The organism is Nocardia sp. NPDC059195 (assembly GCF_042754695.1).
In the GTDB taxonomy this organism is placed as follows: domain Bacteria; phylum Actinomycetota; class Actinomycetes; order Mycobacteriales; family Mycobacteriaceae; genus Nocardia.
The window spans coordinates 342506-453849 of the sequence record NZ_JBHZBG010000003.1 but is presented as its reverse complement, the minus strand read 5'-3'; the positions used below and the strand labels follow the sequence as shown (position 1 = coordinate 453849).

Genomic DNA, 111344 nt, shown 5'->3' with positions numbered 1-111344 from the left:
TCGCGCCTCCTGCGCCCGCCAGTCGTAGCCGGTGCGCCAGTACCGCACCAACTCCTGGGTGTAGTCGAGCGGGATACCTTGCGCCCAGCCGACTCCGGCGACGCCGTCGGTCCAGCGGGTGGCGTCCAGGCGCCGATGCAGGTCGTCGAGCTGGGACTGCGGGACGTCGATGCGGAAGGGAGTGATTGCTTCGCTCATGAGAACCACACTATGAGGCGGCTAGGACAGTTCCTGCCCTAGCTGTAGTGGAGAATGCGAAGTGTGTTGGAAACTTCGGCTCGCCTCCTCGAACTCCTGTCACTGCTGCAGACACCCCGGGTGTGGACCGGCCCCGACCTGGCCGAGCGCCTCGCGGTCGACGCTCGCACGGTCCGCCGCGACATCGACAAGCTGCGCACTCTCGGCTACCCGGTGCACGCGATCGCCGGCACGGCCGGATACCGGCTGGGCGCGGGCGCCAAGCTGCCACCGCTGTTGTTGAGCGATGACGAGGCGGTCGCCGTCGTGCTCGGGCTGCGCACGGCCGCGGGCGGATCGGTCACCGGGATCGAGGAGAGTTCGCTGCGGGCGCTGGCGAAACTGGAGCAGATCCTGCCGTCCCGACTGCGACATCGCGTCTCGGCCTTGCAGGCCGCGACCGTCACCATGCCCGCCGGAGCCGCGACGGTGGCCCCGGACGTGCTGACCGCGATCGCCGCCGCGATCCGTGACCACGAACAGCTCCGTTTCGACTACCGCACCCACGACGGCACCGAGATCCGGCGAGCAGCGCAACCTCATCGACTCGTGCACACAGGACGGCGCTGGTATCTGGTCGGCTGGGACATAGAGAAGCAGGATTGGCGCACCTACCGCGTGGACCGCCTCCAGCCGCGCATCCCCAACGGGCCACGCTTCACCCCGCGCGAGGCGCCCGAGGTCGACCTGGCCGGCTGGGTGTCCCGCGGTGTCAGCACCGCCGCCTACCGCTATCAGGCCCGCATCACGCTCGAGGTATCGGCGGCCGTGGCGGCCGATCGCATCCCGCCGACTGTCGGGGTCATCGAAGCGATCGACGAAGGACATTGTCTGCTGCACACCGGATCGAACTCGCTCGACGAAATAGCCGTCTACACGGGGCTTTTCGGCTTCGGCTTCCGGGTAAACGAGCCACCCGAACTCATCGACCACCTCCGCGCGCTGGCGGACCGAGTCGGCGCGGCCATCGCGCCCAGTGATGACGCGCCTGATGCGGCTCACCGCGCACCGGGCTGACCTGACCGACCGGCGCCGCCGGGGCCAGTTTCCTGAGCTGCGACTGTCGCGATGTCGAACTCTGACTGCTCCGGGACGACGGGGGAGACGGTGTCGTCTGTTTTCCGCCGGATCCGTGGTCGCGGGATTCTTAACGTCGGTGCCATGGAAAACAAACGGGTTCCGGAGATTTCGAGCGCGGTGTTGCGGGCGCCGATCGTGTGGTTCATGGCGCTGGCGGCCGCGCTCGCGACCGCCAGTGTCTACCTGCTGCATCCGGCCGTCGCCGAGGTCGCCGGATCGCTGGACACCTCGGCGGCGGTGGTCGGCACCGCGTTGGCATTCGGGCCGATCGGCTATCTGGTGGGGCTGGTGTTGCTGGTGCCGCTGGTGGACCGGTTCGCGCCGCGGACCGTGGTGGCGGCGCACTTCGCGGCACTGGCGGTCGCTTCGGCGGCCGGGGCGATGGCGGGTTCGGTGTGGGTGCTGGGAGCCGCCGTCGGCGTGGTCGGGGCGGGATCGGCCGTCGGCGCTCAATTGAGTTCGGTGGCAGGGCGTTTCGCGGGGCCGCGCCGCCAGGCCACCGTGTTGGGGATCGTCACCGCGGGTATCTCGGCCGGAATCCTCGCGGGTCGCATCGTCGGCGGTTGGCTCACCGAGGTGATCGGCTGGCGCGCGACGCTTGTGGTGTTCGCGGTGCCCTGTGTGGCGGTGGCGGCGATCGCGTTTTCCATCCTGCCTGCGATCCGCGGTCGCACGCGTGCCGGATATCTGGATACGGTGCGGGGGATACCCGGGCTCTTCGCGCGCTTCGCGGCACTGCGTTGGGCGGCGGCGCGGGGTGCGCTGTGGTTCTTCGCGTTCTGTGCGGTCTGGGCGGGTCTCGCGGTGGCGTTGTCGCAGCCTCCATACTCGTATTCGCCCGAACGGATCGGTCTCTACGCCGGAGCCGGGCTGGCCGGTGTCGTCGCGACGCGGATCGCCGGCAGCTGGACCGATCGAGTCGGTCCGAGGAAGGTGATCCTGGTCGGGCTCGCGGTCGCCTTCGCCTCGGCAGTTGTTCTGGCGGTCGCGCTCTCGAACACCGTGGTGACGCTGATGTGTCTCGGTCTCTTCGATGCCGGCCTGTTCGCGGCGCAAGTCGCCAATCAGAGCACGGTACTGGCCATCGATTCCTCGGCACCGGCCCGCTTCAACAGCGCGTATATGTCGGTCTATTTCGTCGGGGGCAGTCTCGGCACGGCGTTCGGGGCCGCCGCGGTCGGCTGGTTCGGCTGGTCGGGTCTGGCCGCTGCCGCCGCGGCGGCCACGGCTGCGGCGGGCGTGGTCGCCCTGGCCGACCGGACACGCATCGACTCCGGTTCGGTCGGCGAACATGATGGTTGCGCGACCGTTGCCGCTGCCCGCGTCGAGCGGTAGTCGGCGAAGGGCGGCGCGATTGTTCCGCGCCGCCCTTCGGGTCAAGCGATCTCGTGCACGGGTTCGCCCACCCGAGGCGGCCGCGTTGCCGCCGCTTCCAGCGCCGCGCGGATGACCGTGGCTCCGTGTTCGACGGACTCGGCGATCGACGCGGCGAGCGGTTCGGGAAGAACGTCGGTGTGCCAGATGAACCGTGTCTTGTCCTCGGCCTCCGGGAGGGCCTGCATCCACGCATGGTGATGGGAGGGGTGCAGACTTCCCCCGACCACCGTGTAGGCGACACGCCTGCTCACGGGGTCGAGGTCGACGAGCCGCTCGGCGACGATGGTGCCGTCGGAGAAGGTGACTGTGCGCGTGTCGGCGTCGAGTCGGGTATCGGTGACGAAGCCGGGAGCGAGGCGCTCGTGTACAGCGCCGAAGTCGCGCAAGACATCCCAGACCTGGTCCGGTGTCGCGTCGACGAGAAATTCTTTGTGAACAGATGCCATGGTGTACTCCTGGTCAGGCTGCGGTGATACAGAACAGGTGGGTCCTCGGCGAAGACCGTGAGTTCTGCGGGGCGGTCGATGTCCGGTGTGCGTTGCTGCCCACTCAGCATTCAGTCCGGACCAGCCCCCGGTCTTGAAGATCCTTGCGGGGTCGAGGTGTCATAGCCCCGGCGTACGGTCAGCCCATGCTGTGCGCCGTTCCCCTTGCCGCCCGGCCGGACTTCACCGTGACCACCGTGACCTGCCACGCCGACCACACCCGATGGTCGGCGCCGGAGGCGTGCGGTGATCACCGCCTTGTTCTCGTGCGGCGCGGCAGGTTCCGGCGTCGAGCCGACGGGATCGACGCCGACTTGGACCCCACCCTCGGCTACCTGGGCGCACCCGGAGAGGAAGAACGGTTCGCGCATCCCGCCGGTGGCGACGTGTGCACCTCGGTGAGCATCGGGCCCGAGTTCTGGGAAGGGCCGGCGGCCGCGCGATCGGTATACATCGACGCGCGCGTCGAGCTGGCCCACCACCGGCTGCTCGGGGCCGCCGCCGTCGGCGATATCGACTACGCGCTGACCGAGGAACTGCTCCGGCTCGTCGCTGTGGCCACCGGCCGCTCGACCCCGCGTCCCCGTCCGGCCGACCAGGCGATGGTCACCGCGGCGCGCCAAGCGATCCTCGCCGGTGCGACGGAAGCCGCCGGGTTGCGGTCGCTGGCCGGACTGCTGAGGGTCTCGCCGTACCGGCTGAGCCGGGTGTTCTCGCAACACATGGGCGTCTCGCTGACCCACTACCGCAACCGGGTACGCGTCGGCTACGCCATCGATCGGCTCACCGACGGCGAAACCGGCCTCGCCGATCTCGCCGCCGACCTCGGTTTCGCCGACCAGCCCCACCTGACCCGGACCGTGCGCGAGCACCTCGGCCACACGCCGGTCGCGCTGCGCCGACTACTCACCCAGCGAACGGACGACGCCCCCGTCCTGCGTGCGAGCTGACCCGTCGTGCTCGGCGGCCAGGAGCGGCACCCACCGACTATTTGCAGGTTCTGAAATATTGCAGTTTGTGCTAATTTATCGGGTGTGACTCAGGAACCGGTCAAGCAGGCCACGCTCGGTCTGCGCGAACAGAAAAAGCAACGGACCCTGCTCGATCTCTGCCTCGCCGCACGGCGGCTGGCGGTCGAGCGGGGGCTCGACGCGACGAATGTCGACGACATCGCCAAAGCGGTCGGCGTCTCGTCGCGCACCTTCTTCAACTACTACGACACCAAACTCGACGCGATAGTCGGTCCGATCGGTGAGATCGGCACGCCCGAGGCCAGACAGCAGTTCGTCGCAGGCGGTCCGACCGGTGTACTCATCGAGGACCTCACCTGGCTGCACGCCGCCGGCTACCAGCCGGAAAGCGAAGTGCGCGAGGGTATCGCGCTGGTCACCAAGATCATCATGGCCGAGCCGAGGGTGCTTGCCGCGTTCATCGCCTCCGGTGTTCGGATGGAGGCCGCCACCGCCGAGCTCCTCTCGGCCCGGCTCGGTGCCGATGTCACCCCCGAATTCGCCTCGCTCACCGCGGGAATCATGACGACCATCACGACGCGGGCAGCAATGTCGCTGGCCGCCGACCCGAACGGGTCGCTGGCAGCAGCGCTGCACGAGCACTGCGCCATGGCCGCCCGGCTGTTCGATCAGCTGGACGACGATACAAGGGAGACGCTCCGATGACCACGACGGCTGACTCGCCGCCCACCCCGATCGTCCTGACGCAGAAGCGGATCTGGCTGATCTTCTCCGCGCTGATCGCGGGCATGTTCCTGGCCAGCCTCGATCAGATGATCGTCGGCACCGCGATGCCGACCATCGTCGGCGAACTCGGCGGGGTCTCGCACATGGCCTGGACCGCCACCTCGTATCTGCTCGCCACCACCATCGTGATGCCGATCTACGGAAAACTCGGCGACATGTTCGGCAGGCGCTGGCTGTTCCTGTTCGCGATCACCGTGTTCACCGCCGCATCCATCGGCGCCGCCGCGTCGACCGGGTTCTGGGAGTTCATCGCCTTCCGCGGCCTGCAGGGTGTGGGTGGCGGTGGTCTGATGATCCTGGCGCAGGCCATCATCGCCGACGTGGTGCCCGCCAAGGACCGCGGCAAGTACATGGCGCCGATGGGTGCCGTCTTCGGTATCACCTCGGTCGCCGGACCGCTGCTCGGCGGTCTGTTCGCCGACCATCTCGACTGGCGCTGGTGCTTCTGGATCAATGTGCCGATCGGTATCGCCGCGCTGTTCATCGCCTTCCGCTACCTGGACATCCCCAGCCACCGGCCCAAGTTCCGGCCCGACTACCTCGGCATCGTGCTGATGTCGAGCGCGACCACGTTGCTGATCCTGATCACCGACTGGGGCGGCAAGCAGTACGAGTGGGGCTCGACGGTGATGGTGTCGATGATCGCCGCGTTCGTCGTGGTCGTCGCGGCCTTCGTGTTCGTCGAGTCGCGGGCCGCGGAACCGATGCTGCCGCTGTGGCTGTTCCGCAATCGCACCTTCGTGCTCACCTCGCTGATCGGATTCCTCGTCGGCCTGGTGATGTTCGCGGCGATCGGCTTCATCCCGACCTATCTGCAGATGGCCAGCGGAACCTCGGCCTCGGTGTCGGGCCTGCTGCTGATCCCGATGATGGTCGGCATGATGCTCACGCTGATCACCTCGATGAACATGGTCACCAAAACCGGTCGCTACCGGGTGTATCCGCCGATCGGCGCCGCACTCATCGGCATCGACATGCTGTGGCTGACCCGCCTGGACGCCAACACCTCGATGTGGCTGGTCTCGGCCATGCTGTTCGTCATGGGCGCGGGCCTCGGCCTGATCATGCAGATCATCGTGCTCGTGGTGCAGAACGCGGTGGCGCCCGACCAGATCGGCACGGCGACCAGCGCGAACAACTACTTCCGTGAAATGGGTGGCGCGCTGGGCATCGCGATCTTCGGTTCCATCTTCACCAGCAGGCTGACCGAGAATCTCACCGGCGCGTTCCAGGCCAACTGGCAGGAAGCGATGGCGGCGAAAATCGACCCGAGCGCGCTGATCCCCTCGGTGGTCAAGAACCTGCCGGACAAGCTGCACGACGCGATCGTCGGCGCCTACGTCGACGCGCTGGTCCCCGGATTCTGGTACCTGATTCCCGGTGCGGTGCTGGCGTTCGGGCTCGCGTTGTTCATCCCGCACCTGAAGCTCTCCGACGAAGCGGGCATGGTCGCGCGCGGTGAAGCAGTGATGGCCGAGGAGACGCCGGAACTGGTCAAGGAGGCCTGAGCGGGCGGTCTCGGCGGCGAGCCACCTTCCGGTGGAACGCCGCCGAGACCCCTACCAGGGCTACTGGCCCTAGCGATCGTGTGGTCAGGAATCCTGATGTGCGGCATCGAGCAGCGGCTGCCCGATCACACCCATCGCGTGCGATGCGCCACCGAGCACCCACCCGCCATCCGCCGGCAGTACAACTCCGGAGACGAAGTCCGCGAGCGGAGACGCGAGGAATCGGCAGACATTGGCGACGTCACGGGGAGTGCCGTAGCGGCGCAGCGGCACGCTGCCGGTGACCAGGGCGCGATCCTGCTCGGTCGGCGCCAGCCGGGCCATTCCCTCGGTGCCATCGATCGGGCCCGGAATCACGCCGTTGACGCGAACCCCGTGCGGACCCCATTCCATCGCCAGGACCTTGGTGAGCATGTCGACGCCTGCCTTGGCGGCACAGACGTGCGCCTGGGTGATGGTCGGCAACTCCGACTGCGGCGCCGAGATATTGATGACCGAGGCGCCCGGCTTGCGGAGGAACTGGTAACTCGCGCGCAGGACGTTGAACGTGCCGAGCAGATCGATGTCGACCACCGATTTGAACCCGTTGGCGGACATGCCGAGCGCGGCGGCGGGGAAGTTGCCCGCCGCACCGGAGATCATCACATCGAAGTCGCCGAACTCCTGATGCACCGATTCCAGGACCGCCTCGGTCGCGCTGTAGTCGCGCACGTCGGCGCTACCGCCGAGCGCTTGGGCACCGAGCGCGCGTAGCCGTTCGACGGCCGCGTCGACCTTGTCGGCGGAGCGACTGAGAACCGCGACCCGAGCACCTGCCCGCGCGAAGTCCTCGGCCACACCGAGATTGATGCCGCTGGTACCGCCCGCGACGACGACGACCTTGTCGGTCAGGTCGATCTTCTGGATGAATTCTGACTCCATGTCGGGCAGACTATCAGTAGTACGAACTATTTCTTGTCGTGATGATCGGTGACTGCGGTTGTCGATGGAGGGTGTGGTGCCGACTACTATCGGTCTGCTGTCCAGTCCAGAAATCGAGGTTTCCACCAGTGACCGAACCGTTGACCCCGGATATGGTCGCCGACCACATCACCTGCCTGCTGATAAAGCTCGGGCAGGTGACGTTCCGCGTGAGCGAGGATCGCCTCGCCACCCTGGGTCTGCGGACGAGGCACTTCATGATCTTGAAGGTGCTGGCAGGCGACAAGGCCAGTTCTCAGCTCGAACTCGGAACGCGGTTGCGGATCGACTCGACCACGATGGTTGCCGCGATCGACCACCTGGAGGCAGCGGGTCTTGCCGCCAGGATTCGCGATCACCGCGACCGTCGGCGGTTTCTCGTCGAGATCACCGAGCAGGGGATGCGCACAGTCGAGCAGGCCGACGAGCTGGTCCGCACGCTGAACGACGACCTACTCGACGGCCTCGACCCGGATGAGCGCACAAACCTGCATCAAGCGCTGCTGGCGCTCAATTCCGGCGAAGCGTTGCCACTGGCCTACGATGCTGTCCGGCAACGCTGATGGTGAGCTGGCCACTAGCCATTCCCGCCGAGCGACTCGTCGACGGCGAGGTGTCTTTGCGCAGCTACGAATCCGCCGACGCAACAGGACTATTCGCCGCGATCGGCGACGCGCGGGTGTGGGAGCACATCCCGCGGCTGATCCCGCGCGATGCCAGTGAACTCGATGCCACCATGGCGCCAGGACTCGGTGCCGCGCAACGTCTGGCCTTCACAGTGTTTCGAGAATCCACGATCGTTGGAACGACCTCGATCTTCTTCGAGTCGGCCACGCCCGACGGGGTCGAGATCGGTGCGACCCTGTTCGCTCCGTCGGTCTGGGGCACCGGCATCAACGCGCGGGTGAAGTCCATACTGGTCCGGGAGGTGTTCGAGATAGGGGCACAGTGGATTTCGCTGCGTACCGATGAACGCAACTTCCGGTCGGCCGCCGCGATCCGCAAGCTGGGCGCCGTCGATCTCGGCGTGCGCCAGGACACTGTCGTCCGCCGTGACGGCAGCCTTCGCCGGAGTCGGTTCTTCCGCCTCGAGCCGTCCTCGGCGTAGCCGCCGAACGGAGCGGGCCCATGAGCGCCGTCGGCGGCCGGTGGCCCACGCGGCCTGCCCGACCGCATAGTGCCGTTGCTGGGCGTCGCGCAGATCGCCGGTGCTCTGACCGCCACGAAGGCTCGGTTCAACCGTGCCAGCGACGGTAGACCTCGACGGCGCCCGGGTGCAGCGGGACGGTTCCGGTGCCGATCAGGAATCGGCCGTCGAGGAACTGGGTGCCTGCGGCCTCGGCGGGGACGAGGCTGTCGGCGTGCCGGACCAGCAGGTCGACGATGGCGGCCGCGGTCTCGTCGGGCAGGGTCGCCGCGGCCAGTAGCAGGTTGGCGACGCCGATGGTGTGGATCGCCGGGCCCGCAGGATAGGCGTCGGCGGGAATGGCGACTCGGTCGTAGACGGGCCCGTACTGTTCTCGCATCGGTGTGGCGAGGGCGCCGAGGTCGATCAGCCGCATCGGGTCGGGCACGGTGAGGGCGGCGGTCGGCACGCCACCAGCCCACAGCAACGCGTCGATGGTGCCGTCCGTCAGTGCCTGTGCGGCGTCCCTGAGGGGGCGATGCTCGACCACTACATCGGCGGCGGGATCGAGACCGGCCGTCGCCAGCAGCCGCCGACCGGTGACCGCGGCGCCCGAGCCCGCGGCACCGAGATTGACTCGGCGGCCACGCAAGTCGGCGACCTCGTCGATCGGGCTCTCGGCGCGGACCGCCAGCTGCAGGTAGTTCTCGTACACGCGGCCGAGCGCAACCACTCGACCCCCGAAGTCGCTCGCCGAATCCGCCAGCGCGAGTGCCATGCCGACATCGCCGTCGGCGACCATCCGCAGATTCTGTTGCGATCCAGCGGTTTCCACCGGTTCGATGCGCAGGGTGCCGGTTTCGTTCGCGGCCGCGGTGGCCAGGAGTCGAGCGAAGGCGTAGTAGAAGCCGCCGTCCTCGCCCGAGGCCAGGCGCACCGTCACCGAATCGCTTGTGCTGCAACCGAACATGCCCGCCGATGCGAGCGCGGCCAGGGCCAGCATCCGGCGACGTGACATCGGCGAACCGCCCTTCATCGCGCCACCACCGGCACACGGACCGCCACGGCGAGGCCGTGCGGCCGCACCGCCTCGACCGTCAGAGTCCCGCCCCGCGCCTTGGCCAGCGCCTGCGCGATCGACAGTCCCAGGCCCGTTCCGCCGGAGGACGCGGTTGTCCCGCGGAAGAACCGGCGGTGAGTTTGTCGAGTTCGTCCGATGGAACACCGGTCCCGTTATCGGCGACCCCGGACCGTCACCCATTCCGGCTCGATCGTCACACCGACGACCGTGTGCGCGCTGGGTCCCCCGGTTCCTGACCTTCCCTTACAGCGTGTCTGGAAATCTAGATGGTTTTCAGACACCGCCCTTCTCGGGCGTCGTCGGTTCACGCCACGCAAGTGGCGTGAACCTCGGTTCCCGCGTCAACCGGGACGGTTTCACCGACACCCATAAGGTGTCGGTCAGCGCCTTCCCGTCGGCGGACATTGGTAACCCGGCCTCCTGCTCGGGGGTCCGGGGATCGTGAAAAGTCCTTTCGCACCGTCGGCCACAGCGCGAGATTGATCGCCGCGTTATGGTCACGGTCAGCACGAAACCCACACCCGCAGACGAACACTCGATCCCCCAATGACAGCGTCAGGTTGAGTGTGCCGCAGGCCGAGCACCGTTTACTCGACGGATACCAACGATCCGCGACGGTGACCGTGCCACCACGCCACGTCTGTTTGTAGACCAACAGCCGGGCGAAGTCGGCCCATCCGACATCGCTGATCGCGCGCGCCAAGCAACGGTTGCCGAGCATCCCCGCCACGTTCAAGTCTTCGACAATGAGCCGGTCGTGGGTCTTGACCAGCCGGTTGGCGACCTGATGAGCGAAATGACGACGAATATTGGCGACCCTGTGATGGTGGCGGCCCAACCGGGCGACCGCCTTCCGATGGTTGTGGGATCCCTTCTGTTTCCGAGCTATCGACTTCGCCAGGTGTCGTTGCCGATCCAGTCCGGCGGCCAGTGGTTTGGGAGCGGTGTCGATACGGGCAACCTCGCTACCGTCGGCATTCGCGGCGACAACAAACGCGTTCAGCCCGCGGTCGATCCCGACCCAGCCACCGTCATCGCTGTGTTCGCGGGGCCGGTGATGGTGGGCTGTGTGTAGCTCGGATGCTTCGGTGGTCAGGTTGATCCACCAGCGTTGCGCCCGATAGGAGACGGTGGCGTGGAGGATCTTCGCCCGGCCTTTGGTGAGCATCCGCCGCAACCGGCGGGTGTCCTCGCGCACCCGGACTGCACCGATCCCGGGCAACGCCACCGACCGGGCTCTTGCCTGGTCACCGATCCGGATCGCTGCCCGCCCTACTTTGGTGTGTTTGTTGCGGATCCGAAACGCCGGGACGGTTTTATCCCTCTTCTTGAAACGAGGGAACCCAACCCTCTTGCCTGCGCGTTTGCCGGTTCTGGAGTCCGAGAACGCGGCCAGCGCGCGACCGCAGTCGACGGCGGCTTCCTCGAAGACTTGCTGACATACCTCGGCGCGCCACGCCAGCCCGGTCACCTGGATCTCGGCGACCCCGTCCGCGCCGACAGCGATGACCCTTCCTGCGGCTTCGGTCTTCTTCCAGGTGTTGAACGTGTTGATCAGATCGAACCGGGTCCACGGGACCGGACATTCTGGGCGGGTTCTACGTTGGGCGAGAGCGGTTCTCACGAAGTCGAGGCTTTGGTTGAACGCGAACCGGGCCGCTCCGGCATGCCGGGCGAGCGTGACGGACTGCTCGACCGTGGGGTCGAGGCAGTACCGAAAAGTCGTGTGGCGGCTCATCATCGACGAGTGTGACACAAGCCACCGACACAGATAGACGAGCTGCCTGGCGCAGTCGCCTCAGAGCGCATCTGAGAACTCGGTCAGGTACGGGCGAGGCGGCGTGACATGACGGCGATCATGGCGATATAGACGATCGCTTCATGATGATCGGGTCGGGTCTCGTAGTCACGGATGCAGCGGCGGTGGTTGGTGATCCAGCCGAATGTGCGCTCGACCACCCAACGACAGGGCAATACCTTGAATCCGGCAAGATCGTCGGTGCGTTTGGCGATGTGGATCGTCAGTGCCAGGATGGTTTTCGACCAATCCGCCAGTCGCCCGGTGTAACCACCGTCGGCCGACGAGGGTGATCGTGGAGAACTTCGCCCGCATCGCGACCAGCATCCGGATCACGCCGTCGCGGTCCTGGATCGAGGCGACGGTGACGACTACGGCAGCAGCAGGCCGTTGGTGTCCACGGCGATGTGACGTTTGCGTCCGTTGGTCTTCTTGCCGCCGTCATAGCCCGGCTACCGCGCGGCACAGTGTCGGAGCCCTGGACTGATTGGGAGTCGATGATCGCCGCTGTCGGAGTCGGCTTGCGTCCGCCTCGCGCCCGCGACCGGTCGCGCAGTGCGTCATGGATGCGCTGCGATGCGCCTGTGGCGACCCATCGCTGGTAAATGTCGTAGACGGTCTTGGCTGGGGGGAACTCTGACGGCATCGGTTTCCATGTGATGCCGCCGCGCACAACATAGAAGATCGCATCCAGAACAGCACGGCGGCAATGTAATTCAGGTCGACCGCCTCGACCGCCTCGACCGCCTCGACCGCCTCGACCGCCTCGATCGCCTCGTCCGCCCTTGCCAGGATGTCGGCCATGTCGGCCATGTCGGCCATGTCGGCTCGATTCGGTGACGGACTCCTGACGGTGCGCTGTTGCGATCGCCTCTACCGAGGATAACTTCGTCGATTGCCCGAGTCCGGCGGGATCACCCCGTCCGGTATGCCCGGAGAAACGCACGCACGCCTTCGACGATGAGTGGCCGGATTCGAGGGTCCTGCACGGCATTGGCGGACCCGAATCGGCTGATCGCGACTCCGAAGGTCAGCGCGATGAAGTGGTCGGCCGCGCGTCGCGGTCCAGGACCGTGCTGCCGACGCGGGTCAGCTGAGGAGCCGATTTTCCGCTTGCTTACCGCTGTCGCCCCCGAAGTGGTTTCGACATGCGGCAGCCCCGTTGACGTTCGGCCAACCTGGTACTCGGGTATCGAACCGCACTGCGAATCCTCGATGATCCGGACAATTTCCCGCGGATCCGCGCCGTGCGCGCCCCTGTTCGTCCCCTAGGCGGCCCTACCGCGGGGTAAGTTGCCTACTAATGTGGCGAAACTGGCTGCAGCACCGTCGATTACGGCGCTGTGGCCCTTGGTATGGAGGAGATTGTCATGGAACCGATCGTGCTGGATTCGACCGGGGCCGACATCCAAGGTGAGTCGGCCCGCATTCAGCAGCGGGGCCCGGTGGCGCTGGTCGAGCTGCCGGGCGCCGTGCCCGCCTGGTCGGTCACCGATCAGGCTGTGCTCCGGAGCCTGCTCGCCGATCCTCGGGTGTCGAAGGACCCCAGGCAGCACTGGGCGTCGTTCATGAACGGCGAGATCACCGAGGCGTGGCCATTGCTGCCTTGGGTGGCCGTCGACAGCATGTTCACCGCCTACGGTTCCGATCACCGCAGGCTGCGCAGGCTGGTCTCCCCGGCCTTCACTCATCGCCGCACTACCGCGCTGCGTCCGCGGATTGCTGAGATCACCGAGGGCCTGCTCGATGAGCTGGCTGCCGTACCTGTCGGCGAGCCGGTCGATCTGCGCGAGCGCTTCGCCTACCCGGTCCCGATCCGGGTCATCACCGAGCTGGTTGGTGTGCCCGATGAGCTGGGGCCGGCTATGCACAAATGCGTCGACGGCTTTTTCGACGGCTCGTTCACTGCCGAGCAGGCACAGGCCAATTACCTCGAAATGTACCGATTGGTCAGCGAACTCGTCGCCTACCGTCGGAAGCACCCGGGTGATGACGTCACCAGCGTGCTGATCGCCACGCGCGACGAGGCCGACGATACCCAGCTGAGCGAGAAGGAGCTCGTCGACACGTTGATGCTGGTCATCAACGCCGGCCACGAGACGACGGTCAATCTGCTCGACCAGGCGATTGTCGCCATGCTCACCCATCCCCAGCAGCGGTCCGCAGTGGCTGCGGGCCGGGTGTCGTGGTCGGACGTGGTGGAAGAGTCACTGCGCTTCCAGGCGCCGGTGGCGCACCTGCCCCTGCGGTATGCCGTCGAGGACATCGACATAGCGGGCGGGTACCGGATCAGTAAGGGCGAGGCCATCTTGGCCTCCTACGCGGGCGCCAGTCGTGACCCGAAGGTGCACGGCGCCACAACCGCCGAGTTCGACCCCACCCGTGCCACCCGCGAGCAGCACCTCGCCTTCGGCCACGGGGCACACCATTGCCTCGGAGCACCGCTGGCCAGGCTGGAGGCCGCCGTCGCGTTGCCCGCTCTGTTCGACCGATTCCCGCAGATGCGCCTGGCCGCGAGCCCGGCCGCGCTGGCGCCGGTTCCCAGTTTCATCTCCAATGGGCACGCCACCGTTCCGGTGCTCCTGCACGCGGACCAGGCCCAATAGAGGTTCGTGATCTTTCCTCGCTGAAACGGGCTGGTCAGTTCGACCTGCCGAAGTCTTGTCCGCCACGTCCGGCCAGCGCGCCGATCTGGTCGGCCAGCATGCCCATCATGGCATCGGCGGTTTCCAGGAATACTGCGCGGTCAGCCCATTCCAGTCAGGCGGTCGTGTTCGAGAGCGCCTGGCCGATTAGCACGAGGAACCGGTCGAGGAGGCCGCGAACCACACCGTCTTCACGCCTACCTCGAACTTGACGACAAACGAGCGATACTCGAAGGGACGGGCGAGATCATGAGCAGCGATGCAGCACAGCAGAACCGGCGAGACGACTACTCCGCCATGTATGGGCAGTTGATCCTGCACGCCGAAAACTCCGTCAGCGCGGTGCGGAAGCGGACCGTGCGCTGGGCACTCCTCGTCGCACTATCACTCGTGATGGCGGGCGTCGTTGTGCTGTATGTCTTCCGTGTCGCCGAACCGGGCAGTGGCCCGCCTCCCTGGTGGATCTACGTCCCGCTCTTCTCCGCCGGAGGGCTGCTGTTCTGGGGCTTCTGGGAGTTCCTCGACCTGCTGTCGGCGTGCCGGCATGCGGGCTGGTCGGTCGACGTGTACGAGCAGGGCGTCATCGAGTCGCGCTTCGGCACGGCGCGACAGGCCATGCCGTTCTCCGGCGGCGTGCTCGACCTACACCGCACGCTCTTTACCTCTCCGCATCCCCAGCACGGATCCGGCAGACTCACCGCTCCCTGGCGCGGCGAGCTGGCACAGGCGGCGTCCAAAATCGACATCGCAGCGAAACCGGTCCTCGTGCGAGAGACACTGGCACAGCTCCGGACAGGACACCTGGTCTCCTTTCCCGGCAAGCGAAACGGCAAGCCCGGGATCACTCTGACCCCGAACATGCTGAGGCTTCCCGACGGGCGAGAGTACGTGTACACCTCGATGCGGATGCATTACTCGATCTCCGACGGCACCGGTGGCTACACCGCCACCGACGATCCCGCCCGGGCGAACGTGTTGGGCTTCAGCGACGATCGAGGAGATGGCGTTCGAGGCCTGCAGCGAACCAGCCCCAACCTCGCGGTGGTACGCGAGGTGCTCCACATTCTCATCGACCCCGACGGACACACGACGTACTACGAGAAATTTTCCCACCAGGAGCAGGAGAAGCAATGACCAATCAGCAGGCCGAGACACGGAACGCCGGCACACAGACGGTCTACGCCGCTCCGACGGCTCCGGGACGCGATTGTCGGCGAGTTCACCCCACCGCCGACCCCATGCCCTCGGCTATGACGTCAATTATCTCCACAACGTGCCGCTCTGGCTGCCGTACTCCCGGACATTCCCGCTCGAATCCGGCCCTTCAAATGCCCGGTGACATACCACCATTCCATCTGCTTGCTGTGGCTGGATTCGTTCTCGGCGACGAACTGGGCCGGTGTCTGCGCGGCGGCCTGGCCTGACATGCTGATCGACAACGCGGCTGCGAGTCCGGCAACAAGCACGCGAATCAGGCCGGGGCGCCGGGATCGCTGGGACTGGGGAATGAACAATGGAGCCTCCTCGGGGGCGAACAAGCACAAAGTAATCGCCGCCGAAGTTCGACTACAATTCGCATTCGCGATCGTCGATGACCCGCATCGCACCACCGAAATCGCCAGATCAACGCAAGGATTTGTCACCGTCGGCGACGGCACAGTGACGTTCCGTCGAACGATGCTCGTGTTTACGTCAGAGTTGCTTCGACGGACGATATGTTGGCTAGCTCGGTGAAGCCGAGGCGATGACTGATCGCGGCGCCGGGGAGGTTTGGTTGGACGAGCAGGCGTTCGGGCGCGCCGCCGCTTTGCAAGCAAATGGTGATTCGTTTGTATGGCATGATGGAACCGGTTTCCAGTAATGTCACCATCCTGACCGGTTCGATGAGTCGTTGATGAATTGATGACCGTTGGCGCCGCCACCGGTCGTGGGATCTATATCGGTGTGAGTGCACCCGGTGTGCGCCGTTCATTTGTTTGCGGATTCAGGTATTCGGCGTTCTCGGTGCTTGTACCCAGATGATGCCCGGAAAACGACACCACAGGAGCCCCCGACAAATGCTGCCTGCCATGACCCACGACGAGCGCGAACGATTCCTCGCTGCCCCCCGCGTCGGCGTTCTCGGAGTCGCCGACCCCAGAGGTGGCGCCCGTGCTCCCCTGGTAGTACCGATCTGGTACGGCTACGAGCCGAGAGGTGAGATCGTGGTCGAGATGGGCCGCGAGACGATCAAAGCCCAATTGCTGTGTGCCGCCGGTCGGTTCAGCCTTTGCGTGCAGGACGAGCAGCCGCCGTACCGGTACGTCAGTGTCGAGGGACCCGTGACGGCCGTCGAGGATCCGATCGACCCGGCCGTGCGCGAGACGCTGGCCCAGCGCTATCTGGACCCCGAGGAAGCCCGTGCCTATCTGGCGGCGACCGCGGACCAGCTCGAGCAAGACATCGCCTTCCGGATGCGCCCACAGCGCTGGCGCACCGCCGACTTCGCCTCCTTCGCCGCCGAATTCGCGGAAGTCGGCGCCGAACCGGGCCGCGACGGCCGCACCGGCTGAACAGCACACCGCACGCACCGAGCAACCGAAGCCGTACGAACGGAGAAGGACTTGGTGACCTACATCAATGGTTCGTCATGCCCGCGTACCGCATCCCCGACCTCAGCCGACATACCGTTGCCCGCCTATCCGCGCGACGCAGGCATACCGGAGCTGTTCCAGGCGCAGGCCGCCGCGCGACCGGACGAGCCCGCTGCCCGGCACGGCGAGCGCGCCCTGACCTATGGACAGCTGGCCGCCCGGGCCGAGGATGTGGCGGCACGGCTGCTCGCCCAGGGCGTCGAGCCGGGTGATCTGGTCGGCGTATGCGGGAGCCGCTCGCTGGAGGCACTGGTCGCGCTGCTCGGCATCCTCGTGGCCGGCTGCGTGTACGTACCGCTCGACGAGGACCTCCCACCGGCCCGATTGCGGGCCATGGCCGAGGACGCGGGATTGCGGGCCGCCGTCGTCCTCCCCGGCAGCGCGCATCGCATGCGCGGGCTGCGCGTGCGCATCGAGCTCGACGACCACACGACGGGCGGGGAGATCCACGCACCGCAGCGCAGGCAAGTCCGCGTTGCCTGCGCCACTGACCCCGCCTACGTCGTTTTCACCTCCGGCACAACCGGTCGCCCCAAGCCGGTGGCCGTTCCACATCGGGGCGTGGTCCGGCTCGTACTGTCCGACCATCGACTGCCGTCGCCCGGGCCGGGCGACCGGGTCCTGCACGCCTACGGCCTGTCCTCCGATGCCTCGACGATCGAGATCTGGACCGCGCTGCTCACCGGCGCGTGCCTGGTCATCGCGGACCGGGAGGAACTGCTCTCGCCCACCGCCCTGGCGGAGCTACTCCGCGCGCGGGAGGTGACGTTCGCGTACCTGACGACGAGCGTCTTCCATCTCGTCGCCCGCACCCGCCCCGAGGCGCTGGCCGGGCTGCGTTTCGTCTCGGCAGGCGGGGAGGCGATGGATCCGCCGCTGGCGAATGCCGTCCTCGCGGCCTGCCCCGGCACCACCGTGGTCAACTTCTACGGTCCAACCGAGAATTCGGTGGTCTCCACCGCCCACGTGTTGCACCCGCTGCCGGCGGACGCGACGCACGTTCCCCTCGGGCGTCCTTTCGGCGCCTCCACCTGTCACGTCGTGCTGGCCGATGGGTCGGTCGCCGGGCCCGGCGAAGAGGGTGAGCTCTACGTCGGCGGGGACGGGTTGGCCCTCGGCTACCTCGGCGACCCGCAGCTGACCGCCGAACGGTTCGTGCGACTGCCCGCGGTGGAACCGGCCGGGCTGCTGTACCGGACCGGCGATCGGGCGGTGTGGGCTGACGGTCTGCTGGAGTTTCGTGGGCGGCTGGATCGTCAGGTGAAGTTGCGCGGCGCGCGCGTCGAACTCGACGAGGTGGAGGCCCGATTGCGGGCTCACCCGGCGGTCGGTGAGGCCGTAGTCGAGGCGGCGGACGGGGCGCTGACCGCGTACGTCACCGCCGCTCGGCCGGGCTGCTCACTGCCGCTGCCGGAGCTGCGCGCGTACTGCGCGCAGTGGCTGCCGCCGCAGGCCGTGCCGGTGCTGGTACCCCTTGACCATTTCCCGGTGACCAGCGGTGGCAAGGTGGACCGTGCCCGGCTGCGGGCCGCCGCGTCCGGGGTGGAGACAGCGGAGCACGCCGTGGTCGATGGCATGCTCGGTGTGCTCACCCAGGTGTGGCACCAGGTGCTGCGCGTCCGCCCCACGCCGCGAGACGACTTCTTCCTCCTCGGCGGTGACTCCCTGCTCGCCTCCGAGGCCGTTACCCGCACCCTCGCAGTCCTGAACCTCGACGCCGCCCGGGGCTCCGGCCTGATCAGGGCGCTGCTGACCGCACGCACACTGGAGGGCTACGCGGCTGCCGTCGATCAAGCGCGCGACGGCACCATGGCGACAGCCGAGGGAGTCGTCGACTTCGTGAAGGAGACCGAGCTCGGCTTCGACCTACCGTCGGCCCATGGCCCGGATCCGAGCCCACATGCCCCGCGGGAGGTGTTGCTCACGGGCGCTTCAGGGTTCGTCGGCGCCTTCCTCCTCGACCGGCTGCTGCGCTCCACGTCGGCGCGGGTCCACTGCCCGGTGCGGGCGGTCGGCCGGGTGCGCGCCGAGCAGCGGGTGCGCACGGCGCTCGCCCGTTACGGGCTGCGTCCGGACGCGGCCGCGTGGCGCCGGGTGGAATGCTTCCCCGGTGACCTGACCGAGCCCCGGCTCGGCCTGTCGCAGGCGCACGCGGATGAGCTGGCCCGCACCCTGGACCTGGTGGTGCACAACGGCGCCCACGTCAACTTCCTCTATCCCTACGAGCAGTTGCGCGCAGCGAATGTGGACGGCACCCGGGAGGTCGTCCGGATCGCGGCGCCACGTCGAGTGCCGGTGCACTTCATCTCGACGGTCGCCGTCGTCGCCGGGTTCGGCGCGGCGGGGGTCCGCGAAGTGGCCGAGGATCTGCCGTTGGCCCACGCGGACGGACTCACCCTCGGTTACGCGGAGAGCAAGTGGGTCGCCGAGGGCGTGCTGCGGCAGGCGGCGTCGCAGGGCCTGCCGGTGGCGGTGTACCGGCCGTACGAGGTGACGGGCGACCGGACACACGGTGTGTGCAACACCGAGACGGCCATCTGCTCGCTGTTCAAGACGATCGCCGAGACCGGGCTCGCCCCGGACATCGAGCTGCCCATGGACTTCGTGCCAGTGGACCACCTCGCCGAGTCCATCGTCCACATCGCCACCCACCGGCCGGCCGAGGGCCGCGTCCATCACCTCACCAACCCGCGCCGGGCAATGCTCTCCGACGTCCTCGACCGGATGCGCGCGGCCGGCTTCGTGCTGCGGACGCTGCCCTACGCGCAGTGGGTCGGCGAGCTGGTTCGCTATGTCGGCGAGCATCCGACCAGCGCGACAGCCCCGTTCGTGTCCCTGTGCGTCGACCGGAGCCGCACGGCGGATATGTCGGTCAAGGAGATGTACCTCGAGGACACGTTCCCGAGGCTGGGGCGGGTCAACACCGAGGCGGCGCTGTCGGGCAGCGGACTGCACTGTCCGCCGGTCGACTCGGCCCTGCTCGACCGCTACCTGGAGTACCTCTTCACCTCCGGTTACCTCGCCCGCCCCGCCGCCGTGCCTTCGGTGACCAGCCTGTGAGCGACGTCGACGTCGACGCCGTCGTCGGAGTGCCTGCCGTCGAACCGGGAACAGCTGGTCCGCCGTGCGCCTATGCCCGGCTGCGCGACGAAAAGCCCGTCGTCCGAACGCGATTGCCCAACGGCGAGACGGGCTGGCTGATCAGCCGGTACGCGGATGTGCGGGCCGCGTTCGCCGATCCGCGATTGGAGCGGCCGCTGCTGTCCGCCTGGCCGCGCAGCGATGACGACGACGAGCCGCCACCGTGCCTGCCGACCTTTCTGGAGATGACCGGGGAGCACCACGAACGGGTGCGGCGAGCCGTTCTGCCACTGTTCGGCCGACGGCGGCTCGAGTTCATGGGACCGCGGATCCGGGCCATGGCGGAGGAGTTGATCGACACGATGGTGGCTGGGGCCGCGGACGGGACGGCGGATCTCGTCGCCTCCTACGTCGAGCCGCTCCCGCTGCGGGTGTTGTGCGAGACCACCGGACTGCCGCACGAGGACCGCGACATCTACCTGCCGCACACCCTCACCCTTCTCGGCGCGTCGGGGCTGTCGAAGGCGGAGGTGCTGGCGGCACTGAACGCGCTGCAGGACTACGCGTCCGCGCTCGTCTCCCGTAAGGAGCAGGCGGGCTTCGTCCAGCTGCTCCTCGCTCAGAGTCGTTGTCCGGGTAGCGAGTTGACCCGCGACGACGTCGTCAGCTTCGTCGTCACGATGCTCATGGCCGGCTACAAGACCACTATGCAGCACACCGGCAACGCCCTGCTCGCGTTGCTCACCCATCCCCTCGAACTGCGGCGATTGCGCGAGGAACCGGCCCGCATCGGCACGGCGGTGGAGGAGTTGCTGCGGTACGTGCCGCTGATGAACGCGATCAACATCCTCGTCGCGAAGGAGGACTTCACGCTGCACGACCAGCACATCCGCGCGGGCGACGCGGTCGTCCCCGTGCCGGCGTCGGCCAACCGCGATCCCGGGGCCTTCGCCGACCCCGACCGCCTCGACCTGACCCGATCGCCCAACGCGCACATCGCATTCGGGCACGGCCCGCACATGTGCACCGGCGGGCACCTGACGAGGCTTCAGCTCGCCACCACGATCCAGGTGCTGGTGGAGCGGCTGCCCGGCATCGAGCTCGCGGTGCCGGTCGATTCGATTCCCTGGGACGAGTCGACTCCGCTGCGCGCCCCGGCACGGCTGCCGGTGCGCTGGTGACCGGTCGAACCGAACCGTCGACGATTTCAGGAGAGAGAGGGCTGCCCACCGTGACCGAATCCGACCGAGGACGTCCTGCGGGAAGCGTCGAATCCCGCTATCCGTTCAGTACCAAGGGCGACCGCCTCGCCCCGGAACTCACCGACTTGCAGAGCCGATGTCCCGTAGCCCGGGTCGGCACCAACTCCGGCGGCGAGGCATGGCTGGTCACCAGCTACGAGCTGACCAAGCACGTGTTGCGCGACCGGGCGTTCGCCCGCTCCGTGCTGGCCGAGGCCGACAGTCCGGCGCAAGACACCCCGGTCTTGGCGCCCGAGTTGCTCGACGTCATGGACCACCTCCAGCGGGCCGGGCTGCGCGAGGAGGTGCTGCGGGCACTCGGCCGTAACCAGCCCGATCTACCCGCCGACTGGGTCGCCGAGGTCACCCGTGCGGGCCTGGACGCCATGGTCAGGGAGGGCGACCCGGGCGATCTGCAGCGCCACTTCGCGGAGTGGGTCGCCGCGCAGTGCATGTGCCGGCTGCTCGGCGTGCCCTTCGAGGACCACAAGTGGCTCGCCGAACGGGCCGACGTGGACTTGACGATGGTGACGTATTCCCAGGAGGAGCTCGCCCGCAACTGGGAGGAGATCCGCGCCTATATGCAGGCGCACATGGCCGCCCGCCGCCCCGGCGAGCCGCGCGGCCTGGCGGACCGCCTCGCCGATCTCAACGCCAGAGGGCACGGGCTGACGGATCGCCAGTTGTCGAACATCGTCGTGGTCCTGTTCGTCAGCGGCTATGAGGATTTCGCGGGCTTTCTGGGGGTAGGGGCGCTCAACCTCCTGCAGCGGCCCGAGGTGATCGGGGAGGTACGGGCCCGACCGGAGACGATGCCGCAATGCGTGGAGGAACTGCTGCGGTACAGCGTCGTGCTGGGCAATGCGATCCCGCGCTACGTCACCCGGGACGCGGAGTTGGGTTCGGTGTCCGTCGAGGAGGGCGACCTGGTGTTGTTGTCGCTGGACGCGGTCAACGTCGACCCGGCCGCGTTCGTGGATCCCGGCGTCTTCGACGCGGCCCGCTCGCCCAACCCGCATCTGCGGTTCGGTTACGGCCGCCATCACTGTCCCGGTGCGCATTTGGTCCGCGCTCAGTCCGGCACGGCGTTCCGGGTCCTGCTCGACCGCCTGCCCGGCATCCGGCTGACGGTGCCGGTGGCGGAGGTGGGATGGCATCCCAACCGGATGGCGATCATGCCTGCCGCGATCCCGGTTGGCTGGTGAGGATTTCGGCCGAATTTCGGCCACTGCGTCGGTTATGCCGCCAGGAATGGAGTCGTGGGTGTTTTCATTGTTCGCTACGTTATATCTATGTAGCCAGAAATTCACAAAGAATAGGATCTGACCACATTCGGTATCGTGCTAGGTTTATGCCGCAAGTATGCAGTCTCCGAAATGTAGTACACGACTACGAATTTGAGGAGCATTACATGCGGTTCGTCAAGACAAGTGCTTTCGCTCTCGCCTTTGCCGCCGTTTCGGTTTTCGGTGCGGGAATGGCGCAGGCCGCCACCATCGAGGTGACCGGTGAACTTTTGGGTTGCGCTTTCGAGACCGGCGTGTCCAATGAAACGATTGTGGAATTGACCCGCAATCTAGGCGGGAGCGTCGAACTCTCGGCGGCAGCGAAAGCCGAACTCGAGGGCTGCCTCTAGCAGTCCCGATATCGTGCAGGTCGGTCCGGCTACTGGGAAGCAGTAGCCGGACCGGCTTGTTCTCGCCGGTCGATGCCTATCGAGAGGAACGCCGAGATGTACGAGGGCGAGCTCACCGAAATCTACGACTGCATTCAGGCCGACCGCGGCAAGGACTACGCGGGTGAGGCCCGGCTTGTCGCGGATCTCGTCCGTGCCCGCAACCCCGAGGCCGGGTCCGTGCTCGACGTTGCCTCGGGGACCGGCAGCCACCTGCGTTACCTCCGTGCGGACTTCCCGGACGCGGCCGGCCTGGACCAGTCGCCGGAGATGATCGCGCTGGCCGAGCGGCACATACCCGAGATCACCATGCACCAGGGTGACATGCGGAACTTCGATCTCGGGCGCACGTTCGATGTCATCACGTTGATGTACAGCTCCATCGCCTACGTGGACGACTACCCCGACCTGGTGCGGGCACTGGCCGCGCTGGGGCGGCACCTCGGCCCCGGCGGAGTGTTGGTGATCGAGCCGTGGGAGTTCCCGGACTCCGTCGCTGTCGACGACCTGGCCACGGATCTGATTCAGAACGATGAAGGTGCGCTGACCCGCTTCTCCCATGCCGTGCGGGAAGAAGATGCGGTCGTGATGACCGTGCACTACCTCGTCGCAACTCCGGAGCGCGGGATCCGCCACCTCACCGACCGGCATCGGCTGGCGCTCTTCACCCGCGAGCAGTACCTCGCGGCGTTCGCGGCGGCGGGGTGTCCGGCGGAGTTCGTTCGGCCGGAGCCGTTCGGCCTCGGCTTGTTCATCGGTGTGAAACAGTGATCGAACCCCGTACAGCCCCAGTCGATCCCGGCTGGGGCTGTACGAGTTCCGGCTGAGGTGGCGGGTTACCCGACGTTGACGATCTCGGCGGGCGGGTTCTCGGCGTAGAGCTCGTCGATCTGCGCGGTGTACTTCTCGGCGATGACCTTGCGCTTGAGCTTCAAGGTGAGCGTCACCTCGTCGCCGCCCGCCTCCCAGAACGTGGGCAGGATGCGGAAGCGCTTGACCTGCTCCACCCGCGACAGCTTGCTGTTGCCCACGGCCACACCGGCTTCGATGGCGGCGAGCACCGTGGCGTCGACGGCCAGCGCGGCGGCGGAGGCATCGGGCAGCGCGTGCTCGCGCGCGTACGGCTCAACGGATTCGGCGTCGAGCACGATCAGCGCGGTGTTGTAGGACCTGCCGTCGCCGAGGACGGCCATGGCGCCGATCAGTGGTGTGGCGGCCTTGACCGCGTTCTCGATGTTGTTGGGGGACATGTTCTTCCCCGCCGCGTTGATGATCATCTCCTTCTTGCGGTCGACGACGCGGAGGTAGCCCGCGTCGTCGATGCTGACGATGTCACCGGTGTGCAGCCACCCCTCGGCGTCGATGGCCTCGGCGGTCTGCTCGGGCAGCCCGCGGTAGCCCTTCATCACCAGCGGCCCGCGCACATGCAGCTCACCGTCGTCGGAGAGCCGGGACTCCATGCCGGGCAACAACTTTCCGACCGCGCCGAGCTCGGCGGGCACCGGTTCGTCGGCCAGCTGGTGGGCGCTGCGTGCGGCGGCGACCGACATGGCCCACGCCATGCCCTGGCGGCGGGTCTCGTCGGGTTCGGCCGCGACCTTGAATTCGAAGGCGGCCTTGAGCTTTTCCCACACTCGCGGTACCGCGCCCCAGATGGTCGGGTGCAGGTCGGCAAGGGCGGCGGCGATCTGCTTGGGGTCGCCGACGCTGGTCACCTGGGTGCCGAGCACCTCCTGGACATAGAGCGCGGTCAGCCGGTCGGCGATATGGGCTGTCGGCATGAAAGAGGTGATGGTGTCACCGAATTCGATGCCGAGGATGTCGGCGATGCCGTGCACCTGGAACAGCAGTGCGGCATGGGTGGTTTCGACGCCCTTGGGCGCGCCGGTGGTGCCCGAGGTGTAGATCAGGGTCGCGACATCATCGCCGCGCACGGCACGCCAGGCGGCATCGAAATCGAAGTCGGCGCGGCCGCTTCGAGCAGGTCGGCCACCGGATCGATGGAGGCGGTGTGCTGGAACGCTGCGGGCAGGGTGCCGAAACGGGGAATGCTCACGAGGCAGGCACTTTCTGGGTCATGACCGCCGGGGCGGTGTCGAGATGGGCGGCAACGAAGCGAGCGGCCGCGCGATAGGCCGTTCTGGATTCGGGGACGACGATGGGCAGTGTCTGAAAGGCATGCATCTGATCCGGCCACACCTGCAGTTCGCAGTGCGTTCCGGTGTCGCGCCAGCGGCGCGCCAGCACGGTCGCGTCGGCGCCGAAGTACTCGGTGTCGCTGGTGTGGATCAGGGTGGGCGGCAACCGCATTCCGTAGACGGGCCGCAGTTCGAACGGTTCGGCGGTGAAGGCCGCGATCGCCTGCCTGGCGATCTGGGTGGACAGCAGCCCGTCGCGGTGCTCGTTCTCGTGGCCGATGGCGATGGTCAGACGCAGGTCGGCCATCGGGGAGAACAGCACGAGCGCACCCGGTTCGGGCAGCCCGGCGCGCGCGTTCTCGATGGCCAGATGAGCCGCCAGGAAACCACCGGCCGAATCCCCGGCGACGACGATCCGGTCGGCGCGATAGCGCCGGGTCAGCCACTCGAATGCTGCGGCGACATCCGTTGGCGCGGCGGGGAACGGGTGCTCGGGGGCGAGCCGGTAATCCAGGGTGAACACCGGAAGTTTGGTCGCGGTGGACAACCGGGAGGCGACGCCGCGGTACCCGAGGACCGAGCCCGCGACGAACCCGCCGCCGTGGATGTAGAGCACCACCGCGTCGCAACGGTCGGCGCGCGGCCCACGCACCCACTCGCCACGGATCCCGTCCTCGTCCACCGGCTCGGTGGTGGTCGCGCGCAACGGTGGCGCGCCCGCCCGCAGTGCCTGTTCGATCAGCAGCCGTGACGGCGGCAGCGTGTAGGCGTTCACCGGCGCGAGCGCGGCCAATTGGCCCACGGTGAACGCCGACACCTGCCGGACCGTGCGGGCCCGCAGCGATCCGCGTTCGGCGGTCACCGGCGTTGCTCGATCGCCCGGATCAGCCCGTGCACCGTGGCGTCGGCGGCGAGCCGGTGATCGAGGACGACGTTGATCGCCCCGCGAAACAGTGCGTAGGGCTCCCAGCCGCTCGGCGCGATGGTGCGCGGTGCGCGGCGGGCGATGCCGTCGGCGATCGTGCGGGCCGCGTACTCGGCGGTGATCCGCACATTGAGCGGCCACGGCAGCATCCCGTCGAGCTCTTTGCCCAGGTCGTCCACGTCGAGCATGTCGTGGGTCATCGCGGTGTCGACGATGCCGAAGTAGGCGACGCCCGCGCTGGCTCCGCTCGCGGCGAGTTCCACGCGCAATGCCCGGCCCAGCTGCTCGACCGCGGCCTTGCTCACCATGTACGGCGACCCGCCCATCCCCGGTGCGAACGCCGCGCACGACGACACGACGACGACATGTCCGCGCGCGCGGACGATGTGGTCGAGCGCCGGATGCACGGTGTTGAACACACCGGTGAGGTTGATGCCGATCACCCGGTCGAAGTCGGCCGGATCCATCGTGCGCACGGTGGCGGGCACCGGGGTCACACCCGCGTTGGCCACGACCACGTCGAGCGTGCCGAACCGCTGCACGACCTCATCGACTGCCGCCGACATCTGTGCCCGGTCGGCGACATCGGCGCCGATCCCATGAGCGTCGCCGCCCAGCTCGTCGGCGGCCCGGCGGGCCGCGACGGCGTCGACGTCGATCACGACGACCTGCGCGCCGCGGTGGGACAGGATCGCGGCCAGCTCACGGCCGATGCCCTGGCCCGCACCGGTGATCAGGACGACCTTGCCCGCCACGTCGTAGGAGGGGGCGAACCAGTTGGCCGGTGTGAGATCGGGCAGGCGCATCATGCCGACACCTCGTAGGACTCGATATCGAATCGACGGGTGCGGCGGCGGTATTCGAAGCTCCAGCTCGGATACAGCCCGGCGTTGCCGCCCTCGGCGGTGGTGTAGTAGCTGTCGCAACCGCCGGTCAGCCAGACCGTGTCGGTACTGCGCACGCGCATCTCCTCGACGAAGTCCTCCTGCACCTGCGGACGGACCTCGACTCGGGTCTCGCCGCGGGCCCGCAGCGTGGTCAGCGCGTCGACGATGTAGGCGATTTGCGACTCGATCATGAAGACCGCCGACTGGTTGCCCACCGCACCGAACGGGCCGAGCGTGCAGAAGAAGTTCGGGAATCCGGCGACCGCCGCACCGAGGTAGGTCTGCGGCCGCTTCCGGTAGAGCTGGGCGATCGAGTGCCCGTCGCGGCCGATGATGCGGTCGAACACACTCGGCGTCGAGGTGAAACCGGTGCCGTAGATGATGGTGTCCACGGGGATCTCGACCCCGGCGCGGGTGAGGATGGAGCGCGCGCGGACCTCGGCGATGCCGTCGGTCACCACATCGACGTTGTCCTTGTCGAGGGCGGGCAGGTAGGCGTCGGAGAAGATCGCCCGCTTACAGCCGAGCATGTAGTCCGGTGTCACCTTGGCGCGCAACTTCGGGTCGCGGATCTGGCGGCGCAGCTGGATCCGGCCGAGCAGCTCGTAGGGGTGGCGGAACCGGTTGTCGACGAACCCGACCAGCCCGAAGCTCTCGATCAGCGAGTACCAGGTGCCGCGAACGGCCTTCTGCGCCAAGGGGATCTGGCGCAGCAGTCGACGCTCGAGTCCGATGGTCGGCCGGTCCAGCCGTGGCACGATCCACGGCGCCGACCGCTGGAACACCGTCATCGCGGCGACCTCGGGCTGGATCTCCGGCACGAACTGGACCGCGGAGGCGCCGGTGCCGATCACCGCGACCCGCTTGCCGGTCAGATCATGGTCGTGATCCCAGTGCAGCGAGTGGAAGGCCGTGCCTTCGAAGGTCTCGAGGCCGGGCAGCGACGGATACTTGGCCTCCGCGAAAATGCCTGCCGCGGAAAGGAAGTAGTCCGCGGTGAGCTCGCCGCGCGAGGTTTCGATCCGCCACAGTGACTGCTCGTCGTCCCAGCGCGCATCCAGCAGTTCGGTGCCGAGGCGCACATGCCGGATCACGTCGTTGTCCTCGGCGACGGTGCGCAGGTAATCGAGGATCTCGGCCTGCTTGCCGTAGGTGCGCGACCACTCCGGATTGGGCGCGAAGGAGTAGCTGTAGAGCTGGGAAGGCACATCGCAGGCGCAGCCGGGGTAGGTGTTGGCCTGCCAGGTGCCGCCGAGGTCATCGGCGCGTTCCAGCACGACGATGTCGTCGAAGCCGGCTTCGCGGAGTTTGATCGTCAGCCCGATCCCGCCGAAGCCGGCGCCGAGCACGACGATGTGCGTGTGTTCTGTGGGCATGGGTCAGCCGATCCTTCCGTGCAGCACCGAAACCAGGCGATCGACGACGGTGTCGATCGCGGTGCTGCGGGTGAACGTCGTGAGCGCCAGCGGTGAGGAGAACCGTTGCCGCGTGGTCGCTTTGGCGTAGGTGAACTCGCGCAGGCCGTCGGGTCCGTGCACCCGGCCGAAGCCGGAGGCCCCGACCCCGCCCAGTGGCAGCGCGGGGATGGTGGCGTGCGCGACGAACGCGTTGATCGAGGTGGCGCCGGCTTCGATCCGGTCGGCGATCGCGTCGCCGTCGCGGCGGGCGAAGACGGTGGCGCCGAGCCCGTACTCGGAGTCGTTGACCCGCTCGATCGCCTCGTCCATGGAGGCGACCCGGGTGACGACCAGCGTCGGGCCGAAAGTCTCCTCGGTGACCGCGGTCGAATCGTGCGGCACGTCGACCAGGATGGTCGGCTGCACGAACTGGCCGTCGATGGCGTCGGGCCCGCCCAGCAGCGCCCGGCCACCGCGCGCGATGGCGTCCTCGATATGGCGCTGGATCACCGCGAGTTGCTTGGGCATCGTGATCGGACCGATCTTCTGGGGGCCGGGTCCGGCCCGCAGTTCGCGTGCCCGATCGAGCAGTTCGGTGAGGAAGCGGTCGTAGACGTCGGTGTGCACGTAGACCCGTTCCACGCCGAGACAGGTCTGCCCAGCATTGGCCATGCCACCCCACAGCGCGGCGTCGGACGCGGCGCCGAGGTCGGCGTCGGAGTGCGGCTTGCCCATCTCCTGGCTCATGACGCGGGCGAGTTCGTCACGGCCGCGCGTGATCTCGGTGCGCCAGCGATCGAGGCGGCAGGCACGTTCGTCGAAACCCGCTGCCCGCCACCAGATCGCGGCACCGTGGGCGCGCTCGACTGCGGCCTCGACAGCGCTCTCGTCGTGGCTGGGATAGGAACCGACCAGGGCACCGGTCGCCGGACTGTGGACGTCGAAGGTGAGTGTGGTGGTCATGATGCCTTTCGCGGTCAGAGGTCCAGCGTGAGTGCGGCACCGGCGGAACGGGATACGCAGGTGAGGATCTGGTCGGCGCGCTCGCCCGGCGGGAGCAGTCGGTCGCGGTGATCGATCTCGCCCGCGACGACCCTGGTCTTGCAGCTGCCGCAGAACCCCTGCCTGCAGGAGTAGGCGACGTCGGGTCGCACCCGGCGGATCGCGTCGAGCGCGGTCTCGGTGCTACCGACCCGCACGGTCTCCCCGCCGCGGGCGAGGGTGATATCGAATTCCTTGCCGTCGATCACCGGCCGCGCGGAGAACAGTTCGGTGTGCAGCGAGGCGGTGGGATTGCCCGGGAACAAGCTGCGCTGGGCGGCATCGAGGACCGGGGGCGGGCCACACACGTACACCGCCGCGCCGGGGGCCGCGGTGGCGAGCAGCGCGGAGATGTCGGGTGTGCCGGTCTCGTCGTCGGGGCGCAGGTCGGTGCCCGCGGGGAGTTCGCCGAGGAACGGCATGGTCGCCCGCGACCGACCGAGGTAGACCAGTCGTCCGCGAGCACCGGCCGCACGTGCCATCGGCAGGATCGGGGTGATCCCGATCCCGGCGGCGATGAACAGGTACGACGGTGCGGTCTCGATGAAGGTGAAAGCGTTGCGCGGGCCGCGGATTCGGAGCACGTCACCCGAGCGCAAGGCGTGCATCTCCCGCGATCCGCCGTCGCCGTCGTCGATGCGGCGCACCGCGATGCGGTAGCGGTGCCGGTCGCGCGGGTCGCCGCACAGGGAGTATTGGCGTTGGCGGCCCGAGGCGAGGAAGACATCGATATGGGAACCCGGCCGCCACGACGGCAGGTACCCGCCTTCGGTGTGGGCCAGGGTCAGGCTCACCACATCGGTGGCCTCGGCATGGACCGCTTCCACGCGGACGTCGAGGTCGAAGCCGTTGTGCCGCACCGGATGTGGTGGTGACAGCGTGGGCTGGGTGAAGACCTTCTTGTAGATGTCGACGGCGGCGCCGAGCGCTCGCAGGCTCGGCGTCGCGACATCGGCGACAGGGTTCACGCGCGCGCCGCCGGCGAGTGCGCCAGGTACCGCAGGGCGTTGTCCATCGAACCCAGTTGGGAGGGGTGGAAACTCGGCCGCAGATAGCGCGGCATCTCGGTGACGAAGGTGGTGAAGTTCGGGATCACTCCGCGCGCCGTCGCGCTCACGAACTGCCTGGCCCAGGACCGTCCCTTGTTCTTGCTGGGGTCCTGGCGATACAGGTAGGCGGTCGAGACGATGAACAGCGGCAGCAGGGTGCCACTGGCGAGCAGTCCGGTGCGCAGTCGCCGGGCGTAACCGCCGTCGACGTGCATGTACGCGTCGAACACCACGCTGCGATGCTCGACCTCTTCGGCGCCGTGCCAGCGCACCAGATCGAGCATGGTCGGGTCCATCCCGAGCTCGGCCAGCACATCCGACTCCAGCAACCATTCGCCGATGACGGCGGTGAAGTGTTCCATCCCGGCGAACAGGCCGAGGCGTTCCTTGAGCCATTCCTCCTTGGCGCGGCCGGTGAGGCCCTGGTCGCCGAGGAGCCGGTCGACCATCCAGGCGATCTTGGCGACATAGGACTCGACATCGAGCCCGATCGACTGCAGATGCCGCCGCGCGCCTTCGTGGCTGCTGGCGTGCATCGACTCCTGGCCGATGAACCCGGTGACCTCCTCCCGCAGCCGCTCGTCCTGGATATAGGGCAGGGCCTCGGCGAGGCAGGTGGCCATCGCTCGTTCGCCCTCGGGAAGTACGAGATGCATCACATTGGTGACATGTGTCGCGAGTACTTCGCCCGGGATGTAGTGCATGGGCACCGACGTGAAGTCGAAATGCACATCCCGCGCGTGAATTGCGTGCGCTTCTTCCTGATAGGAGCGCGCCGTTGCACCGTTATCAGCCATAGGGGAACCGTACAGTGCGACAAATAACTTCGCAATGTTGCAGAGTGATCTGGTCCACGATTGTGATCGTGGCTCGCCGCGCCTGATACCGTCGAACCGTGCTCTCTACCGCCGCGACCTCGGGGAATTCGCCCACCGCCGACTCAGTCGAAGAACGAATTCTCGATGCCGCCCTCGTGCAGTTCGAGCGGGTCGGCGTGCGCAAGACGACGATCGAGGACATCGCCAGGGCCGCCGACGTCGACCGCGCCACCATCTACCGGCGCATCGGGTCGCGCGATGACGTGGTGAGCGCGGCGTTCGAACGGGAGGTGCGCAGGCTGCTCGCCGACCTGGGGGAGATCCCGGCCCGCCACGACGCCTTCGACGACATCGTCGTCGACGTCTTCACCACCGTGATCACACGCTGGCGGGCGCACCCCCTGGTCGAGCGGCTGCTGACACTGGAGGCCGACCGGCTGCTGCCGCAACTCACCGTCGACGGCGCGTCGTTCTTCCTGCTCTCGGTCGCCGCCTCCACCGAGATCATCCGAAAGGTGCTCGAGGGCAATCGATTTCCCGACATCCCCGATCTCAGCGCCCGCGTGGAAGTGGTCTGCCGGGTGGTGCACTCGCTGATCCTGCAGCCGGTCGGCACCATCGATACCGGCTCGGAGCAGGCCCTGGCGGCGTTCGCCCGCGCCTACGTGGTCCCGATTCTGGTGACCGGTTCGTAGCCGCGGGCCGACGCGTCAGAGGAAGCGGGCGATCAGGTCCTTCATGACCTCGTTGGCGCCCGCGTAGATGCGCGAGATGCGCCCGTCGATCCACATGCGGGCGATCGGGTACTCCTCCATGTAGCCGTAGCCGCCGTGCAGCTGGACGCACCGGTCGATCACCTGGGACTGCTGATCGGTGGTCCAGTACTTGATCATCGCGGCGGTCTTCACATCCAGCGCGCCGCGTAGGTGCTTGGCCACCGCGTCGTCGACGAAGGTGCGCACGACGGTCGCGATCGTCGCGCAGTCGGCCATTTCGAAGCGGGTGTTCTGGAGGGCGAACAGCGGCTTGCCGAAAGCGTTGCGCTGCTTGACATAGGCGAGCGTCTCATCGACCGCGGCCTCGATCGCGGCCGCGGCGGCGACCCCGCAGATCAGCCGTTCCTGCGGCAGTTGCTGCATGAGCTGGATGAAGCCTTGACCCTCGGCGGTGCCGAGCAGGTTCGCCTGCGGCACCCGCAGTCCGTCGAAGAACAGCTCGGTGGTGTCCTGGCCCTTCTGGCCGACCTTCTTCAGCAGTCTGCCGCGTTCGAATCCGGGGGTGTCGTCGGCGACCTCGGCGACCACCAGCGACACGCCCTTGGCGCCGAGGCTGGGGTCGGTCTTGACGGCGATGATCAGCAGATCGCAGTTGCGGCCGTTGGAGATGAAGGTCTTGGCGCCGCTGATCACGTAGTCGTCGCCGTCCTTCACCGCCTTGGTCGCGATGTTCTGCAGGTCCGAGCCGGTACCGGGTTCGGTCATGGCGATGGCGCCGATCCACTCGCCGGAGGCGAGCTTGGGCAGCCAGCGCTTCTTGTTCTCCTCCGAGGCGTAGGACAGGATGTAGTGCGGCACGATGCCGGTGTGCACACCCAGCTGCATCGAGGAGTCGCCGCCCTTGACCTGCTCGGTGAACAGCACGGCCTCGTGCGCGAAAGTGCCACCGCCGCCGCCGTATTCCTCGGGAACCGACATGCACAGCAGGCCGAGCTCGCCGGCCTGCCGGTAGACCTCACGGCTGGGGTATCCCTGCGCGGCGAACTCCTCGCGGTGCGGCGCGACGGTGTTGACGAAGAAGTTGCGGGCCAGCTCGGCCAGGCCCTGCAGCTCCGACTCGGCGTCGGTGTCGACGGTGCTCATCGAGTTCCTCTCCTTGTTTCGATGGACTGCGCACCAGAGTGAACACTCTGTTGGCGATCTGTCAATAGTGCGGGTCGGGCATTGACAAACATCAACCGTACTGCGAAGGTTCCAATTGCTTGGACATCCAACTATTGGATAACCTCCAACTGCGCGCACCGCGCAACCGACATCAACGGAGTAGGACTGGCATGGTTCGCGAACTCACGCACTTCATCGGCGGCAAGCACGTCACCGGCACTTCCGGCGCCTGCGGCGACGTCTTCGATCCCAACCTCGGACAGGTCCAGGCCAGGGTTCCGCTGGCGAACACCGCCGAGGTGGCCGCGGTGATCGCGAACGCGGCCGAGGCCCAGCGGGTGTGGGCGGCGTTCAACCCGCAGAAGCGGGCCAGGGTGCTGATGAAGTTCGTGAACCTGGTGAACGACGAGATGGACAGCCTGGCCGCGCTGCTCTCGTCCGAGCACGGCAAGACCATCGCCGACGCGAAGGGCGACATCCAGCGCGGGCTCGAGGTCATCGAGTTCGCCATCGGCATTCCGCACCTGCTCAAGGGTGAGTACAGCGACAGCGCGGGTACCGGCATCGACGTCTACTCGATGCGGCAGCCGCTGGGTGTCGTCGCGGGCATCACGCCGTTCAACTTCCCGGCGATGATCCCGCTGTGGAAGGCAGGCCCGGCGCTGGCCTGCGGCAACGCGTTCGTGCTCAAGCCGTCCGAGCGTGATCCGTCGGTGCCGCTTCGCCTGGCCGAGCTGTTCCTCGAAGCGGGTCTGCCTGCGGGTGTGTTCAACGTGGTCAACGGCAACAAGGAAGCCGTCGACGCGATCCTGCACGACCCGCGGATCAAGGCGGTCGGTTTCGTCGGTTCGACCCCGATCGCCCAGTACATCTACGAGACCGCGACCGCCAACGGCAAGCGCGCGCAGTGCTTCGGCGGGGCCAAGAACCACGCGGTCGTGATGCCCGACGCCGACCTCGACGATGTCGCCGATCAGCTCATCGGCGCGGCGTACGGCTCGGCGGGTGAGCGCTGCATGGCGCTGTCGGTGGCCGTGCCGGTGGGTCAGGAGACCGCGGATCGGCTGGTCGCGAAGCTGACCGAGCGCGTGCACAAGCTCAATGTCGGCCGCTCCGACGACGCGGGCGCCGATTTCGGGCCGCTGGTCGGGCTCGACGGTGTGAACCGGGTCAACGACTACGTGCAGATCGGGATCGACGAGGGCGCGCAGTTGCTGATCGACGGCCGTGGGCTGACCATCGACGGCGCCGAGGACGGCTTCTTCGTCGGTGCGAGCCTGTTCGACAACGTCACCGCGGACATGCGGATCTACAAAGAGGAGATCTTCGGCCCGGTGCTCACCGTGGTGCGCGCGGGCGACTACGAAGAGGCGCTGCGGCTGGTCGACGAGCACGAATACGGCAACGGTGTCGCGATCTTCACCCGCGACGGTGACACCGCCCGTGATTTCTCCGCGCGTGTGCAGGTCGGCATGGTCGGTGTGAATGTGCCGATCCCGGTGCCGATCGCCTACTTCACCTTCGGTGGCTGGAAGGGTTCGGGCTTCGGCGATCTCAATCAGCACGGCCCGGACTCGATCCGGTTCTACACCAAGACCAAGACTGTCACCCAGCGTTGGCCTGCCGGGCTCAAGGAGTCCAACGCGTTCGTCATCCCGACGATGGACTGACGCGGCGATGTTCACCCTCGATGAGGACGAGCGCGCGATCGGTGAGACCGCGCGCCAGTTCGCCGACGAGTTCCTGGCGCCGAACGCGCTGGATTGGGATGAGCGCAAACACTTTCCGGTCGATGTGCTGCGCAAGGCAGGCCCGCTCGGGCTCGGTGGCATCTCGGTGCGCGGCGACGTCGGCGGCTCCGAACTGCGCAGGCTCGACGCGGTCCGGATCTTCGAACAGCTCTCCACCGGATGCCCTTCGGTGTCGGCGTACATCTCGATCCACAACATGGCGACCTGGATGATCGATGCCTACGGCACCGAGCAGCAGCGGCACCGGTGGGTGCCGGGGATGGCGTCGATGGAGCTGCTCGGCAGTTACGCGCTCACCGAACCGGGCGTCGGGTCCGACGCGGCGGCCTTGAGCACCAAGGCCGTTCGCGACGGCGAGGACTACATCCTCACCGGCGCCAAGCAATTCATCTCCGGTGCCGGCGCCAACGATGTGTACGTGATGATGGTGCGCACCGGCGGGGACGGCCCGCGCGGCATCTCGGCGCTGATCGTCCCGGCAGACACGCCGGGTCTGACAGTGGGGCCGAACGAACGGAAGATGGGTTGGAATGCCCAGCCGACCCGGCAGGTGACCCTCGACGGCGCCCGGGTGCCGGTCGCCAACCGCCTCGGCGAGGAGGGCGACGGATTCTCGATCGCGATGAACGGCCTCAACGGCGGCCGGCTCAATATCGCCGCCTGCTCGATCGGCGGCGCGCAGGCCGCGCTCGACAAGACGGTGCGCTACCTCACCGAACGGCACGCTTTCGGTAAACCCTTGGTGCGCAACGAGGCTCTGCAGTTCGAGCTGGCCGATATGGGCACCGAGCTGGAGGCGGCGCGGACCCTGCTGTGGCGGGCCGCCGCCGCGCTCGACGCGGACGCACCGGACAAGGTCGCCCTGTGCGCGATGGCCAAGCGATTCGCCACCGACACCGGTTTCGAGGTCGCCAACAAGGCACTGCAATTGCACGGCGGCTACGGCTACCTGCACGAATACGGCCTGGAGAAGATCGTGCGCGACCTGCGAGTGCACCAGATCCTCGAGGGCACCAACGAAATCATGCGGGTGGTCGTCGCCCGCTCACTGATCGGAGCAGCATGACCGACGAGCCCGAAGTCCTGATCACCGTCCGTGACGGTCTGGGCCTGATCACCCTGAATCGGCCCAAGGCCATCAACGCGCTCAATCACGCGATGACCCTTGCCATCACCGACGCGCTGCGGTCCTGGGCCGACGACGACGCGGTGCGCACCGTCGTGGTCACCGGCGCGGGCGAGCGCGGGCTCTGCGCGGGCGGCGACATCGTGGCCATCCACGCCGACGCGAAAGGTGGTACGGCGGGCGCCGATTCGCCGACGGGGCGGTTCTGGCGCGACGAGTACCACCTCAACGCGCTGATCGGCAGCTATCCCAAGCCCTATGTGGTGATCATGGACGGCATCGTGATGGGCGGCGGGGTCGGCCTGTCCGGGCACGGCAGCCACCGCGTCGTCACCGAACGGTCCAAGATCGGGATGCCCGAGGTCGGTATCGGTTTCATCCCCGATGTCGGCGGCACGTACCTGCTTTCGCGCGCGCCCGGTGAACTCGGCACGCACGTCGCGTTGACCACCGCGCGCATGGGCGCGGGCGATGCGATCGCCGCCGGCTTCGCCGACTACTACGTGCCTTCCGGCGATCTCGACGCTTTGCTCGACGCGCTGCGCACGGCGAGTGCCGACGAGGCGATCGCGCAGTTCGCCACGGCCGCACCGGATTCGGAGTTGCTCGCCCAGCAGAGCTGGATCGATGCCTGCTATGGCGCGGACACCGTCGAGGAGATCGCGGCCGGGTTGCAGGCGCACGAGTCACCCGATGCCGCCAAGGCTGCCGGTGATCTGCTGGCCAAATCGCCGGTGGCGCTGAAGGTCACGCTGCGGTCGCTGCGCGCGGCCCGCGAACTGACGAGCCTCGAGGCGGTGCTCGACGAGGAATACCGGGTCTCGGTCGCCGCGCTCGGTTCACATGACCTGGTCGAGGGCATCCGCGCCCAGGTGATCGACAAGGACCGCAATCCCCAGTGGCGGCCGGCGACGCTCGCCGAGGTGACCGACGATCAGGTGGCGGTGTACTTCGCCGATCTGGGTGCGGCGGAACTGGGTTCGACGACAGCGGAGGCGCAGCGATGAGCAAGAAGATCGGTTTCCTCGGGCTCGGCCACATGGGCGGCCCGATGGCGGCGAACCTGGTGCGGGCGGGCTACGAAGTGCTCGCCTACGACCCGGTGCCCGCCGCGCAGGAGCAGGCCCGCACCGACGGCGCGAGAGTGGTGGCCACCGCCGCCGAAGCCGCCGCCGAGCGTGACGTGGTCATCACCATGCTGCCCAACGGCAAACTCGTCCTCGACGTCTACGCCGAACTGCTGCCCGCCGCCCCGGCCGGCACCCTGTTCATCGACTGCTCGACCATCGACGTGGCCGATGCGAAAGCAGCTGCGGCACTGGCTGTCACGGCGGGTCACCGCCCGCTGGACGCGCCGGTCTCCGGTGGCGTCGCCGGCGCCACCGCGGGCACCCTGACCTTCATGGTGGGCGGCGCGCCCGCCGACTTCGCCGACGCGAGCGAGGTACTCGCGGTGATGGGCGGCAAGGTCGTGCACTGCGGCGACGCCGGGGTCGGTCAGGCCGCCAAGATCTGCAACAACATGCTGCTCGGGATCTCCATGATCGGGCTGTCGGAGGCGCTGGTGCTCGGCGAGCAGCTCGGCCTGAGCCACCAGTCGTTCTTCGACGTGGTGTCCACCGCGTCGGGCCAGAGCTGGGCACTGACCAGCTACTGCCCGGTGCCCGGCCCGGTGCCGACCAGCCCGGCCAACAACGACTACCTGCCAGGCTTCGCCACTGCGCTGATGTCGAAGGATCTCACCCTGGCCGCGAACGCGTTGCAGGCCAACGGGATCTACGGACAGCTCGGCGAACTCGCCGCCGCGATCTACGCGCGGTTCAACCAGACCGACGGGCAGCGGGATTTCTCCGCCATCGTCACCGATATCCGCGACCGATCCGGCGAGGCCACCGCGTGAGCGACTACGAAACGATCCTGGTCGAGACCAAGAACCGCGTCGGCTGGATCACGCTGAACCGGCCCAAGGCGCTCAACGCACTCAACACCCAGGTACTCGACGACATCGTCGACGCGCTCGACGAACTCGGTCGTGACGACGAGGTCGGCGCGGTCGTGATCACCGGCTCCGCCAAGGCTTTCGCGGCGGGCGCCGACATCAAGGAGATGCAGCCCAAGTCGTACATGGACATGTTCATGGACGATTTCTTCGCCCGCTGGGACCGCCTCGCGCAGTTCCGCAAGCCCACCATCGCCGCGGTCGCCGGGTACGCGCTCGGCGGCGGCTGCGAGCTCGCCATGCTCTGCGACATCCTGATCGCCGCCGACACCGCGCAATTCGGTCAGCCCGAGATCAAACTCGGCGTGATCCCCGGCATCGGCGGCTCCCAGCGACTCACCCGCGCGGTGGGTAAAGCCAAGGCGATGGACATGGTGCTGACCGGACGCACCATCGGTGCCGAGGAAGCCGAGCGCGCCGGCCTCGTCTCGCGCATCGTGCCCGCCGACGACCTGCTCGATGTCGCGGCCGAGGTGGCCGAAACCATCGCGGCGAAGTCACTGCCGGTCACCATGATCGCCAAGGAAGCGGTGAATCGGTCCTTCGAGACCACCCTCGCCGAGGGAATCCGCTTCGAGCGCCGCGTCTTCCACTCGCTGTTCGCGATCGAGGACCAGACCGAAGGCATGAGCGCCTTCGTCGACAAGCGGCCACCGAACTTCACCCATCGCTGACCCGGCATCACCCCACACACTTTTCGAGGAACCATGACCGAGGCATACATCTACGACGCGATCCGCACCCCGCGCGGCCGCGGCAAGAAGACCGGCGCCCTGCACGGCGTCAAGCCGCTCGACCTGGTGGTCGGACTCATCGACGAACTGAAGACCCGCCATCCTGAACTCGACCCGGCCGCGATCGACGACATCGTGCTCGGCGTGGTGTCCCCGGTGGGCGACCAGGGCGCCGACATCGCCAAGACCGCCGCGATCGCGGCCGGACTGCCCGACACCGTCGCCGGCGTGCAGCTCAACCGGTTCTGTGGTTCGGGCCTGGAAGCGGTCAACACCGCGGCGCAGAAGGTGCGGTCGGGCTGGGAGCAGCTCGTCATCGCCGGTGGCGTGGAGTCGATGTCGCGGATTCCGCTCGGCTCCGACGGCGGTGCGTGGGCGCTGGACCCGATCACGAACTACCAGTCCTACTTCGTGCCGCAGGGTGTCAGCGCCGACCTGATCGCCACCATCGAGGGTTTCACCCGCGAGGACGTCGACGCCTTCGCGGTGCGGTCGCAGCAGAAGGCGGCCGCGGCCTGGTCGGGCGGCTACTTCGCCAAATCCGTTGTCCCGGTGCGTGATATCAACGGCGCGGTGCTGCTCGACCACGACGAGTTCATGCGGCCTGGCACCACCGTGGACAGCCTGGCCGGGCTGACGCCGTCGTTCGCGGCCATGGGGGAGATGGGTGGCTTCGACGCCGTCGCCCTGCAGCGCTACCACCACATCGAGAAGATCAACCACGTACACCACGCCGGTAACTCCTCCGGCATCGTCGACGGCTCGGCGCTGGTGCTCATCGGCAGCGAATCCGCGGGCAGCGCAGCGGGTCTCACCCCGCGCGCCAGGATCATCGCCTCCGCCGTCAGCGGCAGCGACTCCACGATCATGCTGACCGGACCGGTCCCGGCGACCGAAAAGGCCCTGGCCGTGGCCGGACTCACCGTCGACGACATCGACCTGTTCGAACTCAACGAGGCCTTCGCCTCGGTGGTGCTGAACTTCCAGAAGAAGCTCGGCGTGCCCGACGAGAAGATCAACGTCAACGGCGGCGCCATCGCCATGGGCCACCCGCTCGGCGCCACCGGCGCCATGATCACCGGGACCATGGTCGACGAGCTGGAGCGCCGGGGAGCGCGCCGCGCGCTGATCACGTTGTGCATCGGCGGCGGCATGGGTATCGCCACCATCATCGAGCGCGTCTGAGCGCCGGACCCGGATACAGAGGAAAGACCATGAGCGAGAACATGATTGCCTGGGAGCTGGGCATCGACCGGGTGCTCGTGCTCACCATCGACGACCCGAACCAGTCGACGAACACCATGACCGAGCCGTTCGCGCGCGACCTCACCGCGACCGTCGACCGGCTCGAGGCGGAGAAGGACACCTTCGACGGCGTCATCCTCACCTCGGGCAAGGACACGTTCTTCGCCGGTGGCGACCTGAACCTGCTGATGAACGCGACACCCGAGACCGCGCCGGACATCGCCCTCGGTCTCGACACCTACAAGGCCGCGTTCCGTCGCCTCGAGACGCTGGGCAAGCCGGTGGTCGCCGCGATCAACGGCACCGCGCTCGGCGGCGGCTTCGAGGTCGCGCTCGCCGCCCACCACCGGATCGCGCTCGACGCCAAGGGTAGCCTGCTCGGCCTGCCGGAGGTCACCTTCGGGCTGCTGCCCGGCGCGGGCGGCGTCACCCGAACCGTGCGGCTGCTCGGCATCACCAACGCCGTGCTCAATGTCGTCGGGCAGGGCCAGCGGATGAAGCCGGCCAAGGCGTTGCAGGTCGGGATCATCGGTGAGGTCGCCGCCACCCGCGAGGAGATGTTCGCGCAGGCCCGCGCCTGGATCGCGGCCAATCCCGAGGCGGCCCAGCCGTGGGATGTGAAGGGCTACAAGATCCCCGGCGGCCTCCCGTCGAGCCCGGCGCTGGCGGCCAACCTGCCCGCGTTCCCGGCGAATGTGCGCAAGCAGCTCAAGGGCGCGCCGATGCCCGCACCGATCGCGGTGCTGGCGACGGCGGTCGAGGGCGCGCAGGTCGACATCGACACCGCCTTCGCCATCGAGACCCGCTACTGCACCAACCTGATCTGCGGCCAGGTCTCGACCAACATGATCAAGTCCCTGTTCTTCGATCTGGGGACGATCAACAAGGGCGGGAGCCGCCCCGAAGGCTTCCCCGTGCGCACGCCGGAGAAGGTCCTCGTGCTCGGCGCGGGCATGATGGGCGCGGGCATCGCCTATGTGCAGGCCCGCGCCGGCATGCAGGTCGTGCTGAAGGACGTCACCATCGAGGCGGCCGAGCGCGGTAAAGGTTACGCGCGCAAGCTGCTCGACAAGGCGCTGCGCAAGGGCGCGCTCACCCAGGACAAGTACGACGAGATCCTCGGCCGCATCCACCCGAGTGCCGATCCGGCCGACGCCGCGGGCTGCGACTTCGTCGTCGAGGCGGTGTTCGAGGACCCGGGCCTGAAGAAGAAGGTGTTCGGCGAGATCGAGGCGCTGGTGAACCCGGATGCCCTGCTCGGCTCCAACACCTCCACCCTGCCGATCACCGACCTCGCCACCGGCGTGGCGCGGCCCGCGGACTTCATCGGCCTGCACTTCTTCTCGCCGGTGGACAAGATGCCGCTGGTCGAGATCATCGTCGGCGACCAGACCAGCGACGAAGCGATCGCTCGCGCCATCGATTACACCCTCGCCATCAAGAAGACCCCGATCGTGGTCAACGACAGTCGCGGCTTCTTCACCAGCCGGGTCATCGGCCAGTTCATGGACGAGGCCATCGCGCTGGTCGCCGAGGGTGTGCACCCCGCCAGCGTCGAGCAGGCGGCGACTCAGGCGGGCTACCCGGTCGGCGCGCTCGCGCTGGCCGACGAGATCAATATGAAACTGGCCCAGAAGATCCGGCGCAGCCTGAAGGAGAACCTGCTCGCCGAGGGCCGCGACTGGACCGATTCGAAGGCTTACCCGCTCGTCGACGCGATGGTCGACGACTTCGACCGGCCGGGCAGGCTCGAAGGCCGCGGCTTCTACGACTACGACGCCGACGGCAAGAAGCTCGGCCTGTGGCCGGGACTGGCCGAGAAGTACACCCGCGAGCACGGCATCCCGTTCATCGACATGCAGGAACGGATGCTGTTCGCCGAATCCCTCGACACCGTGCGGTGTTTCGACGAGGGTGTGCTCCGCACTGTGCCGGACGCGAACATCGGATCGATCTTCGGCATCGGATTCCCCGCCTGGACCGGTGGTGTCATCCAGTACATCAACCAGTACGAGGGCGGCCTCGCCGGATTCGTCGCGCGGGCAGACCAGCTACGCGCGGCTTATGGCGAACGCTTCGACGTTCCGGAGTCGTTGCGCACCAAGGCCGCGGCCGGCGCAACACTCGGTTGAGTACCGGTCTTCGATGACGACGATGCGCGGCGACACCCGGCACCCGGTGACCCCGGGTGCCGGGGGATCGGCCACCTCTGCCGCCGACCTTCGTGGGCCCGTCGCGCGGGCCCACCGGCGGCAGACGATGCTGGTCGCCGCGCAAGCGGTCTTCGTCGCCAACGGGTATCACGGTGCCAGGATGGACGAGATCTGCGCACGGTCCGGGATCAGCAAACCGGTGCTCTACGCGCACTTCGCGAGCAAGCTGGACCTGTATCTCGTTGTGCTGCAACTTCATCTGGACCGGATGGTCGACGGTGTCCGGGCCGCCCTCGCAGCGGACACCGAGCCGCGCGGCCGGGTCCGTGGCGCCGTGCAGGCCTATTTCGACTTCGTCGAACACGACCTCGGCGGGTATCTGCTGGTGTTCGAATCGGCGGTGCCCAGCGAACCGTGCGTCGAATGGCGGGTGCGCAACGCGATGCGCGAGTGCGCCGTCCTGGTGAGTGTTGAACTGAGGGCGGCGGGCGTGGACGCGACCAGGGCCGACATCCACGCCTGGGGACTGGTCGGCCTCAGCCGCCTCGCGGCAGGCCACTGGCTGGAGGCCGGGCGGCCGATCCCGAAGAAGGACGCGGTCGATACCGCGTCCGCCCTGTGCTGGAACGGATTATCGACAGTGGATCGACAACAGGAAGTACACCGACCCCCGGACGCATCGCCGCGCTGACCGAACGTTTCTACCGCTGGGATGACCAGCGGCGCATGACCTTTACCGTCGACGCCGCCTCGATCGCCGGACTCCGCCGCTTCGCCGAGGACATCGAACTGGCACCGACCGCCACGGGAACCCGGCTGACATGGACCTTCGCCGTAGAGGGCAAGCCCGCCCTGCAACTGCTGTTGCGTTCGACGAGCGCGGTGACCGACCGGGTCACCGCTCCATCGCCAAGGGCATCGTCGGCCATGTCGCCGCGACGGCGCCGACCTGGGGAGCGTGACACCGACCGCTGCGCTGTGATCAACGACCTGGCCGCCACCATGGTCGTTGTACCGCTCGATGGGCTCGAGGCCGTGCCGTCGGTGTTCAATGCTGGATCAAACCGCCGACGGGAGTGGTCGTGACGTGACCGGTTGCCGGAAGGGTCTGTGCCAGAGCCAGGCCGTTATCGACAAGCGATGATCGGCGCAGAGAAGCCACCTCGCCGATCGGAGTCCAGGTCGGCTCGACAGTTGCCCCGTTCAGTTCGGCCCGGAGCCGACCACCGGTGACTCGGACGCGGTAGAAGATTCCAACGTTCTGATGCTCCACTCCCGCATGGGCAACGGCTGCGGAAATCACCCTCGAATCCACGCCCAGCAGGCGTTCGACAACCCCGAGATAGCCGGTCTCCTCGGCGAGCTCCCGGGTCACCGCATCGAAGGGATCCTCCGCATGCTCTACCCCACCGCCTGGAAGTGTCCAGGTGGTTTCGCCGCTTGCCGCCACGTGACGAGTGAGCAGCACCCGCCCCTGTTCGAGGCAGACGGCGTAGGCCGCGATTCTGAAACTCATCCACTGAACTGTAATCCCGCCATCGGGGTTGCTCGGCGACGACGAGGTCCGTGCGGTCGGTGACGAGGTCGCGCCACGCCCGTGTCGAGGATGCCGTCCTCCTAGCCGAAGATCGTGCGCTGTCCGGGCGGCCGATCCCGCCACCTGATGTCGTGCCGTCCCGGCACCGATATACCGGGGTCCACCGTTCATGTCCGCACGGTCAGTGTGGCTACACCCATGGCGGCCAACGCTGCCGAACTCAACTTCGTCAGTGTTTGCCCGACCCGGGGCCGACGTAGCCATTGCACAGCGCGGGCCGCGACGACAGAGACCAAGAGCAGCCAAACGAACGCGACGACTCCATCGATCGCGCCCAGAACCATCGTCACGCTCACCGCCGAGGACCCGACGGGCGCGAACTGGGGAACGACGGCGAGGAAGAACAGGCCGACTTTCGGGTTCAGTAGACAGGAGACGACGCCATCACGAAACGCTGTTGTCGTTGCGGGCCCTGACTTCTGTTCGGAGGCAGCAACATCCGGTTCTGCATCGACAGGCATGATCGTGTTGCGGTGTATGAATCCGCTGATTCCCAAGTAGATCAGGTAAATGCCGCCGATGATCTTCAGCGCCAGCAACGCGGTCGGATACGCGGTGAGCAGCGCCGCGAGTCCCACAGCGACCGCACCGGCCCACGCCAACGATCCGAGACCGGACCCCGCTGCGGCGGCGACACCTAGGCGCGCACCGGAAAAGGAGTAGCGCAGCACAAGAAAAGTGTCTGGTCCCGGGGTGATGGCAAGTAGCAGGCAGAGTCCGGCGAATGCCGCCAGAGTCGGGGCTGTCATGGTGGCCTCTCCTACCCGCCGATGGTGATTCCGCGTTCTTCTCCGTATTCGCGCATTCGTCCGCGGGCCTCTGCCTGGTGGTCCAGGCATAGTCCGGGCATCACAGAGTCCACGTAGTCGGCCATGGCTCCTTCTCTATCAACGATGTCCTTGTCTCGCCACTTCTTTTGCGCGCTACGCGTGGACGTTGGTGCCGCTGGTGGTCAGGCCGAGTTGGTGGGCGCAGTCGGATCCGAGAGCATCGCGAAGTCCATCGAACCCGGTTCAGGTGACAGGACCTCCACGTCGAGGGACGCGATGCTGCCTGCCCCTGAATCGAGGAGCGCCTTCATCGGGCGAGCCGGAGGTTGTTGTCGCCGCGGGGGCGTTGAGCATCCGCTTTCGTGGGTCAATACTGCGGTTTCGCCGGTCATGGTGGTCGGGCTCACAGGGCCTTTCCATCCGCACCAGCCGCCGCAGGCGGCGATGGTCTGGCACTCGACTACGCCGTCGTCGAACTGGGCGGTGAGGTGCCATGCCTGAGCCGGATAGTCGCAGATCGGGCATCTGCCGAAGTAGTTGAGAACATCCTGGACTTCGGAAGCGATGACGGTGCGTTTGCGGCTGGCCATGGTTGGTTCCTCCCTGATGAGGAGCGTATGCCAGTGAGGCCGCGCTGATGCGGGGAATGTGTTCTGCGGGTCACCCTTTGAGCCGCAGCACCGCCAGCACCCTGCGGTGGCGCGTATCCGACGGTGGCAGATCGAGTTTGGTGAAGATGTTGCCGATGTGTTTTTCGACGGCGCGCTCGGTGACGGTGAGTGAGGTCGCGATGGCGTTGTTGGTGAGTCCCTGTGCCATCAGTTCGAGCACCTCTCGTTCGCGCGGGGTGAGGCGGGTGAGTGAATCCTGTTGCCGGGACGCACCCATCAGTTGGCTCACCACCTCGGGGTCGAGTGCGGTGCCACCGGTGGCGACCCGGTGTAGGGCGTCGACGAAGTCGCCGACGTCGGCGACACGGTCTTTGAGGAGGTAGCCGACGCCGCTCGCTCCGGCAGCGAGAAGTTCTGTCGCGTACCGGGTTTCGATCCATTGTGAGAACACGAGCACGCCGGTGCTCGGATACTTCCTGCGCAGTTCGATGGCGGCCAGCAGGCCCTCGTCGGTGAAGCTGGGCGGCATCCGCACATCCACCACCGCGACATCGGGTTGGTGGACGCCGACCACCTCGCTCAGCGATGTCGCGTCGCCGACCATCGCCACCACCTCGTGGCCGCGTTCGGTGAGCAGCCCGGCCAGCCCGTCGCGGAGGATGGCGCTGTCCTCGGCGATCACCACTCGCAGAGGTCTGTGCGGTGCACCGCCCCCGGTCACTGCGGGCCCTCGTTCGGCAGGATCATGGTCACCACGGTAGGCCCGCCGGCGGGGCTGTCGACGGTGAGTGTGCCGTCGACGGCGAGAGCACGGGCGGCGAGCCCGGCCAACCCGCTGCCGGTCATGGTGTGGGTGCCGGGCCGGGGCGCGCCGCCGATTCCGTTGTCCCACACGGTGACCGCGATGGATCGCACGCTGTCGGGCAGCACCGACACCGTGGCCCGGTTCGCGTGCGCGTGTTTGACCACATTGGTGAGTAGCTCGGCGACGGAGAAGTAGGCGATCGCCTCGATGGCCGGGCGCGGCCGCTGGGGGATGTGCACACGGAGGTCGACCGGCACCGCGCAGCGGGCGGTGAGCGTCTCGAGCGCCGGGCCGAGGCCGAGCTCGAGCGCGGGTGGATGGATGCCGCGTACCAGTTCGCGCAGTTCGGTCAGCGCCTCTTTGGAGTTGGCGCGCGCCTCGGCGATGAGGTCGCGGGCGTCGCCGCCCGCGGCCAGGCGTTCTTCGGCCCTGCCCAGCGCCATGGCGATGGTGACCAGCCGCGCCTGCGTGCCGTCGTGCAGGTCGCGCTCGACCCGGCGCAGGGTGGCGGTCGCATCGTCCACCGCGGCCCGTCTGCTGGCCCGCAGTTCCGCCAGTTGCCGGTCGCGCGGTGTCGCCGCCAGCAGGTGGACGATCAGCATCCGATGCAGCCAGCAGACGCTCCGGACCAGCCACGGCAGCGCGAAACACAGCACGAGACCGATACCGGACAGCGCGAGCGCCCGCGGCCAAGTGTCGATGTAGAACGAACCGAACTGGGCGAGACTGTGGTGCTCGACGCCATTGTCGTCCACCTGGATCGGATCGAAGAGCACCCACGGGATGGGCGAGATCGCCGTGAACCCGACCATCGCGATCACCACGAGCACGACGTAGCCGACCGCCACGCCGAGCACGGACTGCGCGATCAGGAACAGCACGGCCCGCCAGCTCGGCCGATCGGTGAACGCGCTCTTCAGGAAGCCGAACAAGCCGCTCGCCCTGATGAATTCCGGTGGCGATTCCACCTGGGCGCCGAGCAGTTCACGGCCGAGGAACCGATAGATCCGGCCCCACATCCGTCCGCCGAGCAGAACTGCCGCGAGCAACGGAATACCGATGAGGAGGATCGATGCGTACAGCCCCCCGCCGAACCCGAAGAACAGGTAGCACACGGCAACGCAGCCGAGTACGAACGACAGGACCAGGTAGGCGAGCTCCTTCCAGGTCCTGGCCTCGATCGGCGCGCGCAGCACCGCGGCGAGCGGGCCGGTCCGGCGCGGCGACGGGCGACTCGGTTCATCGTGCGCGGTCGGTTCGCCGGCTATGTCGACCACGAAGGTCGGCTCGACTGGTGTCTCGGTCATGACTCCATGGTTGTCGTCGCGGCGCGGAAATTCGATCGAGCTGTCCACCGAGTCGATGGTGTGGCGAGCTACACCGGCTCGAGGGTGATCGAACGGCTGACCGGATCTTTCGCGCCCGTGTATTAATGCGGGTCCAGCGAGGATCGACACTCCCCGTCATCGAGCAGATCTCGAGATTCTTCGACGAAACCGAGATCGGACGACGCTGAGTTACGCATCGGGTGATTTCGAATCCGGTGCGTATTCGGTAGCGGCAGGGGTAAGCGCTACCTACTTCTGTTCTCGATGATCGGAGGCGTCATGGTGGATTTCGAGGAGAAAGTCTCGACCGGGGCGGGCGGACGGATGCGTATTCCGCGTAGCAGGGGCGCGCTGGGCGGGCTGGTGGTGCTGCTCCTCGGGATCTGGGGCGCACTCATCCCGTTCATCGGTCCGTATTTCGATTTCGCGTACACCCCCGACGAGGCCTGGGTGTGGACGGCGGCTCGCGGCTGGCTCCAGGTGCTGCCGGGCGTGGTCGCGATCATCGGTGGGTTGCTCATGCTGATGAGCCGGAACCGGGTGGTCGCCAGTTTCGGCGGCTGGCTGGCGGTGGCAGCGGGTGTGTGGTTCGTGATCGGGCCGTTCCTGGCCGCGCTGCTGCGACTCGGCGACATCGGTGAGCCGGTCGCCACCTCGGATCTGAAGCGTGCGCTGCTGCAGCTCACATTCTTCTACGGGCTCGGCGCGCTGATCCTGTTCTTCGCCGCGAGCTCGCTGGGGCGGCTGTCGGTGCGCAGTGCCAGGGACATCGCCTTCGTCGAACGCACGCGTGTCGTCGGCACCGATCAGCGCCGGGTGGTCGAGGAGGAGGTGGTTCCCGCTGACGGCAAGCGTTCAGCGACCCGCCGCCTGCATCGCCCCACCGACATCCGGCATCGGCCCGTCTGACGGACTATGCCGTTTTGACGGTGACCATCGTTTCGGCGCTGGGGAAGTCGAGCACGCGCAGCCTGCCGCTGACGAGGTCGACCGTGTCGGCGACGACACGACCGGCGCGGCGCGCGTCGTCGGCGAAGCTCGTGCTGACCACCCGGTAGCTGCGCTTGGCGGTGAGCACGATGTCGCCTGCCCGCAGCGACCCGGCCGCAGTGGGTGGCGCGGTCGGGATCGTCGACTGCGCCGGTCTGCGTATGAGCTCGATCAGTTTCAGCAACCTGTTCTCCACACTGTGAAACGTCTGCTAGGACGTTGTTGTCCGCCGGATTCGCGAACAGCATCGAGATCTTTTTACCCACGATCGTTACGGTCGAACCCTCGGATTCGCGCACGTGAACTCGAGTGCCGGTGCTGTGCGGGTCCTCGCTGGAGATCAGAAATCACCCCGCAGTCCGATTCCATCTCATACCAAGGGATTACGGCCGACGAGAATCCGGCCGTTAGCTTCGGGTCATGACGACATCTGCTCTGGTCCCAGGGCCATCTCCACGGTCACCGCGGCGCGGCGCCGACGGCGATTACGCCCGCCTGTTGCGTCGAATCTCCGACGCGGGGCTGATGGGCCGACGTCCCGTCTACTACGCCGTGCGGCTCAGCCTCGTCGGGATCGCGTTCGTGGGCGGCTGGGCGGCGTTCGTCCTCATCGGCGATTCGTGGTGGACACTGCTGGTCGCGGCGTTCATGGCCGTGACGTTCGCGCAGGTCGCACTCGTGATGCACGATGTCGCGCACCGCCAGGTCTTCCGGTTACGACAGCCGACGGAGCTCGTGGGACGAATCGCCGGGAACGCGGGCATCGGCCTCGGCTACGGCTGGTGGCAGGACAAGCACACCCGTCACCACGCCAACCCGAACCACGAGGAACTCGACCCCGATGTCGCGCCCGACATCCTGGTCTGGTCGCAGCAGCAGGCACGGTCCAGCCACGGTCTGGCCCGTCTCATCGGGCGGGCGCAGGCGTACTTGTTCTTCCCGCTGCTGCTGTTGGAAGGCCTGAACCTCCATGTGGCCGGTGTCCGCGCGCTCAGGAACCGCTCGGTCAAACACCGTGGATGGGAAGGTGCGCTGCTGTTCGGGCACTTCGCCCTCTACCTGACCGCGCTGTTCGCGGTTCTGCCCGCCGACAAAGTGCTCGTGTTCCTCGCTGTTCACCAGGGTCTTTTCGGCCTGTACATGGGCTGCATCTTCGCCCCGAACCACAAGGGCATGCCGACCTTGACCGGCGACGACCGCCCCGACTACCTCCGTCGCCAGGTCCTCACCTCCCGCAATGTGCGCGGCGGACCGTTGACCGACCTCGCCCTCGGCGGACTCAACTATCAGATCGAGCACCACCTGTTCCCGAGCATGCCGACACCGAACCTGCGCCACGCCCAGATGATCGTCCGCGACTACTGCGCCGAAATCGGCGTGCCGTACCACGAAACCGGGCTGATCGCCTCGTACCGCGAGGCCCTGACCCACCTGCACCACGTCGGCGCCCCATTGCGCCGACCCGATCAGCACTCGGATGCCGAAGTGCCGCAACGTAATCGTTGAATGCGGCCCCTGGCTACGTGTGCGGAACGGGTTCGACCCGGGCGGGGACGTGTTTGTGCCAGGGGGTGGCGGAGAACTGATCGCGGCGTCGCAGGTCGGTGAGGTCGTTGGGCGCTACGCCGGTGCGCTGGTCACTTCCGGGGAGATCGAGCCCGAAACCGTTGGGCAGGGAGATATGGCCGTCCTGCATTCGGTCGTTGAGTTCGACTGTCGCGGTAGCGGAGCCGCGGTTGGTGGTGATCAGTGCTCGCCCGCCGTCGGCCAATCCGAGGCGCTCGGCATCGGCGGGGCTGATACGCAACGCTCCGGCGGCGTCGCGGCGCCGCCAGCTGTCGTCACGGAAGATCGTGTTCGCGGTGAACGCGCGGCGCTCGCCCGCGGAGAGCACGAAAGGATATTCGCCGCTGGTGTGCGCCCATTCCATCCGGTCGAGACCGCGCAGGGATTCGAGCAACGCTGTGATGGACAGGCGGATCGGCCGATTGTCTTCGGGGACGTAGGTCCAGCTGCCGCTGTCGAGTTCGTCGACGGTGATATGGACGCCGGATCGCTCGGAGAGCATCGCGGTGAACAGCGCTTCGGGGTCCGCGTGCCCGGCGCGGCGCATCGATTGTGGGTGCCGACGCGCGACGCCGTGCGCCAGTGCCCACAGCACCGCTGCTGCGCGTGCCCCGCCGGGCAAAGTCGGGCCGAGCGTTTCGTAGAGCAGGTAGGGGGCCAGGCCTGCTGCCTTCCGGTCCAGTTTGAGCAACGCCAGGAAAGCCAGCCCATAGGCTTTGCCGCCGAGGCGCAGGGCGCCCCTCAATACCGACAACGACAGCGGGCTGGCGACGCCGAGCTCACGGATGATGCGGGCGTAGATTTCCGGTTCGGCCAGCGTACCGGGCAGTGGCTCGAGCAGCGGGGCACGAAGCTGGAAGGTATTGACCGGAAACTCGAGGTTGAAGAAGGTCGCTTCCCACTTCTCGAACTGGCTCGCAGCCGGAAGAACATAATGGGCGCGACGAGCGGTCTCGGTCATCGCGACATCGATGACAACGCTCAGTTCGAGAGAGTCGAACGCCGCACGGAAGCGCTGCGAATCCGCCAGGGAATGCGCGGGATTCGACGACTCGACGATCATCGCGCGGAACCGCTTCGGATGGTCGGTGAGAATCTCCTCGGCGATGACATTGCAGGGCACGATGCCGCCGAGCATCGGCGCTGCTGTCACCGGCGTGGTCTTCGTCTTCAGCGAATAGTTGATCAGTGGCGCCAACCACGAGTGCATCTGCATGGTGCCGCGTGCGGCGAAGTTCCCGGTGAGCAACCAGGTCAGTTTGTTCAGGTACGACACCAGGGTGCTGTTCGGACTCTGCTGCACACCCAGGTCCTCGTAGGTCGACACGCTCTCGGCGGTCCCGATCAACTGCGCGGCTCTGCGGACGGATGCGGGATCGACGCCGCTCAGGTGGGCATACGCGTCGACGTCGACGGCGCGCAGGGCGGCGAGCACCGGCTCGGCCTCGGTCGTGTGCGCGGTCAGGAACTCGTGGTCGATCAGATCTTGCTGAACGATCTCACCGAGGATCGCGGCCAGACACCAGGCGTCGGTGCCCGGTTTGATCTGCAGATGGATATCGGCGAGGTCGGCGGTTTCGGTGCGCACCGGGTCGAGCACGATCATGGTGCGCGCGGGATCCTTGGCGATGTTCTGGAGTACGGTGCGGGCGCGCGGAACGCCGTGCGACTGCCACGGATTCTTGCCGACGAATACGCTGACCTGCGCGTGTTCGAAGTCGCCGTGTGTGTGTCCGCCGGTGAGATGGGCATCGACCCATGCCTCGCCGAGCTTTTCCTGGGCGAGCGCGTTGGAGCGATAACGCCCGCCGATGGCCCGCAGCAACGCGCCGCTGTACGCGCCGCCCAGGTGGTTGCCTTGCCCGCCGCCACCATAGAAGAAGATCGATTCCCCACCGTGGGTGTCGCGCACCGCGCGCAGTCGGTCGGCGATCTCGGTGATCGCGACATCCCAGCTGATCTCGGTGTAGGTGCCGTCGTGCTCCCGCCGCAGCGGCGAGGTGATCCGGGCGCCGCCGTTCTGATAATGGTCCAGCCGCAACGCCTTGTTGCAGGTGTACCCGGCGGACGCGGGATGGGCCTTGTCGCCACGGATTTTCGCGAATCGCCGTCCTTCGACCTTGACGGTGATTCCGCAGTTGTTCTCGCACAGAATGCAGGCGCTGGCCTGCCATTCCTCGCTGGCGCTTGTCACGGGAGCCTCCTCGACCGGCATCGACTCACCCGTCAGCGATGAATGATGCAGGTGGTGGTGGCGTGGGCGACGAGTTTGCCTGCCTCGTCGAACACCTTGCCTTCGGCTGTCGCGGTGGTGCGGCCGACATGTAGCGTCGTGCCGGTGCCGATGAGGCGGCGGCCGTCGATCGGGACCGATCGGATGTAGTTGACCTTCAGCTCCAACGTGCCGTATCCGACTCCCGCGTCCAGCGCGGTCTGCACCGCGCAACCCATCACCGAGTCCAGCAAGGTCGCGCAGATACCGCCGTGGGTGGTGCCGAGCGGGTTCGCGAAATCGGGACGCGTGACGAGACTGAACGACACCCGGCCGAATTCCAGTTCCTCGACCTGCATCCCGAGCAGCGTGCCGATTCCGGCTCGATCGGGCATCGTGCTCGCCGCTCGCAGCAGTTCGAGGCCGCTCATGGTGGCGAAATCCGGTGTTTCGGGGTTGTGCGTCGCGGTTGTCATCTTGCCCTCTCACTCGATAGACCGATCGTTCTATCCTCGGTGACGATACCGTATGATGAACTGATCGGTCTATGGCGAAGGGTTGCCGATGAACACAGTGGCGGGGCCACGAGAACGTCTCATCCGCAGCGCGATTCTCATGATGCGTGAACATGGCGTCGCGGCGACCGGACTGACCGACCTGCTCGCGCACAGCAAGACCGCCCGAGGCTCGATATATCTGCACTTCCCCGGCGGCAAGAGCGAACTCATGGAGCAGGCCACTCTCCACGCGGGGCAGCAGCTCGGTGCGACGATCGAGGCGCTGGTCACCGAATCGTCGTCACCGGCGGAAGTCGTTGTCGGACTCGTGGGAGTCTGGAAGCGGGTACTCGAGACTTCGTCGTTCACCGCCGGCTGCCCGATCGTGGCCGCCGCGCGCAGCGACTCGCCGACCGTGCAAGCGGCGTCGGCCACTGTTTTCGCCGACTGGACCCGTCGACTGGCTGATTACCTGATATCGACCGGCACGGACCCTGCCGCGGCCGCGTCGATCAGCAGCGTCATCGTCAGCACGATCGAAGGCGCGATCATCCAATGTCGGAGCGCGAAATCTCTTCAGCCGCTCGATGACGCGGGCACCAACCTCGTCAAACTTCTCGAACTCTGAAAGTTCTCCGCACCTAGATCAGAGAGGCCTACAACGATGACCGAGCAGATCGACCAGCGCGCCCGGCGCAAGTTTCTTTTCGAGCGTGGCGTGGGACGCTACATCGCCAACCCCACCGTGCGTGCGCTGCGCCGCGTCGGGATCGACACCGCGCTCGCTACCGAACTGGAAACGACCGGGCGAAAGAGCGGTGCACTTCGCCTGGTCCCGATCGCCGCGGCCTTCGACGAGTCCGGCGCCTGGGTGATCTCCCAGCACGGCACCCGCTCCGGGTGGACCGCCAACATCACTGCCGACCCGCAGGTGCGAATTCGGCAAGCCGGCCGCTGGCGCACCGGTACCGCGCAGTTGGTGCCTGACGACGATGTCGACGCTCGTGCGCGTACCTTCGCGTCGCATCCCGCTTTCGCCGGATTGACCGCCGCCACCTTCCGGGCGCTGCAGAGTGCACCGATCTCCGTCCGAATCACTTTCAGCGACAACTGATCGGCGCTGAGACAGATCAAGGAGCGGGCCTAGGGCATGTCCCACTCGGCAAGGCGCGGCCACCGATCAGGTGGTCAGTTGGCCAGGGCCATGATCACGGCCACGATCCACAAGGCAACGTTCACAAAGCAATTCCTTCATCCAGGACGGGATGCGCCGGTTCGGGTCATGCAGGGTCAGGGGGTGAAGATCTTCTCGGCCTGGTCGCGCTGGACATGCAGGTCCCAGTACAGCGGCGAGATCTGGTCGGCAGAGGCGCTGGGCGTGCCCTCCGGAGCACGGTCGCCGATCCATGCCCCGATCGCTACATGCGCGGCCTGAATGCCCTCGGGCTCGAGCTCCTTGTGCAAGTTCAGCACCCACGAGCGCAGGGCCGCACCGGCGGTGTTGATGTCACCGAGCATCGGGGTGGGATCCACCGACCCGGCGCCTGTGGTGAACAGCAGTGTGCCGGTACCTGCTTGCCGCATCGCGGGCACGACCACGCCAGTGGCGGCGATCGCGCCGTAGACCAGGTACCGCATCTGCAGCTCCACATCCGCGGCGGTGAGCCTGCTGGGCGTGACGAACTTCGGCTCGGGTCCGCCCGGGGAATACTCGAGCACGTCGATCCCGCCGAAGTGCTCCGCCGCGGCCTCGATGGCGCCGGTCAAAGAATCGGTATCCAGGACGTCGGCCGCAAAGCCGCTGGCGGTGATGCCTTCAGCGGCCAGAGTCGCGACCCGAGTGTCGAGGTTGGCCTGGCTGCGGGAAAGCAGGGCTACGTCGAATCCGTGGGAGCCGAAGGTGCGGGCGACGGCCAGGCCCATGCCGGGCCCGGCGCCGACGACAGCGATAGTAGGCATGAAGAGAACTCCTCGAGAAAGACGGCATCTTCCCTGGACGGGACTGAAACCGACAGTTACTAGTGATTCCTTGGTAACTTTGGATAACCACATCCTGATGGTCAAGTAGGCACTTTCGGGTGCCGTGGTTCTCCGGAGGTAACCATGCAGGTCAACGACGAACTCGACCCGATCTGCGGCCAGGGCGCGGCCAGGGCTCGCGAGGTCCTGGACTTGGTCTCGGACAAGTGGTCGCTGTACGTCGTGGCCGCTTTAGGGCAAGGCCCGTTGCGGTTCAGTCAGGCCCGGCGGGTGGTAGTCGGGATCAGCCAGCGCATGCTCACCGTGACCCTGCGTCGCCTCGCGCGCGACGGACTGGTCACGCGCACAGTGACCCCCACGGTGCCGCCGCAGGTCACCTATGCACTGACCGAGACCGGGCACAGTCTGCGTCTAGCCGTCCAGCCGTTGATCAGTTGGGCTTTCACCACCGTCGATGACATCGACGCCGCTCGCGCAGCCTACGACGCCCAGGTCGAAGAGCAGGCATGACCACGACTCCGTGGGTTGTCGGACACCCCCTAGCCAGTAGGGGCGAAAAAGTCTCGGATGACGGGAGCTACCGGGTTCGGAGGTAGGAGATCGTCGGCGTTGGCCAGTACTGATTCCAGCGATAGCGTCCGGTCCGCATGGTGGGACGGGTTCTCGATCACCGCTGCGGCGTCGGCGATCCCCTGCTCGAACGCAACGGGAAGGTCGACCGGTAGGCGGGCGGTCTTCTCCGGGTTCAGCGGTTGGTCGAACTGCAATGGCGTTGGCGTCGCGTAGTCCGTGCGGTCGTATCCCGTTTCGATCAGTACCCGCAGTGTCGGCTCGATCAGGGCGGCGGCGGGCTCTGTCACTGCCGCGTTGTTCGTGTGTTTCCCGAGTGCGCGCAGCGGATACAGCAGCGGCAGCGTTCCTTCCGGGTTGGGTATCGAAATGTAGGTCGTGTCCCCGTGGTTCTGGCAGTTCTCGGGATGCAGTTCGCAGCGCTGTTGCGCGATGTAATCGGTTCGGCCCGGATATCCGTAGACAGCCGCGCCTGCCTTGGGTGCGCTTCCCGCGCCGTTGCCCTTGGGCTGCAAATACGAGGGGTGGATCAGGAGGGTGCCCATCAGGGCATTCGCGTCGGCGAGCACATTGAGTGGGTACGCCGGGAAGTCCGAAATGCCGTCGTACTGCATCGCGATATCGGTCGTCTCGATGCCGGTGTCGGTAGGGGTGGGCGGCCCGAAGGTCATGTCGACGATCGGTACGCCACCGAAACGCACCGGCCGTTCGATGATTCCACCGTTGGGGCGGTTCGGATTCGCGATGAGCACAAACGACAGCCGGTCCTTGTCCTGCTGCGACAGGTCGGTCAAGGCTGCCTTCTCCGCGCCGGCCACTGTCGCGCCCTGCGAGTATCCGAAGATGACGATGGCGCCGCTCGGCTGTGCATTCATTTGTCGCGTCGCGATCGTGTCGAGGTTCGTCACACCGTCGACCACCGAGGTGTCCCACTTCGCGGACGACGCTTCGGGGCCTTTCGACGAGATGAGCGGCCAGAGCGCGGCGTCGTACGGGATGGGAACAAAGGTGACGCCGGGACAGTCGTTGTCGGTGCAGCCTTCCGCGCCGGGGGCGATGAAGTTCTGATACGCGTTGCTTTCGAAGTTGTGCGCCATCTCGGGGTTGCTGGTGCCGGTCCCCGGAACGATCAGTGCCGTCGTCGCGGCCAGTGCCGCCGTGCCGAAAGCTAACGCCTGCGTCATCGACTACCCTTCGATAGGAGAAAGTGCGAGGTCAAGGCAATTCTGTCGGACCGTCCTTGCGGCATTGCGAGATTCTCACGGCAGGCTGTCGAACCGCACGTCGTGGGCAACGGCGGTTGCGTGCAAGCCATCCGCGCTCGGTTGGATGGCGGTCAGGCGCGCACCGAGCGGCAGTTGTCGCAGCGGCACGATGAAGGTCAGGGACTGGCGGAGCAGCGCCAGGGAGATCGTCGGTCCACCGGCCGCTGGTTGGACGGAGACCGGGGTGACCTCGATGCCGGCGTCGGTGGGCGCGACGGTGACGAAGACTGTTGCCGGTACCGAGATACCCGCGACCGAGAAGGTCCCGGTAGCGCGAAGTCCTTCCGGGGTATAGGAAATCGATTCGACTCCTGCCGGGGCGAAGCTCTGCACGATGTCGTAGGGCACCAGGGCGGTCGCGGTCGCCGTGCCCGCGACAAGGTTCGATGTGCGGTTGCCGATCACGTCGGACAGCGGTGCGGAGACGTCGGTCAGCGCGACATCGAGGTGGTGGACGGAGATGTTCTGCCCACTCCAGTCGCCGATCCGGATATCGATGGCGCGGTAGTTGCCGTCGACGGCCTGGGTCAGGAACGGGAAACCGCCGATATCGACGCCCGGCTGATGCGGGAGGTTGTATTCGGCGGCGATCTTGCGACCGATCTCGTTCTGCGCCATGGCGACTCCGACTCGATCGCCGACGACCAGCGCGATCATCAGCACGACGATCAGTATCAGCAGTGCGCGCATGCGTTCATCATCTCGGCCATCCCACCATCATGCTGTGGATCGTGGCCGGGTGCTGGTTTCGACCCGCGGTCCTGCCACATCTCGGCTGCGAGCGGCCGAAGGGGAGCTGAGATGATCTGATGTTGTGCGGCCCGACTGGGGGCGGCCTTGTTCAGGACGGGATCTCGTGAGCTCCGTTGTACTGGTGATAGCGATCGTGCTGGTTCCGGCGGTGATGTTCGTGGTCCCGTGGTGGGTGCTCGTTGCCGCGCCGACCGGCCGTAGTGGGACCCGGTTTCGGGTCGGCACCGTGGTCTGTGTGGTCGGGTACCTGTGTTTGCCCGTCGCTCTGTTCTTCGGGCACGGGCCGCCGCAGTTCGATCCCGCGGCGATCGTCGGTGACGTCCTGCTCGGGGTGTTGTGGGTGGTGTTCGTCTGGTCGCTGATCGGTTCGGTCGTCCGAGGCGCGCTGCGCGTCGCCGGGGTCGAGCGGATTCGCGCCAGTCGGGGCGTGGCGCTCGCTGTGGTGGCAGTGTCGGTGGTCCTTATCGGGTACGGGGTGTACGAGGCGCGGCGGGTGCCGCAGGTTCGTACGGTCGACGTCGCGATCCCGGGTTTGGCCGACGGGCTCGACGGGCTGCGCGTCGTGGTGCTCACCGATACCCACTTCGCCGCGATCGACCGGGAGGAATGGTCGCGAGAAGTAGTCGACGTGGTCAATGCGCAGCGGCCCGACATCGTGGGTCTCGCCGGTGACCTCGTCGACGGTTCGGTGGCCAAGCGCGCCGATCAGGTCGCCCCACTCGCGCGCGTCGAGGCGCCGCTCGGCCGGTTCTATATCACCGGCAATCACGAGTACCTCGACGACGCCCAGGGCTGGATCGACTACATGGCCTCGATCGGCTGGCAGCCGCTGCACAACGCGCATCGGACCGTCGAGCGCGACGGTGACCGGCTCGTTGTCGCCGGAATCGACGACCCCACCGCCGACGTGCCCGGTCACGGTCCCGACCTGCCTGCCGCGCTCGCGGGCACCGACCCCGAGTTGCCGACTGTCCTGCTGGCCCACCAGCCGAAACAGGTCGCCGACAGCGCCGAGGCCGGGGTGGAGCTACAGATCTCCGGGCATACGCACGGCGGTCAGATCTGGCCGTTCCACTACCTGGTCCGGCTCGACCAGCCGGTCGTCGCTGGACTGAGTAGGCACGCGAACAACACTCAGCTCTACACCAGTCGTGGTACGGGGTATTGGGGTCCGCCGATGCGGGTGTTCGCGCCGAGTGAGATCACCGTGCTGGTGCTGCATCCGCAACGGTAAATCTTGCCGCACTACTCATTTCGAGGGGGACGGCGATCGGTCGAGCTCGAGTCGGATGATGTGGTCGTCTCCGGGGTTCGGGTCGCCGCGACCGTCGGTGTTGTTCGTCAGCAGCCAGAGTGCTCCGTCGGGGGCCACGGCGATGTCGCGGAGGCGTCCGTACTCGCCGACGAGATATTCGGTCGACTGGGTGAGGTTGTCGAGCGGGATTCGACGTAGTCGCTCGCCGCGCAGATTCGCGATGTAGAGGGATCCGCCGGTGTTCGTCATCCCACTCGGGCTGGCTTCGGACGGTTTCCACTGCTGAACGGGGTCGATGAAGCCCGCTCGACCGGCGATGCCTTCGACCTCGGGCCAGCCGTAGTTGCCGCCGGGTTCGATGAGATTGAGTTCGTCCCAGGTGTTCTGGCCGAATTCGCTGGCGAACATCCTGCCGTCGGGCGCCCAGGTGATGCCCTGCGGATTCCGGTGACCGTAGCTGTAGACCAGTGAGCCGGGGATCGGGTTGTCGGCTGGTGCTTGCCCGTCCGCCGTCATGCGCAGGATCTTTCCGGCGAGGGCGGCGCGATCCTGAGCGGTTCGGCGCTCGCCCGCGTCGCCGACGGTGGCATACAGCATCCCGTCGGGACCGAAGGCGATCCGGCCACCGTTGTGGTTCGCTGCGGCGGGCAGTCCGGTGAGGATTGTCGTGCCGCCAGCGAGCGCGAGGTTGCCCGGCTGTCCGGTGAGGTCGAATCGTTCGATCCGGTTGTCGTCGGCGGCGGTGTAGTAGGCGAACAACTGCCCCCCGCGCACCGCGATGCCGAGGAGGCCGCCTTCGCCGGAGGCTTCGACATTGTCGACGGTGCCCACCTCGTGTTGTGTTCCGTCGGTGCCGATTTCGAGGATCCGGGCGCTGTCCCGCTCGGTCACCAGTGCGGTGGTGCCGTGGAAGGCGATCGACCACGGCGCGTCGAGCTCGTCGGTGACGGTGGAGTTGCGTTCCGGCGAACCGGTCCGGGTGCTCGGCTGCTCGGAGCTGTCGGTCGGGGCGCACGCACACAGCAGACCGACGGCGGCGGACACGACGAGAAACGCGGCAATGCGGGACTCCATGACGTCGAGGTTAAGCCCGATGTCCGGCCGGGTGCCAGGTGCTGTGAGGGGGTATTCGCAGCATGCCCCGGCTACCCGATCCCGCCGGTGGTTTCATCCCACCTTGTAGGTGCCCGCGCCCGCGGCGATGAGGCGACCGCCGTCGGTGGCGACGATGTCGACTCGGCAGGTGCTGAGGTGGCGGCCGGCGCGCAGGCGAGTGCCGATGATGTCGATGCTTTCGGCGTGGGCGGGCTGGATGAAATCGATGGACATCGAGACCGTCACCCCGCGCAATTGTTCGGGGAGTCGGGCTCCGGCCCAGGCCGCGGCCATGATTCCGATGTCGATGCATCCGGCGAGAGCGCCGCCGTGGACCATGTCGCCGACAGTGACGAGTTCTTCCCGGAAGGGCATGCGCAGGCGGGCCAGGCCTTCCTCGATGTCGACGAGTTCGATGCCCATGTGCCGGACGAAGGGGGATTGGGGGAGGAACAGAGCCATGGCTTCGCTGCCGGTGCGAGGGAGTTGCGGAGAAAGGGTCATCGGGACTCCTATCGGAAGTTGACTACGATATCGGAACGAGACTACGGTATTTGGTATGACGTTGGAACCCCCCACCGACCGACGCAAACGGCGGACCCACACCGCCGTGCTCGACGCCGCGCAGGGCTTGTTCCTTCGAGAGGGCTACCGCGGCACCACCATCGACATGCTCGCCGCCGAGGCCGACGTGGCGGTCAGCTCGATCTACGCCAATTTTCGCGAGGGCAAGGCCGACGTGTACGCCGCGCTGGCCTGGCGCATAGCGACCCTGCACGCGGACGCGATGTCCGCACCGATCGGCAGCGAATCGACCCCGCGTGGCGAGGTCGCCGCCGTATACGACCGCTACGTCGCCTTCCATCGGGAGAATCCGCTCGCGTTGCGAATTCTGGCGCTGACCGACGTCGACGTCAGTGAATCCGAACTGGCGACGACAGCGAAGGCGCGGATCGACGATGTGCTCGGCGGTTTGATCGAATCCTTCGCCGCCGCAGTGCGACTGGTGGGCTGTGATGTCGAACCCCATGCGCTGGTGATGGTTTCGTGGGCGGCGGTGAACGGGGCCTACTCGCTGTTCCAGCGCCGGATCGTCGACGAAACAACCCTGGAAGCCATGCTCGGCATCGCTCGAGCCGATCTGCTGTCCCACGTAGGAGATGACCATGAGGCGTGATGGCGAATTGAGCCGAATGCGGCAGATCCGCACTGTGGGTTCGGCATTGGCCGTACAGACCACGGCCTTGCCGCATCTGATCCGGGGCCTGCGTCGGGAGGGCGACGGTTCGGGCTGGGCAGCGCCGGTGCCACCGGATTCGCGACTGTGCCGGTCGGCACTGGAAGAAGCCACGCAGACACTCACTCCCGCGCTGCTCGCCCACAGCTTGCGATGCTGGGAATTCGGCATGGCCCTGGCGCAAGTGGACGATCTGAGGCCTGACCCCGAGGCGCTCTACCTCGCCTGTGTGCTGCACGATGTCGCCGTGGGTGAGCCGGCCCCTCCCGCGGTGGGGTGTTTCGCTCTGCTCGGCGCGCACCGGGCTCGCGCGTTCGTCCTCGACCGTGGCGCCACTCCTGCGCTGGGTGCGTGTGTCCATACAGCCATCGCGCGCCACATGGACCCGGCGACTCCGCGTGAGCACGGCGCGGAAGCGGCGTTGCTGCACGACGCCGCCCATCTGGATGTCACGGGTTTGCGTGCCCACCAATTGGATTCGCGTCAGCTCGCCGCCATCGACGCCCGCCACAGCAGGAACGGATTCGCCGCTGAGTTCACCGCGGCAATGCGACTCGAGGCGCACCTCCGGCCGCGTTCGACAGCGGCGACGCTCTGGTACTCGGGTATGCGGGCAGCCATCGCGCTGAACCCGCTGGATCGCTGATCCGCGTCAGCTCAGTGAGCCCCGACGATGCGTAGGGCCATGTCGGCGTAGGCGTCGGCGATGTCCTCAGGGCTCCAGTCGCCCTCATCGCGGTACCAGCGGGCAATGTCGATGCCGAGCGAGAGCAGCGCGACCCCGGCCATGCGCGGGCTGGGGGTGTCGAAGACGCCCGCCGCGACGCCCCGCTCGACGAGAGCGCGGATCTCCCCGTCGATCCGGTGGCGGATATCGAGGATCTCGGCGTAGTGCTCGGGCGTGAGCGCGGACAGTTCGTAGTTCACGATCCTGGCGCCGGTGTGCCCTCTGGCATGGTGAACAGCGAAGGCGTGCACCACATTTCGCAGCGCGGTGGCCGGTTCGCCGGACGACTCGACTCCCTTCAGCACGAGGTCGAGGGTGGCTTCGTGCCCGGACCGCGAGATCAGATAGAGCAGCTCTTCCTTGGATTTGTGATGCACGTACACCGCGGCGGGGCTCAAGCCCGCGGCCGCGGCGATGTCGCGCGTGGTGGTGCCGTTGAAGCCCTTCTCGGCGAATGCGGCGATGGCTGCGTCGAGTAGGCGCGCGCGGGTCGCATCGGAGCGGGCTTCTGTCATATCGGTCATCGCTGGGTCATTATCTCGCCCCGGAATCGCATCCCTCGGATCAGGTGGTGTGACGTGGATTACAGGTGCCCACATATTGACGGCCGCCGCCGGACTGTTGCACCATGCTGACTAAGCAAGCGCTTACTTAATTGAGGAGATTCGATGCCGGAAGCCGTGATCGTCGCCGCTGCCCGTTCCCCGATCGGCCGGGCGGGCAAGGGGTCGCTCAAAGACATGCGCCCCGATGATCTGACCGTTCAGATGGTGGCTGCCGCATTGGCGCAGGTACCGGCGCTGGATCCCGCCGAGATCGAGGACCTGGTGCTCGGCTGCGGGCAGCCCGCGGGGGAGTCCGGCTTCAACATGGCCCGGGTGGTCGCGGTACTGGCGGGGCTCGACGCGGTGCCCGGAACGACGGTCAACCGCTATTGCTCGTCGAGCTTGCAGAGCACCCGGATGGCGCTGCACGCGATCAAGGCCGGGGAGGGCGATGTCTTCATCTCGGCCGGTGTGGAGACCGTGAGCCGCTATTTCAAGGGCAACGCCGACGGTCTGCCCGACACCCAGAATCCGTTCTTCGCCGAGGCCGTGACGCGCACCGAAGGACGGGCCGCGGGTGGCTCGACCTGGGGCGATCCGCGCATCGATGGACTGGTTCCCGACGTGTACATCGCGATGGGGCAGACGGCGGAGAACGTCGCCCAGCACACCGGCATCACCCGCGCGGAGCAGGACGCGTTCGGTGTCCGGTCGCAGAATCTGGCGGAGAAGGCGATCGCCAATGGCTTCTGGGCCACCGACATCACACCGGTGACGTTGCCGGACGGCACGGTTGCCAGCACGGATGACGGTCCGCGCGCGGGCGTCACCCTGGAAGCGGTCTCGACGCTGAAGCCGGTGTTCCGGCCCGACGGCACGGTCACCGCGGGCAACTGTTGCGCCCTCAACGACGGCGCGGCCGCCCTGGTGATCATGTCCGACACCCGGGCGAAGGAGCTCGGGCTCACCCCGTTGGCCCGGGTCGTCAGCACCGGTGTCTCGGCGCTGTCTCCCGAGATCATGGGCCTCGGCCCGGTCGAAGCGTCGAAGAAGGCGCTGCTTCGGGCGGGTCTCACCATCGATGACATCGACCTGGTGGAGATCAACGAGGCCTTCGCGGTGCAGGTGATCGGCTCGGCCCGCGAGCTCGGCATTCCCGAGGACAAGCTCAATATCAACGGCGGCGCGATCGCGGTGGGACACCCGTTCGGCATGACCGGCGCTCGCATCACCAGCACCCTGATCAACTCACTGCGCTTCCACGACAAGCAGTTCGGCCTCGAGACCATGTGCGTCGGCGGCGGTCAGGGTATGGCGATGGTGCTGGAGCGTCTGTCGTGACCGGCCGATTCGCGGGCAAGACCGCGATTGTGACCGGCGCGAGCCGGGGAATCGGGTTCGGCATCGCCGAGCGACTGGTGGCCGACGGGGCGAAGGTCGTGATCACCGCGCGCAAGCAGGACGCGCTCGATGACGCGGTCGAGCAGTTGGGCGGCGCGCAGTGTGCGCTCGGTGTGGCCGGACGCGCCGACGACATCGAGCATCAGGCCGATGTGGTCGCTCGTGCGATCGAGGCGTTCGGCAGCGTCGATCTGCTGGTCAACAACACCGGCATCAACCCGGTGTACGGACCGATGATCGAGATGGACCTCGCCGCGGCCCGCAAGATCATCGAGGTCAACTGCCTCGCCGCCCTGTCGTGGGCGCAGCAGGCGCACAAGGCGTGGATGAACGAGCACGGCGGCGCGATCGTCAACGTCTCCTCGGTCGCCGGGTTGCGGCCCGCGCCGGGCATCGGCTTCTACGGTGCCAGCAAGGCGATGCTCACCTACATCACCCAGGAGCTGGCCGTCGAGCTCGGCCCGAATATCCGGGTCAACGCGGTGGCGCCCGCGGTGGTGAAGACGAAGTTCGCCACCGCGCTCTACGAGGGCCGCGAGCAGGAACTCGCCGATACCTACCCGCTCAAACGGCTCGGCGTGCCCGAGGACATCGCCGGCGCGGCGGCGTTCCTGCTCTCCGCCGACGCCACCTGGATCACCGGCCAGCTGCTGGTCGTCGACGGTGGCGTGACCCTGACCGGCGGCGTCTGAAACATCCGCTCGGACAGCCGAAGACACATCAAACCCTGGAGGAATGACTCGATGAGTATCACCAACACCGCCATCGTCACCGGTGCTGCCCGCGGAATCGGTGCCGGCGTGGCCCGCCGACTGGCCGCGGACGGATTCGCCGTGGCCGTCATCGATCTCGACGAGGCCGCGGGCAAGCCGGTGGTCGCCGAGATCGAGGCCGCCGGTGGACGTGCGATCGCGGTCGGCGCCGACGTCGCCGACGAGGCCGCCGTGCAAGCCGCTGTCGAGCGGGTCACCGCCGAGCTCGGCGCACCCACCGTGCTGGTCAACAACGCCGGTGTCCTGCGCGACAACCTGCTGTTCCGGATGACCGCCGACGACTGGGACACGGTGATGAACGTGCACCTGCGCGGGTCGTTCCTGATGACCCGGGCGGTCCAGAAGCACATGACCGCGGCCGGTTTCGGACGCATCGTCAACCTGTCGAGCACCTCGGCGCTCGGCAACCGTGGACAGGCCAACTACGCGGCGGCCAAGGCCGGGCTGCAGGGGTTCACCAAGACCCTCGCCTTCGAGCTCGGCAAGTTCGGCATCACCGCCAATGCGGTCGCGCCCGGTTTCATCGAGACCGAGATGACCGCGGCGACGGCGGCGCGCATGGGAATCTCGTTCGAGGACCTCAAGGCCGGGGCCGCTGCGGAAATCCCCGTTGCTCGTACCGGCGTGCCCGACGATATCGCGCACGCGGTGTCGTTCTTCGTCAGCGAGGGCGCCGGTTTCGTCTCCGGCCAGGTGCTCTACGTGGCGGGCGGGCCGAAGGCATGAGGACCTTCCACGGCATCGCCGAGCTCGAAGCCGCTGTCGGCACGCACCTGGGCTACTCGGACTGGCACACCGTCGCCCAGGAGCAGATCGATACCTTCGCGGATGCCACCGGTGATCACCAGTGGATCCATGTCGATCCGGCGAAGGCCGCACAGGGCCCCTTCGGCAGCACCATCGCGCACGGCTATCTGACGCTGTCGCTGGTCCCGGACCTCGTCGGGCAGATCTATCGGGTCGATGGCGTCAGCATAGGTGTCAACTACGGCGCCAACAGGCTTCGGTTCCCGGCCCCGGTGCCGGTCGACTCGAAGGTTCGCGCCGGTGTCGAGTTGCTCTCGGTCGAGCCGGGCGGTGGCGGACATATGGTCACCGCGAAGGTCACCGTCGAGCGCGAAGGCGGCGACAAGCCGGTGTGTGTGGTCGAGACCGTGTCGCTAGTGGTGGCCTGATGGCGATTCAGACGGAACTTCCCGGTCTCGATCTCGGTCGCTTCTCGTCGTGGTTGCGTACCGAAATCCCCGATGTCGGCTCGCCGATCAGCGGTCGGCTGATCGCAGGTGGGAAGTCCAACCTGACCTATGAGGTCACCGACGGCACTCGGCAATGGATCGTCCGTCGTCCGCCGCTGGGCCACGTGCTGGCCACCGCACACGACATGGCACGCGAGTACCGGGTGATGGCGGCGCTGGCGCCGACCGCCGTCCCGGTGCCCGAGATGTACGCGCTGTGCCATGACGAGGACGTTCTCGGCGCGCCGTTCTATGTGATGGAGCGGGTCGACGGCACGCCGTATCGGGATGCCGCCGAGCTGGTCGCGCTGGGACCCGAACGGACCAGGGCGATCTCGACCGGTCTGATCGACACCCTCGCCGCGCTGCACGCCGTCGACCCGGCGGCGGTCGGGCTGGCGGACTTCGGTCGGCCGTCGGGTTTTCTCGCGCGCCAAGTGAACCGGTGGCGCAAGCAGCTCGACGCATCGCACACGCGCGAGCTGCCCGCGGCCGTCGAGCTCCACGCACGTCTCGCCGCCGACGTTCCGACCGAGTCGGCCGTCGGGATCGTGCACGGCGACTTCCGCCTCGATAACGTGCTGACCGACGCCGACGACCGTCCCGCTGCCGTCATCGACTGGGAGATGGCCACGCTCGGCGACCCACTCACCGACCTGGCGTTGATGATCGTCTACGGCCGCCTGGCATCCGGCACCTCGAGCAACGCGAACGTGGCGGACGCGTCTGTCGCGCCCGGCTTCCTGTCCGAAGCCGAGATCATCGCGCGCTATACGGCACGCAGCGACCGCGACATGTCCCGCTTCGGCTTCTACCTGGGTCTGGCGGCCTTCAAGCTCGCCGCGATTCTCGAGGGCGTGCACTACCGCTACCTGCACGGCCAGACCGTGGGCGCGGGCTTCGACAGCATCGGTGCCGCGGTCGAACCGTTGCTCGAAACCGGCCTCGCCGCACTACATTTCGAGGTCGACGAGAACACGCCGGCCGGCAGTGAGCCGCGCGGTGAACGGGAGGCACGATGACAGTCGACGAACTCGGGCACAAGATCGAGGAGTTCCTCGCCGCCCATGATCCGGCCACCACCGAGCGCCTGGAGTTCCTGCGCGCCCGCTACGACGCGGGCCTGGCCTGGGTGTACTTCCCGCCCGGCCACGGTGGGCTCGGTCTGCCGCATGCCAGGCAGGTCGAGGTGGACCGTGCTTTCGAGGAAGTGGGCGCACCCGACAACAACCCCGCTGGCAACGGTATCGGGCTCGGCATGGCAGCGCCGACGATCCTGGCCTACGGGACCGACGAGCAGAAGCGACGCTTTCTGCGGCCGCTGTGGACCGGCGAGGAAATCTGGTGCCAGCTCTTCAGCGAGCCGGGCGCCGGTTCGGATCTCGCGAATGTGAGCACCCGCGCGGTGCGCGACGGCGAGAGCTGGGTCGTCGACGGGCAGAAGGTGTGGACCTCGGGGGCGCACCTCGCGCAGTTCGCGATCCTGCTCGCCCGCACCGACACCGGCCTGCCCAAACACCGTGGCATGACATATTTCCTGTGCGATATGACCGATCGCGGGGTGGAGGTCCGGCCGCTGCGTCAGATCACCGGGGAGGCCGAGTTCAACGAAGTCTTCCTCACCGAAGTCCGCATTCCCGACGCCCAGCGTCTCGGCGGCGAAGGTGACGGATGGCGGGTTGCCAACGCGACGCTCAATACCGAGCGGGTCGCGATCGGCGGCAGAGCCAGTGACCGCGAGTCCGGGATCGTCGGTGTGGTCACCGAGACCTGGCGCGCGCATCCCGACCAGCGCACGCCCGAATTGCACGACCGGCTGCTGCGCCTGTGGGTAGACGCCGAGGTCGGGCGACTCACCGGTATGCGGCTGCGGCAGAAGCTGGCTCAGGGCAGGCCGGGTCCGGAAGGCGCGGCGATGAAGCTGACCTTCGCCCGGGTCGCCCAGCAGCTGTCCGGTCTGGAACTGGAGATCCTCGGCGAGGAAGGCTTGCGCTACTCGGACTGGACCATGGTGCGGCCCGACCGGGTCGATTTCAACGCCCGTGACGCGGGCTACCGCTACCTGCGCGCCAAAGGCAATTCGATCGAAGGTGGCACCTCCGAAATTCTGCGCAACATCGTGTCCGAGCGGATTCTCGGCCTGCCACCCGAGCCGCGGACCGACAAGGACCGACCATGGAAGGAGGTCGCCCGATGACCGACCTGGATCTGCTCTACACCGACGTCGAGGACGACCTGCGCAACGTCGTGCGTACTGTGCTCGCCGCGCACTGCGATCCGGTCGCGGTGACGGCCCTCTACGACGGTGACCGGTCGCTGGTCGAAAGCCTGTGGAAGAACATCGCCGTCGACCTCGGTCTGGCCGGGCTGCTGGTCCCCGAGGACCGCGGCGGTGCGGGAGCGTCGGCGCGGGAAGCCGCGGTCGTGCTCGAGGAACTCGGCCGTTTCGCCGCGCCGGTGCCGTTCCTGACCAGTGCGGTCGTGGCGACCACCGTGCTCCTCGACACCGACGGTCCGCTGCTCGGTCAGGTGGCGGCGGGGGAGCGGACCGCGGCCCTCGTGACCCCGTTGTCCATGTCGGCCCACGGGGCGTTCCCCACAGTGTCCCTCGGTCCGGACGGCCTGACCGGCCGCATCACCAGTGTGGCCGGTGCGCTCGAGGCCGATGTTCTGCTGGTTCCGGTCAGCGTTGCCGATGTCATTGCCGTGTATGCCGTTTCGGCCGAGCACGCCGACATCACCCCGGTGATCTCGCTCGACATGACCAGGCAGCTGGCCGACATCACCTTCGATGCCGTCGCGGGCGAGCAGATCGTTTCCGACGGCGAGTCCTCGGTGCGTCGCGCGCTCGAGGCGGGCACCGCCCTGCTGGCCTCGGAGCAATACGGTGTTGCCCGTTGGTGTCTCGATGAGACCGTGGCCTATCTGAAGGAGCGCCGCCAGTTCGGGCGTGTGGTCGGCGGCTTCCAGGCGATCAAGCACCGGCTGGCCGACCTCTATACCGCGGTCGAGTCCGCCAACGCCGCCGCCAGATACGCCGCGGCCGCCCTCGCCGCGGACGACGCCGACACCCTGGTGGCAGCCAGTGTGGCGCAGGCGTTCTGTGGCGATCTCGCGGTACTCGCGGGCGAGGAAGCCGTGCAGCTACACGGCGGTATGGGCATGACCTGGGAGCACCCGGCGCACCTGTACCTCAAGCGTGCCAAAGCCGACCAGATCGCCTTCGGCACAGGTGGCGTTCATCGGTCCCGCCTGGCAGATCTGCTCGATATACCCGGCCCGCGATAAGGCCGTCGCGCGTGCCTATCCGACCTGTGCCATGAGGTCGTGGGCGGCGGCGACCGGGGCGTTGGTGACGTTGCCTGCGTGAGTGTTCAGGCCCAGTGCGAGGCTGGGGTCTTCCGCGCAGGCGCGTTCCCACCCCTTGTCGGCCAGGGCCACCACGTAGGGCAGGGTGGCGTTGGTCAGCGCGTAGGTGGAGGTGTGCGGCACGGAGCCCGGCATGTTCGCCACGCAATAGAACGTCGACGCGTGGACCTGATAGATCGGATCCGCGTGGGTGGTCGGGTGGGTGTCGTCGAAGCAGCCGCCCTGGTCGACCGCGATATCGACCAGCACCGAACCCGGTTTCATCTGCGCGACCAGCTCGTTGCTCACCAGCTTGGGCGCGGCGGCGCCGGGGATCAGGACAGCGCCGATCACCATGTCCGCCGCGCGGACCTGCTCGGCGATCGCCAGCTTCGACGATGCCAACCCGCGCACGCGGTTGTTGTAGCGCCAGAACGACATTCGCAGTTTGTCGAGGTCGGTGTCGAGCAGCGTCACGTGTGCGCCCATGCCCAGGGCGATGTTGGCCGCGTTCTGGCCCGCGACCCCGGCCCCGATGATGACCACCTTGGCCTGGTCGACCCCGCCGACGCCACCGAGCAGTACCCCGCGACCGCCGTAGGGCTTCATCAGCGCGTGCGCGCCCACTTGCGGCGCCAGGCAACCCGCGACTTCCGACATCGGGTACAGCAGCGGCAGTGCGCCGGAGGGCAGTTGCACGGTCTCGTAGGCGATGGCCGTAACCCGTTGCGCCAGTAGCTGTTCGGTCAACGGCCGGTCTGCCGCCAAATGCAGGTAGGTGAACAGGACCAGTCCTTCACGCAAGCGGTGATATTCCTGCGCGACGGGTTCCTTGACCTTCAATACCAGCTCCGACTCGGCCCAGACGGCGTCGGCTTCGGCGAGGATCTGCGCTCCAGCCGCGAGGTATTCGGAGTCGGGAATCGACGATCCCGTACCTGCCCCCGCTTCGATGATCACGTGATGACCGCTCGACACCAGTTCGTGCACACCGATCGGCGTGATCGCTACGCGAAATTCGTTGTTCTTGACTTCTTTGGGGACACCGATGCGCACGGTAGCTGCTCCTTACGGATGATCGAGTTCTGATCCCAGAATCGAGGATCACCACGGCAATCGGCGAGAACACCTGCATGATCAGCGGATATCGGTCTCAGGGCCGAGTATCCTGCGATCATGGCGTCGCGAGAGCAACACCGCCCGCAACACGTGCGGCCGTTCCGAGGGTTGCCGTCGAACCTCGACGACATCGACCGCAGGCTGCTCGCCGAACTCGCCGAAGACGCGCGCGTTCCCAACAATGTCCTGGCGGCGCGGGTCGGCATCGCCGCGTCGACGTGTTCGCTGCGCCTACGCAGGCTCCGCGAACTCGGTGCGATCCGCGGTTTCTACACCGACATCGCCCCGGAGGCATTGGGGTTGCCGCTCCAGGCGATGATCTCGGTGCAGGTGCAACCGGCGGCTCGGGCCCGGATCGGTGAGCTGAGTGCCAAGCTCGCCGCCCTGCCCGGCGTGGTGAATGTGTACTTTCTCGCGGGCACCGTCGACTTCTTGATCCAGGTGTCGGCGGCCTCGCCGGACGCGTTGCGCGAGTTCGTGACTCGGGAACTCAGCGCGACCCGCGAATTCGCCTCGACCGAGACAAGTTTGGTCTTCGAGCACATTCGCAGCCCGCAGCCCACGCTCTGACGGCGGATCGCGCCGAGCCCGCGCCCGGCGTCGGGACGGACTCTCTGCGACGATGGGCCCATGAGCACCACCACCCGACCGGGTGTGATCACCGCGGGCACGCTGGTTCTGTTGTCGTCGCTGTATTTCGCGCAGGGCCTGCCGTTCGGCTTCTTCACTCAGGCACTGCCGGTGGTGCTGCGCGAATCGGGCTATTCGCTGGTGGCGATCAGCGCCTCGGGCGTGCTGTTCCTGCCATGGGCGCTGAAGTTTCTCTGGGCGCCCTATGTCGATCGGTACGGTACCCGGCGCACCTGGCTGTTGGTGCTGCAACTGCTGTCGGCCGCGGTCGCGATGGTGCTGGCCTGCATGGATCTGTCGTCCTCGCTGCGCTGGATGTTCGTCGGCATCGTCGTGGTGAACCTGCTCTCGGCGACCCAGGACGTGGCCACCGACGGTTTGGCGGTGCGCCTGCTCGGTCCGCGTCAGCGTGGGCTGGGCAACGGCATCCAGGTCGGTGCCTATCGCGTCGGGATGATCGTCGGCGGTGGTGCTCTGCTGTGGTTGTACGCGTTGGCCGGCTGGCGGGCTCTGTTCCTCGCCATGGCAGCACTGATCGTGCTCACCACGGTGCCGGTATGGCTGCTGCGCGAGCCGGTCGTTGACCGTCCGCCGCGGGCGAGGCCCACGCAGCTGCTCGGCGCCTGGTGGACCAGATTGCGCCGCCCCGGCATCCTCGCCTTCATCGCGCTGATCGGCGCCTTCAAATTCGGTGACTCGATGGCCGCGGCGCTCACCGGACCCTTCCTGTCCGACGCGGGCCTCGATCTCGGCGAGATCGCCCTGATCAAAGGTGTTCTCTCCTCGGCGGGCGCCCTGGCGGGTGCGGCGCTGGGTGGCTGGCTGGCCTACCGTTTCGGCCGCCGGAAGGCGCTGCTGATCGGCGGTGTCACCCAGACCGCGAGCATCGCGCTGTACTTGTTCGCCGCCCTCGGCCTCGGTGGTTTCGAACTTCTCGTCACCGCCAGTCTGGCCGAGCACGTGTTCGGCGGTGCCGCCACCGTCGCCGTCTTCGCCCTCATGATGGACGCCTCCGAACCCGACCACGCGGGCAGCGACTACACCCTGCTCGCCTGCGCGATCGTCGTCGTCCAAGGCGTGGCGGGGATGGCCGCGGGCGTCGTCGGCGAGCTGGCCGGATACCCCACGCTCTTCGCCACCGGTCTCGTTCTCTCCGGGCTCGGGTGCGCCGCGATGATCCTCGGCCTGTCCCGCGGTCTCGGTCCCGCCGGCCTGTACCAGGCCCTCACGCCGAGGGAAAGTCCGCTTCCCGCCGTCGGCCGCGACGAGCGCGCCGACCGATAGTCCGGCGACGGCCGCGCCGTCCACCCGGAAATCCCGCCCTCCGCATCGGCCCTGATCATGCGCCGAACCCGGTTCGCTGGGCTATCTTGAGTCCGATGTGCTCGCCCGAGATCGTTCGTCTCGCCCATGAGAGTGCGCCACAGCCGAGTCGGCGGGCCGCGCTCGGCCTCGCGGGGCTCACCGCGCTGGCCGCGGTGGCGCCCGCGCCCGCCGTCGCCGCGCCGCGTTCCGGCGTCGTCGACCTCACCCACACGCTGACGCCGCAATTACCGGTGTGGCCGGGCAATCCGCCGATGGTCATGGTCCCGGTGGCCTGGCACGCCTCGGGTGGGTTCGGGCAGTACGCGCTCGGGTACTGGGAGCACACCGGAACCCATATCGACGCGCCCGCCCATCGGATTCCCGGCGCCACCACGACCGAGGCTCTTGTCGTCGACGACCTCGTCGCGCCGCTCGTCGTCATCGATATCAGTGCCAAGGCCGCGGTCGACGCCGACGCGGTGGTGACCGTCGCTGATATCGACAGCTGGCGGTCGCAGCACGGGGACATCCCGGAACGGGCTTTTGTCGCGATGTATTCCGGGTGGGAACGTCGCATCGCCCAACCGTCGACCTTCCTCAATCTCGACGAGCGAGGAATGCCGCACGCGCCGGGTTTCTCCGCCGAAGCCGCGCACTACCTTGTCGCGCAGTGCGGGATCATCGGCGCCGGTGTCGATACGCTGAGCCTGGATTGTGGTGCCGATCCCGAATATGGTGCGCACACAGCCCTTCTCGGTGCGGGGCGCTACGGCGTGGAGATGCTCGCCAACCTCGCCGCGGTACCGCCGACGGGCGCGACAGTCGTCGTCGGCGCACCGAAACACGCAGGCGGTACGGGCGGACCGTGCCGGGTGCTCGCGCTCACCTGACCGGCATCACCAGTCCGGTCGGCCGATCGAAAGCCGGTGCTGGAAAACATTTCTCGGATCCGCGGCCGCCTTGACGCGAAGCAGTCGCCGGTAATTGTCGCCGTAATAGAAGGCATGCCACGGAAGGCCGGAGGTGTTCCACGCGGGATCGGCCAGATCCGGGTCCGGATAGTTGATGTAACTGCCGCCGTAGACCTCGTTCGGCACCGGAACACCGCCGGTGTCGGCATGGACATCGCGATACATCGAGCGCGCCCAGCGCAGATACCGCTCGTCGTCGAAGGGCAATCGCCACGATGCGTGGATCATCATCTTCATGAACGAATCCCGCGCGGGCATCGCCGTCGCGTCGGCGGTGACGGCATTGATCGCGCCGCCGAACGGCAGGAATTCGAGCTGGGATTCGCCGAGGAAGCGGAGATCGGTGAGGTAGCGATAGAAGATGCGGAGTTGTTCGGGGGAGTACGCCTTGCGTAGATAGGCGGCTTTCACTTTGACCCGTGTCGTGTTCACGCCCTTGGCGTAATACACCTGGTCCAGGGTGTCCGGGTAGGACAGCCCGGTGACCGGGGTGAGTATTCCCGGCGGGAACACGCCGTCGCTCACCGTATCGACGAATTCGTCGAAACGGGTTCGCGCGTCGGGTGTTTCGGTATCGAACAGGATCAGCATGTCGGCCGCGCCGGTGCCGGTCGTCCTGATCATCAGCGGCGCGTAGAGACCGGCGAATTCATTACCGGGCGCACTGTGGCGTTCGAAGAACCCGAGGTAGTTCCCGAGTAATCGGACGAACGAATCCTCGGTCGTGATGGGCAGGATCAGTCGCGCGCTCAGCATGCTGCCCGGCGGTTTCGGCAGCGCGTGCGCCGGGTCGGAGCCGTCGGATTCGGGCGAGCGGAGCAGGAACCGGGTCACCACACCGAAATTGCCGCCCCCACCACCGGTATGCGCCCACCACAACTCGTGGTCGGGGCCGTCCTTGGTCGCGACCACGACTTTCGCGGTGCCATCGGCATCGACGGTGACGACTTCCACCCCGGCCAGATGATCGGCGACGAGCCCGTACCGCCGTGACAACGGACCATAGCCACCACCGCAGACATGACCGCCCATCCCGACGCCGAGGCAGATCCCACCCGGCACCGTGACGCCCCAGCGGTGCAGTGCGTGGTAGACGGTGCCGATGTCGGCACCGGCGTCCACCGAGAACGCACGGTGGCGCTCGTCCCAGCGCACCGCGTTCAGCCGGCCGAGGTCGATGATCGACCGCGTCTGCTCGTTGTCGACGAAATTGTCGAAGCAGTGTCCGCCCGAGCGTGCCGCGATCCCCGCGCCCGCACCCACCGCCCTGGCGACCGCGCTGCGCACCTCCTCGGCGCTGGTCGGCACATAGATCTTCGCCGGTTGGGCGACGAATCGCCGGTTGTACCCGCGCGAGACCAGCGACCGGAACTCGCCCGCACCGAGCACCCGCTCCTCAGCGCGCCCCGCGGGCATTCCGAGCGCGGCCACTGTGCCACCGACCGCGGCCGCGGTGATCAACTTTCGACGTGAGAGCGACATCGGATTCCTTCCGCGCCACGTGTTCGAGATGAATCAGCTCGGACACTAGCGGAATCCCCGAGGCGGCGGACGCCCGAAATGCGGCGGGGTCGCAGCGGTTGTGAGTTCGATATCGACCGCTCAGGTCGGCGGATCGGTGGGACGGAGGTAGACGGGGTGCCCGGCGGTGAGGTTGTTGTACAAGATGCTGAGGTCCAGCGCGTCCGTGGTCGGTTTCTTCGGGCGTGCGCTGCGGTCGACCTGGCGGTGTAGGGCTTCCATCTTCTCGTCGAGCTGGGTGGCGACCTCGGCTGCCTGGGCGAGGTCGGTGCGCAGGTTCGGGGGCACCTCGCCGCGGTATTTGTAGTAGATCTTGTGTTCGAGGCTGGCCCAGAAGTCCATCGCGATCGTGCGGATCTGGATCTCGACCGGAATCCGTTCGGTGCGGTCGGAGCGGAACACCGGGATCGACACGATCAGGTGCATGCTCTGGTAGCCGTTCGGCTTGCGGTGGGTGATGTAGTCGCGCTCCTCGAGGACCGTGATGTCTTCCTGACCGGCCAGCATGTCCCTGATCGTGCCGATATCGGAGATGAAGCTGCACACCACCCTGACCCCGGCGATATCGAGCACGTTGTCTCTGATGGCGGCCAGATTCATCGCGTAATTCTTGCGACGGACCTTCTCGAGGACGCTTTCGGGCGACTTGAGCCGCGACCCCACGTGCTCGATCGGGTTGTACTCGTGGGTGTTGTTGAAGTCCTCACGCAAGATGTTGATCTTGGTCGTCACCTCGTCGATCGCGAACTTGTAACCGAGCATGAAGTCGACGAACTGCTCGCGCAGCACCCGCAGGTCGTCGAAGCCGACGCCTTCGCCGTTGCCGAGCGGGCTGTCACCGGTGCTGGGATCGCGCTGCCAAGGTTTCATCGATCTCCATTGTGCCGTTCTTCGGGCGAACACCTCGACCAGTGCGTGCGGCATCACGGTGGCACGTCTCACACGTGCGGTGCCTGACGGCGGGCACCGGCAGCGCGCGGTCCCAGCGCTCGGCCTGCTCAGAGGTCGAGGACGAGGCGTTTTCCCGCGCAGCGCGAGACGCACGCCAGCGTGACCCCTGCGTCGTGTTCGTCGGGGGTCAGCGCGCCGTCGCGATGGTCGGGTATGCCGTCCACGACGCGGACCACGCAGGTGCGGCAGAAGCCCTGGCGACACGAGTAGGGCTGGTCGGGGCGCACCGTCAGCAGTGCGTCGAGCATGGTCTGGTCGGCGGCGACGGGGACGACCTCGCCGGTGCTGGCCAACTCCACCTCGAACGCGGTCCCGTCGACAACAGGCGCGGGGGAGAACCTTTCGGAGTGGAACTCGATGCCCGGCATATTGCGCACGGCGGCGACCAGAGCGGCTGTCATCGGCGTCGGTCCACAGCTATAGATCGCGGTGTCGTGGTCGACACCGTCGAGAAGATCTGTGGCACTCGGTGTTCCGTGCTCGTCGTCGGTCCGGACCACGACGTGTCCGGAGAGTACGGCGAGCTCGTCGAGGAACGGCAGGGTGTCGCGGCTGCGCCCGCAGTAGACCAGACTCCAGGCGATGCCGAGCCGGTCGGCGGCACGGGCCATCGCCAGAATCGGGGTGATGCCGATGCCACCGGCGACGAAATGCAGGCGTTTCGCCGACGAGCCACGTCCGGGCGGCGCGAACGGGAACGCGTTGCGTGGCCCGCGGATCACCACTGCGGTGCCGACCGGGAGCTCGTCATGAACCTCGATCGACCCGCCGCCGCCGTGCGGGATGCGGCGCACCGCGATGCGGTACTCCCCGGTCTCGGCGGGATCGCCGCACAGCGAATATTGGCGTAGGCGGCCGGACGGGAGCTCGATGTCGATATGCGCGCCCGGCGTCCACCGTGGCATCTGAGCACCATCGGGGGCGCGCAGCCCCAGATTGATGACGGCCTGATCCTCGGCCACCAGCAGTCGGTCGGTGACGACCACCGGGAAGCGAGCGTCGTCGGTTCTGGTGAGGATGGGACGGCGGTTGATCAAAGTCGACCAGCGGATGCGCAGGTTGGCCACGGCGTCGATCGCCCTGGTGGTCGGATCCATATCGTGCTTGCCGTAAAGGTCCGGCGGGATCACGGTGGGCGCGGGATATACGGTCACTGTGCCGCCGCCCTGGCCGCAGGTGACTTGGCGAGATAGGCGATCGCCTGTTCGGTCGACCCGACCGACGCCGGATCGTAGCGCGGGTTGAACGTGGATCCGGCACTGATCATCAGCGCCGGAATACCTGGCAGCGCCCCACGCCACATCGCCCCGAAGATCTTCCAGATCAGCCTGGGATAGCCCATGGTGGGCAGTTCGGGATCCTGATTGACCAGGAATTTGGTGCCGCGCACGAGCAAACTGAGCAGGATCGGGATGACGATCAGCATCATCCCCGCACGCCGCAAGTACCCGGCTCCGAAGTAGATCGCGACATCGTGGGCGACACTGCGGTGTTCGACCTCCTCGGCGCCGTGCCAGCGGAACAGGTCGAGCACGCGGGGCTCGGCACCATGAGATTCCAAGTCGGCGTTGAGAATCCAGTCGCCGAGCCAGGCGAAGAAGTGCTCGAGGCTGGCGATGAACGTCAACCGTTCGACCAAGCGGGTCTGCGCCGCTTGCGGGCTGCCCTCGCGCGCGCCGAGTGAGTTGCGGAAGACGTACTCCATCTGGCGGGTATACGGCGCGGTGTCGATGTGGTGGGCGGTGAAAACCTGGTCGAGCACCTTGGCATGGGTTTCGGCATGCATCGACTCCTGGCCGATGAACCCGAGCATGGCCTCGCGCACCTTGGCGTCGCGCACGTAGGGCAGCGCGTCGCGGTAGGTGGCGCAGAACATCCGCTCGCCCTCGGGCAGCAGCAGGTTCAGCGAGTTCACCACGTGCGAGGCGATCGGCTCGCACGGCATCCAGTGCAGTGGTGCCGAGGTCCAGTCGAACTTCACATTGCGAGCCTGCAGGGCGACATCAGGTGCGCGCACGGTCCTGGGCACGCGACGGAACGAGAGTTTCATCGGGTCTCCTGTACGAGAGCGGAGTTGTCGTGGCCGGCGCGCAGGAACCTTCCGGTTCCCCAGTCCGCGCCGATGCCGGGCGTTACTTCGCCGGCGCCGAAGACACGGCGGCCGTTGACGACGGTCGCGACGACAGCGCGGTCGTTGCGGTTGACCATGCGGTCGAGCCCGAACTCGGGCAGTGGAGCCTCATGGAGCTGGTGCACCTCGTCGTCGAGCCCGGCGGGGTCGATCACGACCAGGTCGGCCCGGTCGCCCTGACGCAGGTGACCGGCGTCGATCTGATACCAGTCGGCGAGCTCGCCGGTGAGCCGGTGGACGGCACGTTCGGTGCTCAGGAACGGCTTGCCGGATTCCTGTGCGCGCAACACCCTTTCGAGCAGGCGCAGCGGGAAGTTGTAGAACGACATATTGCGCAGGTGCGCACCCGCGTCGCCGAACCCCATCTGCACGCCGGGGCTGGCGGCGAGCTTGTTCAGGTAGCGGGGGCGATCGTTGGCGATCGTGGTGCGCCAGCGCAGCGCGGAACCGTATTCGACCACCATGTCGAGGTAGGCGTCGACCGGGTGCAGGCCACGGTCCTTGCCGACCTGCCCGATCGACTTGCCGACCACTGATTCATCGGGGCAGGCGATGATCTCGGCGTCGAAGAAATCGCGGTGCCAGATGCGCGGGGTGAACTTGTTGTCGTACTGCTTGCGGAACCAGCGACGGTACGGCTCGCTCTGGAGCAGCTCGTTGCGTTCGACCTGATCCTTCAGATGCAGGGCCGCGGCACCGGCACCGAACTCCTCGAATACCACCAGGTCGATGCCGTCGGCGTAGACGGTGAACGGCACGGGCAGGTGCTGCCACCGGAAGTTGGTGCGGGCGAACCGATTCAGCAGCGGTGCGGCGTAGAGCATGAACCACACCAGCGGCGGGTAAGCCTTGGAGTCGGCCGCCGACAGCAGCGTGGTGCGCAGCTCGGGCCGTCCGATGCCCGCACTGGCGAAGAAGAACTTGGCGATATTGGGATTCAGGCTGACCGTCGGGGCGCTCTGCAGAACCCGGCCCCGTTTGCGCAGCACCTTGTTGAGCGCGCGCACCTCTTTGCCACGGGTATAGGTCGACGGCAGCGACCGCGACCGGTATTCGTCGCCGTCGATCTTGTCGAGTTTGTTCGTCATCGACGACAGCCCGAGGAAGCCCGCGTCGACCGCGGATTCGAGCAGGGTGGTCATCTGCTCGAGCTCGGCAGCGGTGGGTTTGGTGTCGCGGGTGACCGCGCGGCCGAGCCCGAGCACATGCGTGCGCAGGTCGGAGTGGCCGAGGAACGCGGCGACATTGGGGCCAAGCGGCAGCGAGTCCAATGCCTTCGCGTACTCGCCCGGATCCGACCAGGTGCGGTGCTCGTCCAGGGCATCGTGCACCGCATCGCGCGGCACGGCTTCGACGCGGCTGAACAGATCCGCGCAGTCGGCGTTGGACGACAGCACCGTCGACAGCGAGCAGTTGCCGACGACCACCGTGGTGACGCCGTGGCGCAGCGACTCCGACAGCTCCGGCTTGATCAGCATCTCGGCGTCGTAGTGGGTGTGCACATCGACGAAACCGGGCAGTACCCACTTGCCCGCGGCGTCGATCACCTCGGTGTCGGCGCCGATCGGCAGCGCGTCCGCGGATACGGCCGCGACGATGCCGTCGCGGATACCGATCGTGCGCTGCGCGGAGGGGGCTCCGGTGCCGTCGAACCAGCGACCGCCGGTAATGACGATGTCGAAGTCGAGCATTGGCTGGTCTCTCATTCGTCGCTACTTGGGCTGGGCCTGGATGAACGCGTCGGCGTATTCGGCGATCGCGGCGGGGTCGGCGTAGGGCAACCAGTGCCCGCGCGGCAGGTCGTGACGAACGACCTGCTCGGCCCACTGCGCGGTGTCGTCGTAGCCGGCGGGGCGCACGGCGATGTCGCGGGTGTTGACCAGCAACTGCACCGGCACGGTGGTGCGGCGTTCCCGCGGCCCGAACATGCGGGCGATGATGTTGGCCTTGTAGAAGCGCAGCCCCGAGATCATGTCCTTTTTCAGCGTCGGCGCCAGCGAGATCTGATCAGCCGACGTGCCCTCGACCACGCGAAGGAACAACTTCCAGATCTTCTCGGTGCCGACGAGCCGGAAGAACAGGCCAGGCAGGATCGGCAGCATGAAGAAGACGGTGTAGGCCGAGGACAGGCACTGGCTGAGCGTGCCCAAGATCCCGCGCGGGGAGCCCGACAGCACACCACGACGCATCCAGGTGGCCAGGTGGTCCAGGTTCGGGCCCGAGATCGAGGTGAACGACGCGACGTACTGGTCCGCACCGGGCTCGCACACCGCTTCCCAGATCTGGACCGAGCCCCAGTCATGGGCTACGACGTGCACGGGTTCGGTGGGGCTGACGGCCTCCACCACGGCGAAGAAGTCGGTCGCGAGTTTGCTCAGCTGATAGGCCGAGACCTGGGTCGGCGCGCTGGACTCGCCATAACCGCGGGTGTCGTAGGAGATCACCCGATATTTGTCCGACAACAGCGGAACGACGCCGTCCCAGAGGTGGTGGGTGTCGGGCCAACCATGGACGAGGACGACCGGAATGCCGTCCTCGGGGCCGAACTCGTAGACAGCGAGCGAGATGTCGCCGTTGCGCACCCGATGTGTTCTGGATGACGCTGCCACGGGATGGTCGTGACCGGTTTCGCGCGTCATACGGGACTCCTTCCGGCACGGGGCTACGTTGCTCCGTGCACAATCAATAGTACCGTCGGTACCATTTTCTGGTACGCGTGGTACCGGAAATATCTTGAGGATCTGGCTTGAGGATCTGGAAGGCCGCTGTCAACAAGGCCGCTGAGTCCGCCGCGATACGGTGGCCGATCCATCGCCGAACGCCGCTATCCTGGCCGTACGCGAAGGGCGGATCAGGGAGAACAGTGACTACATCGTCTAGACCGGTTCGCCGGTCGCCCGTACGGTTGCTCACCCGCGACCAAGTCATCGCGGGTGCGGTGCGGTGCATCGACCGCGATGGACCCCAGGTGAGCATGGAAGCGCTCGCTCGGGAGATGGGTGTCGCCAAACCGCGTCTGTACCGCATGTTCGCCGACAAGTCCGAACTCGACGGCGCGGTCTCGGATTGGCTCGTCGCGCAGATCTACGCCGCCGTCGCGCCGGATCTTTCGCTGATCATGCAGCCGCCACGGGCCACGATCCATCGGTTCCTCACTGCCTACGCCGGGGTTATCGCCGAGCACCCCGATGTGTTCCGGTTCCTCGTCCTCACCCAGAGTGTGTCGAGCGCCGACCCGTCTGCTCGGCCATTGGACATCGGTCGGCGCCTCTCGCACGATCTGGCCGAGCGCAGCCGCAGTGTGCTGTCCTCGGTCGCACTCGATACCGACGGTATCGATCATCTGCTGCGCGGCATCGTCGGTTTCGTCATGGCCGTCACCGACCTGTGGCTCGACACCGATCCCGTCCCGCTGCCGGAACCGACGGCACTGTTCGTCGATCGGACGACCAATGCCGTCGTCCAACTGTTCGACGGCTTTCTTCGAGAGAAGGGCGTCGTCATCGAGCCCGATATGTCGGTGGCAGCGACCTTGGCCACCATCACCGAAACAGCGCCGCCGCTCGACTGACCTCGGTTGCCTCCGCTGCATCCACGGAGGCAACCGTCGGCGCTGGGTCAGACCTTCATCTCGTACGTCCCGGCCAGCGCGCGCGCCTTGCCGAGGACACGCTCGAAACGAGCGTTGTCGAACACGGGGCGACGAACCAGGTCGAGGGCCCGGCGCTGCTGGGTGGGGGTGGCGGTCGGCTTGTTGTGCAGGTTGAGCGCGTTCGCGGAGAACGTGCGCACGAAGGCGTCGAAGATCTGGTCGATCACTTCCCGGTCGGTGCCGTCGATGCGCGCCTGCTCCAGCACCAGCTGCGCGTAGGGCACCGCGGTGAACAGCTCACCGAACGCGAACAGGAAGTCCACGTCCTGCTGCTGCGACGACGTCGGTGCGGCGACCGCGAGCAATGCCTGTAGCGCGAGGACCTGCTCGAGGAATACCGCCACGTTCGGAACGTCGCTGAAGCTCTCGAAGACCGGGCGCCAGTCCGCGAAGCGAATCCGGCCCAGACCACTGCTCGGGCCCTGCCGGAACAGGAACTCGTCGTCGGCGGTGTCGTGCCGCGATGGCACCGGAGCGTAAGCGGCACTGGCGAATTCGGCACGCAGCGGTTTCACGACCGCGCCGAGGCGCGGGGTGATCTTGCGGCTCGACCAGCTCAGCGCACCGGCGACCGCGCGGGTGGTGCCCTTGGAAGCCACCGAGGCGCCCGGCAGCGACTGCATCGCGGCAAGGCCGGCATCGGCGGGGTGGAACATGTAGTTGGCCATGAACTTCAGCGACAGCGCCATGTTGACGTGGACGGTGCCCTCGAGTCGCGGGAGGCCGAACATGGCCATCACCGCGACCGGGAAGTACATGTCGTTCTCGAACCCGCGCGCGGCGATCACGTCGGCGAGGTCCTCGATCACGCGCTGTCCCTGGCGGGTCACCGACATCTTCTCGATGGCGTTGAACAGCAGGTAGCGACGATCATCCGGCGATGCCGACCGCATGTAGTCCACCGCGCGGGCGCTGTAGAGCTTCATCGCGGCGATGCGCGCGTAGGAATCGGTGATCAGCGCCCGGACCTGCGGGAACTCGGTGACCCTGTGCCCGAACAGGATCCGGTTCTCAGCGTGGTTGATCGCCTCGTAGAAGGTGTGCTCACAGGCGCCGACCGCGCCGAAGCCGAGGTTGAACTTGCCCACGTTGACCGTGTTCATGGCCGCGTGGAACGCGTCCTCGCCACGGTGGAGGATGTCCTCCTCGGCGACGGGGTAGTTCTCCAGATCGAAAGCCGCGACATAGATCTGGCTGTTGACGACGTTCTTGCGCAGCTTGTACGCGTCGTGCTGGGAGTCGGCGACGAAGAAGAGATACCCCTCGTAATCCTCCTGCGTCGGCTTGCCCCGCAGCGCCGCGGCGCTGTCGATGATCGGCTTGTCCGAACGACGGCCGAATACCGAGACCATCGAGGCCAGGTTGCCGTTACCGATGTAGTGCTTGCCGCCGGTCGCGGTGTAACCACCGTCGGGCTGCGGATCGACGATCATGTCGGTGGAGTACACGTCGGCGCCGTGCTCCTTCTCCGAGAGTCCGAACGCGAAGATCTCACCGGAGTCGAGTTGCGCGGCGGCCTTCTTCTTGGCCGCGGAGTTGGCGCTCTGCCAGATCGGGCCCAGACCCAGGATGGTGACCTGCCAGATGTACCAGTAGGTCATGCCGTAGAAGCCGAAGATCTGGCTCAGCATGGCGTTGCGCGAGGTGTCCCAGCGCTTGTTCGGGTCGCCGTCGGCCTCGGCCGCGGGGGTGAGGAAGGTGGCGAACAGGCGCTCGCGCTTGACGAAGTCGAGGAAGTCCGACGGCCAGACGCGGGACCGATCGTCATCGAGTAGCTGGGTTTTGCCGCGCGTCTCGAACCAGTCGACCGTCGCGCGCAACAGCCTGCGCGTCTCCGGATCGAACTGCGCGAAGTCGGCGGTGTTCGGGTTGAAGAAATCCTGGGGCATCGTCGCTCCTCCTGCGGGGGGCGTCCAGCACGGTCGGACGCTTCATTCGCCACTGTAGCATTTTCGTACAGCTATGTAGGAACGCCGGATGGGTTGCTATTGTGGGCTCATGGGTAGCGAGATGGCAGTGCAGCGGCGAGGGCGGGCCGCGCACCTCGGCCCCGAGCGGCGCAGACCGCAGGTGCTCGACGCGGCACTGGCCATCGCCGCCGACGACGGGGTCGCCGCGGTCACGATGGGCGCGGTCGCGGACTACATGAAGGTCACCCGCCCGGTGGTGTACGCCTGCTTCCCGGATCGGGTCGAGTTGATCGACGCGCTGATCCAGCGCGAGGAGAGCTTCCTGATCTCCGGTGTGCTCGACGTGCTGCCGCCGCGTGCGACCAACGCCGACGAGACGGTCTTCGTCGAGGGTTTCCGCACGCTGCTCCATAAGGCAGCCGATCGTCCCGACGCCTGGCGCCTGATCTACGGCAACCCCGACCCGGCGGTCGTCGGCTCCTTCGGTCGTGGTCGGCGCCTTGCCGTCGAGCGCTGCACGGCGTTGCTGCGTCCGACCTTGCAGGCGTGGGGCATCGACGACGCCGAGCGCAAATTGCCCGCACTGGTGGAGTTGTGGGTGTCGGCCGCCGAAAGTGCGGTCCGTACCCTGTTCGCCCACCGGGACCAGTGGAATCCCGATGATCTCGGGGCCTTCGTCGGCTCGGCCGTCTATCGCGCCATGCGCGGCGCGTGATGCCCGCGCTGTAGGCGATGCGTCCCGGTCAGCGGGTGCGCGAGGGTGTTCGGGTCGACAATGCCACGCTGTCGAGGAAGTCCGCGATCGTCGCCCATGTGGTGTCGCGGGCGGCGGGCCCCGCGATGATGCCGAGGTGGCTTCCCGGGACCTCGGCGAAGCGAACCTCCGACGCGCCGGTGAGCACACCGACGCCCGCCGCGACGGACGCCGACGAGGCCAAGGCGTCCTTGGTGCCGCCGATCAGCTGCGTCGGCGCGGTGAGCGCGGTCAGATCGATCGCCCGATTCGGACCCAAATGCACTGTGCCCTTGAACATTTCGTTGCGGATGATCAGTTGCCGGTAGGCCTGGCGATAGAACCGGCCCGGGTAGCCGGGCATGGTGTCCATGAACCGATCCACCGATTGCATGCGAGCCAGTGCTTCGGTGTCGGCGATATTGCGGGCGATGTACCAGGGCTTGGTGAGTTCGCGATCGATCGACTGGATGCGAAAACCGGCCCGCACCCCGTACTTCGGCACGCCACCGGCGATGCGCACCGGCAGGGTGACCTCGCGGCCGCCGGTGAGCTGTCCGAACCTGCGGGCCATCGAGATCTGACCGTTGCGGCGCTGATCGAACGGGGTACCCACCGCGGTGACCGACCCGATCGGTAGATCGGCGTGCCCCGCGGCGGTGAGCACGCTGATGGTGCCACCGAACGACCAGCCGATCAGGTCGACGGTGCGGTGTTCGTTGTCCGCGCTGACCGCGCCGATCGCCGTCGGCACGATGTCGTCGACCCACTCCTCGAAGCCGAGATCGCGGTCCGCGTAAGTGATCTCGCCGTAGTCGAGTACGTAGACCTCGCGCCCCAGGTCGAGCAGGAATCGCACCAGGCTCTGGCTCGGGCGCATGTCGTAGCAGGAAATCGTCACTGCCAGCGGTGGCACGAGCAGTACGGGATCGCCCGTGGCCGGGGTGGCGCGTCGGTAGCGCAGCAGCTTGCGGTGTGGTTCGTCGTAGACGATGTCCGACGGTGTCGGCGCGTACGGCTCGACACCGTCACTGAAGAGTGCGACCGCGTTACGCAGTGCAGCAGCCAGGGGGCCCATGTAATTCTCCGGATACGTCGCGACGGCAGGAGAAAACTATCTGTAACTCCCCGTATCACCTTATCTGGTCTCGCGGAGTCGTCCGAATCCGCAGGTAAACCACTGCTCAGGCCGGTGCAACGTCGACGCCCCGTTCGAGCACATATCGAACGGGGCGTATCGGTCATGTCGACGGCAGCGGCGACCGCTACCGCGTGGGTCAAGGTTTGCGGGCGACCGCGCCATAGGCCGAGATCGGGCGGACCTCGCCGACCTGGGTGGCTTCGGGGCGCCACTGGGTAATCGAGACGACACCCGGCTCGACGAGCTCCAGACCGTCGAAGACGCCGCGGATCTGGGCCTGCGGACGCGGGACGTACGGTGTACCGCCCGTGCCGGTGTAGTTCTCGCACAGGGTGACGTAGGCCTGGCTGTCGTCGGTGCCGTCCCACATGATCAGGTGGCTGCCCGATGGCACCTCGCCGACGACGGTGCGCACAATGCGCAGCAGGTCGTCGTAGGTCTTGGCATGTCCGAGAACGCCCATGAACATCACGGCGATCGGCTCGTTGAAGTTCAGCACGTTGCGTGCGTCGGCCACGATCTGTTCGGGGTTGTGGAAGTCGGCGTCGATATAGGTGGTGACGCCTTCGTCGGTGGTGCTGGTCAGCAGTGCGCGCGCGTGGGTGAGGACCAGCGGGTCGTTGTCCACGTACACCACGCGGGCGTCCGGGGTGACACCCTGGGCGACCTCGTGGGTGTTCTGCATCGTCGGCAGCCCGGTGCCGATGTCGAGGAACTGGCGGATGCCGCGTTCCTTCGCCAGGAAGCGCACGGCCCTGATCAGGAACTGCCGCGACTGCACGGCCATGGTGGAGATGTCGGGGTCGACCGCCAGCCCGGCGTCGCCCGCGATTTTGTCGATCTCGTAGTGGTCCTTACCGCCCATCCAGTAGTTCCAGATCCGTGCCGAATGGGGGATATCGGTCCTGATCATCGGGGTCTGCACGTCGGCCATCAGCCTTGCTCCTCTGTAACTTGACAGTGGTGCGCCCGCGCAGGGAGAACCACCAGCGACATAGCATCTGATCTGTTTGCGACAGTACAAGATTCCCGCCGCGGCGACAGCTGGACGCGATGGATATCCCGGCTGACAGCGGTGGAAAAGCGGACTTCGCGGTGCTGTCGACATTCCAAGTGTTCACTGCGACGAACACGTTCGGCCGGTAGCATCGCTAACGGACCGTAAGGTCTAGTCCAGCAAGATGTTTCGTTGCGATCGCGGAGAACCGGGGTCCACGGGGCACCGGGTGATCGAGAGGTTTCACAGTGGAGACGGTGACGAATCGGGTCGTAATGGACCCGACTGGGCAAGACATTCAGGGTGAGATCGTCGAGATCAGGGCGCACGGTCCCGCCACCAGGGTCGAGTTGCCGGGCGGGGTGGCCGCATGGTCGATCACCGATGCCGCGCTGCTGGAGAAACTGCTCGTCGATCCCCGGGTCTCCAAGGATGCCGGCCAGCACTGGCCCGCGTTCGTCGCCGGTGAGATTCCCGCGGATTGGCCTCTGTACCTGTGGGTCGCGGCGCCGAATATGTTCACCGCCTACGGCCCCGATCACCGCAGGCTGCGCAAGCTGGTGGCGCCCGCCTTCACCGCGCGGCGCACCGAGGCCATGCGCGAACGGGTCGAGCGCATCACCACCGAACTGCTCGACGCACTGGCGCAGACCCCGGCAGGCCAGGTGGTCGACCTGCGTGAGCAGTTCGCGTATCCGTTGCCGATCCAGGTGATCTCGGAGCTGATGGGGGTACCGGAATCGCTGAACCCCGGCCTGCGCACGTGCGTCGACGGCATCTTCGACACCACGCTCACCCCGGAGCAGTCGCAGGCAAACTACATGGAGATGTACCGGATCCTCGGTGAACTGGTGGCCCTGCGGCGCGAACAGCCCGGCGACGACATCACGAGCCTGCTGATCGTCCAGCGCGATGAGGACGAGGGCCAGCTCACCGAGGAAGAGCTCGTCGGCACGCTGCTTCTGGTGATCTCGGCAGGTCACGAGACCACCGTGAATCTGCTCGACCAGGCCATCACCGCGCTGCTCACCCGGCCCGATGTGCTCGCGGGCGTGCGCGCGGGCACGATCACCTGGCCCGATCTGATCGAGGAGACGCTGCGATTCGAATCGCCGGTCGCGCACCTGCCGTTGCGTTTCGCGGTGGACGACATCGACATCGACGGCGTGCAGATTGCCAAGGGCGAGCCGATTCTGGCGAGCTACGCCGGTGCCGGTCGTGACCCGAAGCTGCACGGCGAGACCGCCGATGAGTTCGATCCCACGCGGGAGAAGCAGTCGCACATGGCTTTCGGCTACGGGGCACACCACTGCCTCGGTGCGCCGCTGGCCCGCCTCGAGGCGCTGGTGTCGCTGCCTGCGCTGTTCGAACGGTTCGCCGACCTGAGGCTGGCCGCTCCCGTGACCGAACTCGGCACGGTGCCCAGCTTCATCTCCAACGGTCACCGCCACCTGCCGGCTTACGTACACGGCGCATAGCACCGAACTTGCTCGGCCGACCGAGTCGGTCGGCCGAGCAAGGGCTCAGATACCGGGCACCACCAGCGGGGCCATACTGGGGAACACCACCGGCAGCCCGGCCAGCGCCCGGTGGAAAGGCCCTGGCCGCCAGACCAATTCGTCCGCGGGGACCGCCAGCTCCAGTTCCGGCAACGCGTCGAGGAGCTGGTCGATGGCCTCCTGAGCGATCAGGTAGGCCGGGGACTTCGCCGGGCAGCCGTGCGGGCCGGTGCTCCACGCCAGGTGCGCGCGGTTGTCGAGGAAATCGCCGGTCCCGATCGCGGGATCGTTGTTGCACGCGGCCATGCTGATGACGACCGGCTGATGCGCGGGCAGCCACACGTCGTCGACCAGGATCGGCTGACGAGGATAGGTGGTGCAGAAGTTGGCCATCGGTGGGTCGGTGTAGAGCACCTCGTCGAGGGCGTCGCGCGTGGACAGGCTGCCGCCGAGCAGGCTGCCCGCGAAACGCTGATCGGTGAGCATCAGCCGCACCGTATTGAGAATCAGGTTGAGCATCGGCTCGATCCCCGCGCCGTACATCGTGAGCACCTGGTTCATCAGCTCTTCGTCGGTGAGCCGCTGCGGATGCTGCACCAACCGGGTCGTCACATCGTCGCCGGGTTCGCTCTGCTTGAGCCGCACCAGGTCGTAGAGCGCGTCCTCCATCATCTGCGTGCCACTGGCCGCGGTGTCGCCGCCCTCGAACATCTGCCCCATGCCGGTCGCGATGTGCCCGCCGATATCGGCGGGCACACCGAGCATCGCGTTGATGGTGGCGAAGATGACGGGAAAGGCGTACTGGCTCAGCAGATCCGCGCTGCCGTCGGCGCAGAAGGAGTTGATCACCGGCATCGCGATCTGCTCGACGGTGCGGTGCAGCTGGTACAGGTCGACACCCGCCAGGCCCGCGACGGTGACCTGCCGGTGGCGCGTATGCTCCGCGCCTGCGGTGCGAATCGCGTTGGGGCGGTAGCGCATCATCGGCAGCACCGGGCAGTCGGCGGGGATGTCGCGCTGCCACATCTTCGGGTCGGCGGGGAAATGGTCGGGATCGTTGAGAATCTGTACCGCGGTGCGATAGCCGATCACGAGGGTGGCCGGAACCCCGGGCACCAGGTCGACCGGCACCAGCGAACCGAAGCGGTGCCGCATGGCGCGGTAGGTGCTCTGCGGGTCGGCGGCGAATTCCGGCGAGTACAGCGGTACCCGGTCCTGGCCGCTACGCGAGTCCGGCGAAACATCCAGTGTCACAGCGTGTACTCCTGAGTCGACGATCGGTGCCTCGGCGACGCGCCGAGTTCGTGGCCGACCCTGGCGGCCAGCTCGTTCATGCGATGGGCGATGAGCGCGAGGTCCACATCGCCGGTCGTGGCGACGCCGAGCAGGGTGCCCGCGCCCGCGGCCGTGATCAGGACCATGCCCTCGTCGTATTCGGTCATGTTCTGGCGCACTGTGTTCGAGAGTCCACCGCAGAATTCGCCGAGTACCTTACCCAGCGAGCGCAGCCCGCACGCGGCGGCCGCGAAACGCTCCGCGTCATCGGTGGCGATGTCGCCGGAGTGCGCCACGCGTAGGCCGTCCTCGGATAACAACACCGCGAAGCGGACACCGTCGAGAGCCAGGTCGTCCAGCAGCCACGCGAGGCGGTTGGTGCTGTTGGCGATCGGAGTACTCATCAGCTGTCGTGCCCTTTCGTCGAACGCGCGGCCGCGGCGCGACCGTGTCTGGATCCGCTGTGCCAGGCCGCGGCGAGCTCGGGGCGGGCGAGCGTCTCCGCGGTGCCGACGCGCTCGTCGGCCGGGGCGACGGCGCGGCGTGTGCGCTTGGGGAGCCCGCCGGTGGTCCGGTCGTGCTCGACCGGGTCCGGCTCGGGCGCAGGCCTGGTGATCTCGGAAACGGGTTGTGGTGCTGCCGGTTCCGGTGCCTCGGCGTGCTTGGGTCGGTGCACTTCGGCGGCGGTCACGAGCAGGGCAGCGGGAACGAACACCATCGCCCTGGTGCCGCCGTAGATATTGGGTCCGTCGACATAGGCGGCGAAGCCGTAGCGGCGCGCGAGCGCGGCGACACCGGGGAACCCGACCCGCGGTGACGGGCCGAGCGCGTTGATGTCGACGACACGCTCGCCCGAGAGCACCTGGCGCGCCTCCTCCATCTGCTCCCGGCTCATCCGCACGCCCGCGTCGTCGATGATCACGGTGACGCCGTGGTGGCCCTGCTGGTAGGAGATGTCGACGAACGACGACGGCGGCGAGTAGCGCAGCGCGTTGTCGAGCAGGGTCGCCACCGTGTGCACGAGCGGTTCGACCGCCCGGCTCATCACCACCAGTTCGCAGTTGCCCGTGCGTACGCGCAGATAATCACGCACGCGGCCGGTGGCGCCGCCCACCACGTCGCCGACGGTCTGTTGCGGCCAGCGCCTGCCGGGCAGCCCGCCCGAGACGATGACGTAAGCCTGCGCCTGACGGATCATCTGCTGGACCGTGTGGTCGATCCGGGTGAGCGTCGCGTAGACCTCGTCGTTGCGGTTCTCCCGCAGCGCGTTGCTCACGACCTGGCCGACGTCGGCACCGAGGCTCACCACGGTGGTGCCGAACGCGCGCACCGCGTTGCTGGTGGCGGACCGGGCGTCGGCGGAGACCTGGGCGCGGGTGGCCTCCTGCGCTGCCTCGACAAGCGCGGTGGTGTGTTCTCCGGCGGCCCGGTCGGCCTGTGCTGCCTCGTGTTCTCGCGCACGCAGCTCGTCGGCGTGGGCGAGAGACATCTGCTCCATCGCCGCGTCTTTGGCATGGAGGTCCCGCTCGGCCGCCGCCAGCCGGCCGCGGATCTGACGTTCGTTGCGCAGGGCCTGCAGCGCGACAGCGACCGCGCCGAGCAGGACCAGTGTTGCGATGGAGAACAAGAAGACCGCGAGCGTCGGAGTCATCGGTTCCTTTGTCGTTTGTACCGACCGAAGAGCCGTGGTGGCCGGGTCCTCGCCGGTCTCTCCGACGAGACTTCACGCCGACGCCCGCCCTCACAACATCTGCGCCGCACCATAATTCGGCACCGCGCGCGTGAGTTCGGTTCGAGTCCGGGCTCGCTGCCCGGCGTTTCGGCGATGCGGACACGTTAGCAGTGCAAATCGACGAGTGCACGAAACGGGTTGCTGCAGAACGTGACTCGCATTGTGGTGTAGGGCGGTGAATTGATACCGCCGGTTTACCCCCGCCGTGTACGGTTGAACGCATACAGGTCAGCCGTGACCAGCGGTGACCAACGCGTCGTCGCCGCACTCGGCCTCGAGTTACCGGCTCTCGTTCCTTCTCTCGTCTCACCGCTGCGGCGCCGTCGATCGATCCGAGGAAGAACCTGCATGACCAGCGATCTCGACGACGACCCGCCCGACATGACACCCGCCGATCCCGAGGAAGAAGACCCGACCGTCCACTGGCCCGAACCGAGCCCGCTGCAGTCGTGGTGGACCGACATCATGGGCGCGAAGAAGCCCCGCCGGTTCGGCCAACAGAGCTGACCTGGATAACACGACCCACAAGGGCCGCACCGTTCTCGGTGCGGCCCTTGTCGTGTTCGAGCTGTATTCCCCGGGGTATTGACCTGGACGCCGTGTCCAACATAAGTTACATGGACACCGTGTCTCAGATATCCGGGACACACGGCACACGGGAGTGCGTTCATGACACAGAAGGTGTTCGTCGTCGGCGTCGGCATGACGAAGTTCGAGAAGCCGGGTTCGCTGGAGTGGGACTATCCGGACATGGCCCGCGAGGCGGGGACCAAGGCGCTCGCCGATGCCGGAATCGACTACGACCAGGTCGAGCAGGCCTACGTCGGCTATGTGTACGGCGAGTCCACCTCGGGCCAGCGCGCGGTCTACGAGCTGGGGCTCACCGGTATTCCGGTGGTCAACGTCAACAACAACTGTTCCACCGGATCGACCGCCCTCTACCTCGCGGCACAGGCGATTCGCGGTGGGCTCGCCGAGTGCACGCTCGCATTGGGCTTCGAGAAGATGCAGAAGGGCTCGCTCGGTTCGACCTACGACGACCGCGAGCAGCCGATGATGAAGCACCTGCTGGCGCTGGCCGAACTGCAGGAGTTCGCCATGCCGCCCGCGCCGTACATGTTCGGCGCCGCGGGCAAGGAGCACATGGAGCTCTACGGCACCACCGCCGAGCAGTTCGCCAAGATCGGCGTGAAGAACCACAAGCACTCGGTGAACAACCCGTACGCGCAGTTCCAGAAGGAATACAGCCTCGAAGAAGTCCTCGAGGCCAAGCAGATCTACGGCCCGCTCACCAAGCTGCAGTGCTCGCCGACCTCGGACGGTTCGGGCGCGGTGATCCTCGCGAGTGAGGACTTCGTCGACCGGCACAACCTGGCCGATCGGGCCGTGGAGATCGTCGGGCAGTCGATGGTCACCGACCTGCAGTCCACCTTCACCGATCCGACCGCGATCAACCTGGTCGGCTCCTCCATGTCGCGCGCCGCCGCGCTGAAGGTCTACGAGCAGGCCGGGATCGGCCCCGACGACATCGACGTCATCGAACTGCACGACTGCTTCTCCACCAACGAACTGCTGACCTATGAGGCGCTTGGCCTGTGCGCGCCGGGCGAGGGCGGTCGACTCGTCGACGACAACGCCACCACCTTCGGCGGCCAGTGGGTCGTCAACCCGTCGGGCGGCCTGATCTCCAAGGGACACCCCCTCGGGGCCACCGGTCTGGCCCAGTGCAGCGAACTCACCTGGCAGCTGCGCGGCGACGCCGACGCTCGCCAGGTCACTGACGCGCGAATCGCCCTGCAACACAACATCGGTCTCGGCGGGGCGGTCGTCGTGACCGCCTACCGCCCCGCCAACCGCTGACCTTCCCCTACCGAATCACACCAGGAGTAACCCCATGGCATCTGTCTCCGTTTCCACCGCTCTGCCCGTCGCCCCCGAGCTGGCCTGGGCCCGTCTGAGCGATCTCGCCAACTGGGAGGAATGGCTGACCATCCACCAGGGCTGGCGCGGCGATCTGCCCACCGAGCTCACCGCGGGCTCGCGTTTCACCGAGGTCGTGTCGGTGATGAACATGGCCAACAAGATCGAGTGGACCGTCGCCGAGGTCGTCCCGAACTCGTTCCTGCGCATCACCGGTGCCGGAATGGCCGGTGTCACCATCGAATTCGCGCTGAAGGTGGAGGCCACCGATACCGGCTCCTCGGCCGCGTTCGACGCGAGCTTCAAGGGCGCGATGATCGTCGGCCCGATCGGCAAGGCCGTGGCCAAGCACGCCGAAGCCGATCTGAAGGAGTCGATGGACAAGTTCACCGAGCTGGTCGGTTCGGCCGCATGACCACCTCGGAATCGGCCGGGGTCGTCTTCGACGGCTCCGCCCTGGGGGAGTGGACCGACGAAGAGCGGTTCTCGGTCACGGCGGAGCGGATCGCGGAATACGCCGCGGCGACCAATGATCCGATCCCCGCGCACCGGTCGGGCGAGATCGCGCCGCCGGTATTCGCGGTGGTGCCGGTGTTCACGTCGATGGCGCCCGCCGCGCTGTCGGTCGCCCCGGTGGAGCTGCTGATGAAGCTGGTCCACGGTGAGCAGGACTTCCTGTTCCACCGGCCGATCCGGGCCGGCGACGAACTGGTGGTGCGGGCCAAGCCGATCGGCTATGTGGGCCGCCCGAACGGTTCGACCGTGGTGATCTACGCCGAAACTCGTGATGCGGCAGGCGAACTCGTCAATGAGCAGTGGATGACCGCGTTCTTCCGCAAGGTCGACGCCGGCCCCGGTTCAGGGGAGCTCGCGCCCACGCACCGGATCACCGACGAGGACCGCGCCGGCGACCCGGTCGCGAAGGTCACCGCCCACATCGACGAGGACCAGACCTTCCGTTACTCACCGGCCTCGGGTGACCCGATGCCGATCCACCTCGACGACGAGATCGCCCGCATGGCCGGGCTGCCCGGCATCATCAACCACGGTCTGTGCACCATGGCGTTCACCTCGTGGGCCGCGCTGACCGAACTCGCCGACGGCGACACCGCGCGCCTGCGCAGGCTCGCCGTGCGTTTCGCCAAGCCGGTGCTGCCCGGCCAGGACATCACCACCACCTTCTGGCCCACCGAATCCGATGATCCCGCCGTGCGGGCCTACGCCTTCGAGACCGAAGCCGCAGGCCAGATCGCGATCACCGACGGCCGCGTCGAAATCAACTAGGAGAGTAAGACTCATGGGAAAACTTGACGGTCGCGTCGCGGTCATCACCGGTGCCGGTCGCGGCATCGGCCGCGAACACGCGCTGCTGTTCGCCCGCGAAGGCGCCAAGGTCGTGGTCAATGACCTCGGCGGCGCCAACGACGGCACCGGCACCGACGCGGGCCCGGCCCAGCAGGTGGTCGACGAGATCGTCGCCGCAGGCGGTACCGCGGTTGCCAACACTGACAACATCGCCACCTGGGACGGCGCGAAAGCGCTGGTCGATCAGACGATCGGCGAGTACGGCACCCTCGACATCGTGGTGAACAACGCGGGCATCCTGCGCGACGCGTTCATCGCGGGCATGGACGAGTCGCAGTGGGATTCGGTCATCGCGGTGCACCTCAAGGGTCACGCCGCCACCCTGCATCACGCCGCGGCGTACTGGAAGGCGCAGTCCAAGGCCGGTACCCCGGTATCGGCCTCGGTGATCAACACCGCCTCGGCCTCCGGCACGTTCATGCCCAATGCCGGGCAGGGCAACTACGGTGCGGCCAAGGCGGGCATCGCCGCGCTGACGCTGGTCGCCGCCGACGAGCTCGAACGGTACGGCGTGCGCGTCAACGCGATCGCCCCGATCGCGCGCACCCGCCTGACCCTGGCCACCCCCGGCATGGGCGCGCTGTTCGCGGCCGAGGTGCCCGAGGGTGAGTTCGACGCGTTCGCCCCCGCCAATATCTCCCCGCTGGTCGCCCACCTCGCCGCGGCCGATTGCGCGCTCACCGGCAAGGTGTTCGCCGTCCAGGGCGGTGCGATCGTCGAACTGGCCGGTTGGCACGACGTGCGCACCGTCGAGACCGACGGCCCGTGGACCATCGACGAGGTGGCCGCCCAGCTGAAAGAGACCAACTAGTCATGGCGCGCAACAGTTATGAGCTCGGGGTCGGCGTCAGCGAGGACCACCTGGCCCTCGCCGACTCGGTCGCCGGTTTCGTCGAACGGACCATCACGGCAGAGGTCGTCCGGTCCGCGGTCGAGTCCACCGATGCGGGCAAACTGCTGCCGTATTGGGACGCGCTCGTCGCCCAGGATCTGCTGAGTCTGCACATCGCCGAGGATCTCGGTGGTCAGGGCGCGGGTCTGCTGACCCTTGCCGTCGCACTCGAACCGCTCGGGCGAGGTGTGCATACCGGCCCCTTCGTGTCGACCGTTCTCGCCAGTGCGGTGCTCGCTCAGGCGACGAATACCGCTGGTTCCCAAGACAAGTCGAAGGCGCTGCTGGCCGGTTTGGCGGACGGGTCGCGCACCGGTGCGGTGGCTTTGTCCTCGAACCTGACCGGCGCGCTGTCAGGCGGGGTGCTGACCGTCAGCGGCACCGCCGACGGGGTAGTGGGCGCCCTCACCGCTGATGTCGTCATCGCGCCGGTCGCGGTGGCCGGCGAACAGCGGTGGGTGGCCTTCGAGAACATCGATCTGACGATCAGCGCGCAGGACAGCATCGACGTGCTGCGCGGTTCGGCTCGGCTGCAGGCGGATTCGGTCGAGGTCTCGATCGATCGGCTGCTCGACGTGAATTCGGCCCGCGTGCGTTCGGTGGCCGCGGTGGTGCTCGGCGCCGAGGCGGTCGGCGTGATGTCGTGGTGTGTGTCCACCGCGTCGGAATATGCCAAGACCCGGGTGCAATTCGGTCGGCCGATCGGCCAGTTCCAGGGCGTCAAACACAAGTGTGCCCAGATGGGCATCGCCCTGGAGAAGGCGCGGGCCGTGCTGTGGGACGCCGCGTTCGCGCTCGATCGCGACGACGACACCGCCGATTACGCGGCCGCTGTCGCCGCGCTGATCATCCCGGACGCCGCGGTGCAGGTCGCCCAGGAGTGCATCCAGGTGCACGGCGGCATCGGATTCACCTGGGAGCACGACGCGCACCTGTACTACCGTCGGGCCCTCGCGCTGCGTGGGCAGCTCGGCGCGCGCGACGAACGTGCCGAAGCGGTGGCCGGTTACGCGCTGTCGGGACTGACCCTGTCCAGTGAACTGCAACTGCCTGCCGAGGCCGAACAGATCCGCGCCGCGGTCCGGGCCGAACTCGCCGAGATCGCGGCGATCGACGACGAGGACGACCAGCTCGTCGCCCTCGGCGACGGTGGCTGGAACCTCCCGCACCTGCCCCGCCCCTACGGCCGTTCGGCCTCGCCGCTCGAGCAGGTCGTGATCGCGCAGGAGATCAAGGCTTCCGGCATCCAGATGCCGCAGCTGCTGATGGGTACCTGGGCAGTCGGCGCGCTCGTCCCGCACGGCAACGAACGGCAGAAGCAGGAACTGGTCGTGCCGACGCTGCGCGGCGAACTCGTGTGGTGCCAGCTGTTCAGCGAACCGGGCGCGGGCTCGGACCTGGCGAGCCTGACCACCAAGGCCACCAAGGTCGACGGTGGCTGGCGGATCAGTGGACAGAAGATCTGGACCACGGTCGCGCAGTTCTCCGACTGGGCGATGCTGATCGCGCGCACCAGCCCCGACAAGCCCAAACACGAAGGCATCACCTACTTCGTGCTCGACATGTCCTCGCCCGGCATCACGGTGCGCCCGCTGCGGGAGATGACCGGATCGGCGCTGTTCAACGAGGTGTTCCTCGATGACGTGTTCATTCCGGACGAGAATGTGGTCGGCGCGGTCGACGACGGCTGGCACGTGGCCCGCACGACCCTCGCGGGCGAGCGGGTGGCGCTGAGCCAGAAGATGGAGGCCTACGCCACCGACACCGACCTGCTGCGTTTCGCGACCGGCCGTGACCTCTCGCCGGTGGCACGCTACCGGCTCGGCGAACTCATGGCCGAGAGTCGAGCGGTGGATGTCATCGGCTCGCGGGTGGTGCTCAAGCAGCTGTCCGGGATCGACGTATCAACCACGTCCAGCGTCGCCAAGCTGCTGGGAATGGGCCTGGGACAGGCGATTTCGGAGTACGTCGTGGCCGAACTCGGCGTCGCCGGTGTGGTATCGGTGCCCGGCGAGCGCAGCAACCACGCGATGGAACAGCTGATCGCGGGCCGTGCCACCACCATCTACGGCGGCACCACCGAGGTCCAGCTCAATGTCATCGGTGAGCGGATGCTCGGCCTGCCACGGGACGCGGCGGTGAACGGGTGAGCGCTCCCGGCCCTCGGGCAGGCGGGCCACTGGCCGGTCTGCGGGTGATCGAAATCGCCAGTCTCGCACCGGGACCCTTCGCGTGCATGGTGCTGGCCGATCTCGGCGCCGAGGTGATCCGCGTGGACCGCGTCGGTGACTCGGCGGGGCTGCTCGCCCCGTCGGGTGTGCTCGATCGCGGCCGCAAGTCCATCGCGGTCGACCTGAAATCTCCTGAGGGCCGGGAAGTCGTCCTGCGCCTGGCCGAAACCGCCGACATTCTCGTCGAAGGGTTCCGGCCGGGCGTAGCCGAGCGCATGGGCATCGGTCCCGACGCCTGCGCGCACCGCAATCCCGGACTGATCTACGGCCGGATGACCGGCTGGGGCCAGGACGGCCCGCTGGCGAACGCCGCCGGTCACGACATCAACTACATCGGTGTCGCCGGTGCGCTGGATCTGCTCGGCCGAGCCGGACAGCAGCCGACCCCGCCGGTGAACCTGCTCGGCGACTTCGGCGGCGGCGGAATGCTTCTCGTCGTCGGTGTGCTCGCCGCGCTCGCGGAACGGACGCGATCGGGCCTGGGCCAGGTGGTCGATGCCGCGATGGTCGACGGTGCGGCCCTGCTGACGTCCTTCCTGCACGGCATGCACGCCGCGGGCCTGTGGGAAGGCGAACGGGGCGAGAACCTGCTCGACGGCGGCGGCGCCTACTACGACACCTACCGCTGCGCCGACGGCGGATATGTCGCGGTCGGCGCGGTCGAGCCGCATTTCTACACCGAACTGATCGACCGGCTCGGCGTGGCATCGGCCGAGTTGCCCGCGCAGTACGACCTCGACAGTGCCGAGGAACTACGCACGGCGCTGGCCGCGGTGTTCGCCACCAAGCCGCGCGACGAGTGGGCGGCGGTGTTCGCGGACTCGGATGCCTGTGTGTCACCGGTGCTTTCGCCATGGCAGGCACACGAGCACCCGCACAACAAGGCCCGCGACGCCTTCGTCGAGGTCAGCGGCATCAGGCAACCCGCACCCGCCCCGCGATTCGGACGCACCCCCGCGCCGACCCCACGGCCGGGCAGCACAACCGGTGCCGACACCAGCGCGGTGCTGCGCGACCTCGGCTACGGAGACGACGAGACCGACCGTCTCCGCCGAGCCGGGGCGATCGCCTGACCTCGCCGATCACAGCGCCCCCGCGGGGTCCGGAGCGATGGAGTCCCTGGACTACAGTTCGTAGTACACGGATCCACCACTCCGGACCTCGTAACCCTGATGTGTCCTTACCCGGAGGGGCCCGCCCCGATCTGGACTGAGTGGAGGGTGCGACGAAGGAGTGCCCGGAGGGAGGGAAGATCGGGGGCCCGAAGGGCCCCGACTCGAGCGCGTCAGCGCTCCAATAACACAGCAAGGTCCACCGCCCCGGGCCCGGTGAAGGGAGAGCAGGGCCCGATGAAGGGAGAGATTGTGACCGCACAGCACACCGACGGCAGAGCCAGCCGCTGGGACCGCCACCGCGCCGACCGCCGCGAACTCATCCTCGCCGCCGCCCTCGAGGCCGTGCAGTCCCAAGGCGCCTCGGTCGGAGTCCAGGAGATCGCCGATCTGGCCGGCGTCCCACGCTCGGTCCTCTACCGCCTCTTCAAGGACCGCCAAGACCTCGACGAACAGCTGCGCACCCGCATCGTCGACGACCTGATGGCAGTGCTCGCCCCCACCCTGAACCCCGAAGGCACCGTCATGGAGGCGATAGCGCGCTCCGTCGACGCCTATGTGGGCTGGATCGCAACCAATCCTCGCCTGCACTACTTCCTCGGCGCTGGATCAGGCGGCAGCAAGGATCACAACTCGCCGATCGTGTCCGGGACCAAGATCGCCATCGCGGGTACCGTCCGCGAGGTGTTCGTGAGCGCCCTGCGGGCACAGTCCGCGCCGGTGGCAGTCGCCGAACCGATGGCCTTCGGCTTGGTCAGCTTCGTCGACGGCAGCGTGAACCGATGGCTGAGCCGGTCGATGCAGCCGATGGACGCCGCCGAACTGTCGTCCTACCTGCAGGTTGCCATCTGGGCGATCATCGACGCCAGTCTGCGCGAAGTCGGTGTCACGCTCGATCCGCGGACGTCGATCGCCGAGCTGACGGCGGCGGATTAGCTGTAACACGCGGTAGCGTCATCCCTTGTGTGGTACCTCCAGTACCACTAAACTGGAGCTGGAACCGCACCGAGGAGACACCGATGACGCTGTCCAGCTACCACGACGCCCTGCAGAGCCTGTCCGAGGGCTCGGTGACCAAGCACTTCGATCCCTACGTCGATATCGACTGGGACTCGCCCGAGTTCGCCGTGCACTCCGACGACCCGCGCTGGATCCTGCCCGATGTAGACCCGCTCGGCCGTCACCCCTGGTACAAAGCGCAGCCGGTCGAGAAGCGGATCGCGATGGGCTTGTGGCGCCAGGCCGGTATCGCGAAGGTGGGCATCGACTTCGAGCAGCTGCTCATCCGCGGGCTCATGCAGTATCTGCCGTCGGTGCCCAACGGTGACCCGGAATTTCGCTACATCACGCACGAGGCTGCCGAAGAGTGCAACCACACGATGATGTTCCAGGAGATGATCAATCGCATCGGCTATCGCGATGTGATCGGCATGGGCTCGGTCGATCGCAAGCTCACGTTGATCATCTGGCCCGCCGTGAAGTTCTTCCCCGGGTTCTTCTTCGCCCTGGTGCTCGGTGGTGAGGAGCCGATCGATCACCTGCAGAAGGCGTTGCTGCGCAGCGACGCCGACCCGCATCCGATGGTGCACCGGGTGATGGAGATCCATGTGGCAGAGGAGGCCAGGCACATCTCGTTCGCGCACGAATATCTTCGGATCAACGTGCCCTCGATGAACTTCGTGTCGAAAACCGTCCTGTCCGTGGCCTTTCCGATCATCATGCGGGTGATGCTGGCGATGATCGCGACGCCGCCGAAGCAGTTCGCCGAGAAGTTCGGAATTCCGGGCGCGGTGATTCGAGACGCCTACTGGCGCAACCCCTACTCGCGGCACGTCAAGCGCGACGTGTTCACCGATGTCCGCGCGCTCGCGACCGATATCGGCCTGATGAATCCTGTCGCCAAGCGTGTGTGGCGTCTGCTCGGCATCGACGGACCGGTTTCGCGCTACCGCAGCGAGCCCGCGCGCAGGGCCGCATGAGGGCCGAAAGCTGGCCCGCGCCCACGCGGGCCGTGCTCCCGGACAAGGATCCGTTCTTCGCACCGCGACCCGGGTTCGAGAGCCTCGCCGAGGGCACGATCCTGCGCTCGCGACCGGTCGAACTCGCCGCGTTCGGTCTGATCGGGCTGAAGGTGCAGGCCTGGCAGCTGCTGTATCGCACGACCGATCTCAACGGTATGCCCGAGGCATCGGTCACCACGGTGGTGGCGCCGATGGGCGGTGTCGCGCCCGGTGCGCCACTGCTGTCGTTCCAGTGCGCGATCGACGCGATCTCGCCGCGGGCGTTTCCGTCCTACGCGTTGCAACGTGGCTCCCGTGCCATCGGCACCTTCGCGCATGTCGAGCTTCTCTGTTTCGTCGACGCGCTGACCAGGGGTTGGGCGATCTCGATCCCGGATCACGAAGGCATGCTCGGCGCGTGGGGCGCACCGCGTGAACCGGGCTACCGCGCACTCGACGGCATCCGCGCGGCACTGGCCTTCGAACCCGGCGGGCTCGACCCGTCGACGCAGGTCGGCCTGTGGGGATATTCGGGCGGCGGTCTGGCCACGTCATGGGCCGCGGAGATGGCGCCGACCTACGCGCCCGAACTCGACATCGTCGGCGCCGTGCTCGGCTCCCCGGTGGGCGATCTGGTGTCGACCTTCCATCGACTCAACGGCGGCCTGCACGCCGGGCTGCCGACGCTCGTCGTCGCCGCGCTGCGCCGGGTGTATCCGGCGTTCGAAGAGCTCGTCGCCACCCATTTCAGCGACGACGGTCGCGCGGTGCTCGACAAGGCCGCCCAGTCGACGACCGCCGCCGCGGTCCTGCGGCTGGCCCGCTACAACGTCGACCAGCACAGCGGTACCCCGATCGCCGAGCTCCTCGCCATGGAGGCGATGCTGGCCGTCTTCGCCGATCTCACGCTCGGTGACCGGGCGCCCGCCGTGCCGCTGCTGGTCGTGCAGGCCGTGCACGACCAGATCATCGCGGTGGACGATATCGACGCGCTCGTCGAGCGCTATCGCGCGCTCGGCGCGCACGTGACCTACCTGCGTGACCGGGCGAGCGAACACATCACCCTGCTGCCGCTGTCGACACCGCTGAGCCTGAACTGGCTCGCCGACCGATTCGTCGGCGTGCCGGTGACGCCATCGGAAACCCGCACCGTGCGCAGCGTGCTCGCGCTGCCCGCGGGCAGTCGCGGGTCCGGCGCCCTCGTGCGCGCCGCGCTCCGGGTCCTCTTCGGGCGTCCTATCACCGCTTCGGCGACCGGGCGGGGCAGGGATGGTGCGGCGAGTAAGACTCGTCACGCAGCCTGAACTGGAACTTACTCACTGGTAAGATACCGATATTGGGTCTGCCGGTCGGCAGTAACTGGTGAGGTAAGGGGTTTACCGATGGGGATCGTTGCCGAGTTGCCGCGCGCGGTGCGCAATGTGTGGTCGGTGTCGTTCGGCGGTGGACTCGAGTCCTACCGCCCCGCGCCGTCGACGACGGTGTACGACGGCGCGCACCGGCACCTGAAGCGTTACGACCGCACCACACCGGCGAAGGGCAATCCGGTGCTGCTCGTGCCGCCGCTCGCGGTGACCACGGCGTGCTTCGACCTGCGTCCAGGGCAGAGCCTGGTGCGCTTCCTGCTCGACCAGGGCAGGCAGCCCTACGTCATCGACTACGGCGAATTCGGTTACGCCGATCGCGATCTCGGCCTCGAGGATTGGACCGACGACATCCTGCCCGAGGCGATCGCACGGGTTTCCGAGGAACACGACGGCCGTGGCGTCGACATCGTCGGCTGGTCGCTGGGCGGTGTGCTCGCTCTGCTGACCGCGGCCTCCCACGCCGACCTGCCGATCGCCTCCATCACCTGCCTGGCCGCACCGATCGATCAGGCCCGCACCGCGTTCCTGATCCCGCTGCGTCTGGTCGCCAAGGTCACCGGTGGCCGGGAGATGGCCTTGGCGACCAAGGTCATGGGCGGTATCCCGCAGGAATTCGTGCGGCTGGGCTTCCGGATCCAGGCCTTCGACCGCGAGCTCGCCAAACCGATGTTCCTGGCCCGCAACGCCTTCGACACCGAGGCACTGGCCAAGATGGAGGCGACCGACCGGTTCATGGCCACCATGCCCGGCTACCCCGGCCGCTCGTACTGGCAGATCTACCGCAGCCTGGTCCTGCGCAACGAACTCGCGAGCGGGTCGATCCGATTGCGGTCGGACCTGGTGATCGAACTGTCGAAGGTCACCTGCCGGGTGTTGCTGGCCGGCAGCCGCAGCGACGTGGTGGTGCCCGCCGACTCGGTGCGCCGCGGCCTCGAAGTGCTGCCGAATGCCGCCGAGGTCGAGTTCGTGGAGGTCAGCGGCGGCCACCTGGGCATGGTGTCCGCCGCCGACACGACCTGGCCCGCGATCGAGGAGTTCCTCAGCCGCTGACCACGGCCGCCGACCCGTGCTGCGCGCGCAACTCGTGCTTGATCACCTTGCCGCCCGCGTTGCGCGGCAGGGCTTCGACGACGACGAGCGCTTTGGGGTGCTTATAGCGGGCGAGGTGCGCGTCCAGGTGCGGTGCCAGCTCGGCCAGGCCGAGCTCGCCGCCGTCCTCGACGGCGACGACCGCGACGGGCACCTCGCCCCACCGGTCGTCGGCCCGGCCGATCACCGCCGCTTCGCGGATCCGGGGATGGGCGAACAGCACATTCTCGACCTCGGCGCAGTAGATGTTCTCGCCGCCGGAGATGATCATGTCCTTCTTGCGGTCCACCACATAGACGAAGCCCTCCTCGTCACGGCGCACCAGATCGCCGGAGTGGAACCAGCCGCCGGCGAACGCGTCGGCGGTCGCGCCCGGGTTGTTCCAGTACTCGCGCATCAGCGTCGGTCCGCGATAGACGATTTCGCCGATCTCGCCCGCGGCGACGTCGTTCATCGCGTCGTCGACGATGCGGGTGGCGATAGTGGGGATCGGTTTGCCGACGGAGCCGAGCTTGCGGATCGCGTCCTCGCCGTCGAGCACGCAGGTGATCGGTGACATCTCCGTCTGCCCGAAGACGGCCACATTGTGGGCGTTCGGGAACGTCTCGGCCATCGCGCGCAGCACCGTGTCCGAGGCCGGCGCGGCACCCCAGCTGATCACCCGCAGTCGCAGATCACGCTGTGCCACGGTGGGATCGGCGCAGACGAGCTGCCACTGGGCGGGAACGAGGAACACCGAGGTGGCGCGTTCGCGTTCCCAGGCATCGAGCACCTCGGTGACGTCGAAAGCCTTGAGCGGGTGGATCACCGTCAGTGCCCCGAGCACGAAACAGGCTGCGACACTACCCAATCCGGCGATATGGAACAGGGGCGACGCGCAGAAGGCGATGTCGTCGGTGCGGTAGTGCATGGCCCGGATACAGGTGAGGGCCTGGGAGTTCATGTTGAGGTGGGTCAGTACCGCGCCCTTGGGGTTTCCGGTGGTGCCGGAGGTGTACATGATCAAGGCGGCACTGTCCTCGGCGATATCGCGAGGCTCGTGCGGCGTGCCTTCCTCAGCGACCAGGTCCTCGTAGCCGAGCAACCCGTCGCCGGTCGGGTGGCCGACCACGATGCGCGTGGCCAGCGCGTCGGTCAGCGACGACACGGCACCGACCAGCGGCGCGAGCACGACATCGGTGATGACCACCGTCGCGCCGCTGTCGCCGACCTGGTAGGCGATCTCGGGTGGGGTCAGCCGGAAGTTGACCGGGACCGCGATCGCGCCGAGGGTGTTGATCGCGAAAACGGACTCGATGTACTCGGTGTTGTTGAGCATCAAGATCATCACGCGGTCGCCCTCGCCGACCCCGCGCCGGGCGAGCGCGTCGGCGAGACGTTCGACTCGCCAGTGCAACTCGCCCCAGCTGGTGGTCTTGCCGAGATAGCGAAGGGCGGGCCCATCGGGGCTGGTGGTGGCGTGGAGCGCGATCTGGTTCATCCAGTGATTGCGTCGCGAGCGCATCGGTTCTGTGGACATCATGTCTCCTGGGCGGGGCTAGGCGTACTGCCGCATACGTTCCGGCCATGCGCGGCTGAGGAACGCTGTGCGGCTGCGCTTATTTGGCCGGGTGGGCGATCGGACGGACTGCGCCGTCGAAGTTCGGTGCGCGGCGGGTCAACATCGCGGTCATTCCTTCGAGGAAATCGGCAGCGGTGAGCAGTTCGACCTGGCCGGTCTTCTCCCTGGCCAGCGCGTCATCGAGGTGGGCGAGGGTCGCCGCGTTGATCGCCGCCTTGGTCAGTTGCAGTGCGCGCCGTGGGCCCGCCGCGAGCTGGGCGGCCGCGGCATCGACCTGGGCGCTGAGCTCTTCGGCGGGCAGGCTGCGGGTGATCAGCCCCGCCGCGGCGGCCTCGGCGGCCGGCAACCGCGCACCGAGCAGCGCCAGTTCGGCGGCCCGTACCCGGCCCATCGCGGCGGCGACGACCGCTGTCGCGCCGCCGTCGGGCATCAGACCGATGGAGGTGAACGGCAGCAGCAGATACGCGGTGTCGACGGCATAGATGAGGTCGGCGGCCAGTGCGATCGAGGTGCCGACTCCGGCGGCCGGGCCATTGACCTGTGCGATCACCGGCAGTGGGGAATCGACGATCGCGCGCACCAGGTCATTGGCACGATCCATCACCGTCTCCGGTGCTGCCTCGTTGCCGCCCGCCGCGGCGGCCGCGGCGAGGTCGGCGCCGGTGCAGAACGCCTTGCCCGCGCCGGTCAGCACGATCACCCTGACCTCGGGGCGTGTCTGGGCCGCGTTGATCGTCTCGCCGAGTTCGCTCATCGTGTCGAGGTCGATCGCGTTCATCCGCGCCTGGCGGTCGATCGTGAGTCGCAGGATCCCGTGCTCTTCGTGGATCAGCAGGTTCTCGCTCATCGGGCCACCGCCTCGACGATCGAGCCCGCCAGCCGGCCCGCGATCAATGCCTCGGCTTCGCGCACGATCGTCGTGACCAGCTCGGCGCAGGTGGGGATGTCGTGGATCAAGCCCTGGCACTGACCGACGCTCCAGATGCCCGCATCCAGGTCGCCTTCCTCGTAGACCTTGCGGCCTCTTGCGCCCGCCACCAGCTCGCGCACATCCTCGAAAGTGCCACCGCCGCGCTCGATCTCGACCACTTGGCGACTGACGGCATTGTCGGCGACCCGGGCCGTATTGTTCAGCGTCCGGAAGATCAGCTTGGTGTCGAGCTCGGTATTGGTGACGATCTGCTCCTTCACGGCGTGCGCGATCGGGGATTCGACCGTGCACAGGAACCGGGTGCCCATGTTCACCCCGTCGGCACCCAGTGCCATCGCCGCGACCAGGCCGCGCGCGTCCGCGATGCCACCGGAGGCGAGCATCGGGATCTCGAGCTCGCGCGCCGCGGCGGGGATGAGCACCAGCCCCGGCGTGTCGTTCTCGCCGGGATGACCGGCGCATTCGAAGCCATCGATACTCACCGCGTCGACGCCGACCTGCTGGGCCTTGAGCGCGTGTTTGACGCTGGTGCACTTGTGCAGCACCTTGATCCCCGCGTCCTTGAGATAGGGCAGGTGGGTGGCCGGGTTGCCACCCGCGATCTCCACGATCGGCACGCCGGCGTCGATGATCGCCTGGCGGTACTCCGCGTACGGCGGCGGCGTGATCGACGGCAGGATCGTCAGGTTCACGCCGAACGGCTTGTCGGTGAGATCCCTGGTACGGGCGATCTCCTCCCGCAAGGCCTGCGGTGTGGGCTGGGTGAGACCGGTGATGATGCCGAGGCCGCCCGCCTCCGAGACCGCGGCCGCGAGTTCGGCCCGGCCTACCCACATCATTCCGCCCTGCACGATCGGGTGCTCGACACCGAAGGCCTCGGTGAATCGGGTGCGCAACATCGCGCCCTCCGTCCGGTTTCGACGTTCTCGTCCGCTGCTACGCAACCACAGTGGCTCTTTGCAACCGGCGAGAATCATGATTAACTTAGCGAGAATTGGGATTAACTTAACGGCCGCTGAGGTGGACTGTCAACAGTGTGCGCAAGTCCGCGTCGTGCTACTCGAAGGATGGTCGAAGATGACCGAAACGCCCACTACCACACCCCTTTCTGCGACAATGCTGACGACTGTCGACGCCGTTTCCGGCGAGCCGGTCGGCAGCTGGCAGATCGACGACGCCGCGGCGGTCGCCGCCGCCGTCGAGCGGGCCCGCTCGGCCGCGCAGCCATGGCGTGAACTCGGGTTCGCCGAGCGGAAACGGGCATTACGACGGTGGGCCGCGCAGATCGTCAACAATGTCGACGAGTTCTGCGCCCTGATCAGCGCCGAGAACGGCAAGCCCGCCGAAGACGCCTACCTCGAGGTGATCACCGCCGTCGAACACCTGAACTGGGCAGCCGAGAACGCGCACAAGGTCTTGAAACCCAAGACGGTGTGGCCGGGGCTGATGATGGCCAATGTCGAGGCGGTGATCGAACAGCGTCCACACGGGGTGGTCGGGGTGATCGGCCCGTGGAACTACCCCGTGTACACGCCCAACGGGTCCATCGCCTACGCGCTGGCTGCGGGCAACACCGTGGTGTTCAAGCCCAGCGAGCTCACCACCGGGATCGGGCACTGGTTCGTCGACGCGTTCGCGAAGGCCAACCCCACGCTGCCGCTCGGGATTCTGAGTGTCGTCACCGGTCCCGGCGACACCGGCCGCGCGCTGGTGGAGTCCGGTGTCGACATGATCGCGTTCACCGGGTCGACCGCCACCGGCAAACGGATCATGGCGGCCGCGGCCGAACGGCTCACGCCCGTGGTGCTGGAATGCGGTGGCAAGGACGCGGCGATCGTCGCCGAGGATGCCGATCTCGCGGCCGCCGCCGACGCGATCGTGTGGTCGGCGATGGCGAACTCCGGCCAGACCTGTGTCGGCACGGAACGCTGCTATGTGGTCGACTCCGTGCTCGACCCGTTCCTGGCCGAGGTCACCGCGCGGGTTCGCGAACTCACGCCGGGGCGGTCCTACGGCCCGATGACGCTGCCGAGCCAGGTCGACGTGGTCGCCGAACATGTCGACGACGCGCTCGCTCAGGGTGCGACCGCCGTCTTCGGTGGATCCGACTCGATCAAGGCACCGTTCGTGAGCCCGATCGTGCTGCTCGACGTCCCCGAGGATTCGACCGCGGTGCGCGAGGAGACCTTCGGGCCGACGCTGACCGTGCGCGGTGTCCGCGATGTCGAGGAAGCGATCCGGCTCACCAACGCCTCGCGCTACGGACTGGCCTCCTCGGTGTTCTCCCGCAAACGTGGCATGGAGATCGCCCGCGCGCTGCGGGCAGGTGCCACCTCGGTGAACAGCCCCGCCTCCTACGCGGCGATCCCCGCGCTGCCGTTCGGCGGGGTGGGGGAGTCCGGCATCGGCCGCATCCACGGCGCCGCGGGCCTGCTCGGGTTCACCCGCCCACATTCCATCGCACGCCAGCGCTTCGCGATTCCCGGCATGGCATTGCAGTCGTTCGCTCGCACCGAATCGACCATGTCGCTGATCCGCAAGCTCACCGCCCGCCGATTCGGGCGCGCCAAGTAACTCCACCCACTGACGACAAGGACGAGGAAACAACAGTATGGGCGTCGAATTCAGCTCCGAACACAAGGATTTCGCCGCGGCCGTCGCCGCGTTCGCCAAGCGCGAAGCGGGCACCCGCGAACAGCGCGACGCGCTCACCGCCAACGACACCGAACAGCACAATCCGGATGTCTACGCGAAAATGGCCGAGCTCGGCTGGCTCGGTCTGACGGTGCCGGAGGAATACGGCGGTTCGGCGGCCACGATGGTCGACATGTGCATTCTCCTGGAAGAATCACTGCGCGGCATGCTGCCGATCGGGGCGATCGGGCCGACCCTCATCACCGGCGGCGCCTACGCCAAATTCGGCACCGAAGCGCAGAAGGACAATGTGCTGCGCGGCATCGTTCGCGGTGCGTCCCAGTCGATTTCGATGTCGGAGCCTGAGGCGGGCTCGGATGTGGGCAACCTGTCGACCAAAGCGGTGAAGACCGCCGACGGCTGGCTGATCAACGGCCAGAAGACCTGGTGTTCCAACGCCCATATCTCCGAGAACATCCTGCTCGTTGCCCGCACCTCGAAAGACGGCGGAAAACACGAGGGGCTCACCATGTTCCACGTACCCGCGGGCACCCCCGGTCTGCAGATCACGCCGATCGAGCTGATGGGCAACCAGAAGGAGACCAACGACCTCTACTTCACCGACTGTCTGCTCCCCGAAGACGCGGTGGTGGGCGAGGAAGGAAACGGCTGGCGTCAATTGATGACCGGCCTCAACTTCGAGCGACTCATCCTCGCCGCGATGAGCTTGGGCGCCGCCGAACGCGCTTTCGAGGACACCATTCAATTCGTCACTCAGCGTAAGCAATTCGGTCGCCCGGTCGGCACCTTCCAGTCTCTGCGGCACCGCCTGGCCGACCTCGCCACCGAGATCGAATGCACCAAGCTGCTGATCTACAGCGTGGCGCGCGAGGCCGATGCCAACCCGAACAAGATGCTGGCCAGGGAGGCGTCGATGGCCAAGCTCAAGGCCACCGAAACCGGCAAGCGGGTGGCGCTGGAAGGCATGCAGATGATGGGCGGCTACGGCTACGCCCGCGAATTCGACATGGAAAAGCACGTCCGAGGGGCCCTGGTCTCCACCATCTTCGGCGGCACCAGCGAGATCCAGCGCGACATCATCGGCCGGACCCTCGGACTCTGACAGCGGCTGACCAAACCGCGGGAAGGGGCAGACCGAACCTCTCTTCATGCCTCACGCACGGTCGTGGGGTGATCCGTACTACGAGAGGTTTCCCATAGTGAGAAGAACACGGCGATCGATCCGTACGGCGACAGCGCACAGTGCGCTGGTGGGCGCGTTGGCCTTCGCAGGGCTGGCGCTACCCACCGGTGTCGCTGCCGCCGAGCCCGAGACCGCCCGTGTGGTCTCGGCAGACGACATCGACGGCGGGCGCCAGCTGGTGACCGTCTTCTCCCCGGCGATGAACAAGCCGATCCCGTTGCAGGTCATCCGGGCCGCCGACACCGAGAACCCGCGACCGACGATGTATCTGCTCAATGGTTCCCAAGGCGGCCCGAATGAGAGCGGATGGGACGCGCAGACCGATGCCGTGGAGTTCCTCAGCGGCAAGGACGTCAATGTCGTGTCCCCGGTCGGGGGTGCCAGCTCCTACTACACCGACTGGGTGCGCGACGACGCCGTGCTCGGCCGCAACAAATGGCAGACGTTCCTCAATGAGGAGTTGCCGTCGGTGATCGAGGGATTCCTCCGGGCCGACGGCAACCGCACCATCGTCGGTGTGTCGATGAGTGGCACCTCGGTGCTGAACCTGGCGATCGCCAAGCCGGGCTTCTGGAACAGCGTGGCCTCCTACAGCGGTTGCGCGCAGACTTCGGACCCCATCGGCCAGGAATTCGTTCGGATCACGGTCGAGAACTGGGGTGGCGGGCAGAGCATCGAGAACATGTGGGGGCCGCGCAACGGCCCGCTGTGGCGAGCCAATGATCCGCTCGTCAACGCGGAGAAGCTGCGCGGCACCGAGGTCTACCTGAGCACCGGCACCGGCGTCCCCGGCGCACCCCACGACACGCCCGCCGATAAACGCGTCCAGGAGGGCAGGATCCCCCTCCCGGTCCAGATCGCCCTCGGTGGCCCCATCGAAGCGGCGGTGCACTTCTGCACGATGAACCTCGCCAACCGCCTGCGCGAGCTGAACATTCCGGTCACGCTGGACGAACGACCCGTAGGCACCCACTCGTGGGGTTACTGGGAGGACGACCTGAAAACATCATGGCCGTTCCTGGCGCAGTCGGTCGGCAGCCGGACGAACTGAGTCCATCGCAGGGCAACTGCGACAACGAGTCCCGATGACCAGCTCCGCGGTCATCGGGACTTCGTTTCTGTGCCGTCGCAGGTCAGCGCACTGTCACCACCCGGGAATGCCGTCCGGTGGCACCATCGGGGAACGGTGTGGTCCGCACGTCGGTCTGCACCGTGCCGGTGGCATCGACGGCGCGCACTCGCAGCGAGTGAGTTCCGGGGGAGGCGTTCCACACCCAGGTCCATTGGCGCCAGGTGTCGATGGAGTACGCGGCGGCAAGCGTGGCCTGCTGCCAGGGGCCGTCATCGACCTGGACCTCCACGGCGGTGATACCGCGGCCCTGTGCCCAGGCGACTCCGGCGACGGTCACCGGTCCGGCGGGCAGCTTCGCGAACGCGGCGGGGACATCGATCCGGGACGCGGTCTTGATGGGCGCACGGTCGGCCCAGCCGCGTTCGGTCCAGTACGCCGCGGCGCGGTCGAAGCGGGTGAGTTCGAGGTCGACCACCCATTTGGTGGCCGAGACGTAGCCGTAGAGGCCGGGCACGATCATCCGTGCCGGGTAGCCGTTGGCCACGGGTAAGGCGTCGCCGTTCATCGCGACGGCGAGCAGCGCGTCAGGGTTGTCGAGGATGGCGGCCAACGGGGTGCTCGCGGTGAATCCGTCGATACTGCGGGACAGAACCATGTCGGCATCGCGAGCCGGGCCGGCTTCCCGCAGCAGATCAGCGAGGCGGTAGCCCGTCCAGGTCGCGGTTCCGGCGAGGCCGCCGCCGACTTCGTTCGAGACGCAGGTGAGCGTGATGAGTGATTCGACGGCCTGCCGGGCGCTCAATTCGTCGAAGTCGAGCCGGATTTCGCGGTCCACCATCCCGTGGATGCGCAGACGCCACCGGTCGCGGGTCAGCGACGGAAGCTGCAACGCGGTGTCGATGCGATAGAAATCCGCTGCCGGAGTGATGAATCGGGTCAAACCGGGAACCGAGAGATCCATCTCGGGAGTGACCGGCGGGATGGGATCGGCCACCCGCGGAAGGACGAAAGCCGCTCGGTCGGCGCCGATATCGCGCAGTCGCTGACCGATGACCCGCCCCGCGGTGCCCGCCGCCGCGGCACCGGCAACCACTACTCCCAGCGCCAGCAGGAACCCGCGACGGGTGGGCCCTGCCTGCCGACCGGCATCGGCCGGAACGAGGAAGAGCGCGCACAGCGCCGCGATCCCCGCACACGTACCGACTACGGCGGGGATGGCGAACAACGGTGTGGCGGTCGGCCTGGACAGCGCCAGCACCGCCACGACCAGGCCGAGACCGCCCAGGCAGCAAGCTCCCAGCGCGAGCTTGCGGCGGGTCACCTGGCCGATCAGTGCGGCCGCCGCCACCATGACCACACCCATCGTGATGGCCAGCGCCAGTTTGTCGTTCGTGCCGAACCAGCGAATGGCATTGTCCTTGAGCCACTTCGGCGTCCGGTCGACCACCGTCGCGCCGAGTACGAAGAACGGCGAGGACGTCGGATCGAGGAAGGCGGCCACGAGGTGTCCGACCCCGAGGACGACGGCGGCGGCCGCCGTAGTCGCGGCGGCCGCCGCCGTGCGGCTCATCGGCCGATGCGTGAACCCGATGCGGCGAATCATGCTGTCACTCCTGAGGTATCGAGTGTCGGCATGACCCGCCGGGGCGGGTCAGCCGACAGTCAAGCTGACGATTATCGGCGGGGTAGGCGCCGGCGAGCCACCGGCGGGTTCGACGGTCATCGCGAGGGTGTCGGCGGCATCGACTGCGGTGACGATCGAGACCGAACCATCCAGCACCGACACGGACTTCGGTGTGCCCGCGGGCGGCACCAACCACAGCTGGTACGTGCGGTTGGCGGGCAGGGTGGGCAAATCGCTGAACGACACCGCGGCGGCGCCGAGCTCCTTCGACTGGGACACTGTCATCGACCCGCCGCCGGGGACGGTGACCGAGGACTCCCGGCTGTCAGGCTGGTCGAGCACCTGTTGCGCGGTGACCGCTTTCGACCCCTCATCCGCGCGTTCGATC

General features: G+C 67.3%; 109 protein-coding genes and 1 pseudogene (2 of these 110 running past the window's edge). 60 read left to right on the top strand and 50 right to left on the bottom strand.

The genetic code is table 11. The annotated features are described in order from the left end of the window. Nucleotides 1-198, bottom strand: the start of a protein-coding gene (locus ACFXKN_RS06970; RefSeq protein WP_379432629.1) for an epoxide hydrolase family protein. Its footprint begins 945 nt before the window's first position; the window shows 198 of its 1143 coding nt (coding positions 1-198); its start codon is at nucleotides 196-198; the stop codon falls past the left edge of the window. A 63-nt stretch (nucleotides 199-261) separates the two neighbouring features. On the opposite strand from ACFXKN_RS06970, the gene ACFXKN_RS06965 reads away from it, so the two are divergent. Next, nucleotides 262-1254: a helix-turn-helix transcriptional regulator gene (locus ACFXKN_RS06965; RefSeq protein ID WP_379432628.1), complete on the top strand. Its 993-nt coding sequence runs from the start codon at nucleotides 262-264 to the stop codon at nucleotides 1252-1254. A 144-nt stretch (nucleotides 1255-1398) separates the two neighbouring features. After that, nucleotides 1399-2652: an MFS transporter gene (locus tag ACFXKN_RS06960; protein ID WP_379432627.1), complete on the top strand. Its 1254-nt coding sequence runs from the start codon at nucleotides 1399-1401 to the stop codon at nucleotides 2650-2652. A gap of 41 nt (nucleotides 2653-2693) precedes the next feature. Here the strand turns inward: ACFXKN_RS06960 and ACFXKN_RS06955 are convergent, their stop codons facing one another. Next, nucleotides 2694-3140 (bottom strand): SRPBCC family protein, encoded by a 447-nt coding sequence (locus ACFXKN_RS06955; protein WP_379432626.1) that lies wholly within the window; start codon nucleotides 3138-3140, stop codon nucleotides 2694-2696. A gap of 185 nt (nucleotides 3141-3325) precedes the next feature. Here ACFXKN_RS06955 and ACFXKN_RS06950 point away from each other — a divergent pair, with 185 nt between their 5' ends. The 3 genes from ACFXKN_RS06950 to ACFXKN_RS06940 all read left to right on the top strand — a co-directional run bounded on the left by ACFXKN_RS06950 (nucleotide 3326) and on the right by ACFXKN_RS06940 (nucleotide 6444). Further along, the gene (locus ACFXKN_RS06950) at nucleotides 3326-4129 is read left to right on the top strand and encodes a helix-turn-helix domain-containing protein (protein WP_379432625.1); all 804 of its coding nucleotides are present in this window, start codon (nucleotides 3326-3328) and stop codon (nucleotides 4127-4129) included. Between the two features lie 84 nt (nucleotides 4130-4213). After that, nucleotides 4214-4855 (top strand): helix-turn-helix domain-containing protein, encoded by a 642-nt coding sequence (locus ACFXKN_RS06945; protein ID WP_378950806.1) that lies wholly within the window; start codon nucleotides 4214-4216, stop codon nucleotides 4853-4855. Continuing rightward, on the top strand, nucleotides 4852-6444 hold the full coding sequence (locus tag ACFXKN_RS06940; RefSeq protein ID WP_378950803.1) for an MDR family MFS transporter: 1593 nt from the start codon (nucleotides 4852-4854) through the stop codon (nucleotides 6442-6444). Before ACFXKN_RS06945 ends, ACFXKN_RS06940 begins: the two co-directional genes overlap by 4 nt. An 84-nt stretch (nucleotides 6445-6528) precedes the next feature. Here ACFXKN_RS06940 and ACFXKN_RS06935 read toward each other — a convergent pair whose 3' ends face one another. Next, nucleotides 6529-7365: an SDR family oxidoreductase gene (locus ACFXKN_RS06935; RefSeq protein WP_379432624.1), complete on the bottom strand. Its 837-nt coding sequence runs from the start codon at nucleotides 7363-7365 to the stop codon at nucleotides 6529-6531. A gap of 128 nt (nucleotides 7366-7493) precedes the next feature. Here ACFXKN_RS06935 and ACFXKN_RS06930 point away from each other — a divergent pair, with 128 nt between their 5' ends. Both ACFXKN_RS06930 and ACFXKN_RS06925 read left to right on the top strand, forming a co-directional pair. Further along, on the top strand, nucleotides 7494-7967 hold the full coding sequence (locus ACFXKN_RS06930) for a MarR family winged helix-turn-helix transcriptional regulator (RefSeq protein WP_379432623.1): 474 nt from the start codon (nucleotides 7494-7496) through the stop codon (nucleotides 7965-7967). A 2-nt stretch (nucleotides 7968-7969) separates the two neighbouring features. After that, the gene (locus tag ACFXKN_RS06925) at nucleotides 7970-8512 is read left to right on the top strand and encodes a GNAT family N-acetyltransferase (RefSeq protein WP_379432622.1); all 543 of its coding nucleotides are present in this window, start codon (nucleotides 7970-7972) and stop codon (nucleotides 8510-8512) included. A 127-nt stretch (nucleotides 8513-8639) separates the two neighbouring features. Here ACFXKN_RS06925 and ACFXKN_RS06920 read toward each other — a convergent pair whose 3' ends face one another. From ACFXKN_RS06920 to ACFXKN_RS06900, 5 genes are all read right to left on the bottom strand, one after another. Then, the gene (locus ACFXKN_RS06920) at nucleotides 8640-9566 is read right to left on the bottom strand and encodes a TAXI family TRAP transporter solute-binding subunit (RefSeq protein WP_379432621.1); all 927 of its coding nucleotides are present in this window, start codon (nucleotides 9564-9566) and stop codon (nucleotides 8640-8642) included. Beyond that, nucleotides 9563-9748 carry an ATP-binding protein gene (locus ACFXKN_RS06915; protein WP_378950962.1) on the bottom strand — a complete coding sequence of 62 codons (186 nt, stop codon included), beginning with the start codon at nucleotides 9746-9748 and terminating at the stop codon, nucleotides 9563-9565. Before ACFXKN_RS06915 ends, ACFXKN_RS06920 begins: the two co-directional genes overlap by 4 nt. A 167-nt stretch (nucleotides 9749-9915) precedes the next feature. Further along, nucleotides 9916-11349 (bottom strand): RNA-guided endonuclease InsQ/TnpB family protein, encoded by a 1434-nt coding sequence (locus tag ACFXKN_RS06910; protein ID WP_378950788.1) that lies wholly within the window; start codon nucleotides 11347-11349, stop codon nucleotides 9916-9918. Between the two features lie 83 nt (nucleotides 11350-11432). Beyond that, nucleotides 11433-11630 carry a transposase gene (locus ACFXKN_RS06905; protein WP_378950959.1) on the bottom strand — a complete coding sequence of 66 codons (198 nt, stop codon included), beginning with the start codon at nucleotides 11628-11630 and terminating at the stop codon, nucleotides 11433-11435. A gap of 2 nt (nucleotides 11631-11632) precedes the next feature. Continuing rightward, on the bottom strand, nucleotides 11633-12403 hold the full coding sequence (locus ACFXKN_RS06900) for a transposase (protein ID WP_379432620.1): 771 nt from the start codon (nucleotides 12401-12403) through the stop codon (nucleotides 11633-11635). A gap of 376 nt (nucleotides 12404-12779) precedes the next feature. On the opposite strand from ACFXKN_RS06900, the gene ACFXKN_RS06895 reads away from it, so the two are divergent. Together ACFXKN_RS06895 and ACFXKN_RS06890 are read left to right on the top strand one after the other, a co-directional pair. Then, the gene (locus tag ACFXKN_RS06895; protein WP_378950782.1) at nucleotides 12780-14015 is read left to right on the top strand and encodes a cytochrome P450; all 1236 of its coding nucleotides are present in this window, start codon (nucleotides 12780-12782) and stop codon (nucleotides 14013-14015) included. Nucleotides 14016-14303: 288 nt separating this feature from the next. Further along, entirely contained in the window at nucleotides 14304-15188 is an 885-nt protein-coding gene (locus tag ACFXKN_RS06890) for a hypothetical protein (protein WP_378950779.1), read from the top strand. 122 nt (nucleotides 15189-15310) lie between these two features. On the opposite strand, the gene ACFXKN_RS06885 is transcribed toward ACFXKN_RS06890, so the two are convergent. Next, a complete protein-coding gene (locus ACFXKN_RS06885; RefSeq protein ID WP_378950776.1) occupies nucleotides 15311-15568 on the bottom strand; it encodes a hypothetical protein in 258 nt (85 codons plus the stop codon). Nucleotides 15569-16123: 555 nt separating this feature from the next. On the opposite strand from ACFXKN_RS06885, the gene ACFXKN_RS06880 reads away from it, so the two are divergent. The 6 genes from ACFXKN_RS06880 to ACFXKN_RS06855 all read left to right on the top strand — a co-directional run bounded on the left by ACFXKN_RS06880 (nucleotide 16124) and on the right by ACFXKN_RS06855 (nucleotide 23455). Then, nucleotides 16124-16606, top strand: a complete 483-nt coding sequence (locus ACFXKN_RS06880; protein WP_379432619.1) for a pyridoxamine 5'-phosphate oxidase family protein — start codon at nucleotides 16124-16126, stop codon at nucleotides 16604-16606. Between the two features lie 54 nt (nucleotides 16607-16660). Next, a complete protein-coding gene (locus ACFXKN_RS06875) occupies nucleotides 16661-19747 on the top strand; it encodes an amino acid adenylation domain-containing protein (protein ID WP_379432618.1) in 3087 nt (1028 codons plus the stop codon). Next, a complete protein-coding gene (locus ACFXKN_RS06870) occupies nucleotides 19744-20949 on the top strand; it encodes a cytochrome P450 (RefSeq protein ID WP_379432617.1) in 1206 nt (401 codons plus the stop codon). The genes ACFXKN_RS06875 and ACFXKN_RS06870 overlap by 4 nt, the downstream gene beginning before the upstream one ends. Before the next feature lie 50 nt (nucleotides 20950-20999). Continuing rightward, the gene (locus ACFXKN_RS06865) at nucleotides 21000-22214 is read left to right on the top strand and encodes a cytochrome P450 (RefSeq protein ID WP_378950764.1); all 1215 of its coding nucleotides are present in this window, start codon (nucleotides 21000-21002) and stop codon (nucleotides 22212-22214) included. 206 nt (nucleotides 22215-22420) lie between these two features. Continuing rightward, nucleotides 22421-22645: a hypothetical protein gene (locus ACFXKN_RS06860; RefSeq protein WP_378950761.1), complete on the top strand. Its 225-nt coding sequence runs from the start codon at nucleotides 22421-22423 to the stop codon at nucleotides 22643-22645. 72 nt (nucleotides 22646-22717) lie between these two features. Continuing rightward, nucleotides 22718-23455: a class I SAM-dependent methyltransferase gene (locus ACFXKN_RS06855; RefSeq protein ID WP_378950758.1), complete on the top strand. Its 738-nt coding sequence runs from the start codon at nucleotides 22718-22720 to the stop codon at nucleotides 23453-23455. 65 nt (nucleotides 23456-23520) lie between these two features. Here ACFXKN_RS06855 and ACFXKN_RS06850 read toward each other — a convergent pair. The 8 genes and pseudogenes from ACFXKN_RS06850 to ACFXKN_RS06815 all read right to left on the bottom strand — a co-directional run. After that, a pseudogene (locus tag ACFXKN_RS06850) lies at nucleotides 23521-24648 on the bottom strand (AMP-binding protein); the annotation flags it as partial. Beyond that, nucleotides 24591-24740, bottom strand: coding sequence for a hypothetical protein (locus ACFXKN_RS06845; RefSeq protein ID WP_378950755.1), 150 nt, complete (start codon nucleotides 24738-24740; stop codon nucleotides 24591-24593). The pseudogene ACFXKN_RS06850 and the gene ACFXKN_RS06845, both read right to left, overlap by 58 nt. Beyond that, complete coding sequence (locus tag ACFXKN_RS06840; RefSeq protein ID WP_379432616.1) at nucleotides 24737-25684, bottom strand: alpha/beta hydrolase; 948 nt, start codon at nucleotides 25682-25684, stop codon at nucleotides 24737-24739. Before ACFXKN_RS06840 ends, ACFXKN_RS06845 begins: the two co-directional genes overlap by 4 nt. Beyond that, entirely contained in the window at nucleotides 25681-26553 is an 873-nt protein-coding gene (locus ACFXKN_RS06835) for a short-chain dehydrogenase/reductase (RefSeq protein WP_379432651.1), read from the bottom strand. The genes ACFXKN_RS06840 and ACFXKN_RS06835 overlap by 4 nt, the downstream gene beginning before the upstream one ends. Further along, complete coding sequence (locus ACFXKN_RS06830) at nucleotides 26553-28010, bottom strand: flavin-containing monooxygenase (RefSeq protein WP_379432615.1); 1458 nt, start codon at nucleotides 28008-28010, stop codon at nucleotides 26553-26555. The genes ACFXKN_RS06835 and ACFXKN_RS06830 overlap by 1 nt, the downstream gene beginning before the upstream one ends. A 3-nt stretch (nucleotides 28011-28013) precedes the next feature. Further along, nucleotides 28014-28994, bottom strand: coding sequence for an aldehyde dehydrogenase family protein (locus tag ACFXKN_RS06825; RefSeq protein WP_379432614.1), 981 nt, complete (start codon nucleotides 28992-28994; stop codon nucleotides 28014-28016). Nucleotides 28995-29008: 14 nt separating this feature from the next. Next, the gene (locus ACFXKN_RS06820; RefSeq protein WP_379432613.1) at nucleotides 29009-30040 is read right to left on the bottom strand and encodes a PDR/VanB family oxidoreductase; all 1032 of its coding nucleotides are present in this window, start codon (nucleotides 30038-30040) and stop codon (nucleotides 29009-29011) included. Further along, nucleotides 30037-30918: a metal-dependent hydrolase gene (locus tag ACFXKN_RS06815; RefSeq protein ID WP_379432612.1), complete on the bottom strand. Its 882-nt coding sequence runs from the start codon at nucleotides 30916-30918 to the stop codon at nucleotides 30037-30039. The genes ACFXKN_RS06820 and ACFXKN_RS06815 overlap by 4 nt, the downstream gene beginning before the upstream one ends. A 98-nt stretch (nucleotides 30919-31016) precedes the next feature. Here ACFXKN_RS06815 and ACFXKN_RS06810 point away from each other — a divergent pair, with 98 nt between their 5' ends. Next, nucleotides 31017-31634 carry a TetR/AcrR family transcriptional regulator gene (locus ACFXKN_RS06810; RefSeq protein ID WP_379432611.1) on the top strand — a complete coding sequence of 206 codons (618 nt, stop codon included), beginning with the start codon at nucleotides 31017-31019 and terminating at the stop codon, nucleotides 31632-31634. A 15-nt stretch (nucleotides 31635-31649) separates the two neighbouring features. On the opposite strand, the gene ACFXKN_RS06805 is transcribed toward ACFXKN_RS06810, so the two are convergent. Further along, nucleotides 31650-32798 carry an acyl-CoA dehydrogenase family protein gene (locus ACFXKN_RS06805; RefSeq protein ID WP_378950734.1) on the bottom strand — a complete coding sequence of 383 codons (1149 nt, stop codon included), beginning with the start codon at nucleotides 32796-32798 and terminating at the stop codon, nucleotides 31650-31652. 191 nt (nucleotides 32799-32989) lie between these two features. Here ACFXKN_RS06805 and ACFXKN_RS06800 point away from each other — a divergent pair, with 191 nt between their 5' ends. The 9 genes from ACFXKN_RS06800 to ACFXKN_RS06760 are packed head-to-tail and all read left to right on the top strand — an operon-like array spanning nucleotide 32990 to nucleotide 42913. Then, the gene (locus ACFXKN_RS06800) at nucleotides 32990-34489 is read left to right on the top strand and encodes a CoA-acylating methylmalonate-semialdehyde dehydrogenase (protein WP_379432610.1); all 1500 of its coding nucleotides are present in this window, start codon (nucleotides 32990-32992) and stop codon (nucleotides 34487-34489) included. Between the two features lie 7 nt (nucleotides 34490-34496). Continuing rightward, nucleotides 34497-35636 carry an acyl-CoA dehydrogenase family protein gene (locus ACFXKN_RS06795; RefSeq protein WP_379432609.1) on the top strand — a complete coding sequence of 380 codons (1140 nt, stop codon included), beginning with the start codon at nucleotides 34497-34499 and terminating at the stop codon, nucleotides 35634-35636. Further along, nucleotides 35633-36703 (top strand): enoyl-CoA hydratase/isomerase family protein, encoded by a 1071-nt coding sequence (locus ACFXKN_RS06790; protein ID WP_378950724.1) that lies wholly within the window; start codon nucleotides 35633-35635, stop codon nucleotides 36701-36703. Before ACFXKN_RS06795 ends, ACFXKN_RS06790 begins: the two co-directional genes overlap by 4 nt. Beyond that, the gene (gene mmsB / locus ACFXKN_RS06785) at nucleotides 36700-37596 is read left to right on the top strand and encodes a 3-hydroxyisobutyrate dehydrogenase (RefSeq protein ID WP_379432608.1); all 897 of its coding nucleotides are present in this window, start codon (nucleotides 36700-36702) and stop codon (nucleotides 37594-37596) included. The genes ACFXKN_RS06790 and mmsB overlap by 4 nt, the downstream gene beginning before the upstream one ends. Further along, the gene (locus tag ACFXKN_RS06780; RefSeq protein WP_379432607.1) at nucleotides 37593-38369 is read left to right on the top strand and encodes an enoyl-CoA hydratase; all 777 of its coding nucleotides are present in this window, start codon (nucleotides 37593-37595) and stop codon (nucleotides 38367-38369) included. Before mmsB ends, ACFXKN_RS06780 begins: the two co-directional genes overlap by 4 nt. Nucleotides 38370-38402: 33 nt before the next feature. Beyond that, nucleotides 38403-39614, top strand: a complete 1212-nt coding sequence (locus tag ACFXKN_RS06775; RefSeq protein ID WP_378950714.1) for an acetyl-CoA C-acetyltransferase — start codon at nucleotides 38403-38405, stop codon at nucleotides 39612-39614. A gap of 29 nt (nucleotides 39615-39643) precedes the next feature. After that, nucleotides 39644-41806 carry a 3-hydroxyacyl-CoA dehydrogenase NAD-binding domain-containing protein gene (locus ACFXKN_RS06770; RefSeq protein ID WP_379432606.1) on the top strand — a complete coding sequence of 721 codons (2163 nt, stop codon included), beginning with the start codon at nucleotides 39644-39646 and terminating at the stop codon, nucleotides 41804-41806. Between the two features lie 13 nt (nucleotides 41807-41819). Next, nucleotides 41820-42518 (top strand): TetR/AcrR family transcriptional regulator, encoded by a 699-nt coding sequence (locus tag ACFXKN_RS06765; protein ID WP_379432605.1) that lies wholly within the window; start codon nucleotides 41820-41822, stop codon nucleotides 42516-42518. Then, complete coding sequence (locus ACFXKN_RS06760) at nucleotides 42446-42913, top strand: SRPBCC family protein (protein WP_379432604.1); 468 nt, start codon at nucleotides 42446-42448, stop codon at nucleotides 42911-42913. Before ACFXKN_RS06765 ends, ACFXKN_RS06760 begins: the two co-directional genes overlap by 73 nt. On the opposite strand, the gene ACFXKN_RS06755 is transcribed toward ACFXKN_RS06760, so the two are convergent. From ACFXKN_RS06755 to ACFXKN_RS06735, 5 genes are all read right to left on the bottom strand, one after another. Further along, nucleotides 42876-43343, bottom strand: coding sequence for an NUDIX hydrolase (locus ACFXKN_RS06755; RefSeq protein WP_379432603.1), 468 nt, complete (start codon nucleotides 43341-43343; stop codon nucleotides 42876-42878). The two genes, ACFXKN_RS06760 and ACFXKN_RS06755, sit on opposite strands and share 38 nt — an antisense overlap. 188 nt (nucleotides 43344-43531) lie before the next feature. Further along, entirely contained in the window at nucleotides 43532-44173 is a 642-nt protein-coding gene (locus ACFXKN_RS06750; protein ID WP_379432602.1) for a LysE family translocator, read from the bottom strand. A 203-nt stretch (nucleotides 44174-44376) separates the two neighbouring features. Further along, on the bottom strand, nucleotides 44377-44784 hold the full coding sequence (locus ACFXKN_RS06745) for a hypothetical protein (RefSeq protein WP_379432601.1): 408 nt from the start codon (nucleotides 44782-44784) through the stop codon (nucleotides 44377-44379). Between the two features lie 70 nt (nucleotides 44785-44854). Continuing rightward, entirely contained in the window at nucleotides 44855-45496 is a 642-nt protein-coding gene (locus ACFXKN_RS06740) for a LuxR C-terminal-related transcriptional regulator (protein ID WP_379432650.1), read from the bottom strand. 26 nt (nucleotides 45497-45522) lie between these two features. Further along, on the bottom strand, nucleotides 45523-46917 hold the full coding sequence (locus ACFXKN_RS06735; protein ID WP_379432600.1) for a sensor histidine kinase: 1395 nt from the start codon (nucleotides 46915-46917) through the stop codon (nucleotides 45523-45525). 300 nt (nucleotides 46918-47217) lie between these two features. Between ACFXKN_RS06735 and ACFXKN_RS06730 the strand changes: the two genes are divergently transcribed. Then, a complete protein-coding gene (locus tag ACFXKN_RS06730; protein WP_379432599.1) occupies nucleotides 47218-47847 on the top strand; it encodes a hypothetical protein in 630 nt (209 codons plus the stop codon). 4 nt (nucleotides 47848-47851) lie between these two features. On the opposite strand, the gene ACFXKN_RS06725 is transcribed toward ACFXKN_RS06730, so the two are convergent. Next, complete coding sequence (locus tag ACFXKN_RS06725) at nucleotides 47852-48124, bottom strand: hypothetical protein (protein WP_379432598.1); 273 nt, start codon at nucleotides 48122-48124, stop codon at nucleotides 47852-47854. Between the two features lie 224 nt (nucleotides 48125-48348). Between ACFXKN_RS06725 and ACFXKN_RS06720 the strand changes: the two genes are divergently transcribed. Beyond that, nucleotides 48349-49434 (top strand): fatty acid desaturase family protein, encoded by a 1086-nt coding sequence (locus ACFXKN_RS06720; RefSeq protein ID WP_379432597.1) that lies wholly within the window; start codon nucleotides 48349-48351, stop codon nucleotides 49432-49434. Between the two features lie 13 nt (nucleotides 49435-49447). On the opposite strand, the gene ACFXKN_RS06715 is transcribed toward ACFXKN_RS06720, so the two are convergent. Both ACFXKN_RS06715 and ACFXKN_RS06710 read right to left on the bottom strand, forming a co-directional pair. Continuing rightward, nucleotides 49448-51709: a molybdopterin-dependent oxidoreductase gene (locus ACFXKN_RS06715; protein WP_379432596.1), complete on the bottom strand. Its 2262-nt coding sequence runs from the start codon at nucleotides 51707-51709 to the stop codon at nucleotides 49448-49450. An 11-nt stretch (nucleotides 51710-51720) separates the two neighbouring features. Then, complete coding sequence (locus ACFXKN_RS06710; protein WP_379432595.1) at nucleotides 51721-52182, bottom strand: PaaI family thioesterase; 462 nt, start codon at nucleotides 52180-52182, stop codon at nucleotides 51721-51723. Nucleotides 52183-52270: 88 nt separating this feature from the next. On the opposite strand from ACFXKN_RS06710, the gene ACFXKN_RS06705 reads away from it, so the two are divergent. Both ACFXKN_RS06705 and ACFXKN_RS06700 read left to right on the top strand, forming a co-directional pair. Next, nucleotides 52271-52831 (top strand): TetR/AcrR family transcriptional regulator, encoded by a 561-nt coding sequence (locus ACFXKN_RS06705; RefSeq protein WP_379432594.1) that lies wholly within the window; start codon nucleotides 52271-52273, stop codon nucleotides 52829-52831. Between the two features lie 36 nt (nucleotides 52832-52867). Further along, nucleotides 52868-53317: a nitroreductase family deazaflavin-dependent oxidoreductase gene (locus tag ACFXKN_RS06700; RefSeq protein ID WP_378950670.1), complete on the top strand. Its 450-nt coding sequence runs from the start codon at nucleotides 52868-52870 to the stop codon at nucleotides 53315-53317. A 176-nt stretch (nucleotides 53318-53493) separates the two neighbouring features. Here the strand turns inward: ACFXKN_RS06700 and ACFXKN_RS06695 are convergent, their stop codons facing one another. Next, nucleotides 53494-54162, bottom strand: coding sequence for an SDR family NAD(P)-dependent oxidoreductase (locus ACFXKN_RS06695; protein WP_379432593.1), 669 nt, complete (start codon nucleotides 54160-54162; stop codon nucleotides 53494-53496). A 144-nt stretch (nucleotides 54163-54306) separates the two neighbouring features. Here ACFXKN_RS06695 and ACFXKN_RS06690 point away from each other — a divergent pair, with 144 nt between their 5' ends. Further along, entirely contained in the window at nucleotides 54307-54693 is a 387-nt protein-coding gene (locus ACFXKN_RS06690) for a winged helix-turn-helix transcriptional regulator (RefSeq protein WP_379432592.1), read from the top strand. A gap of 29 nt (nucleotides 54694-54722) precedes the next feature. Here ACFXKN_RS06690 and ACFXKN_RS06685 read toward each other — a convergent pair whose 3' ends face one another. Both ACFXKN_RS06685 and ACFXKN_RS06680 read right to left on the bottom strand, forming a co-directional pair. Then, nucleotides 54723-55937 carry a PE-PPE domain-containing protein gene (locus ACFXKN_RS06685; RefSeq protein WP_379432591.1) on the bottom strand — a complete coding sequence of 405 codons (1215 nt, stop codon included), beginning with the start codon at nucleotides 55935-55937 and terminating at the stop codon, nucleotides 54723-54725. A gap of 75 nt (nucleotides 55938-56012) precedes the next feature. Continuing rightward, a complete protein-coding gene (locus ACFXKN_RS06680; protein ID WP_379432590.1) occupies nucleotides 56013-56708 on the bottom strand; it encodes a DUF2993 domain-containing protein in 696 nt (231 codons plus the stop codon). A 166-nt stretch (nucleotides 56709-56874) separates the two neighbouring features. On the opposite strand from ACFXKN_RS06680, the gene ACFXKN_RS06675 reads away from it, so the two are divergent. Continuing rightward, entirely contained in the window at nucleotides 56875-58005 is a 1131-nt protein-coding gene (locus tag ACFXKN_RS06675; protein ID WP_379432589.1) for a metallophosphoesterase, read from the top strand. Nucleotides 58006-58020: 15 nt separating this feature from the next. Here the strand turns inward: ACFXKN_RS06675 and ACFXKN_RS06670 are convergent, their stop codons facing one another. Both ACFXKN_RS06670 and ACFXKN_RS06665 read right to left on the bottom strand, forming a co-directional pair. Continuing rightward, the gene (locus tag ACFXKN_RS06670) at nucleotides 58021-59100 is read right to left on the bottom strand and encodes a PQQ-dependent sugar dehydrogenase (protein ID WP_379432588.1); all 1080 of its coding nucleotides are present in this window, start codon (nucleotides 59098-59100) and stop codon (nucleotides 58021-58023) included. Between the two features lie 93 nt (nucleotides 59101-59193). Beyond that, entirely contained in the window at nucleotides 59194-59625 is a 432-nt protein-coding gene (locus ACFXKN_RS06665) for a PaaI family thioesterase (RefSeq protein WP_378950649.1), read from the bottom strand. A 55-nt stretch (nucleotides 59626-59680) separates the two neighbouring features. On the opposite strand from ACFXKN_RS06665, the gene ACFXKN_RS06660 reads away from it, so the two are divergent. Together ACFXKN_RS06660 and ACFXKN_RS06655 are read left to right on the top strand one after the other, a co-directional pair. Beyond that, a complete protein-coding gene (locus tag ACFXKN_RS06660; RefSeq protein ID WP_379432587.1) occupies nucleotides 59681-60298 on the top strand; it encodes a TetR/AcrR family transcriptional regulator in 618 nt (205 codons plus the stop codon). Then, nucleotides 60288-61004 carry a hypothetical protein gene (locus ACFXKN_RS06655; RefSeq protein ID WP_379432586.1) on the top strand — a complete coding sequence of 239 codons (717 nt, stop codon included), beginning with the start codon at nucleotides 60288-60290 and terminating at the stop codon, nucleotides 61002-61004. Before ACFXKN_RS06660 ends, ACFXKN_RS06655 begins: the two co-directional genes overlap by 11 nt. Nucleotides 61005-61015: 11 nt before the next feature. Here the strand turns inward: ACFXKN_RS06655 and ACFXKN_RS06650 are convergent, their stop codons facing one another. Beyond that, a complete protein-coding gene (locus tag ACFXKN_RS06650) occupies nucleotides 61016-61609 on the bottom strand; it encodes a TetR family transcriptional regulator (RefSeq protein WP_379432585.1) in 594 nt (197 codons plus the stop codon). Between the two features lie 144 nt (nucleotides 61610-61753). Here ACFXKN_RS06650 and ACFXKN_RS06645 point away from each other — a divergent pair, with 144 nt between their 5' ends. Genes ACFXKN_RS06645 through ACFXKN_RS06615 form a run of 7 tightly spaced genes read left to right on the top strand, consistent with a single transcriptional unit; the run spans nucleotide 61754 to nucleotide 68327 of the window. Continuing rightward, nucleotides 61754-62971 (top strand): acetyl-CoA C-acetyltransferase, encoded by a 1218-nt coding sequence (locus tag ACFXKN_RS06645; RefSeq protein WP_379432584.1) that lies wholly within the window; start codon nucleotides 61754-61756, stop codon nucleotides 62969-62971. Next, the gene (locus ACFXKN_RS06640; RefSeq protein ID WP_378950634.1) at nucleotides 62968-63723 is read left to right on the top strand and encodes an SDR family oxidoreductase; all 756 of its coding nucleotides are present in this window, start codon (nucleotides 62968-62970) and stop codon (nucleotides 63721-63723) included. The genes ACFXKN_RS06645 and ACFXKN_RS06640 overlap by 4 nt, the downstream gene beginning before the upstream one ends. Before the next feature lie 51 nt (nucleotides 63724-63774). Further along, a complete protein-coding gene (locus ACFXKN_RS06635) occupies nucleotides 63775-64530 on the top strand; it encodes an SDR family oxidoreductase (RefSeq protein ID WP_378950631.1) in 756 nt (251 codons plus the stop codon). Next, a complete protein-coding gene (locus ACFXKN_RS06630; protein ID WP_379432583.1) occupies nucleotides 64527-64979 on the top strand; it encodes a MaoC family dehydratase in 453 nt (150 codons plus the stop codon). The genes ACFXKN_RS06635 and ACFXKN_RS06630 overlap by 4 nt, the downstream gene beginning before the upstream one ends. Further along, nucleotides 64979-66061, top strand: a complete 1083-nt coding sequence (locus tag ACFXKN_RS06625) for a phosphotransferase family protein (protein WP_379432582.1) — start codon at nucleotides 64979-64981, stop codon at nucleotides 66059-66061. The genes ACFXKN_RS06630 and ACFXKN_RS06625 overlap by 1 nt, the downstream gene beginning before the upstream one ends. Continuing rightward, the gene (locus tag ACFXKN_RS06620; protein ID WP_379432581.1) at nucleotides 66058-67236 is read left to right on the top strand and encodes an acyl-CoA dehydrogenase family protein; all 1179 of its coding nucleotides are present in this window, start codon (nucleotides 66058-66060) and stop codon (nucleotides 67234-67236) included. The genes ACFXKN_RS06625 and ACFXKN_RS06620 overlap by 4 nt, the downstream gene beginning before the upstream one ends. Next, nucleotides 67233-68327 carry an acyl-CoA dehydrogenase family protein gene (locus ACFXKN_RS06615; RefSeq protein ID WP_379432580.1) on the top strand — a complete coding sequence of 365 codons (1095 nt, stop codon included), beginning with the start codon at nucleotides 67233-67235 and terminating at the stop codon, nucleotides 68325-68327. The genes ACFXKN_RS06620 and ACFXKN_RS06615 overlap by 4 nt, the downstream gene beginning before the upstream one ends. Nucleotides 68328-68342: 15 nt before the next feature. Here the strand turns inward: ACFXKN_RS06615 and ald are convergent, their stop codons facing one another. Beyond that, complete coding sequence (gene ald / locus ACFXKN_RS06610; protein WP_378950616.1) at nucleotides 68343-69443, bottom strand: alanine dehydrogenase; 1101 nt, start codon at nucleotides 69441-69443, stop codon at nucleotides 68343-68345. A gap of 120 nt (nucleotides 69444-69563) precedes the next feature. On the opposite strand from ald, the gene ACFXKN_RS06605 reads away from it, so the two are divergent. The 3 genes from ACFXKN_RS06605 (at nucleotide 69564) to ACFXKN_RS06595 (ending at nucleotide 72331) form a co-directional block, all read left to right on the top strand. Beyond that, the gene (locus tag ACFXKN_RS06605; RefSeq protein WP_378950609.1) at nucleotides 69564-70076 is read left to right on the top strand and encodes an Lrp/AsnC family transcriptional regulator; all 513 of its coding nucleotides are present in this window, start codon (nucleotides 69564-69566) and stop codon (nucleotides 70074-70076) included. 60 nt (nucleotides 70077-70136) lie between these two features. After that, entirely contained in the window at nucleotides 70137-71420 is a 1284-nt protein-coding gene (locus ACFXKN_RS06600) for an MFS transporter (RefSeq protein WP_379432579.1), read from the top strand. Nucleotides 71421-71515: 95 nt separating this feature from the next. Beyond that, entirely contained in the window at nucleotides 71516-72331 is an 816-nt protein-coding gene (locus ACFXKN_RS06595; protein WP_379432578.1) for a cyclase family protein, read from the top strand. Between the two features lie 6 nt (nucleotides 72332-72337). Here the strand turns inward: ACFXKN_RS06595 and ACFXKN_RS06590 are convergent, their stop codons facing one another. The 6 genes from ACFXKN_RS06590 to ACFXKN_RS06565 form a co-directional block, all read right to left on the bottom strand. After that, a complete protein-coding gene (locus ACFXKN_RS06590) occupies nucleotides 72338-73894 on the bottom strand; it encodes an FAD-binding protein (protein WP_379432577.1) in 1557 nt (518 codons plus the stop codon). Nucleotides 73895-74014: 120 nt separating this feature from the next. Next, on the bottom strand, nucleotides 74015-74803 hold the full coding sequence (locus tag ACFXKN_RS06585; protein ID WP_379432576.1) for a GTP pyrophosphokinase family protein: 789 nt from the start codon (nucleotides 74801-74803) through the stop codon (nucleotides 74015-74017). Between the two features lie 128 nt (nucleotides 74804-74931). Next, nucleotides 74932-75981 (bottom strand): PDR/VanB family oxidoreductase, encoded by a 1050-nt coding sequence (locus tag ACFXKN_RS06580; protein ID WP_379432649.1) that lies wholly within the window; start codon nucleotides 75979-75981, stop codon nucleotides 74932-74934. A gap of 53 nt (nucleotides 75982-76034) precedes the next feature. Beyond that, nucleotides 76035-76934, bottom strand: coding sequence for a metal-dependent hydrolase (locus ACFXKN_RS06575; protein WP_379432575.1), 900 nt, complete (start codon nucleotides 76932-76934; stop codon nucleotides 76035-76037). Then, a complete protein-coding gene (locus tag ACFXKN_RS06570) occupies nucleotides 76931-78706 on the bottom strand; it encodes an amidohydrolase family protein (RefSeq protein WP_379432648.1) in 1776 nt (591 codons plus the stop codon). The genes ACFXKN_RS06575 and ACFXKN_RS06570 overlap by 4 nt, the downstream gene beginning before the upstream one ends. 21 nt (nucleotides 78707-78727) lie before the next feature. Further along, a complete protein-coding gene (locus ACFXKN_RS06565; RefSeq protein WP_379432574.1) occupies nucleotides 78728-79654 on the bottom strand; it encodes an alpha/beta fold hydrolase in 927 nt (308 codons plus the stop codon). A 224-nt stretch (nucleotides 79655-79878) separates the two neighbouring features. Here ACFXKN_RS06565 and ACFXKN_RS06560 point away from each other — a divergent pair, with 224 nt between their 5' ends. Continuing rightward, on the top strand, nucleotides 79879-80586 hold the full coding sequence (locus ACFXKN_RS06560) for a TetR/AcrR family transcriptional regulator (RefSeq protein ID WP_378950583.1): 708 nt from the start codon (nucleotides 79879-79881) through the stop codon (nucleotides 80584-80586). A 47-nt stretch (nucleotides 80587-80633) separates the two neighbouring features. On the opposite strand, the gene ACFXKN_RS06555 is transcribed toward ACFXKN_RS06560, so the two are convergent. After that, a complete protein-coding gene (locus ACFXKN_RS06555) occupies nucleotides 80634-82556 on the bottom strand; it encodes an acyl-CoA dehydrogenase family protein (RefSeq protein WP_379432573.1) in 1923 nt (640 codons plus the stop codon). 109 nt (nucleotides 82557-82665) lie between these two features. Between ACFXKN_RS06555 and ACFXKN_RS06550 the strand changes: the two genes are divergently transcribed. Next, on the top strand, nucleotides 82666-83292 hold the full coding sequence (locus tag ACFXKN_RS06550; RefSeq protein WP_378950577.1) for a TetR/AcrR family transcriptional regulator: 627 nt from the start codon (nucleotides 82666-82668) through the stop codon (nucleotides 83290-83292). Between the two features lie 28 nt (nucleotides 83293-83320). Here ACFXKN_RS06550 and ACFXKN_RS06545 read toward each other — a convergent pair whose 3' ends face one another. Together ACFXKN_RS06545 and ACFXKN_RS06540 are read right to left on the bottom strand one after the other, a co-directional pair. Further along, on the bottom strand, nucleotides 83321-84388 hold the full coding sequence (locus ACFXKN_RS06545) for an alpha/beta hydrolase (RefSeq protein ID WP_378950574.1): 1068 nt from the start codon (nucleotides 84386-84388) through the stop codon (nucleotides 83321-83323). Nucleotides 84389-84587: 199 nt separating this feature from the next. Continuing rightward, nucleotides 84588-85385 carry an SAM-dependent methyltransferase gene (locus tag ACFXKN_RS06540; protein ID WP_378950571.1) on the bottom strand — a complete coding sequence of 266 codons (798 nt, stop codon included), beginning with the start codon at nucleotides 85383-85385 and terminating at the stop codon, nucleotides 84588-84590. Between the two features lie 338 nt (nucleotides 85386-85723). On the opposite strand from ACFXKN_RS06540, the gene ACFXKN_RS06535 reads away from it, so the two are divergent. Beyond that, nucleotides 85724-86926, top strand: a complete 1203-nt coding sequence (locus tag ACFXKN_RS06535) for a cytochrome P450 (protein ID WP_378950947.1) — start codon at nucleotides 85724-85726, stop codon at nucleotides 86924-86926. A gap of 45 nt (nucleotides 86927-86971) precedes the next feature. On the opposite strand, the gene ACFXKN_RS06530 is transcribed toward ACFXKN_RS06535, so the two are convergent. The 3 genes from ACFXKN_RS06530 to ACFXKN_RS06520 are packed head-to-tail and all read right to left on the bottom strand — an operon-like array spanning nucleotide 86972 to nucleotide 89873. Continuing rightward, nucleotides 86972-88195 (bottom strand): cytochrome P450, encoded by a 1224-nt coding sequence (locus tag ACFXKN_RS06530; RefSeq protein WP_378950944.1) that lies wholly within the window; start codon nucleotides 88193-88195, stop codon nucleotides 86972-86974. 2 nt (nucleotides 88196-88197) lie between these two features. After that, complete coding sequence (locus ACFXKN_RS06525; RefSeq protein ID WP_378950567.1) at nucleotides 88198-88626, bottom strand: roadblock/LC7 domain-containing protein; 429 nt, start codon at nucleotides 88624-88626, stop codon at nucleotides 88198-88200. After that, complete coding sequence (locus ACFXKN_RS06520; protein WP_379432572.1) at nucleotides 88626-89873, bottom strand: sensor histidine kinase; 1248 nt, start codon at nucleotides 89871-89873, stop codon at nucleotides 88626-88628. The genes ACFXKN_RS06525 and ACFXKN_RS06520 overlap by 1 nt, the downstream gene beginning before the upstream one ends. 429 nt (nucleotides 89874-90302) lie before the next feature. Here ACFXKN_RS06520 and ACFXKN_RS06515 point away from each other — a divergent pair, with 429 nt between their 5' ends. From ACFXKN_RS06515 to ACFXKN_RS06465, 11 genes are all read left to right on the top strand, one after another. Then, nucleotides 90303-90461, top strand: a complete 159-nt coding sequence (locus ACFXKN_RS06515) for a hypothetical protein (protein ID WP_156677555.1) — start codon at nucleotides 90303-90305, stop codon at nucleotides 90459-90461. Between the two features lie 162 nt (nucleotides 90462-90623). Beyond that, entirely contained in the window at nucleotides 90624-91814 is a 1191-nt protein-coding gene (locus ACFXKN_RS06510; protein ID WP_378950560.1) for a lipid-transfer protein, read from the top strand. Between the two features lie 34 nt (nucleotides 91815-91848). Then, nucleotides 91849-92289, top strand: a complete 441-nt coding sequence (locus ACFXKN_RS06505; protein WP_379432571.1) for an SRPBCC family protein — start codon at nucleotides 91849-91851, stop codon at nucleotides 92287-92289. Further along, nucleotides 92286-93158 carry a MaoC/PaaZ C-terminal domain-containing protein gene (locus ACFXKN_RS06500; protein WP_379432570.1) on the top strand — a complete coding sequence of 291 codons (873 nt, stop codon included), beginning with the start codon at nucleotides 92286-92288 and terminating at the stop codon, nucleotides 93156-93158. The genes ACFXKN_RS06505 and ACFXKN_RS06500 overlap by 4 nt, the downstream gene beginning before the upstream one ends. A gap of 13 nt (nucleotides 93159-93171) precedes the next feature. Then, complete coding sequence (locus tag ACFXKN_RS06495) at nucleotides 93172-94050, top strand: SDR family oxidoreductase (protein ID WP_379432569.1); 879 nt, start codon at nucleotides 93172-93174, stop codon at nucleotides 94048-94050. Between the two features lie 2 nt (nucleotides 94051-94052). Beyond that, nucleotides 94053-96281, top strand: a complete 2229-nt coding sequence (locus tag ACFXKN_RS06490; RefSeq protein ID WP_379432568.1) for an acyl-CoA dehydrogenase — start codon at nucleotides 94053-94055, stop codon at nucleotides 96279-96281. After that, on the top strand, nucleotides 96278-97435 hold the full coding sequence (locus tag ACFXKN_RS06485) for a CaiB/BaiF CoA transferase family protein (protein ID WP_379432567.1): 1158 nt from the start codon (nucleotides 96278-96280) through the stop codon (nucleotides 97433-97435). Before ACFXKN_RS06490 ends, ACFXKN_RS06485 begins: the two co-directional genes overlap by 4 nt. A 291-nt stretch (nucleotides 97436-97726) precedes the next feature. Further along, nucleotides 97727-98410: a TetR/AcrR family transcriptional regulator gene (locus ACFXKN_RS06480; RefSeq protein WP_379432566.1), complete on the top strand. Its 684-nt coding sequence runs from the start codon at nucleotides 97727-97729 to the stop codon at nucleotides 98408-98410. Between the two features lie 83 nt (nucleotides 98411-98493). After that, entirely contained in the window at nucleotides 98494-99453 is a 960-nt protein-coding gene (locus tag ACFXKN_RS06475) for a diiron oxygenase (RefSeq protein WP_379432565.1), read from the top strand. Next, nucleotides 99450-100778: a lipase family protein gene (locus ACFXKN_RS06470; protein ID WP_379432564.1), complete on the top strand. Its 1329-nt coding sequence runs from the start codon at nucleotides 99450-99452 to the stop codon at nucleotides 100776-100778. The genes ACFXKN_RS06475 and ACFXKN_RS06470 overlap by 4 nt, the downstream gene beginning before the upstream one ends. Nucleotides 100779-100856: 78 nt before the next feature. After that, nucleotides 100857-101891, top strand: coding sequence for an alpha/beta fold hydrolase (locus ACFXKN_RS06465; RefSeq protein ID WP_379432563.1), 1035 nt, complete (start codon nucleotides 100857-100859; stop codon nucleotides 101889-101891). On the opposite strand, the gene fadD5 is transcribed toward ACFXKN_RS06465, so the two are convergent. The 3 genes from fadD5 to ACFXKN_RS06450 form a co-directional block, all read right to left on the bottom strand. After that, nucleotides 101881-103449 carry a fatty-acid--CoA ligase FadD5 gene (gene fadD5 / locus ACFXKN_RS06460; RefSeq protein WP_379432562.1) on the bottom strand — a complete coding sequence of 523 codons (1569 nt, stop codon included), beginning with the start codon at nucleotides 103447-103449 and terminating at the stop codon, nucleotides 101881-101883. The genes ACFXKN_RS06465 and fadD5 overlap by 11 nt on opposite strands. Before the next feature lie 79 nt (nucleotides 103450-103528). Continuing rightward, nucleotides 103529-104338: an enoyl-CoA hydratase-related protein gene (locus ACFXKN_RS06455; RefSeq protein WP_379432561.1), complete on the bottom strand. Its 810-nt coding sequence runs from the start codon at nucleotides 104336-104338 to the stop codon at nucleotides 103529-103531. Then, complete coding sequence (locus ACFXKN_RS06450; protein ID WP_378950523.1) at nucleotides 104335-105321, bottom strand: NAD(P)H-dependent flavin oxidoreductase; 987 nt, start codon at nucleotides 105319-105321, stop codon at nucleotides 104335-104337. Before ACFXKN_RS06450 ends, ACFXKN_RS06455 begins: the two co-directional genes overlap by 4 nt. 178 nt (nucleotides 105322-105499) lie before the next feature. Here ACFXKN_RS06450 and ACFXKN_RS06445 point away from each other — a divergent pair, with 178 nt between their 5' ends. The 3 genes from ACFXKN_RS06445 to ACFXKN_RS06435 all read left to right on the top strand — a co-directional run bounded on the left by ACFXKN_RS06445 (nucleotide 105500) and on the right by ACFXKN_RS06435 (nucleotide 109311). Then, nucleotides 105500-106996, top strand: a complete 1497-nt coding sequence (locus tag ACFXKN_RS06445; RefSeq protein WP_379432560.1) for an aldehyde dehydrogenase family protein — start codon at nucleotides 105500-105502, stop codon at nucleotides 106994-106996. 37 nt (nucleotides 106997-107033) lie between these two features. Continuing rightward, nucleotides 107034-108179, top strand: coding sequence for an acyl-CoA dehydrogenase family protein (locus ACFXKN_RS06440; RefSeq protein ID WP_379432559.1), 1146 nt, complete (start codon nucleotides 107034-107036; stop codon nucleotides 108177-108179). Nucleotides 108180-108336: 157 nt separating this feature from the next. Continuing rightward, nucleotides 108337-109311: an alpha/beta hydrolase gene (locus ACFXKN_RS06435; protein WP_379432647.1), complete on the top strand. Its 975-nt coding sequence runs from the start codon at nucleotides 108337-108339 to the stop codon at nucleotides 109309-109311. Nucleotides 109312-109393: 82 nt separating this feature from the next. Here ACFXKN_RS06435 and ACFXKN_RS06430 read toward each other — a convergent pair whose 3' ends face one another. Together ACFXKN_RS06430 and ACFXKN_RS06425 are read right to left on the bottom strand one after the other, a co-directional pair. Then, entirely contained in the window at nucleotides 109394-110935 is a 1542-nt protein-coding gene (locus ACFXKN_RS06430; protein WP_379432558.1) for a molybdopterin-dependent oxidoreductase, read from the bottom strand. 48 nt (nucleotides 110936-110983) lie between these two features. Beyond that, nucleotides 110984-111344 carry the final stretch of an anti-sigma factor domain-containing protein gene (locus ACFXKN_RS06425; protein ID WP_379432557.1) on the bottom strand. 374 nt of this gene lie beyond the right edge of the window, so only the last 361 of its 735 coding nucleotides appear in the window; the start codon falls outside the window, past its right edge; its stop codon occupies nucleotides 110984-110986.

What these genes read in the sequence shown, in the direction of transcription:
- ACFXKN_RS06960 (WP_379432627.1), top strand. Translation starts at nt 1,399, where the DNA reads ATGGAAAACAAACGGGTTCCGGAGATTTCGAGCGCGGTGTTGCGGGCG.
- ACFXKN_RS06955 (WP_379432626.1), bottom strand. Translation starts at nt 3,140, where the DNA reads ATGGCATCTGTTCACAAAGAATTTCTCGTCGACGCGACACCGGACCAG.
- ACFXKN_RS06950 (WP_379432625.1), top strand. Translation starts at nt 3,326, where the DNA reads ATGCTGTGCGCCGTTCCCCTTGCCGCCCGGCCGGACTTCACCGTGACC.
- ACFXKN_RS06940 (WP_378950803.1), top strand. Translation starts at nt 4,852, where the DNA reads ATGACCACGACGGCTGACTCGCCGCCCACCCCGATCGTCCTGACGCAG.
- ACFXKN_RS06935 (WP_379432624.1), bottom strand. Translation starts at nt 7,365, where the DNA reads ATGGAGTCAGAATTCATCCAGAAGATCGACCTGACCGACAAGGTCGTC.
- ACFXKN_RS06920 (WP_379432621.1), bottom strand. Translation starts at nt 9,566, where the DNA reads ATGAAGGGCGGTTCGCCGATGTCACGTCGCCGGATGCTGGCCCTGGCC.
- ACFXKN_RS06910 (WP_378950788.1), bottom strand. Translation starts at nt 11,349, where the DNA reads ATGAGCCGCCACACGACTTTTCGGTACTGCCTCGACCCCACGGTCGAG.
- ACFXKN_RS06900 (WP_379432620.1), bottom strand. Translation starts at nt 12,403, where the DNA reads ATGCCGTGCAGGACCCTCGAATCCGGCCACTCATCGTCGAAGGCGTGC.
- ACFXKN_RS06895 (WP_378950782.1), top strand. Translation starts at nt 12,780, where the DNA reads ATGGAACCGATCGTGCTGGATTCGACCGGGGCCGACATCCAAGGTGAG.
- ACFXKN_RS06890 (WP_378950779.1), top strand. Translation starts at nt 14,304, where the DNA reads ATGAGCAGCGATGCAGCACAGCAGAACCGGCGAGACGACTACTCCGCC.
- ACFXKN_RS06880 (WP_379432619.1), top strand. Translation starts at nt 16,124, where the DNA reads ATGACCCACGACGAGCGCGAACGATTCCTCGCTGCCCCCCGCGTCGGC.
- ACFXKN_RS06860 (WP_378950761.1), top strand. Translation starts at nt 22,421, where the DNA reads ATGCGGTTCGTCAAGACAAGTGCTTTCGCTCTCGCCTTTGCCGCCGTT.
- ACFXKN_RS06855 (WP_378950758.1), top strand. Translation starts at nt 22,718, where the DNA reads ATGCCTATCGAGAGGAACGCCGAGATGTACGAGGGCGAGCTCACCGAA.
- ACFXKN_RS06835 (WP_379432651.1), bottom strand. Translation starts at nt 26,553, where the DNA reads ATGCGCCTGCCCGATCTCACACCGGCCAACTGGTTCGCCCCCTCCTAC.
- ACFXKN_RS06830 (WP_379432615.1), bottom strand. Translation starts at nt 28,010, where the DNA reads ATGCCCACAGAACACACGCACATCGTCGTGCTCGGCGCCGGCTTCGGC.
- ACFXKN_RS06825 (WP_379432614.1), bottom strand. Translation starts at nt 28,994, where the DNA reads ATGACCACCACACTCACCTTCGACGTCCACAGTCCGGCGACCGGTGCC.
- ACFXKN_RS06815 (WP_379432612.1), bottom strand. Translation starts at nt 30,918, where the DNA reads ATGGCTGATAACGGTGCAACGGCGCGCTCCTATCAGGAAGAAGCGCAC.
- ACFXKN_RS06805 (WP_378950734.1), bottom strand. Translation starts at nt 32,798, where the DNA reads ATGAGCACCGTCGACACCGACGCCGAGTCGGAGCTGCAGGGCCTGGCC.
- ACFXKN_RS06800 (WP_379432610.1), top strand. Translation starts at nt 32,990, where the DNA reads ATGGTTCGCGAACTCACGCACTTCATCGGCGGCAAGCACGTCACCGGC.
- ACFXKN_RS06795 (WP_379432609.1), top strand. Translation starts at nt 34,497, where the DNA reads ATGTTCACCCTCGATGAGGACGAGCGCGCGATCGGTGAGACCGCGCGC.
- ACFXKN_RS06790 (WP_378950724.1), top strand. Translation starts at nt 35,633, where the DNA reads ATGACCGACGAGCCCGAAGTCCTGATCACCGTCCGTGACGGTCTGGGC.
- mmsB (WP_379432608.1), top strand. Translation starts at nt 36,700, where the DNA reads ATGAGCAAGAAGATCGGTTTCCTCGGGCTCGGCCACATGGGCGGCCCG.
- ACFXKN_RS06775 (WP_378950714.1), top strand. Translation starts at nt 38,403, where the DNA reads ATGACCGAGGCATACATCTACGACGCGATCCGCACCCCGCGCGGCCGC.
- ACFXKN_RS06770 (WP_379432606.1), top strand. Translation starts at nt 39,644, where the DNA reads ATGAGCGAGAACATGATTGCCTGGGAGCTGGGCATCGACCGGGTGCTC.
- ACFXKN_RS06765 (WP_379432605.1), top strand. Translation starts at nt 41,820, where the DNA reads ATGACGACGATGCGCGGCGACACCCGGCACCCGGTGACCCCGGGTGCC.
- ACFXKN_RS06755 (WP_379432603.1), bottom strand. Translation starts at nt 43,343, where the DNA reads ATGAGTTTCAGAATCGCGGCCTACGCCGTCTGCCTCGAACAGGGGCGG.
- ACFXKN_RS06750 (WP_379432602.1), bottom strand. Translation starts at nt 44,173, where the DNA reads ATGACAGCCCCGACTCTGGCGGCATTCGCCGGACTCTGCCTGCTACTT.
- ACFXKN_RS06745 (WP_379432601.1), bottom strand. Translation starts at nt 44,784, where the DNA reads ATGGCCAGCCGCAAACGCACCGTCATCGCTTCCGAAGTCCAGGATGTT.
- ACFXKN_RS06735 (WP_379432600.1), bottom strand. Translation starts at nt 46,917, where the DNA reads ATGACCGAGACACCAGTCGAGCCGACCTTCGTGGTCGACATAGCCGGC.
- ACFXKN_RS06730 (WP_379432599.1), top strand. Translation starts at nt 47,218, where the DNA reads ATGGTGGATTTCGAGGAGAAAGTCTCGACCGGGGCGGGCGGACGGATG.
- ACFXKN_RS06720 (WP_379432597.1), top strand. Translation starts at nt 48,349, where the DNA reads ATGACGACATCTGCTCTGGTCCCAGGGCCATCTCCACGGTCACCGCGG.
- ACFXKN_RS06715 (WP_379432596.1), bottom strand. Translation starts at nt 51,709, where the DNA reads ATGCCGGTCGAGGAGGCTCCCGTGACAAGCGCCAGCGAGGAATGGCAG.
- ACFXKN_RS06710 (WP_379432595.1), bottom strand. Translation starts at nt 52,182, where the DNA reads ATGACAACCGCGACGCACAACCCCGAAACACCGGATTTCGCCACCATG.
- ACFXKN_RS06705 (WP_379432594.1), top strand. Translation starts at nt 52,271, where the DNA reads ATGAACACAGTGGCGGGGCCACGAGAACGTCTCATCCGCAGCGCGATT.
- ACFXKN_RS06700 (WP_378950670.1), top strand. Translation starts at nt 52,868, where the DNA reads ATGACCGAGCAGATCGACCAGCGCGCCCGGCGCAAGTTTCTTTTCGAG.
- ACFXKN_RS06695 (WP_379432593.1), bottom strand. Translation starts at nt 54,162, where the DNA reads ATGCCTACTATCGCTGTCGTCGGCGCCGGGCCCGGCATGGGCCTGGCC.
- ACFXKN_RS06690 (WP_379432592.1), top strand. Translation starts at nt 54,307, where the DNA reads ATGCAGGTCAACGACGAACTCGACCCGATCTGCGGCCAGGGCGCGGCC.
- ACFXKN_RS06685 (WP_379432591.1), bottom strand. Translation starts at nt 55,937, where the DNA reads ATGACGCAGGCGTTAGCTTTCGGCACGGCGGCACTGGCCGCGACGACG.
- ACFXKN_RS06680 (WP_379432590.1), bottom strand. Translation starts at nt 56,708, where the DNA reads ATGCGCGCACTGCTGATACTGATCGTCGTGCTGATGATCGCGCTGGTC.
- ACFXKN_RS06670 (WP_379432588.1), bottom strand. Translation starts at nt 59,100, where the DNA reads ATGGAGTCCCGCATTGCCGCGTTTCTCGTCGTGTCCGCCGCCGTCGGT.
- ACFXKN_RS06665 (WP_378950649.1), bottom strand. Translation starts at nt 59,625, where the DNA reads ATGACCCTTTCTCCGCAACTCCCTCGCACCGGCAGCGAAGCCATGGCT.
- ACFXKN_RS06660 (WP_379432587.1), top strand. Translation starts at nt 59,681, where the DNA reads ATGACGTTGGAACCCCCCACCGACCGACGCAAACGGCGGACCCACACC.
- ACFXKN_RS06655 (WP_379432586.1), top strand. Translation starts at nt 60,288, where the DNA reads ATGAGGCGTGATGGCGAATTGAGCCGAATGCGGCAGATCCGCACTGTG.
- ACFXKN_RS06650 (WP_379432585.1), bottom strand. Translation starts at nt 61,609, where the DNA reads ATGACCGATATGACAGAAGCCCGCTCCGATGCGACCCGCGCGCGCCTA.
- ACFXKN_RS06645 (WP_379432584.1), top strand. Translation starts at nt 61,754, where the DNA reads ATGCCGGAAGCCGTGATCGTCGCCGCTGCCCGTTCCCCGATCGGCCGG.
- ACFXKN_RS06635 (WP_378950631.1), top strand. Translation starts at nt 63,775, where the DNA reads ATGAGTATCACCAACACCGCCATCGTCACCGGTGCTGCCCGCGGAATC.
- ACFXKN_RS06630 (WP_379432583.1), top strand. Translation starts at nt 64,527, where the DNA reads ATGAGGACCTTCCACGGCATCGCCGAGCTCGAAGCCGCTGTCGGCACG.
- ACFXKN_RS06625 (WP_379432582.1), top strand. Translation starts at nt 64,979, where the DNA reads ATGGCGATTCAGACGGAACTTCCCGGTCTCGATCTCGGTCGCTTCTCG.
- ACFXKN_RS06620 (WP_379432581.1), top strand. Translation starts at nt 66,058, where the DNA reads ATGACAGTCGACGAACTCGGGCACAAGATCGAGGAGTTCCTCGCCGCC.
- ACFXKN_RS06615 (WP_379432580.1), top strand. Translation starts at nt 67,233, where the DNA reads ATGACCGACCTGGATCTGCTCTACACCGACGTCGAGGACGACCTGCGC.
- ACFXKN_RS06605 (WP_378950609.1), top strand. Translation starts at nt 69,564, where the DNA reads ATGGCGTCGCGAGAGCAACACCGCCCGCAACACGTGCGGCCGTTCCGA.
- ACFXKN_RS06600 (WP_379432579.1), top strand. Translation starts at nt 70,137, where the DNA reads ATGAGCACCACCACCCGACCGGGTGTGATCACCGCGGGCACGCTGGTT.
- ACFXKN_RS06595 (WP_379432578.1), top strand. Translation starts at nt 71,516, where the DNA reads ATGTGCTCGCCCGAGATCGTTCGTCTCGCCCATGAGAGTGCGCCACAG.
- ACFXKN_RS06590 (WP_379432577.1), bottom strand. Translation starts at nt 73,894, where the DNA reads ATGTCGCTCTCACGTCGAAAGTTGATCACCGCGGCCGCGGTCGGTGGC.
- ACFXKN_RS06585 (WP_379432576.1), bottom strand. Translation starts at nt 74,803, where the DNA reads ATGAAACCTTGGCAGCGCGATCCCAGCACCGGTGACAGCCCGCTCGGC.
- ACFXKN_RS06580 (WP_379432649.1), bottom strand. Translation starts at nt 75,981, where the DNA reads ATGGATCCGACCACCAGGGCGATCGACGCCGTGGCCAACCTGCGCATC.
- ACFXKN_RS06575 (WP_379432575.1), bottom strand. Translation starts at nt 76,934, where the DNA reads ATGAAACTCTCGTTCCGTCGCGTGCCCAGGACCGTGCGCGCACCTGAT.
- ACFXKN_RS06570 (WP_379432648.1), bottom strand. Translation starts at nt 78,706, where the DNA reads ATGCTCGACTTCGACATCGTCATTACCGGCGGTCGCTGGTTCGACGGC.
- ACFXKN_RS06565 (WP_379432574.1), bottom strand. Translation starts at nt 79,654, where the DNA reads ATGACGCGCGAAACCGGTCACGACCATCCCGTGGCAGCGTCATCCAGA.
- ACFXKN_RS06555 (WP_379432573.1), bottom strand. Translation starts at nt 82,556, where the DNA reads ATGCCCCAGGATTTCTTCAACCCGAACACCGCCGACTTCGCGCAGTTC.
- ACFXKN_RS06550 (WP_378950577.1), top strand. Translation starts at nt 82,666, where the DNA reads ATGGGTAGCGAGATGGCAGTGCAGCGGCGAGGGCGGGCCGCGCACCTC.
- ACFXKN_RS06545 (WP_378950574.1), bottom strand. Translation starts at nt 84,388, where the DNA reads ATGGGCCCCCTGGCTGCTGCACTGCGTAACGCGGTCGCACTCTTCAGT.
- ACFXKN_RS06540 (WP_378950571.1), bottom strand. Translation starts at nt 85,385, where the DNA reads ATGGCCGACGTGCAGACCCCGATGATCAGGACCGATATCCCCCATTCG.
- ACFXKN_RS06535 (WP_378950947.1), top strand. Translation starts at nt 85,724, where the DNA reads ATGGACCCGACTGGGCAAGACATTCAGGGTGAGATCGTCGAGATCAGG.
- ACFXKN_RS06525 (WP_378950567.1), bottom strand. Translation starts at nt 88,626, where the DNA reads ATGAGTACTCCGATCGCCAACAGCACCAACCGCCTCGCGTGGCTGCTG.
- ACFXKN_RS06520 (WP_379432572.1), bottom strand. Translation starts at nt 89,873, where the DNA reads ATGACTCCGACGCTCGCGGTCTTCTTGTTCTCCATCGCAACACTGGTC.
- ACFXKN_RS06515 (WP_156677555.1), top strand. Translation starts at nt 90,303, where the DNA reads ATGACCAGCGATCTCGACGACGACCCGCCCGACATGACACCCGCCGAT.
- ACFXKN_RS06510 (WP_378950560.1), top strand. Translation starts at nt 90,624, where the DNA reads ATGACACAGAAGGTGTTCGTCGTCGGCGTCGGCATGACGAAGTTCGAG.
- ACFXKN_RS06505 (WP_379432571.1), top strand. Translation starts at nt 91,849, where the DNA reads ATGGCATCTGTCTCCGTTTCCACCGCTCTGCCCGTCGCCCCCGAGCTG.
- ACFXKN_RS06500 (WP_379432570.1), top strand. Translation starts at nt 92,286, where the DNA reads ATGACCACCTCGGAATCGGCCGGGGTCGTCTTCGACGGCTCCGCCCTG.
- ACFXKN_RS06495 (WP_379432569.1), top strand. Translation starts at nt 93,172, where the DNA reads ATGGGAAAACTTGACGGTCGCGTCGCGGTCATCACCGGTGCCGGTCGC.
- ACFXKN_RS06490 (WP_379432568.1), top strand. Translation starts at nt 94,053, where the DNA reads ATGGCGCGCAACAGTTATGAGCTCGGGGTCGGCGTCAGCGAGGACCAC.
- ACFXKN_RS06475 (WP_379432565.1), top strand. Translation starts at nt 98,494, where the DNA reads ATGACGCTGTCCAGCTACCACGACGCCCTGCAGAGCCTGTCCGAGGGC.
- ACFXKN_RS06470 (WP_379432564.1), top strand. Translation starts at nt 99,450, where the DNA reads ATGAGGGCCGAAAGCTGGCCCGCGCCCACGCGGGCCGTGCTCCCGGAC.
- ACFXKN_RS06465 (WP_379432563.1), top strand. Translation starts at nt 100,857, where the DNA reads ATGGGGATCGTTGCCGAGTTGCCGCGCGCGGTGCGCAATGTGTGGTCG.
- fadD5 (WP_379432562.1), bottom strand. Translation starts at nt 103,449, where the DNA reads ATGTCCACAGAACCGATGCGCTCGCGACGCAATCACTGGATGAACCAG.
- ACFXKN_RS06455 (WP_379432561.1), bottom strand. Translation starts at nt 104,338, where the DNA reads ATGAGCGAGAACCTGCTGATCCACGAAGAGCACGGGATCCTGCGACTC.
- ACFXKN_RS06450 (WP_378950523.1), bottom strand. Translation starts at nt 105,321, where the DNA reads ATGTTGCGCACCCGATTCACCGAGGCCTTCGGTGTCGAGCACCCGATC.
- ACFXKN_RS06445 (WP_379432560.1), top strand. Translation starts at nt 105,500, where the DNA reads ATGACCGAAACGCCCACTACCACACCCCTTTCTGCGACAATGCTGACG.
- ACFXKN_RS06440 (WP_379432559.1), top strand. Translation starts at nt 107,034, where the DNA reads ATGGGCGTCGAATTCAGCTCCGAACACAAGGATTTCGCCGCGGCCGTC.
- ACFXKN_RS06430 (WP_379432558.1), bottom strand. Translation starts at nt 110,935, where the DNA reads ATGATTCGCCGCATCGGGTTCACGCATCGGCCGATGAGCCGCACGGCG.